This window comes from Acinetobacter sp. YH01004 (assembly GCF_013420455.1).
GTDB lineage: Bacteria > Pseudomonadota > Gammaproteobacteria > Pseudomonadales > Moraxellaceae > Acinetobacter > Acinetobacter towneri.
The window spans coordinates 1-115,343 of the sequence record NZ_VOXZ01000005.1; the positions used below are offsets into that span (position 1 = coordinate 1).

Here is a 115,343-nt window from a genome sequence, read left to right on the forward strand (position 1 = left end):
AGTACCAGCGTACGGCCCACAGAATGATGTCACGCTGAAAATGCCGGCCTTTGAATGGGTTCATGTGCAGCTCCATCAGCAAAAGGGGATGATAAGTTTATCACCACCGACTATTTGCAACAGTGCCCTAAATAGAACAGTTGCTTAAAGCAGTATAGAGTTAAGTTTGCATTTTAATATCAAGTTGTCTTTCAGCACCGATAATCACCATACGAATCCCATTTTCAAAAATGTCATCCGCATTCATATTTTGTAAGGTATTCACTCCTTGGAGCATGAGTGGATATATAGTTGGATCGGCTTCGAATGGTGGGTCTGATCTTATTTCTTCTTGCTGCTCCTCAAGGACCCACCCAACAATAAACCTTCCTAATGTCATAAGTAATGCAACTGCTTCAACAGGAGAAAACCCAGCATGAGATAACAGCGCAACTTGGGCCTCAATCGTGTTGAAATGTCCTTGACTGGGGCTAGTTCTTGCATGTAGACGAGCACCATCACGGTAAGCTAGTAGTGCTCGACGAAAGCTTACAGAATTAGCGAGCAACCAATCTTGCCATGTCATCCCATCGATGGGTAAAGAAACTAAATGGTGTTCATTTATAATGGTTTCCGCCATTGCTTCCATTAACAAGGATTTATTCTTGAAATGCCAATATAGAGTTGGAGATTTAATACCCAATCGTTGAGCTAGCTTGCGTGTGGTTATTGAATCTATGCCTTCTTCATTCAACATATCCAATGCGGTACGCAGGACTATTTCACGTGTCAGACGTTGAGGTGCAATATCTTTTTTACTCATAAATCTATCACTGATAGGGAGTGTGTGAGAGAATATTAATTCTATCATTGCTAGAGAAGGCATTTGTGAAGAAATCATTGAGCGTGATTTTAATCACTATATTTCTGGATGCTGTTGGGATTGGTTTAATTATGCCGATCTTGCCTGAATTATTACGGTCATTGGCTGGAGCTGAAGCAGGCGGTGTTCACTATGGTGCTTTATTAGCTGTGTATGCTCTGATGCAGTTCATTTTTGCACCTATCCTTGGAGCGTTGAGTGACCGATTTGGACGTCGACCTGTATTAATTATTTCAATTGCTGGTGCAACGGCTGATTATCTCCTAATGGCTGCTGCTCCTTCTCTATTGTGGCTATATATTGGTCGTATTTTTGCGGGAATTACAGGTGCCAACATGGCTGTTGCAACAGCTTATGTTTCAGATATTACTCCAGCCCATGAGCGTGCAAAAAGGTTTGGTCTCCTTGGAGCTGTCTTTGGTATTGGGTTTATAGCGGGTCCGGTAATAGGTGGAGTTTTGGGTGAATGGAACTTACATGCACCGTTCTTTGCTGCTGCTTTTATGAATGGGATTCTTTTAATAATGACAGCAGTCTTATTAAAAGAATCAAAACACAGCAATAAAATGACTGAGAAGGTTCAGGAGCAATCAATATTAAAGAAATTATCCTATTTGATCACTCAACCTAATATGGCTCCATTGCTTGGTATCTTTTTAATTATCACATTGGTTTCACAAGTCCCCGCAACTTTATGGGTTATCTATGGGCAGGATCGTTATGGCTGGAGTATATTTATTGCAGGTGTTTCCCTTGCTAGTTATGGAATATGCCATTCTATTGCACAGGCTTTTGCTATCGCCCCTATGGTAAAGAGGTTTGGAGAGAAAAATACGTTGTTATGTGGAATAGCTTGCGATGCAATTGGTTTACTTCTTTTATCTATTGCTGTTGAAGAATGGGTGCCTTTTGCGTTGTTACCATTGTTTGCCCTTGGTGGAGTAGCCGTTCCTGCTTTGCAAGCAATGATGTCCAGAGGTATTAGTGATGAAAGACAAGGTGAATTACAAGGGCTATTAAGCAGTTTTAATAGTCTGGGGGCTATAATTGGTCCTGTATTAGTTACTAGCCTCTATTTTATGACTCAGGCATCAGCTCCTGGAATGGTATGGGCATTAGCTGCAATACTTTATGTAATCACCCTACCCTTATTGCTTAAGTATCGCCTGAATAAATATTCTGGAGTTCCATAAAATATTTAATTTATTGGTTTAAAAACTAATGGATTCTATAGTTTATCTAAAATTAACATAATACACGTTATACGAATTCCCACCCAAGGCATGGCTTTTAGTCATGCTTTTTTTATCAAAAGAGTATACCCGAATGATAAGGAAACAGTTAGTTACAACGAAATATCATTAGAGTTGTTATGTTGATTAAATGATAGCTGTATCATTGTAGTATATTCAATAATCTCAAATGATAAACCATGACGACTAGAATCTACTTAAGAGCTTCAACCAAAGATCAAGATGCACAGAGAGCACTAAACCAATTAGATGACTTAAACCAAAGGCTCGAGTTAGGTGAATCGGTTACCTATATTGAGAATTTCTCAGGGACGAAGTTGGATCGTCCTGAACTAAACAGGTTGCTCACAGAAGCAAACCAAGGCGACACGTTATTGGTAGAAAGCGTTGATCGTCTGTCCCGTCTAAGCCAAGCAGACTTCCAAGAACTTAAGCGTAGAATCCAAGAGAAGGGGCTTCGCTTAGTAGTTGCTGACCTTCCGACTACTCATCAACTAATCCAAACCAATGACAGTATTACAAGTTCGATCCTAGATCTCATCAACAATATGCTGATTGATCTACTTGCTACTATGGCTCGTTTGGATAACGAGAAACGTATAGAAAGGATCAAGCAAGGCTTAGAGCGTTCAGGGTACAAACCATCAGGTAAGAAACCAAATGAAGCCAAGCACAAAAGAATCAAGGAGTTGCTTGCTACAAATAACATGACTAAGCAGGAAATTGCGAAAGCTGTTGGTTGTGGGGTAGCTACTGTGTATCGAGTAATGAACCAAGGAGAAGATGCAGAGCTGAATCAGCTTGTCGAATCTCGTGCACAACAAGGCAGGATTCGAGTAGCCATTGAAGACCTTTAGTTGAAATGTTAGCCACTTTTTTGGTTTCTATCGTCACTGCCCTAACCGGCATGACTTGCGATACATGAAGTGGCATTATTACTTCATAACCTATAGGTGTTTGCCTATAAGCCAAACTTTCTATAGTCTTTGACAATTACAATTCATAAAAACTAAGTATGCCTGATCAACAGCTTTCCCTCAGTGAATACCTCGAAACAGTTCAAGAGATCGTAAAGATTTCCTTTGGTGATCCTGTATGGGTTAAAGCTGAAATTAGAAGCCTGAACACCAAGAGTGGTCACTGCTACCTAGAACTTGCTGAAAAAGAAGAGGGCACTGATAAAGTCATTGCATCTTGTAAAGGAACCATTTGGAAGTCCACTGCAGCTAAGCTTCTGTACAAGTTTCAGAACGAAAGTGGAATGGAGCTGTCAAAGGACCTGAATGTTCTGATTAAAGTCAAAGCCAGCTTTAGCCCACAATATGGGTTCTCAGTAAACATTGAGGATATTGACTCAAGCTTTACGCTCGGTGATCTTGCGAGACGTTACCAACAGATCGTAAAGCAACTCACAGAAGATGGCTTGATTGACAAGAATAAGAAGCTCCCTACACCATTTGACATCAACAAAGTTCTCGTCATTGCACCTGAACAAGCTGCAGGATTAGGAGACTTTAGGAAGGATGCTGATATTCTGCATAAAGCTGGGGTCTGTGAATTCATCTATCACTCAGCAACATTTCAAGGTAATACAGCAGCAGCAAGTATCATTGCTTCTTTAAGCCAAGGATTAAGACAGTGGGCGAATGAATACAAAACACCTCCTGACTTGATTGTCATCATTCGTGGTGGTGGTGCTGTCAATGATTTGGCTTACTTGAATGATTACGACCTAGCTGCTTTGCTTTGCAAACGATCAGTACCTATTTGGGTTGGTATTGGACATGAACGAGATAAGACCATTCTCGATGAAATTGCACAACGATCTTTTGATACACCGAGTAAAGTGATTGGTGGTATTAGAAACCATATCGCTGAACGTGTAGATGAGGTCAAGGTTTTCATTCAATCCATCCAACTGTACTCTCAGCAGCAGATCCAAGTGTACCAAAGCCAAAATGATCAGTTAATGCAAATCACCAAATCTATGGCTCAGGCACAACTTAATCAAGCCAGCAAACAAGCTGACCAAGTGAAGACGAATGTCCATTACTTTGCTCAGCAACAATTGAAACGAGCAACGCTTAATGTGGAAACGCTGATGCGAATGACGCTGATCCAAAACCCTACAAATGTATTGGCTAGAGGTTATGCCATCGTTCGTAGTGGAGGGAAGGCTATAACATCCATTCATCAAGCCAAGGATCAAACTTTGGCGATTCAATTACATGATGGTTTAATCAATACACAAGTTTTACAGGTGAAACCAAATGAGTGAACAACAACTAACATTTAAAGAAGGCTATGACATCTTAAAGAAGAATGCTGAGCTTCTAGAGTCTCAAGAGGAGCCGGACATTGATAACCTAATGAAAGTTGTTGAAGAATCCATGGCAGCTTATAAAAACTGTAAGCAACGCATTGATGCAGTACAACAAGCATTGAATGAAAGCTTTAAGGATTAATCTTTAATTGTTAGCAGTTGATCCCATTTAAAGTAGTTCTGTGTTAGCCGATTTCGTGACATATTCCATGTTCTGTTCGGCATTAAACTTGCGCCCAAGGCAATCTTGGTTTTGCCATACTTAAGATGAATCGCTTCAAGGGAATCCATCAAAGCGTCACTGATCTCGATATGCTTCATGTCGGTAAACATGTCATATACATGTCTTGCCTTTGGTTCGAGACACGTCAGAATCACGCCACATTTCTTGAAGGCAATGTCCTTGGCATACAGGCCATCAATCATCGCTGTAGCGAGTTTAGATAGCAGCAATAAGTTGTCGGTAGGTTCTGGTAAAGCCAAGGATAAAGACTTATTGTAGAAGGGCTTTGAGCTATCAAATGGGTTTGATTGTACGAAACCAATCAGACAACCACACAACAGATTATCATCTCTCAGTCTGCTAACCGCATCCATGACATATAGCGACATAGCCTCCTTGAGATCATCAATATGGTAGATGCGTTGACCAAAAGAGCGACTCGCAATAATTTGCTTCTTGGCTGGTGGCGTATGTTCCAGTTCAATGCAAGCAATTCCCTGCAGTTCCAATAAGGTTCTGTGCATCACTACAGAAAATTGGTCCCTGATCATCAGAGGGGAAGCCAAGACAAAATCCATAACTGAATGAATCCCCAGGCTGTTGAGCTTCTTAGAATGCTTTCGGCCTATGCCCCAGATTTCACCAACATCTATGGCTTGATGCAGAGTTTCAGCAGAGCATGGATCCATTGAAACCAAGTTGCAAACACCATTGAAGTAAGCGTTCTTCTTGGCAATATGGTTCGCTAGTTTCGCTTCAGTCTTTGAGCGTCCAATGCCAATACATACAGGTAAACCAAGCCAAGAAAGCACACGCTGACGAATCTGATGGGCATATTCAGTCAAGTCGTAATTCCCTGAATGAGCTGTCAGATCCAGAAAGCACTCATCAATTGAGTAAATCTCTTGCTCTTTGGGAGATACGAAATCGGACAGGATTTTCATGAATCTGCGAGACATCTCTGCATACAGTGCATAGTTGCTCGATAGCACCTGCACCTGATGTTGCTCTACGATGTCCTTGATCTGAAAGAGAGGAACACCCATGTTAATGCCCAAGTCCTTGGCTTCCTGAGATCGAGCTACAGCACAGCCATCATTGTTGGATAGCACAATGACAGGCTTATTGTTCAAACTTGGGTTAAAGATGCGTTCACAACTGACATAGCAGTTGTTGATGTCTACTAAAGCGTAGATCTTCTGGTGAGATGCTTGCATAAGCATGAAACCAATAAAGTATTAACGCTTTCTGAATGGCTTGATGACAAAAGTCACTACACCCCAAATCACCATTTCCTGCCCATCCTTTAGATGAATGTCAGAATACTCAGGGTTCTCTGCTTTAAGCCAATGGTTATGATCACCTTCAATCATGAGACGTTTTACGGTGAACTCATCGTCGATCAGTGCAATCACGATGTCTTCATGCTTGGCTTCAATGCTCCGGTCTACAATCAGTTCATCATCAATCTCAATACCTGCATCTCTCATGGAAAGTGAAGCTACTTTCACAACAAAGGTTGCGGCTTCATTTTTAATGAGGTGCTCATTCATGTCCAAAGTTTTGTCGACATAGTCCTGGGCAGGAGAAGGGAAACCGGCAGCAACCTTTTCTGAAGCCAAGGGAATGTGCATAAGTGTTGTAGGATCTACAAGCGTGATGGATGCCACATCATTGAAGCTTTGCTTCTCTGCCTCGTTGAGGTAATTCTTGATCTCTATGATTTTAGATACAGGTACTCTTACCGTTTTTGTAGGTTCATTATATTTAAGCTTTCTACCGGAACCTTCTCGGCTTCCCCCACGATTATTGCTCATGACTCATCTACTTTTTTGATTTTGTGACGTAATCAAATATATGACTGGATGTGTTACAGATTCAAGACTATTTCGATGAATGGTTAATAAACCTTATGGTTCCCATAAAGGCTATTGCAAACTTTCTGAACCGTACCGGGTTTGTCGGAGACTTTTTATTTAAGTTAGGCCACCTGACCTAACGGATTAATTTTATCATAGTACATTGCTTCAAAACAAAAGGTGGCACATAACCTAGTGCACTATGTACACGCTCTTTATTGAACCAATCTACCCAATTTAATGTCGCAAGTTGTACATCCGCTAAACCTTGCCAATCTGCTTTTAAATATTCAATCACCTCTGTTTTGTATAAGCCATTCACTGTTTCAGCCAAAGCATTATCGTATGAATCACCGGTCGTACCGACTGATGCTCGTAAATTTGCTGCTTCTAAACGATTGGTATAGCGAATGGAAAGATATTGAACCCCTCTGTCACTATGGTGAATCACATTCTTTGGCATGTCTCGAGCATGTAACGCTTGCTCAAGTGCATCGAGCACCATATCTGTATTCATCCGTGTCGATACTTTCCATCCAACAATTGCTCGTGAGAAGACATCAATAATAAATGCAGTATAAACCCAGCCTGAATTTGTTTGAATATACGTGAAGTCAGCGACCCATAGCTGGTCAGGATGATCAGCACTAAAATTGCGTTTCACCAAGTCATCTGCTCGTTTTTGATCCTCTCGGCTACGGGTAGTTTGTTTATTCTTACCACGCCAAACACCTTGTATACCTGGTTTTTGCATCAATCGAGCAACTGTACAGCGAGCAATAACATAGCCTTCACGTTTCAATTTTTGCCAAACTTTACGCACACCATATCGACCTGAACTTTCCTTCCAAATTCGTTTAATTTGTTCAGCATGATGCAAGTCATGTAGATCTCGCTTTGCTCGATGTTCTGGGTTTTCAACGAAATCTAGTGTTCGATAATAGGTAGAAGCCGCGATCGGTAAAATCCTGCAAATCGCCTCAACACCATATAACGCCTTATTGTTATGGATGAAATCTACCATTATTTGTGTGGGCGGTCGAGCTCCGCCTGGGCGAAAAAAGCGGCTGCTTTACGTAGAATTTCGTTAGCACGTTGCAGTTCTTTATTTTCACGTTCGAGTTGTTTAATACGTTCTTGATCTGAAAGTTGCTGTACTTTAATTGGGTTTTGTTTATCTAAATATTTTTGATACCAAACACGTAGAGTTTCAGGAGTACAACCTATCTTGGGAGCAATAGCGGTGATCGCAGCCCAATTCGATGGATAATCTTTCTCGGATTCAATCAATAATTGAACCGCTCTTTCTCTGATTTCAGGGGTATATTTTACTTTTTTCATCGGGACATTCTCTCAGAAAGCTTGGTCTCCGACAAACCCGGTACGGTTCATTGCCTTAAATTTCAACTGCAAGCCTTCAATGCCACTAAAATAATTACAATCCAGATCACCCAAGTAATTACTTGTTCACCATTAAATCCCTTCCTAACATTATTTTGAGAAGAATTATTTGTAGGTATTGATACTTGGGAGTTAGTAGTAATTTTCTGATTATTAGCAGTTGTAATTGGTTTCCGATTTGAACTATTTATAGCGTTATTAGAGGAAGTATTTATAGTATTACTAGTTGTAGAATGTATTTTACTCAAAATAGCTTGATTAGAAGATTTAGCTGTATTAGTAGAATTTGTACTTACAGATTGACTATTCTTTACAGAAATAGATTGTCCAGTTATCTGAGTTAAAATATCTTTATTAGATACTCTTATTGATGAATTGTTTACTGTACTAGATTGTTTTTTATAAGTTAATCGTTTCTTAGCTTCAATCTCATCAATTATAAAATATTGACCTTTCTTTGATACAGTAATTGATATATGAGAATACTTATATTTTTTACTCTTATAAGGTGCTTCCATTAAGCCCTTAATACTTACCCATTTACCAATCCAAGAACTATCAGGCTTATCTATAATGGCATCTAAGCCCTCACTCCAAATTGTAATTTTGAAGATATTACCTTTCCAATCTCCAAAATTGATAAATACATATGGCTTGCCATATCGAGTGAAATTTTGAGTCACATCGGTAATCTTACCAATTACTTCAACTTGGTTACCAATTTGTTGAAGGCAAGCATTATAATCCATTGCTGAAATAACTGGATATGGACTTACATACTCATTAACAATAACAGCACGGCTAACATTCTTAGATATAATATGAACATTACTTAAATTAGGTATATTCAGACCAGTAATAAAGTCACTTAAGCTTGGTATACTTTCCAATTTAGTAACATTACATATTGCAGCAAAGTTTTTAACATGTTCCTTTAAAGCCGGATATGTACTTAATAATGCGAATGTTTGAGAGGCATTAGGATTAGTAAAATCTGTCGAACGAAATACAACTGAATCCTGATCCGATTTTGTTTTATTCCAAATAGTAGAATCAGTTGCTAATGCTTTACAGGCCAGCCATAATAATATCAATGAAAATCTATCAAGTTTACTATTATAAGGGTTTAATTTAGCCCGATAAGGGTGTTGAAAGTTAATATGTCCTAATTCGGCACTACCCAAACTTGCTATGGAATCAATGTACATACCATCATAATCAATCAACTGGATTGAAGATCCAGAATTAGAAATCATTAAATTTCCGGTTTGTATATCACCATGAGAAACTGAATTACCTTCTAAATATTCTGATAACTTTACTAAGGCATTTGATAAATTAGTTATATATAATTGATTATCATAATTATCATCAAGAAACTCACCAAGTGTAGTTCCTACAGCCCATGCCATTTTAATAATTGGATATGAATTACCATCTACAATAATCCCCTTAGGCTGGAATTCAAAATCCAAGAAAAATGCAGAAGACAGGCTTTTTAATTTTTTAGAAATTTCTAAATAACGCTGCTCTAAAGATTTTGATTCTTTATGAAAGCATCTTACAGCATATTTTTTTGAGCCACATTCAATTGTATAAGTTAAGGCAAATCCACCACTAATAGCCAAAGGTACACCGAGTCCCGTCTTTTTGACGTTACCTTTTGCTAATTCACTATCTGTTAATAATTTACTATGAAGCTGAAATGCTTCATTGTATTTCTCAAAGGATGGATAACTCATGACCGTATACTATATCTCTAAGATCACCAAAGTAGTGTCGTCCACTTTTAAACTTCCCCTATTACGACTAAATCTTACTAATTTGTTAAATTTTCTATCATTAATGGTAAGAAATATATTAACTAACTTATTATGATCAATAACCATCATAGCTCTATAAAACCAATCTGCCAATGCATCTGTTGCACATATAGCTATTATAGATTCATCATTTGATAAAATTGGTATATCCAAATAATGATTACTATTTTCTTTATTGAAATCGATAGCCCTATTTAATTCAATTTTTGTAGAGATTAATGTCGGATTTGCGTAAAAATCCGGAATATCAAATGTTTTATGATATTTATACTTTCCATTATTTTTCTTGAAAAAAAATATAAAACTATCACCAAATAATCTTGTAATAATTTTTTTATTAACAAGATCTACGTTAATACTAGTAAATGTTGAAAAACTTCCACGCTGATAGGAAGATAATTGGGCCCAGCTCATATTATCAAAATCATGTTCTAATACATACTCTTTGGCTGCATTATTTAACCAATCATCATTAATATCATCACTCTCAATAAAAGAATTACAAATAATTTTTGCCCATAATTGAGAATTATAAGATTCACTAGCTCCATCACATAGAATGAATTTAGCTAAATCGTTGGAGAAAGCAAATGAATCTTCATTTGCTTTCTCTTCCCCAATTTCTTTTGGATGAGTACCCTGAAAAATAACTTTCATTATCGCAATTGAGAAGCTCTTGTACCAATATCAAAGAAATCTACAATATCAGAAGCTTCGGCATTAAAAATAAAGCCTCGTGATTCACCACTTACTTTGAAACCTTTATCTTGTGCATAACCCACTAAATGAGCAGGCAACTCACTAGACATTCTAAATAACATTTTAGAATAGGCATCAGGTAAAACATGTTCGCTTGAAGGTAAAATGATTGGAGAATTACTTAAAGCACTTACGTGTAAATTATAAATCAATACCGGACCATCATTTGTACCAATTTGGCTCAGATGATTAGCGATTTCTTCTGGATCACCATCGTTAGACTCCCCATCAGTAACATGTAAAATTGTTGGAGGATAACTATCTGGATGAGCATCACACCATTCAGCCAATACTTCAGCCGCTTTAGTTAATGCTGCACGCATAGGAGTTCCACCATTAGCAGTTGGCTCAAACCACATGGGGAATTTAACCGCAACTTCTAATATTCCACCAGCCCCATCATCCATCTTACGTTTACGATCTTCGACTCTAAGTGGATTTTGCTCTAGTAATGAAATTGGGTTCATTACCTGACTACCTAAAGTACTACTAAACCCGTTGGTTACACCTTGATGACCATATCCTAAGACTCCTATATCAAAGTAATCTCTAATACCTTCTGATTTAGAGCATCTTGTAATTAAGTCCATAAGTGTCTTGTTAAGGACATCGGAAACGAATTCTGCTTTAGTTCGTCCTGAAGACATTTTGTCCATCATAGAACCAGATTGGTCAACTAAAAACAAAAATGCTGTTGGCGAAGTTCTACTAATTTGTGCTTCGTGTGACATTTTTTCCTCTTTTTAAATATATCTATAAAGTTATGATAAATACTCTATTGGATTTTATCCATTATAAATAGTGAATTTTCAATAATATTTAGTCCTACATCCGATTTTTGCTGTTGTGCTTGAGCTATACACTTTTCTAGTGATGCCCTTTGTTTTGCTTGCCCATAATTACTCTTATTTTTAACTTAACAATTTATATTTCATGATTTTTTATTAATTTTGAGTAGACCTTGCATTAGTCAAAGTTTAAACAGCAGTGAGCTATATTTTATAAGATTTTAGCTGATTCAAAAATTAGTTAAAAGCACACTTTCGCAAGAGGTTTAATATATAGCAGTAGTTCGCAATCAATTGATGGAATTATAGGCAGCTTAGAAAGCCCAGACATTTGATCAAATGACCAGCATGTTGTTCACTGCCGTATAGGCAACTTAGAAGTATTATTTTCAGTTATACTTATGCAAGGCTTTGTTGCACAAAGATTTAAAAAATAGAACTACCCTAAGCGACTCAAATTTAAGTGACAACTTGGGTATGAGCTCGGCCTAATTCCATAAATTTATTTAATACTGCCACACGTGCATGAATCTCATTCACCTGGCTTTGAAAACTCCGTGCACTGAGTTTATCTCCCAATAATTTGATGCAATGCATCTTGGTTTCTACCAAGCTTCGGCGATGATACCCAGACCACTTTTTCCAAATTGCTCTTCCTAGGCATTTAACCATTTTCAACAACTCATTTCTTTCTATTGCTCTTCCTAGGCATTTAACCGTTTTCAACAATTCATTTCTTTCTAAAGATCTCAGCTTTTTGTCTTTCCAGGGCTTCGCATTTTTTCTTGGCGGAATCACCGCATGTGCCTGTCGATCTGAAACGACTTTTCTGCAGTGTTTCGTGTCATAAGCACCATCTGTATAGACAGAATCAATCTGCTCATCAAGTGGAATTTGATCAAGTAAATCCTCGAGTACTTGTGAATCACTGACATTGCTTGTCGTGAGCTGAACGGTCCGTATTTGCAGCGTTTCAGCATCTATACCAATGTGAAGTTTACGTCATTGGCGACGATATTCAGGCTGATGTTTCTTACATTTCCATTCACCTTCACCTAAAAACTTCAAGCCAGTAGAGTCGACGAGTAGGTGGAGACCATCACGACTTTTTTTGATAGTGAATTGCAATATCAATATGCTTTTGTCTTCTACAAATAGTCGAATACGAATATCACTGATATTCGGGGCTGCTCAGCCGCAAAGTTTAATGAGGCTCTGAACAAAGCCAGTGACCATGCGTAAAGAGAGTCGAAATAGTGATTTGATCATAAGGCAGCATTGAATAGCCGCATCAGAATAAGTTTGATTTCTACCATGTTTGCCTTTTGGTTGTGCGATAGGTTTTAGGTGCGGGCTTATACATTTGAGAATTATATTGCTAGATAAGCCTTTACAGATAGGGTTGTGCAGCAAAGCCCCTAGCGGAATAAATGTTATGGGTACAAAGGTCGGCTAATTCTAAAAAATAATAGCCCCGACAATAAAACAAAATAATCCAAAAATTACCCAAATCCAGACATTCGATTTGGGTTTCTCAGTATTTGATGTATAGAATGGTTGTTGTTCCTGAGTAGGATTTTTTTGGTTGCCAACTCTGTTCTTATAGGGCTGGTGCTTGGAATAGGATAGGCCTGTGCCTGGAATACCAACGCTGGTTCGGGTGCCTTTTTTGCCAATATTTAAAGAAGCACCAGGTTTGCCAATGCTTGCACTGCTGATGCCTTTATGCGTCAGATTGATTTTTAATCCAGGTAATATTTTAATACTCTTGCGAAATCTGAAGCCCATATTTTTTCCATTTACAAGAACCAGTTTGGTTTCTATCTCAGTTGTCGGGATACAGTGAAATAAAAGTTTGATTCATTCATAGGACTGATCATTTGACTTAGCTAGTGAAATATCAGTATGTTCTTTAACATAAGATATTGGCTTTTAGACAATGAATCAAACATCAAATTATTACAATCAACATGCTCAAGCATTTTTTGAAAATACCTATCAGGTTGAGATGGAAAGTCTTTACGCACCATTTCTAAGATATTTGCCCGAACAGGCATTGATCCTGGATTTGGGCTGTGGCTCGGGGCGGGACACTTTGGCATTTAAGAAAAAAGGCTATCAAGTTGAGGCAATTGATTATTCTGCTGAGCTGGTTGAAAAGGCGAGAGAGCTGACAGGCATCGAGGTACGTCAGCAAAGTTTTTATGAGCTGAATGAACTAGCTAAGTATGATGGGATTTGGGCTTGTGCTTCTCTTTTGCACTGTGAAAGAGATCGCCTGACTGAAGTGCTGGCGCGCATATTTAAAGCATTAAAGCCAAATGGTGTGTGTTATATGTCTTTTAAATATGGCGATACAGACCGTGAGAAAGAAGGGCGCAGCTTTACTGACTTGAATGAGCAACAAGCTTACGACTTACTCAAACAAATAGATCAGGCTTTACTGTTACAGCAATGGATTACTGTAGATAAACGTCCAGACCGTACAGAAGAGTGGATCAACGTAATATGGAAAAAGCAATCACATGCTTTTGATTATTACCCACAGCGTTTATACAGTCGTGCCGAATTAATGAAAGAGCCCTCTTTGATTCCTGCAGAACACGGGATTTATTTTTGGTGGTTCAAAACAAATCCACCGGGAATCCCAATAAAAAACTGTATAAGGTATCAAGAATATACTTTGTTGTATGTTGGTATATCTCCTGACAAGAAGACCAAACCAAATAGTAAATCAAACTTGAGAATACGGCTTAAAACACACTTTGCAGGTAACGCTGAAGGTTCAACGCTAAGACGAACATTGGGCATACTTCTGGCTGAGATGAGTGGGTATCCGCTTAGAAGAGTAGGGTCAGGTAATCGCATGACTTTCACGCATTCAGGTGAACAATGGCTGGATGCATGGCTTGAAGATAATGCATATGTGTCCTGGATAATTTGTGAAGAACCTTGGAATGTTGAGGAAAAGGTTTTTGAACAAACGATACTGCCACTCAATTTGAAAGGTAATCAGCACGAGTTTAAAGAAACCCTTTCAGCTATGCGTAAAAAAGCCATTCAAAATGCGAAAATGATGGAAATCGCTACGGAAGCAGGATTGCAAAGACAGGTGAAGCTTCAACATGTGGCAGGATGATCACTTAATAGAAAATAATAAACCTACACCCAACGAGCAGCTGAAATTCTTGAAGCATATTCAGCAGATATTGCAGTCAGGGACTTTTACTTCGACATATAAGTTTGCTTTGCTGATAAGTATCACGCGTCTGGCGATTGAACAGGGTCAAGATACCGGTGCTGCCTTGCATTTAGAATATCAGGATATTGCGGAAAAGTTTATTGACCTGTACTGGAAACAGTCACTGCCGTTTCAGTTTAACCAGTACGAGCCTTTTACTATTCATCAAAGCACTGGTAAGCAGGCAAAGATCATCAGTGAAATTCAGAATGCACAGCAACAATTCAAGACCTTGGCCGCGTTGAGAAAGGATGTACTTTACTGGAACAGGCTGAAGCGAACTGTTGCTACAACGGTAAAGCAAATGCCGGTAGTATATTTGCAGAATTTAAATGGTCAAATCGTAGAATTTCTCTATAATCTTGAAGATTCCAAGCAGTCCCTCAAGCTGTTGCCCAAGGTGATGTATTGCTTAAGACAATTTAGTGAAATCATTGAAGAGTTGTGTCAGAAACGCTGGATTGATTTCGTTCGGCTAAACAAGCAGAACCTGGTGGTACTGGATGGTTTGCCTGACCTAGATGAATTCATGTTTGCTCCAACTCGTAATCAATTGGGGCAGGTCGCAGACTTCTTAATTGACTTACAGCAATGCCAGTGTTTTTACTGTGGAAAAAGTCTCAAAAATTCAAAATATGCCGTGGATCATTTTATTCCATGGTCTTTATATCCTGCCGATACCGGACATAACTTTGTTCTAGCAGATGATAAATGTAATTCACAGAAAAGTAATTATCTGGCATCCGAGCGATTCCTAGATCAATGGAGAGAACGTAATCATCTGCATGATCAATCTATTGTTCAGGAAATTTCCCAATTAGGTTTTCTAACCGATCTGCAACGTTCGCATCGGGTTGCCGATTGGGCGTATAAGCAGGCAATAGAGAATAAGTATTTAGTTTGGTTGGGCGGAAAAGATAAGCAAATTTTTCGATCTATTGGTTTATAAGAAAGACCTTAGATCCCTTGTTTATATAGTTTATTGTAGTTGATGATATCTTGGGTCAATGGAAATTGATCAGGATATAATTTGTACCTTTCAATATATATTTTACGTTTCTGGTCATAAATTTTTTTAATTTGCACCAGATCTATATGAAGGAAATCACGTAAATAAATGCTATTTAATACTAAGATTGCCAATGCTTTTGAGTTTTTCTCATTTTCTATAGCCATAAGTGTATTTTCGATATTTTGAAATTTGGTAGAAGACTTATCTAAGTTGTTCTTAGCTATTTTTTTTAGCTCATCATAAAAAATAAAATTTAAATCGGGGAAAAAATAATGTTTCCATTTTTGTGATGTTAGATATTGACTGTATCTCTGTTCGATTAGTTGAAATGCTTGCTTTTGCTTTTGTAAGGGTATACTAGCTTGGTGTTTTAATTTTTTAATATACGGTAAGTATTGAAGACCAAATTTATCCAGCATTTGTTCCAAACGAAGCTTTTCTTTTTGTAATTCTAACTCTTTGATCTTTTTACCAAAGCCACCTCCCACTTTTGAACCGATTAATGCGCCAACTCCTGCTCCTATAACACCTCCAATAACTGGCATAAACACAAGACTCCCTAAACCAAGCCCGATGGATGCACCAACTTTTGCCATGGTCAGACTCCCTACAGTTTTGGAAGAAAAGTCGATAAGAACGTTCTTATTTATCGAGTTTTTATCTCCACCGGCTTTTAATAATCGTTGTCTTTCATTGAATGCAGCTATTCCGCTTGCAATAGGCAAATGTAGATCGAATGAATCTAAGGCAGCATTACCATTTGCCTGTTCGATGGTAGAGTCAAATTGTTGCGATATATCGGCATGACTCAAACCTTCTAATGGCTGTATATTATCTATTCCAATATTTTGATAGGTATCTTCAGGCACTAAATAAGTCACATCTGGATGTGCCAAAGCTGTCATTTTAATGCTGTCTATATCTAGAATGGTTTTGACATTTACGAGATCACCGTCAATTTTTAAGTCCCAGACTTCTTGATTGGATGTGCTAGCCCAGACAATTTCATGGGTTTGTCTATCTAACAGATCACTTACTTTTTGTTCACCAATATAACCGATTAGACGATTTCTAAAGCCTGATAAAGAAGTTTCATCTTTCTCTAACATATTCAACATTAAATAATTTGAGACATCTAATGCTGAATTTAACTCTTCCTGGCTACTAAAATCGACGGCTTTAATTACGCTTGGATCAATACTGTAAACTTGCCATAAATACTCACCGATAGCTAAGCCTGCTGGAAAAAAAACTGAATAATCATTTTTCTGATTTTTTGTAGGTAAATGTAAACTTGCACGGATATGCTCACAGCGACTACGATGCAGTTTTATCTTTCTAATAAAAATAAAACTGCTATAGCCTAAAATTGTCACCACGAAAAAAATTAACCAAATCATATAAATTTATTCTTAAGACATATACGACGGTACTTGAGTCGAAAGCTGGCTTTTCAGTTTCTCTACCAACATCGGTATCTCTTCATCATGGTGTGGTTCATATGGCGTATCAATTAAGCCCTCAGCTCCTAATAGCTCCATTTTTCGTGCTTCAATTTTGGAACGAAAGGTAGAAATAATTTCTAAAGGTTCCTTGAGCTCAGTTAATGTAGCTCTAGTTTTACTTAATTGTTCACGAATACGAGCCATACTTTCTTGAAAATACTTCTGATCTGTTTCAAAAGTTAGTAGTGAAGATTTAATGTTTTTAATATAGGTCTTTTGCTCCACGACCGCAGACTCTGCAGTCGTAAAGGCTCGCAAACTTTCAATGGTATGATTTTCTTCTGGGCGCTGAAGTTTACGTGCTAGGTCTTGCATATCAGCTAAATCTGCTTCAGCAATACTAATTCGTTTGTTGCGAGCATCGATATTGTCTTCATGGTTTTTATAAGTACGTTCAATATCATGGAGCTCTTCAATTAAGTTTTTCTCGTCAATTTCTAGTTGATCTATTTTTTTAGAAAATTTGTTTAAATATTCTATTTCAGCTTCTTCTACTTCATTTAAAGCTTTTAGAATTTGCCCTTCATAAAACACACGAGATTTTTCACGCATTTCAATCTCAGCTTTTTCTTTGGCAAGACGTTCAAAATGAATTTGTTGTGCTTTTTTTAGTTCAGCTTCGACTAATTCTTGGCGTTCTTGTTCCTGTTTCGCTTTGGCCAGTAAACGCTCTTCTTCTAACAATTGCTTCTGCTGCTTTTCTCGAGTAAGTCTTTCTTTTTCTTGAATCATTAATATTTCTTGTTTTTTCCGTTCACGTTGGTCTTGAGCATATTGAACCATGATCTCCTCAAATTCTTCCGGAATAGACTGATTAGTTTGTAGAATAAGATCACTTCGTTCCTGTTCCGGCAAATATTTGTCGAATGTTCCGAGTTTATATAACGCCCATTTCTCTTGTAAGCGACTTGAGAAATACATCTGCAAAGTACGAGGTTGCATAAGTTTTGCAGAGATTAATATCGTTCCGAGAATAATTAAAAAAACATCTACAGCATATTTTGTTTGATTAAAAGCTTTTTGATTTTCAAATTCTTCAATGGCTTGTTGCCTAAATATTGGGCTATCCTTTGTAATGGTAATCCCATATTTTTTTAATTCTTCTTCATTGCCGCGATCAACCGCTTGATCAAATTTGGCTAAAAAACTTTCTCTTTCTATACGAGTTGATTTTAAATCTGATTGTAATGTTTCTAATTGCCTTTCAATACTTTGAGCAACGTAGCCACGACCATATCCAGTGCCACTTTTGCCACTGATTTCTACCTGTAATTTTTCATTAGTATTATTGACTAACTGTTCAAGCTCTGCAATTTTCTTATCACGACTTTCCAGTCCATTTTTTTTCGCTAGAGCAATATTGTCTTTGTATTGCTCCATCATTTTATTATCAATATCTGCTTTAAAAACTAATTGAGTTAAAAAAGGTGCAGTAATATATAAAGATAAACAGACAATTCCAATCCTGATAGCAAATGGAAAATATTTTGCTATGAATGATTTGATACCCGACCGTGAATAAAAAGGTTCTTTTGTTAATTGCAAACCATTCAAGGTTTTTTCATGTTCATCTTTTAATAGATCAGCAGATGCCATTGATCGGTCGAAAAACCACATTAGAAGAAAAACGAATCCACCTACTATAGTCCAGCCGACGTAAGGTGAATTAGGAGTAAAAGTACTACCTAAAAACCCCCATGCGAAACCTTCCGACAAAGCAGCAAGAATCATGATAAATGAAATAACTGTAAGATAAGTCGAACCACCACTTGTCAATAAATTTTTATGGTAGGTTTTGAGTGTCAAAAAATCCCAGAATTTAATAAGAATATTTGGTTCTTTATTCATAATGTGACGTAGGTGGGTTTAATTTGAACTTAAGTGTATCTTATTGTAATTTTTTGTGCATTATTGTTTTAATTTTTGGTAAAAACTAATAAGAACACTGTAATAAGTTTTAGATGGGATGGCATTGTCTATTTGATTGAACGTTTGGAATCGTTAGAGAAAGCCAATTATTTCAGTGAGATAATTGGCTTAAGAGAGAGTTGCGATTATCCGCTTATTCGTCGGTCATCCCAATAACACGGTACTACAATCAAGTGGTTCTCATGCAACCGTGACCATAATCGGACACCTAAATCTCGCTGCATATTTTGGACTGTGAAATTGGAAATCAGCAGAGTAGATTTCATGTTGTCATAACGGCTATATAAGACCTTATGCACCATCTCCAGGCGTTTTTCATGCCGATCATGCAGGCCATATTCATCAATCACCAATAAATCAAAACTGGAGAAATGGTCGATGACTTCTTTCTCAGAGCGTGAAGCATCTGACCAGGTATCCATCATTCTTTGAGCAATTTCTGCGCTGGTATAGTAGCGTGCAGATTTTGTACTGTTATGCAGAATGTTGCGAATGATTGACGCACTCAGATGAGTCTTTCCTGTACCCGGTGTACCAATGAGCAGTAGGTTTGGATAATGGTCAGAAATAATCTGCTGTGCAAAAGCCTGACATAGTTTGATGGCATTGTCTTGTGCAGGACATGCAACTACATAATTCTTGAAGCCACGATCCAGGTAGCGTTTATTGAGCCCTGAGTTTTTGATTTTCTGTTGTAGCAATCGCTGTTGCAACTCATCTGCATAGGCTGCATGTGAGTGATGGACGGTTTCTTTGGCACACAATTTACATAGCTTGTGACCAGCGATTTCCATCAGGGGTATATGATGGGTAGGGCAAAGTGTTTCCGTTGTTTCTGTGCGAAACTGGAGCGTTTTAAGCATGGTATTCATGATCACTCTCCTAAATCCATTTGGAATTTTCTAAAAAATCCTCATTTTTTTCTTCAAAATTTGAAGATGAAGATGAAGATGAAGATGAAGATGAAGATGAAGGGCATGGTTCAAGCATGACTTGAGTAATACTCGGGCTCTTCTCAGGAGCTGCTTGAGCATTTACTTTTCGTTGCTTGGTTGATGCTTGAGCATTACTAGCGGATTTCCCCCAACGTGCCTGAGCTGCATTTTTAGCTTTATCAGATTTCATTTGCTGATTTTGCAATGCCTGGCTTTTTAAACTGCTTAAGAAATTTGAATGAATCTGCTCAGACTCGACTTCAAACAATTCTAGGGCCATCAGCGTATTTAACAAAGTTTTAGCCTTGGTGTGCTGCGGTAATTTCGTGATGCTACATACAGTCGCTAGGTCGTGAGGAATGGCACCATTTTTCCAGAAATCCATCATTAACAGCAGTGCCGCACCAACTTGTTCTGCTGTCATTCGTGCAAATTTCGCCTGTAGGTCGCCAATATAGAGTGGCATCCAAATTGAAATATCTTTATGCATGTGTTCACCTTTTTTATAGGGATAGAGGGGCTAAGGTCATCGATTGGATGACCTTGTATATTTATTAGATCAAGGAGCTAAGCTCATTAACCGAAGGCGAGCCTGTTGGGCCAAGTCGTCGTAATGGGCTTGTCCATCATCCAGCATTCGCTGTAGCCAAAGTCTCAACGCCTGGTGATCATCGAAGCATTTATTGATTTCCAGCAAAAAGGCCAGATTGTGCAGTTTGGGAATGTGTAACTCATGAATGAGTTCACGCGCGACCCTATCTGCTTCATGGCTGACCACCACACCGCCAAGGAAAGCTTTATTGTTCATGTGCAAGCTCCTCGGTAGTGAGTCTCTCCAGCATGGCTTCAAAAGCACTGCCATCGCGACGGGTAACATTCGGAATGTAGCGGCTATAGACCCGGAACAACATTTCAGTGGTTGAATGCCCCAATTGGCGAGCGACCCATTCTGGATTTTCACCTGCCGCCAGCCAGAGCGTTGCTGCTGTATGACGTGTCTGATAAGCACGACGAGGCGTTAATCCTAAAAAGCGCAGGATAGGGTGCCATACACGCTTATTAACTAAACGGTAGTCTAGAGGACCGCCATCACGGTTACAGAAGACGAAGTCCGATTTTCCGTTGTTGAGGCTTTTCTGTTGCAGAAAGGCTTGGTATACCCGGTCATTCATCTGGATCGTGCGGTCAGAACCATACGTTTTGGTTCCACCAAGAACACCATTCACTAACGCTTCACGGATATGGATCTCACGACGTTGCAAGTCGATATTTTTCCATTGCAGACCATCGATTTCACTGGTACGCATACCTGTGAAAAAGCGAATGGTGTAATAAGGCCTAAAGTCCTCACGCACCGCAGTGAGAATTTTATGCACCTCTTCCAGAGAAAAAGGTGTGACTTCGATCTTACTTTCCTTCAGATTGTTTATATTTTTATACGGCGACTCAAAATCGTATCGTTCTGCCGCATCATTCAGTATCATACGTAAAGGCGTCATGATTTGATTGATCCTCGATGCTTTCAGACTTGTTTGATCTTTTCCGTGTGTCACTTTGGCGAGGGAAGCACGGAAGTTCAGCAAGTCTGACTTCTTAATTTTTGAGAGAACCTGATTACCAAAAGCGGGGATCAAATAGTTTTTGATTACAATTGAAACCTTTTGTTGATATGAATCTCTCCATTCAATTTGTTTCTGTTTAAACCACAATTCAGTAAACTCTTTAAAAAGAGGAACCTTGGTTTGTACAGCGATTTGCTGACTTCTTTTTTCCTTAAACTCCTCAACACGTTTACTTTTTGGAAAATACTTTTCGTATTCAAAAGTTCCCAAAGTAATTTCAGCTTGAAGCTGCTCGAGACGTTTTTTTAAAATTCGGCGATTATAGGCATTGTCTTCAAGATTGGTTGTTTCTCTGCAACGGATGCCCATGTAGCGAAAATCGGCAATGAGTTTGCCACTTCTTTCCCGGATGGTAGCCATCGGTTAAACCTCCTGAACCTTATTGAAGAGCATCCATACTTAAACCAGTGAATTTAAGCATTTCAGTTTCAATACGTTCCCAAACAAAAAGAATTTTGCGACCACCAAAAGGACGGATGTAATGAACACCTTCAATAAAGACACTGTCCTTCAGTTGGTTGCGAATGGTACGAGCGTCGTACTGGATTTTTTCAGCCAGTTGCTGGGCTGTGAGATAGGTATATGACATAATAGAGCCTCATATTTTTTTACTAGGTAACTAGGAAAAATTATTCCTAAGATGTAAATTATCACACATTTATGTCTTTGCAAGTACTTTTTATTATATAACTAGGAAATTTTATGATTATTTCAAACTTGGCTGTTTTATTGGCAGAAAGGAAGCTAAAGGTTGCTGATCTGGTAAGAAGTACTGGAATTAATAAATCTACTTTGCATAAACTTTATAATGATGAATCTGTACGGATTGATTTTGAGACAATTGATAAGATTTGTATTGCATTAGATGTTGAAGTGGGTGATTTATTGGTTTTCAAGAAAATTGATAATAATCAAAATGATAATAATTAGTTTTGGTCACAAATGGTCACATAAAAAGTGAAATGGTCACAGATATTTGATCATTTGGAAAAAAATACTTTGTTTGGAAGAGAACAGGGGGATTTTTATAAAAGCTCTGAAAGTGGTGATCGATTGAGGATATTTAAGGTCAATTAAGACCATTTCTATTGTCGTGGGCACGCCATGGTCACATCTTGGTCACAAAAGAAAAAAGCTATGGTAAGAATTTCAGTGTTGAACCGGATATATGAAAAAAGATGATATTAAAAAATATAATAAAATCAACAACAAAAAAGCCCCAGTCATTCGACTGAGGCTTTTAAAATTCTGGAGCGGGAAACGAGACTCGAACTCGCGACCCCAACCTTGGCAAGGTTGTGCTCTACCAACTGAGCTATTCCCGCATGCGGTGTATAATACATGATGCAAAAATAGGGTCAATCATTTTTTGCATGTCATTGTACTGACTGAATAAATAAACAACATTTTTGGAAAATAGTGCGGTTAAATGACTTAGGTTGTTTGTTTTATAAAAGTTTTCATTGTCTGCAAAAATATTAATATCACTTACAATGCGCTGCAGCTATGCGAAAAATAAAGTATCATCTTATAAGCTATTCTGATCTTCAAATTTCAGTAAACTTAGTAATAAAGTATCATCCTATACTTTGTAAAATAATATCAACTTCACCTGGCTTCATTGATTTATCACCATATAGTTTAGTCTGGGTCTTAGTGTCTTTTTTCAAAGGTTTTTCAATTACTTGTACATTATGTTTAGGGAAGTGCTTTTTTAATATTTCAAGAGTTGAATTAAAGGTAAATTCTCGTTTATCTGTTCTAACGTAAATAGTGCTCTTATCTTTCATAATTGGAGCACATAAGCCAAAAACATTATCAAGTAGGGCATAATATTCTTGTTTATTGACAAATCGACCTTTATGTTTATCCTTAAGTGACTGAGGATTTTCAGGCCCACCTAATAACCAAAGCCTTAACCATTGATCTGCGTGATAATCTGTTATTGAGCAATAAGGTGGGGAAGTAATTAATAGCGAGAACTTCATATCCTCATTAACATATTGTTCAGCAATATTTTTTAATTCGTCAGAACTATCGCCTAGAATCACTTTACTTTCAGTAACTTTAGGCTTACCTTTTTGGTAGCGCCAGTTAATTTTTTTAAGAATAAATTCATAAGGATTTATTTCTGGAGGAATAATCAAATTCTTTTTTTTCCACCAATCGACTGAATAATTCATCCCCATTGATTTGGTCATTCTCATTTGATTGGATAGACCTTCGCCTAATTTTCCATGCAAATGAATAAGAAGGATAGACATTAGTGTAGAGTCTATCTGATTATTTTTCCAATCTAAGTGAGTTCGTGCTGCTAATAAGAATTTTAAAACTTCATCACAATAACAAATTCGATAGAATTCAGGCATTTGTTCTATAGTGATATTATAGTCATCCTTTTTATTATATATATCTAATAGGCGGTCAGTAACATCATCTTTATTTGCTGGTTGCAGTTTTACTTTGCCATAAAGCCATCCAACGGGATTAATTTCAATACCTAAACTATTACGACCAAGGACTCCACCCGCATAAATACTGCTACATCTACCTGCAAAAGGATCAATGATATAATCACCCTCTTTAGAATATTCTTCTACAACACTGAATGCAAATTCTAGTGGAAACATTGCATAGTAAGGACCAAATCTTGCCCAACGGGCTTCAGCGGTGCTAAACCCTTTTAGAATTTTTTCCTTTGCTTTCATACAACTGATTTTTCTCTGATTTCTCGTGCAATATCTTCAAAAATTCGTTTGCCTAAATTTAAAGGTATCGCTGCTTCTGCATGAGCTGAAACTAAAGGGGAGATGGAGTTTGGATATCTACTTGAAACTAACTGATCAAGCAAATTCATTATATCAGCAAGTCTTGAAAATTGGGAAGGATTTGCAGTGTCTAAGTTCTTATGTTGGTCGTTATAACACGCCACTACAGGAACAATTTTGTGTCCAGCAACTGTTTTGTAAAATAATTTTCTGCCAAAGTAAGTATCTTGTCCATATGGTTTTGTACTTTTAGAGAAAATAATATTATCTTTTATATACGCATCATTTAATAATAAAGCAGATTGGTTCGGGAACTTATCTACATTACCATCTCTTGTCGTATCAAGCTCTAAGAAGTGATTAAAGAAATTTCCTGATTTTTCAATACCAATAATAAAAAGATCTTGACCATTAATTTTCTTTTGTAACTCGTTTATTCTGATTAATTCATGGTCAATAACTTTAGTTAACCAAGAAGAGGTACTAAAAACTGCTAACGGACCATCCATAATAAAAGCAACTCTACGTAATGTAGCTAACCAATTCTTTTTTTCAAATGCTCTTAAAATATGAATAAGCCACAACTTTTCTAGTGTAGCCATAGTTTGACCAAACATTTCACCATTGCTACCCCCAGGATTCATGAGTTCATGTAAACGTAGTGCATCAGTTGAGAAGAGAGCCTCGCCAGTATGGGGGCAAGTATATTCACCATAACCATAGGTCATTTCTTCATCAATACTTTCAATTGGGCTTTTGGGTAAATTACTTTCCTTAAAATGTTCTCGTTTAATTCGAAATAAATGTTCATATGTATCAAGTAAAGTCTCCCCTTCGGTAAAAACAATATTACTCCGTAACTCTTCAAATAAAGCTCTACGAAAAGATGCTTTAGCATCTTTCTCAGAGTCTAAAATAACATTACACCCAGGGAATACACTTTCAATAGTGGATGCTTTTTCTGTTTCTCGGAATTTTTTGGGTTCAATAAAGTCTTGCTTTTCAAGTTCATTTACCTGCGCTAAGTCAATTAATACTGACGCAATAGTTACATAACCAAATTCTGCACCAGGGAAGCCATTTTGAACTTTATGTGCCTGATAGCTTCCATCTATAGCTAAAACAAGATCGGGCTGTAAAGCACTTTCTGCGAGTTCTGATCTTTTAATAATTGAATTCTCATATTTTTCTACTTCATCTTGTTGCCTTATTTGTAGACGTTCTTGAAGTGATTTGACTTTTTCACTATCAAGTAATCTACGTAAAGGGTCATAACTTGCAAACTCGCCTTCAAATCCCATTTCCCTTTAAACCTCAAATTTATCTACTTGAACAGGTATCACAAAAAGATTACTCAAAGTTTTCACTCTCAGAAAACCTTTATCTTGAGCTCTTCTAATAGAGGGTTCAAAATCTATAAAATCATAATATTTACAAAGTTCTTTAGTCTCATCAGTATTATTCAAATGGCTAATAAACCAGTTAGCAGTATTCTTTAAGATATTTTTTTGAATACTACTAACTTCTTGAGTTGCATATACCATTCCAATCCGATATTTGGATCCTTCTTTGGCTGTTCGCACCCAAACATCTGTTAAATCTAGATCATTACCTGCAGGTAAAATGTTGTGAGCTTCTTCTAAATAGACTAAAATTTCGGGAATATCTGTATTTCCATGAATGAATTGTCGTTGATTTTCTTTAAAAATCTTTGTCATAATTCTTTTAGCTGAGGATTTGTTTAGTTCAGGTTCACCACTTGATTGGTCAATAATAACCAATTTTCCTTGTGTTAAGTGCTTGTAAATGTCCTCTGCGTAATCACTAGACGTGTCCGCACTATGTTGTTCTGTTGCTTTACCTATCTTCCTAGTGCCATTAGGATATTGAAAAAGACCTATAATTTTTTTTAAATCTTCATCTGCCCAACGATCTCCGGAACCTCTAGGACGATTTACATAATCCGTTTCAAAAGCTTGATAGCCGCTATTTTTATCACGTATGAATTTATCTAGTGCCTCAAAAGCATTTGCAAGTTGGCCCCAAGATGGACTTACAGTTTCAAAAACCCTTGCCGCTGATTGATATTCAGCTGCATTATCACCTGTACTATCTCTTAAAGCTTCTATTAAATCTTTATTAAAAAGCTTTGAGGTATTTGGTTGTTGATTGCTAGGAACAGCAAACCCAGCTCTTTGTAAAACAGCTTTATATGCCAAAATTCTACGTTTATGTCTTGTTACGGCACTTGCATCATTAGGGTCTGGTGCTTCAAAGTTTACTTGGCAGAAGTTTTTTATGTAGGTTGTGCTATCTTCAGAAAGAATATTATCAATAATTTCTTTACCGATTTGAATATTTTCTCTTTCAAAGAAATTTAAAAGCATTAAAGTTCGATCAGGATCATTCGGATGTCTTGTAATACCATAAGTTATAACTTCATTTACCTTTATAGCATTAGGGATAAGTTTCCAAACATTCTTTAAGGCTGAATTATTGTCTTGAATATTTTCGTTTGCATATTCACCATTAGGATCAAAAATAATTTGTCCAATTCTGATATCCTGCCCCTTTTTGTCTGGCAATTTTCTTAATTCAAAAACAGACTTAGCAATGATTTTTGTTGTATTCGATTTACCTGTTCTTGTCATACCGAAAAGAGCTGTTTTTTGATTAAGCAAGTCCATTGGATGAATACATACAGGAATATCATCTATATTTTGATACTTCCTATTAGTAGAAGCATATCGGACGTGTCCAATTTGTACTTTTGCTTCTTTCGCTACAGCCCCATAACGGTTTTCTAATTCTAGAATATTTGAGGGATCAATGTAATTGACAATATGTTTTAGAGCTTCTCCATTAGGTTTATAGACTTTTAAACCACGATTTGGATAATAATTAGAAATATCACTTCCGAATTTTAGGTTAAGGGGAGTATTTTCCTGTTGTCCGCTTTCTTCAAGAAAAAATGTTCCAATGATGCGACATTGAACCCCTGCGAATCCAAGTAAATTCTTCGTTCTTGCATCCATTGCACTAGCATGATCCCAGTGTTTTTCAGTTTCACCATTGATGCGTTGAGCTGTTTCAACTCTTATTCTTTCTGCTTCTTTATCCTGTGGTAGAGCAGCAGCATCCATGACTCTTAATAAGATGAATGATGCGTCTTCTGTTTTGAAGTCAATATTTGAACTATTGGGGTCTACTCGAGATGCAATTAAAAAACTTAGGCTTGGAATACCTCCAACTTTAGCACGATCAAAATCATGAATAATTACTCGTGCAGTCTCATAGTTGATAGAGTACAAATCCCCAACATATTCGCTAGGTTGAATAAGTCTTTGAAACCATTGTTGAGTCTCAGTTTTTTTATCATTTTTTAGTCGGGATATAAGCCCTTGCTCTATATTCATAAATTTAAATCATTCCCATATTCTTTTATCAAAGAATTATATCTAGATGTTAGATAGTAATAAAACCCATTTTTGATCTATTTGTGACACATTGATAAAAGATATTTTTTTCAGTTGCTTAAAAATAATTATAAATTTATCAAAATATCCCCAAACCGTCTCCCCCAATTTTTAAACTCTTCATCAGACTCAGCCATTTCAGTTAAATTTCGTGGATGATTAAAAGTTTTCCTTATCCCAATGTCTTGTAAAAATTTAGCAGTTGGCCAACGTAGAGAACGTTTAACGACTTGTTTTTGAAAAGTTGGAAAATATGAGTTCCATGAGTCTGTATTTGAGATTTTGACAATAAGCGTAGAAAGAGGTTTTAGATTATCGCTGGTATCTATTTCCAGAATGACAAATCTTTTACCCTGAAAATTAAGCTGAACTTCAATGATACACCTAGGATTACCATCATGAGTTCTATGTAACTTAGAACGATTGACCTCAGGCAGTTTATGTATATTAATGATAGGCTGAATACGATGTTGAACCGTACCGGGTTTGTCGGAGACTTTTTTATTTAAGTTAGGCCACCTGACCTAACGGGTTAATCTTATCATAGTACATTGCTTCAAACTCAAAAGGTGATACATAACCCAGTGCACTGTGTACACGCTCTTTATTGAACCAATCTACCCAGTTTAGTGTCGCAAGTTGTACATCCGCTAAACCTTGCCAATCCGCTTTTAAATATTCAATCACCTCTGTTTTGTATAAGCCATTCACCGTTTCAGCCAAAGCATTATCGTATGAATCACCGGTCGTACCGACTGATGCTCGTAAATTTGCTGCTTCTAAACGATTGGTATAACGAATGGAAAGATATTGCACGCCTCTGTCACTATGATGAATCACGTTCTTTGGCATGCCTCGATCATGCAATGCTTGCTCCAGTGCATCGAGCACCATATCTGTATTCATACGTGTTGATACTTTCCATCCAACAATTGCTCGCGAGAACACATCAATAATAAAGGCGGTATAGACCCAGCCTGAATGAGTTTGAATATACGTGAAGTCAGCGACCTGAGAAGCACTGCTTCGCAAGGGTCAGGATGATCTGCATTAAAATTGCGTTTTACTAAGTCATCTGCTCGTTTTTGATCATCTCGGCTACGGGTGGTTTGTTTATTCTTACCACGCCAAACACCTTGTATACCTAGCTTCTGCATCAATCGAGCAACTGTACAACGTGCGATAACATAACCTTCACGTTTCAATTGTTGCCAGACCTTACGCACACCATATCGACCTAAACTTTCTTTCCAAATACGTTTGATTTGCTCTGCATGATGTAAATCATGCAGAGCACGTTTCGCTCGATGTTCTGGGTTATCAACGAGATCTAAAGCCCGATAATAGGTCGAAGCTGCAATCGGTAAAATTCTACAAATCGCTTCAACACCATATCGATCTTTATTGTTCTGGATAAAATCCACCATTATTTGTGTGGGCGGTCGAGCTCCGCCTGGGCGAAAAAAGCGGCTGCTTTACGTAGAATTTCATTGGCACGTTTTAATTCTTTAATTTCACGTTCCATTTGCTTCATTTTTTCTTGGTCAGATATCTGTTGTACTTTGGCAGGATTTAGTTGATCCATATGCTTTAAATACCAAACACGCAATGTTTCAGGAGTACAACCCTTGCGCAGCATGCTGCTCAGGTGCAATAGCTGTGATTGCAGCCCAAGTAGAAGGATAATCTTTTTCAGATTCAATCAATAATTGAACCGCTCTTTCTCTGATTTCAGGGGTATATTTTGGTTTTGTCATTGGAACATTCTCTCAAGAAAGTTGGTCTCCGACAAACCCGGTACGGTTCAGTGTACGTTTGGTTGTATGTCCATATACACGATGTGAACGACCTTTTGAGCCAAAATCACGGACAGTTACCCAAGGTTTATAGTTCTTTAGGTAGCCTTGACCACGACCTTCTTTTATCCAATTGTCTTGTTGTTTTTCAGTCGCCATAGCAAATCGCCTGCTACTCTCATTAATTTAAGAATAGCAGGCGATTGTTATTTGAGCAATATGAGATGATACTTTATTACCTAAGATGAAACTATATTACTTAGGATGATACTTTATTACTCTCATACAAAATCATTGAATAATGTTAAAAAAATTATTCCACTGTTACGCTTTTTGCCAAGTTTCTAGGTTGATCGACATCAGTACCGCGCAAAACTGCCACATGATAAGACAACAACTGCACAGGAATGCTATACACAATTGGCGCAAGCAACGCGCTGACTTGCGGTACATAAACCACATGCTGACGCTCTTTATCTGCAGGAATGCCGCTGTGTTCATCTGCAAATACAAACAGCTCACCACCACGTGCCTGTACTTCTTCCATATTGGATTTCAGTTTATCCAGCATGTCATCTTGCGGTGCTAAAATCACCACAGGCATGTCATTGTCTACCAATGCCAATGGGCCGTGCTTTAATTCACCCGCAGCATAACCTTCTGCGTGAATATATGAAATTTCTTTCAGTTTCAAAGCACCTTCCAAGGCAATTGGGAATTGTGTGCCACGACCCAAGAACAAGCAGTGATTTTTCTCTACAAACAATTCAGACAAACGTAAAATTGCCGTATCATTTTGCAAAGTATCTAAAATTACTTTTGGTGTGTGCCACAAGTCTGCAATAATTTCCGCTGTTTCTGTCGCTGCAATTGCATTTTTCACCTGACCAATTTTGAGCACCAACAGCATTAATGCTGCCAACTGTGTCGTAAAGGCTTTGGTCGATGCCACACCAATTTCAGGACCCGCAAGCGTTAACAAACTATGGTTGGTTTCACGTACCATTGACGACGTTGCCACGTTACAAATGGTCATGGTTGTGATATCTAAACCTTTTGCAGCAGCACGTTTTTGTGTATCACGTAACGCAGCTAAAGTATCTGCAGTTTCGCCAGATTGTGAAATGCACACATACAACGTGTTATTCACAATGACTGGGGTACGATAACGGTATTCGCTGGCAATTTCCACATGACATGGCAAGTTAATCAGCTGTTCAAACCAATATTTTGCAATCATCCCTGCATGGTAGCTGGTACCGCAGGCAATAATCTGTACCTGTTGGATGTTGGCAAAATCAAGTTCAGCATCTTTCAGGAAATCTTCACGTAAAGCGTTGCCATTTAATGCTTGTGAAATGGTTTGTTGAATTGCTTCAGGCTGCTCATAAATTTCTTTGAGCATGTAGTGTTTATATTCACCTTTCGATGCATTGCTTACAGTTGCATCCAACTCTTTTACAGGGCGTTCAACCGTTTGACCGTTTACAAAAACTTCAATGCTGTCGCGGGTTAAGCGGGCGATATCACCTTCTTCCAAATACATAAAACGGTTGGTGATCGGCAATAACGCCAATTGGTCTGAACTGATAAAGTTTTCGCCAATACCGACACCAATCACCAAAGGAGAACCTTCACGTACCGTGATCAATTCATCTGGATAATCGGTATGGATAATTCCCAGAGCATAAGCACCTTTCAGTTGAGGCACGACTTGCTGTACCGCAACCAATAAATTCGGTGCAGTTTTAAGAGCATGGTTGACCAAGTGCGCAACCACTTCAGTATCCGTTTGAGAGCTGAACATATAGCCTAAAGCTTCTAGCTCATCTTTCAGTTCTTGATAATTTTCGATAATACCGTTGTGTACGACAGCAACATTGCCAGAAATATGCGGATGTGCATTGTTTTCTGTCGGTTTGCCATGTGTTGCCCAACGTGTATGGGCAATACCGAGTGAACCTGTGACTTGAGAATCTAGTACTGCTTGCTCAAGATTTGCTACTTTACCGACACGACGCTCACGCAAGACCTGACCTTGACTAATCAATGCCAAACCTGCGGAATCATAACCGCGATATTCTAAACGCTTTAAACCTTCAATGAGGATATTGGTAATACTACGTTCTGCAACGCCACCGACAATACCGCACATAGGAACTTCCTCTTATTTTTTCAATTTCTGTGGACGTTGATAATTTTCTTTAGTGAACTGTTTAGAACGTTCCACAGCTAAACACTGTTCTGCAACATCACGGGTAATGGTCGAGCCTGCGCCTACCGTTGCACCATTGGCAATGGTGACAGGTGCAACCAATGAACTATTTGAACCAATAAAGACTTGGTCACCAATAATGGTTTTAAATTTATTGGCACCATCATAATTGCAAGTAATCGTACCTGCACCAATATTGCTGCCTGCACCCACTTCGGCATCACCTAAGTAGGTAAAGTGGTTGGCTTTGGAGCCTAAACCAATTTGACTGTTTTTCACTTCAACAAAGTTGCCAATATGCACTTCATTGGCCAATACCGCGCCCGGACGTAAACGTGAGAATGGACCAATTTGCGCAGCTTCACCTACAACCGCTTGGTCAAATACGCTATACGGCTGAACTTTAGTGCCCGCAGCAATTTTGGTGTTTTTGAGGATACAACCTGCACCAATTTCTACGCCATCACCCAGTTCGCAATCGCCTTCAATAATTACGTTAATATCAATGCGAACGTCTTTACCTGCAGTGAGATTACCACGTAAATCAAAACGGGTTGGGTCAATTAAATGCACACCTTGTTGCATGAGTTGCTTGGCTTGGAAGTTCTGGAACTCGCGTTCTAATGCAGCCAATTGCACACGGTCATTCACGCCTTCTACTTCAAAAGCCAGTTGAGGTTCTACCGATGCAACTTCTAAGCCATCGGCAATTGCCATCGCCACAATATCGGTCAGGTAATATTCACCCTGCGCATTGTTATTGCTCAGTTTTGGCAGCCATTCATGTAATTTGGCATTGCTGACGCAGTAAATACCCGTGTTAATTTCCTGAATTTGACGCTGGGCTTCAGACGCATCTTTATGTTCAACAATCGCTTGAATTTTACCGTTTTCACGTACAATACGACCATAACCCGTGGCATCAGCAAGGGTAAGTGTCACCAAGCCAATTTGGGTTTCACGTGAAACATCGAGTAGCTTTTGTAAAGTTTGCTCTGTAATACAAGGTACATCTCCCGATAAAATCAGTGATACACCTTCACGTGGTAAAACAGGCAAAGTCACTTTGACTGCGTGACCTGTGCCCAACTGTTCAGCTTGTTCGACCCACTGTACCTGTTCATGCGCAAACGCATTTTGCACCAAAGCACCGCCATGACCGTAAATGGTAATTATATGATCTGCTTGTAATTTTTTTGCGGTATTAATCACGTGACCCAAGAGTGGGCGTCCTGCAAGAGGTTGTAATACTTTTGGTAAATTTGAACGCATGCGCGTGCCTTTACCTGCTGCAAGAATAATCACGGTGGTAGACATGTTGAATCCTAGTGATGGCTAAACCAAAGTAAAAGATAAATAAATATAAATACATAATGCGGCCCAAAGACCCGCAATAATATCGTCCAGCATGATGCCAAAACCACCTTCGACCTGACGATCAATGACACGTATTGGCCAAGGTTTCCACACATCAAATAGTCGGAATAGGGCAAAACCCACAATTACCCAGACCCAGCTGATTTGATTGATAAAAATCAGTGGTAAAAAGGTAATCGATTGTCCTGCAAATTCATCCCAAACAATACGACCATCATCATGTACGCCCATAACCTGTGCAGTACGTCCACAGATATATATGCCAACGAGGGACATGATGGCAATGGCAAAAAGGCTTGGAATGAAACCAAGCGCGAACCAAATGGGAATGAACAGTAGGGCAAAGGCCGAACCAAAGGTACCGGGAGCTTTGGGTAGTAGACCTGAACCGAAGCCAACACCACAGCATACAATCAGTCGGTCAGTCCAAGACATGGCTTTGAAATTAATCGCGGGTTTTTGCAAAGTGTTGGTATCCATGAAAATGAAGTGAACGATCTACGCCATTCTGTTCAAAGCTTAAGCGGTTTTGATTGTTAATTTTGCCAATAATATGAATAGGGGTATTCAGCGGTTTTTGCAAAAGCTGCTGATAATTTTGTGGGCTTATTGTAAAGCATAACTCATAGTCATCGCCACCTGCCAAGGCATATTGCCACTGCTTTTGTTGTGGTAATTCGGTTAATGCAGCATCTATAGGCAGTTGGCTGAGTTCAATACAAGCACCGACCTGAGAGGCTTTGAGAATATGCCCTAAATCTTGTGCCAAGCCATCTGAAACATCAATCATGCTTGAAGCCAGACCTTTGAGTTGTTGTCCAAGTTGACAACGTGGTGTTGGGTAGTCGAGACGTTGTTTTAAAGGATGATCGAGATGATCTAAACCAAAAGCGGCATCACCGACTTGTCCGCTGACGCAAATATAATCACCGACTTGCGCGCCTGAACGTGGAATGGCATGTCCTTGTTCAATCCAGCCTAAGGCGGTAACGGAAATGGTGAGATGCGGGCTTTGTGTGGTATCTCCACCAATTAAACTTACCCCAAATTGATCGCAACAATCATGTAAACCCTGACTAAACCCTTTGAGCCAGTCGTGATCAATTTGGGGTAGGCTCAATGCCAATAATATACTGTGTGGGGTGGCACCCATGGCGGCAATGTCAGATAAATTGACCGCAACCGATTTCCAACCAATCGCATGTGGGTTGGTATCGAGGGGGAAATGTCGTCCAGCGACTAAAGTGTCGGCACAAATGACCAATTGTTGTTGCGGCGGAGGGGTGAGCAGAGCTGAGTCATCACCGACACCTAAATCGACTGCATCGGGACGCGGTCTGTTGAAATAGGTCTCAATAATGGAAAACTCAGCCATACAACAATCGACTCAATACTTTGAATTAGTTGCTTTGTTGCTTTTCTGCTGCACGTAAGCTGTTGGCAAGACGGTCTAATACACCATTGATGTATTTGTGGCTGTCTGCACCACCAAAGTGTTTTGCCAATTCAATCGCTTCATCCAATACCACACGGTATGGAATTTCCAGATGTTGTTCTAACTCATAAGCACCTAAACGTAAGGTGGCGAGTTCAACACCATCGAGTGCTTGAATGTCACGATCAAGAACAGGCACCAGTAATGCATCCAATGCTTCATGATTGGCAACCACTTGAGTCAACAATTCATGATAATAGCCGAGATCCACTTTGTGCATGGCATTTTCCACACGGGTACGTGCTTCAATTTCATGTACTGGATTGTGGCTCATCTGCCATTCATAAATACCTTGCACAGCAAAACGACGTGCTTTACGTTTTGCTGCATAAGTTGCTTGAAGTGTTTGCGACATAGCGTTAAATAGCCTTTAACAAGTTAACCATTTCAATTGCAGTTAAGGCAGCTTCACTTCCTTTATTACCTGCTTTTGTTCCAGAGCGTTCAATTGCTTGTTCAATACTATCCGTAGTCAATACACCGTTAATCACAGGTAAGCCAGTATCTAAACCAACCACACCTAAGCCTTTGGCACATTCGCCTGCAACAAAGTCAAAGTGTGGAGTGCTACCGCGAATCACTGCGCCGAGTGCAATAATGGCATCATAACCATTCGATGCAGCTAATTTTTTAGCCACAACAGGAAGTTCCCAAGCGCCTGGTGCATGAACAACGGTGATATTATCCTCTGATACGCCATGACGTTTCAATGTGTCAATTGCGCCATCAAGCAAATGCTCAACCACAAAACTATTAAAACGACCGACTAAAATCGCATAACGGCCTTCGCTAGCGAGATGTAATAAACCTTCAATACGGCGAATTGCCATAGCAACCTCGATTATTTCTCTGATGTTGGATCTGCGGTGATATATTCCACCACTTCTAAGTTAAAGCCTGATAAAGCATTGAAACGTAATGGTGAGCTGAGTAGCTTCATTTTTTCAACGCCTAAATCACGTAAAATTTGTGCACCCACGCCAATGGTTTGGTATTGCTGTGACAATGCAGCATTGGCTTTGCCTTGTTTCGGGGATTTAAGGCTGTCTAGGGCAGGGCCCAAGTCTTGCAATTGAGCTTGACCAATCCAGACCAAAACACCACGTTCACTGTTGGCAATTTCTTTTAAAGCACGGTCTAAATTCCAAGTTGCCGAACCATCTGCTTTTTTCAGCTTCAGCAAATCACGGGTTGGATTAAAACCATGCACACGTACTGTGGTAACGCCTTCTTTCGGCTCGCCTTTGACCAATGCCAAGTGAATGTCTGGGTTCCCCAGTTCACGGTAACGATATAAGTCAAAAGTACCATATTCGGTGTCGATGCTTTGCTGATCCAAACGCTCTACAGTTTGTTCATTGGTCATGCGATAGTGGATTAAATCGGCAATAGTACCAATTTTTAACCCGTGCTTTTCAGCAAAAATTTCTAAATCTGGACGACGCGCCATCGTGCCGTCTTCATTGATGATTTCACAAATTACCGATGCAGGCTCTAAACCTGCCAAACGGGCAAGATCACAACCTGCTTCGGTATGTCCTGCACGGTGCAATACACCACCTGGCTGTGCCATGAGTGGGAAAATATGCCCAGGCTGAACAATATCGGCAGGCTTGGCATGTGCAGCGACAGCGGTTTGAATGGTATGCGCACGTTCTGCGGCAGAAATACCCGTGGTAATGCCTTCAGCAGCTTCAATCGACAAAGTAAAGTTCGTACCGTGTTGTGCACCATTGGCATCAACCATTAACGGTAGGTTTAATTGCTGGCAACGGTCACGACTTAAGGTTAAGCAAACAAGACCACGCGCGTGTGTGATCATGAAGTTGATATCTTCAGGGCGAACGTGGGTTGCGGCAATGACTAAATCACCTTCATTTTCACGATCTTCATCATCCATGAGGATGACCATTTTTCCTGCACGGATATCTGCTACAAGCTCTTCGACAGTATTGAGCGGCATCAACCTTCACCTTCTTATTTGTCTGAAACGACATTGAATGAGAGAGATGCATAGTCTAACGGTTTTTTACCTGTTTTGCCTATGCTTATCATTTTCATTGCGTGACTTATGGTTATACACAGTGTCATCAGGCTTGGAAAGAGGTGAAAAGGAGGATTTGCTGCGTTGCTGTAGATTGTTTAGGCAATTAAGATGAAATGCAAAATCTATGAAAAATAAAACTGTAGAGGGCATAGGATATTATCGCCCTCATTCTCGCCTTCACTTGAGCCCAGTTGGGTTTTGGGAGAAGGCAAGAATCAGAGATGAGATAATTCATTAAATTCAGGTATAAGCGAATTTCTGTTTAGCGCTCACGTAAGGCTTCTTTGGCTTTGTTGAATGGTTTGATCAGATAATCCAACACCGTTTTTTCACCCGTTTTAATATCGACTGTTGCGACCATGCCTGGGGTAATATCAAACGCTTGTCCTGCTTTGTTGCTGAGTTTGTCTGAATCGGTACGGATATAAACCCTTATCTTGGGATATTTTCTATTTCATATTACATCTTGTTTTGAGCGTTTTGGTTGTAAAATAAAACTGATTAAAAAATCCACAAAATGATCAACCTTTTTGACTGAGCGCTGAAAACATAAAAAATAAACGCTTTTCTGTGATTAATTGCACAATAAATGCAAAAAAGTCATGTCTTGCATATCCTTAATTGTCTTTGTATGGTTAGAATATAACAACTGTGCCCAAGATCTCTCACGTCTGTTATGAATATATTAATCGTTGATGATCATCCGCTGTTTCGCCATGCCTTAATTCAGGCGGTTCGTTATAGCTTACCGCAAGCTCAAATTCATGAAACTGCTGCAGTTAATGAATTGTACGAACGTTTGGAAAATGGACCTGAGCCTGATCTTGTTTTATTGGACTTGAATTTACCAGGGGCATCGGGCTTTTCTGCATTGGTGCATGTGCGTGCGCAATATCCATCTATCCCAATTATTGTGGTGTCCGCTCACGAAGAAGCATCGATTATTCAACGTTCAATTGCGCATGGGGCGATGGGTTATATCCCAAAATCGGCACATCCGAGCCATATTGGTGAAGCAATTCGTCAAGTTTTAGAAGGTGAGATTTGGTTGCCGCCAAACTTGGCTGCGAATGTTAACTTTGACCCTCGCGCTGCAGATGAAACAGCTTTGGCTGAACGTATTCAGTCTTTAACACCACAGCAATTCCGTGTATTGATGATGGTGGCAGAAGGTTTGTTGAATAAGCAAATTGCCTATGAATTAGATGTTTCTGAAGCGACGATTAAAGCGCATGTGACCGCAATTTTCCGTAAATTGGGTGTGCAAAATCGTACTCAGGCGGTATTGGCAATCAATGCGTTAAATATTGAAGAAAAGAAAATGTAAGATGTGACTGATCTGTAAAAGATGAGTTTAAAACCGCTGTGTTGATCTGGAAGATTGAGCAGCGGTTTTTTTATTGGGTGGGTGGTTGGCTGATTATGACCTTTTTAAAAAGCTAATTCGCTTTAGGATGTGACATTTAGCGTTCAGGTTGTTGATGTGCTTAAAACCTAAAAGGAATATTGTCTTATTCCTTTAGCTGTATGGCATAAACATATTCAGGCTTTCATGTCGATAAAACTGACAAAAATCGACATGAGAGAGTTGTCATGTCGATGACATAAACATATTCAGGTTGTCATGTCGATAAAATGGGTAAAAATCAACATGAGCTGAATAGCTATCAGTCTAATGCAGGCGATATGCTTCTTTCAGATTCTTAGGCTTTGATTGTATCTGTACCCATAAATCCAATAGTGTGAAGTTGTCCGCAGCGGGAAAACCCGCCACTAATAAGAAATACATAGAAGGACGAATATGTTTTAATAGTAATAGATGAATGGTGATTTGAATAAATCATACCTAAGTGAGTAGGGGGCTTTCCCCTATATGGGTTCAACTTTTAGAATTCACGATAACCAAGCCCGCCAGCCGTGATATGTGCTAGATTTCGATCATAGGTAATTATTTGGCTTTCTTTTCCGATGGTTTTATTTTTCTGACTTGAGCATCTGTAAGCATTGCAATGATTCCACAGAATTGGGGGTATAATTTTGGGGGTAATTTATTATACCCCTAGTTATACCCCCAACAAGATCAAGCTTGCAATAGATAAAGTAGATTGCATTAGACATAAAAAAAGCTTAAACCCTTTAGATTTAAGCTTTTTAAGATCACATGAGACTTCATGAGAATAATGTTTGGCGGTGAAAGAGGGATTCGAACCCTCGATACGCTATTAACGTATACACACTTTCCAGGCGTGCTCCTTCAGCCACTCGGACACTTCACCATAGGCGGTGGATAATAACCAAAAAATAGTACAAAGCCAAGTTGAAACATTTGATTTAGAGAAAAACTTTCAGCGTAGTGCTATGATTCTCAAAAATACCGTCTAAATCGAAGACACCTATGCAAAGTACTGCAAAAAAAGCAGCCTTACCCGTCATTACCTTGGCTGCGCTCGGCGTCGTATTTGGGGATATCGGAACCAGCCCCCTGTACGCCTTCCGACAAACTTTTTTAACGGCCCATCTTGCAATTACTCAAGCCAGTGTATTGGGAATTTTATCCCTGATTTTCTGGTGCATGATGCTCACCATCAGCTTCAAATACGTCACTATCATTATGCGTGCCGATAACAATGGCGAAGGCGGGATCATGTCATTATTGGCATTGAACCTGCGCACCACCCGCATTGCCGAAGACAAAAAAATCTTTCTGATCGCACTTGGCTTTATTGGCGCATCACTTTTCTTTGGCGATGGTATTATCACCCCCGCTATTTCAGTATTGTCGGCTATCGAAGGGCTAAGTATTGCCACGCCTATTTTTAATCAATGGCTCGTACCGCTCTCAATTGGTATTTTGGCAGGACTGTTCATTGTGCAGCGTCATGGTACAGGTACGATGGGCAAATTTTTTGGACCACTGACTTTGCTGTGGTTTTTAGCCATTGGCGGTGCGGGGCTGCTCAGTATCATCCAAACTCCATTTGTATTGGCCATGGTCAGTCCACACTGGGCGTTTAACTTTGTAGTAGAGCAACCCTTTGTTGCATTTCTCACCATGGGCGCCGTAATTTTGACCATGACGGGTGGCGAAGCACTCTATGCCGATATGGGACATTTTGGGCGGATGCCCATTCGCCTCGCGTGGTTTTTAATTGTCTTACCTTGTTTGTTATTGAATTACGCGGGACAAGGCGCATTACTGCTACGCAACCCTGCAGCGATTGAAAATCCGTTTTATATGTTGGTGCCTGAATGGGGCTTATACCCGATGATTGGTTTAGCTACGGCTGCGGCAGTGATCGCTTCTCAAGCGGTGATCACAGGGGTATTTTCAATGGTTAATCAGGCCATTCAATTGCGTTATTTGCCTCGCCTGACGGTACGCCACACGTCCGATGTCGAACGTGGTCAAATCTATTTGCCATTCATTAACTGGGCCTTATTTATTTCGGTGCTTATCTTAATTTTATTATTTGAAAATAGTGCCAGACTTGCCAGTGCTTATGGCGTGGCAGTGACCATGACCATGCTGTGTGGCACGATTTTAATTTCAGTGCTGGCCTATGGTTTTTGGCGTTGGCCGATGTGGAAAGTTGCCCTTTTTGCAGTGCCATTTTTAACCCTAGATTTAATTTTTGTGGCTTCGACCTCGCTCAAAATTGTGTCAGGGGGATGGGTGCCAATTTTAATTGGCGCCATCATGTATACCATTTTAATGACGTGGAAAGATGGTCGTGCATTGGTTTTCAATCGTTTGGAAAAAGATGCCTTGCCGATAGACCTATTCATTCACAGTATTAGTATGGGCAATGAAACCAAATTTGTCCCTGGCGATGCGATTTTCTTGACAGGTACGCCTAACATTGTGCCACATGCCATGTTGCATAATATTAAGCACAACAAGGTCTTACATGAACGCAATATCATGGTAACGGTCATCACGCGTGATATTCCATTTGTGGCGCAGCAAGATCGGATTCAAGTCGAAAAACTGGATGATCGTTTTTATCGGATTACCATGTATTACGGTTTTAAAGATCAGCCGAATATTCCAAATGCCTTAAAACAAGCCTATGAACAGCTTGAGTTTGAATTCGATATGATGCAAATGAGCTTCTTTATTTCGCGTGATCGAATTGTGCATACGGTGGGCGATGGCATGTCACCGTGGCGTGAAAAACTGTTTATTTCAATGCAGCGCAATACCAGTCCAGTGAGTGATTTCTATCAAATTCCAACCAACCGTGTGGTGGAATTGGGTAGTCAAATCGAAATTTAAAAACTGCTCAATAGATTTTAAAAAAACCAGCATTATAAAGTGCTGGTTTTTTATTTTTAGCTCAAGATTGGTCTTAAACAGATCTTATTGTTCCGTATCACTTGGTTGTAGATGGCTTAAATCTATATCGTTTACATCTGCGCCCTGTGCCGCAGGTGCTGTGGTTTCAAGCCGTTCAGTCGTGGGCAGATTGACTGCTGCTTGTTCAGATGCAGCAGGGTTTTGTGGTGCAGCATTTAGCGCTTCTGCGGTGACATCCACATCATCGCCAGCATTTACAGGTAAATCGGCTGAAGATGACAATAATGGCGCAGAGGTGGCTTGTATGTGTTGTTCGCTCACTTGCTCTGCCTGCGCTGCGTGTTGCAGTTCGGATTCAGTCCCGACAGGCATCGTCATCGGTACATTGTCTTGAGCCAGATTGGCTTGTTCGGCTGAAATTTGGTTTGCAGGCTGTTGCGCTATATTTTCTGCTGGACTTGTTAAGTTTGTATCTGTACTCGGTACAATGCGTATCTGACCATTGGCGATTAATTCTTGTAGTGAGCCTGCTTGCCCATTAATCGTGGTGCTTATTTTGACTTTAGATAAACTTTCTAAAGTATCACCTGCTTGAATGGGTGGTTCGGCAAAGGCAGAAATGCTGATACTGCTACCAACCAAAGCACAAGCAAAAAGATGAAAACGCATGTATTTCTCCATCAAAAATCGCAAAAATAAAGTTAAAACCAATTTAAATCGTCAATGACATCCAGCTAGAGCAGCGCAATGCGCTTGGGTGTCGCTGAGCGATGTCTTTAAGGTGTATTTAGCTTGGCAGATTCGCTAAAACGGATGCAATCAAATCTACCAAACTTGATCTAGACTGATGTCAAAAGTGCTTAAAACTCAGGCTGTGTATGGCTTTTGTGGTGTTATGGCGCGGGTTTTGTTTAATTGTTAGACGAACAAGAGGTGCTTCATATACAAGCTGTGAGTGGATTGTTAAGCTCGGGCAAACTCTGCGGATTTAGAGCGAAGTCACAGTAACGGTTATGGCAAGAAAACGGCGCAATTCCAACAACATTTGGACTCAAATTTTCAATCAAAACAGCTTGAAAGTGCTACTCGGTGTAGTGGCAACAGGGAGTTTTGTGATTGCTTTTGGTCAAGAAAAAATTAGCCAGTGGACTTCACTGGTGCCGAGTTCAGGAAATAGTGCTTGCCTAACCCAGTTCTATCGAGAAACGCCGCCCTATTTACTGAAAAATAGCCTGCAAAAAGACAGCTATCCGCTGTGTTTTAATGACTTTAATGTGATGTATTCAGGGGTATCCAAAACCCCGTTATGGGTGGCAGAAGCCTTAACACCAGCGCGTTTGAGTCAGCGGATTCCACGTGAAGATAACTTTCACGAAGAACCGCGCGTCAAAGCCGAGCATCGTGCGACTTTGCTGGATTATCGTGGTTCGGGTTATGACCGTGGACACATGGCACCGAATGCCGACATGACCAACTTGGCAGCCCAGTTTGACAGTTTTTCTTTGGCAAATATGGTGCCGCAAGCCCCTAAAAATAATCAGCAGGTCTGGCGTGAACTTGAAGAAGCCACCCGAGCGGTGGTGACTAAGCAAAAGCAAGATGTGTATGTGATTACGGGGCCAAGTTTTAATGCCAAGCGTCTAAAAACCATTGGGCAGGGCGTTATTGTGCCGACTGCGGTGTATAAAGCTGTGTATATGCCCAAAACAGGCGCGATAGGGGCTTATTACGCGCCCAATAACGACTCGTTACAGGTGCAAGTGGTGAGTGTCTGCTATTTAGAAGAACAGTTGGGCATTAATTTATTCCCACAATTAAGTGAAGAACAAAAGCGCAATACCTATAAATTGCCTTTGACTGCAAATGCTGTAAAAGCCAATACACCGATTGCCTACTCACATTGGGATGCAGAAAGCCAGTGCGCAGAAGATGTATCTGCTGAGCAATTACAAGCCTTGCAAACCGAATTTAAACGCTCAGGCAGTAGTCCTGCATCGGGTGCTAGCATTGATGCAGATACCCAAGATGCAATTGTGAAGCAATTGATTGAAGCTTTATTGCAATATATTTTACAGTTGTTGAAATCTTAAACTGGGTTAAGATGATGGATATTGCATCCTTCATGCTAAGGTGAATTCAATGTTTAAACCGTTTCAAAATGGGACTGAATCACATGCGATTCATGACTTAACCTTAGAAAATGATTTAGATTGCATCAATGTGTATGGCAATTTGCAAATCAGCAAAGATCAGGCGGGTTTACAGGCAGCCAAAGCACTACAGGCTTTTTTGAATGAAGTTGTTGCAACTTTGGAGCAGACTCCGAATCTGCCTGAAAAGTTAGATCGTCCCGAAGCGGGTGAAATTGAAAATCCATTTTTATAATGGATGCCATCTCAAGATATTAAATCTACTTTAATCTGCTCATCTAAGCCATTAAAAAGCCCGCTCAAACGCTTGAACGGGCTTTGTTGTTTTGTGTGTTTTTAGATAAATCCCAGACATCTTGAAAAGCTGTGGATTTAAAGTTTTGAAGATCAGTCTTCAGCTTTTGCCATAGCGCGATACAGCACCGCACCAATCACCGCACCAATCACCGCACCTACAATCGGTGCAACCCAGAAAGCCCAAAGCTGGCTGAGTGCTGCAGTTTCAGCAAAGAACGCCACACCTGTACTACGTGCAGGGTTCACGGAAGTATTGGTTACAGGAATACTGATCAGATGGATTAAGGTCAGTGCCAAACCAATTGCAATTGGAGCAAAACCTGCAGGTGCACGTTTGGCGGTTGCACCCATAATCACCATCAAAAAGCCAGCAGTGAGTACCACTTCAATCAATAATACTGAACTGAGGGCATATTTTCCTGGAGATAAATCACCATAACCGTTGGTCGCGAAACCGCCTGTGCCTGCAAAACCTGCCTGACCCTGTACAATCAGATACAACACCAGTGCGGCCAGAGTCGCACCAATAATTTGTGAAATAATATACGGTGCGAGTTCTTTGGCTTCAAAACGTCCACCTGCCCACAAACCAATACTGACTGCAGGGTTAAATTGACCACCTGAAATGTGCCCAAGTGCATAGGCCGCGGTTAATACGGTCAGACCGAACGCGAGGGATACCCCCACAAAACCAATGCCCAATTCAGGAAAAGCTGCAGCCAATACCGCACCACCACAACCACCAAATACCAGCTAGAATGTGCCAGCCAGTTCTGCGAAATACTTATTCAATTTGATTCTCCAGTGCTTATTTTTTGAGTTAATTAATCAAACTTCAATTAAATTTATCGCATTTTAGATCGATATTGTGATGAATTTAACACAAATTAAAGTAAAAAGAAGCAATCATGAAGCACGTTGCATCCGCCATTGTTGTGGTGTGTGCTGCGTCCATTGTTTAAACGCACGCTGAAAGGCACTTTGTTCTGAATAACCCAGCAATAGCGCAATTTCTTGCAGACTTAAATGTGGGTCTTGTAAATATTGTTCTGCCAATAAACAGCGTACTTCCTGCATGCGTTTTTGGTAGGTCGTGCCTTGCTGTTGCAAATGACGTTGCAACTGACGTACAGAAATATGTAATTGCTGAGCAATATGTTCAATTTGATACATATTTTTTTGCAGCCCCGTCAAAATGGCTTGCTGTAAACGCTGATCGGTTTGGGTGCTATTCGGTAGCTTTTCCAGTAAGGCTTGCGCCTGTTGCAACAATAAATGCTGTAAGGTTTGATCGCCCTGATGAAAAGGTTTTGCCAGTTCGGAAACAGGCAACAACACTTGGGTAATTGGCTGAGAAAAGCGCACTTTACAATGAAAATACTGCTCATACAGTGCAATATTTTTGGGTGCAGGATGATGAAAATGTACTTCGTGCAGGCAAATATCCTCAAACTGCATAAAGTGCTTCAAAAATTCCATCATCAAGGCAATGGCAATTTCATCGGTTAATTGTGTGGTCATGTGCACGGATAATTCTGACCAACGAATGGATAAGTAATCGTTTTGTGCTTCGACCTGCAATGGGCCACCATCGTAAATCAAGCGATGAAAATCGTGGTAACGCTGTAATGCTTCGCCCAGATGATCACAGGACAAGGCTAAATATGCAATGATGCCTAAATGTTTGGGCTGCACGTATTTGGCAATTTCCAAACCCAAAGCAGGTTGTGGTAATTGTTGCTCCAAAGTGCTGAGCAAGTCACGCCAGAGGGCATAATCAAAACGTTCCAGATTTTGAATCTGATGTAATTTTTCTGGAATGGGCAGCTTTTTTGCTTGGTAATAGCACATCAATAAATGCCCTAAGCCACCATAGATCGAGCCCGTATACTCTTTGAATTGTTGCATGTGTTATCGGTTTATTTTTGTCGTCATTTGTCAATGATATTGATTTTTTTGGTCAAGATCTAGTCAATCTCACATGCCTATAGTGAACATCAGAGTCAAGATGTCCTGTGTTTAAGGAGAAATAGCGATGTGGAAAGGATTTCTAGCAGGTTTGGTGGTTGCCAATGGTTTTGAATGGGTGGCACATAAATATATTTTGCACGGAACGCATCGAGCAGGGCAGCGCCGTTATAGTCCTGTGCCTGAAAGTATGAAATCACATTGGGAACATCATCGTGAAGTGCGTAAAACCAGTTTTCACGATCATGGCTATGTCGAAGGGATTCGCAACTGGCGTACCAAAAATGAAATTGTGTCTTTGGCTGTGGTGGCAACGGTGGCCAGTGGCGTGTTCTATCCAATTTCTAAGGGTATGAGTTTGGCTGCGCTATATAGTGCTGCGAATTATTATTATATTCACCGTCGTGCGCATTTAGAGCCAGAGTGGGCAGTTAAGAAAATTCCGTGGCATTATGACCATCACATGAACAGTAATCAGGATGCGAACTGGTGCGTGACCAAACCGTGGTTTGATTATATTTTAGGAACGCGAGTCATTTCAGCACCTGCCTTACAGGAGCAAAATCCGTTAGGCATTGCCTTACCTCGGGTGATTGCACAGGGTTTAAACCATCTGTCTGCTGCATATTTTCCTGCCAAATGGGTCGAGAAAAAATTAGCTGTGGCAGAGCAGTTATCTTAACTGTATTGCAGCAAATGAAGGTTTGTACTGACAGCTTGGGCAAGTCTTGTCGCAAATGGTCAATGTTTTTGGTGTTTTTGGTCAATATTTCAGCTAAAGCTCTGCGTATATTGTGTGCAGTGAAATATCCACGGATGTTTCGGTTGAATATTGTGTGATGATAAATTGATTTTGTTGATTATTTTTTTATAAGTCTATTTAAAAAGATAAAAGAACCTCAGCGCTGTGGTTTTTTGAGTTGATAGGAGTCTTCGGACTCCTTTTTTTCTGCCTAAATTTTACCTTTACTTCAATTTTAAGCTAAAAAAAGTGCAATCTTCAGATTGCACTTTTCACAGTTCGTTTGCACTATGATTTTACAAACGCATTTCAATGCCTTGTGCTGCCAAATATTGTTTGGCTTCAGGAATGGTATGCTGACCAAAGTGGAAAATTGAGGCTGCCAGTACCGCATCGGCACCGCCTTTTAAAATACCATCTGCCAAGTGCTGTAAATTACCTACACCGCCAGAAGCAATGGTAGGTACCATTACACGGTCATTGATGGCACGCATGAGCGCCAAGTCATAGCCTGCTTTGGTGCCATCGGCATCCATTGAGGTGACCAACAACTCACCTGCGCCGTAGTCCGCCATTTTCACAGCCCATTCAATTGCGTCAATACCAGTGGGTTTACGACCACCGTGGGTGAAAATTTCCCATTTGTTATCACCCGTTTTTTTCGCATCAATAGCAACCACAATACATTGTGCGCCAAAACGTTGTGAGGCTTCTTGCACAAATTCTGGGTTAAACACGGCTGCAGAGTTAATGCTGACTTTATCTGCACCTGCGTTCAATAATAGGCGAATGTCTTCAACCTTGCGCACGCCACCACCAACGGTGAGGGGCACGAACACGGTTTCTGCCATACGTTCTACGGTACGATAAGTCGTATCACGACCATGATGGGTAGCGGTAATGTCTAAAAAGGTGATTTCATCGGCACCTTGTTCATTATAACGACGCGCCACTTCGACAGGGTCGCCCGCATCACGAATATCAAGGAATTGCACGCCCTTAACCACGCGACCATTATCTACGTCTAGGCAAGGAATAATACGTTTCGCTAGCATAAATTTTTCCAATTATTACAGCCGATTATGAAACTCACCCACACAAGCGCTACACCTTGGCAGATGGAGCGGGTATTCTATCAAACTTAGCTCAGGTTTTTCGCAGGTTTTCTATGTCGGTTTATACTCCTTTGACTTTAAAGGAAGTTCAGGTCTTTGCAGCGCCTTATGGATTGGAGGTGGTCGAGCTGATTCCCATTCAAGGGGGGATTCAAAATACCAATTATTTTTTGCGTTGCGACAATCAAAACGAGTACGTGCTGACCATTTTTGAAGAGTTAGATCAGCAAGCGGCAGGCGAATTAATTCCTGTATTACAGCATTTGGGGCAAGCGGGTTTGCCTGTGGCAGTGCCTTTATCCTATTCGGGACAAGCCATTCACCAATTAAAAGAAAAACCTGCACAAATTGCACCGCGTTTAATTGGGCAGCATCCGACACTGGCAACAGTGGCGCAAGTGGAAGCGATTGCGATTGCACAAGCCAAAATGCATGTGGCCTTACAAAATTTTCCTTTGCAGCGCGATCATGTACGTGATCACGCTTATTGGGCAGGGGTCGCACGCCAATTAAAACCAAGCATGCATGTGGCCGATCAAGCCTTACTGTCCAAACTTTTGGGCTTGTATGAAGCCTTAACCGCAGTCTATCCGCAGCGTCCTAAAGGTTTTATTCACTCGGATTTATTCCGTGACAATACCTTGTTTGCAGATGATCAGTTGCAAGGCATTTTAGATTTTTATGAATTAAATCAAGATGAATTGCTGTTTGATATTGCGATTACCCTAAATGATTTTTGTACCGACTTTCCTGAGTTGAGCTTAAATGAAAGCAAGGCGATGGCATTTTTAAATGCCTACGAAACCGTGCGTCCTTTAACCCAAGACGAAAAGGCTTGTTTAGAACTGTATTTGGCAATGGCGGCAGGACGTTTTTGGTTAATGCGTTTGCAGGTGGCTGCTAAAAATGCGGCAGAAGGGCGGACAGGCGCAGATATTCTGCAGAAAAATCCAGATGAAATGCGGAATATGCTGATTGAACGCTTAAAGTTTGTGACAGCTTGAGGGATATAGAACATGCGTGATCAAGGGCGTTTAGTCGAATGGTTTGATGAGCAGGGTTATGGGTTTATTCAGCCGAATGACCACCAAAAAGATCGCGTGTTTTTACACATTAAGGACTTCGCCCGACAAGGTCCACGTCCAATTGTGGGCTGTGCCTTAGAATACACAGTGACTGTGGATGAGCGTGGACGTTACCGAGCGCAGCAAGCGGTGTATTTAAAAGCTTCGCAGACCAAGGCGGCAAAGGCATCTGCTGTGAGTACAAAAATATCCAACAGCACGCAAAAAATGCAGCCGATGCAAATATTGTGTGTGGCTTATATTGTTGCTTTGGCTTTGCTGATGCTGTTGGGATTGCTCAGTGGTATGTTGTTATTATTCATCAGTTTGATGAATGCGCTGAGTTATTGGCTGTATGCACAAGATAAAGAAGCTGCACAGCAGGGTGGACGTCGTATTCCTGAAAATAACTTGCATATTGTGGCTTTTTTAGGGGGTTGGCCTGCAGCATGGTTAGCACAACAAAAATTACGCCATAAAACACAAAAACAACCCTTTGGTAAGATTTATTTTTGTACGATAGGCTTAAATATCTTTCTGATTTTATGGATGATTTCTCCGTTGAATCAGCTTAACATCTAATTGGGAATATTGTTCCAGTAACAGGCTTGTCAGGTGCATTATGTCAGACGCAGAGCATTCATATTCAGTAGATCAAGACCCACATCGTTCATTGACCATGATTTTATATGTGCTGTATATCGTGGCGATTTTTTCTGCGGGGATATTGGCCGTGATTGCCTTAATCATCAACTATTTAAAACGTAGTGATGTACAAGGTTCAATTTTTGCCAGTCATTTTACTTGGCAAATTCGCAGCTTCTGGTGGTATCTGTTTTGGAATATTGTGGCCTTTGTGCCGTTCTTTTTGGTGTTCTTTAGTCCAGATGCGCAAAGCTTTGCCAGTATGACTTTGGCTGCGACACTTTTCTGTATCGCAGTGGTTGCTATTTCGTGGTTATGGATTGTTTACCGTGCTATACGCGGTTTAATTCGCGTGAATGATAATTTACCGATGTATCATTAAATTCACGTTCGTTCGTCTTTTTAAGATGTTTTGAGCGATCTTGCCTAGATGCTGTTTATTCAACTTTTTGGGATGATGTGTTTCGATTTAAAAATTTTGGTCGCCATTCGCTGACCAGCACCCCTAAAACCACCAGTAGTCCCCCGAACAACGCCAAAACGGCTAAGCGCTCGCCTGCCAAACGTCCAATCAATGCTGCCCAAACAGGTTCACCTGCATAAATAATAGCCGCTTGCGCAGGGTCAACTTGTCGTTGTGCCCAGTTCATCACCAATTGAATTACGGCACTGGCAATGCCTAAGCCAAGCAAAACAGCAAGGAGTGACCACTGAAATTCGGGTAATTGGGTTTCTCCGACCAGTGGCGCAATCGCAAAACACAATAACGATGCACAACCCAGTTGGATGAGGGTAACGCGCTTTAAATTGACCCGATTGGCAAAATAGCTAATTAAAATAATTTCAAAGGCAATCGCAATTGAACCGATTAAAGTAATGGCTTGTCCAAAACTTAACTGAATTGCGCCTAAGCCATTGCCTGTTAAAAAGACCAAGCCTACAAATGCCAAAATAGCACCCAACCAAGTCATGACATGCGGACGTTGATCAAAGCATAACCACAGCAATAGCGGTACAAGCGGGACATACAGCGCCGTTAAAAAGGCCGATTCGCTACTGCTGATACTTTGTAAGCCAATGGTTTGAGTGACATAACCTAGCGCAATGACTGCGCCTATGGCAAAGCCTGCATAGAGTTCATCGATGCTAAAACCACGTAAGCTTCGCCATGAAATCAGCCCCACGGCCAACGTGGCTGCGGCAAAACGTAAGCCTACAAACAGTACTGGACTGCTGAAGTTCAAACCGTATTGCACGGTAATGAAGGTTGCACCCCAAATTAAGGTAATCAAAATGAGCGCCAGTTGCGGGGCTTTGCTGCGAAGCATTGGTGAAAGCTGAGACATAGAACCAGTGGGAGATGAAGAAAACTCAAAATGAGTAAAATAAAATCAAAATAAAAAAGAGGTCCGCAGACCTCTTTAAAAATACGCGGCAGAATTACAAAGATTGCTCATCTAAAAGCAACTGTGCCTCACGCAGGCTTAACGTGCCTTCGTAAATTGCACGACCTGTAATCGCACCTAAAATGCCAGGCTGACCTTTTAGGTTGCGTACGTCATCTAAATTGGTCACACCGCCAGAAGCAATCACGGGTAAGCCTGAATATTGCGCCAAGTTTACGGTTTGTTCTACGTTCACACCTTGCATCATGCCATCACGGGCAATATCGGTATAAACAATGCTAGATACACCTGCATCGGCAAAACGCTTAGCTAAATCTGTTGCCTTCACGTCTGTGACGTTGGCCCAACCATCAGTAGCCACCATGCCATTCATGGCGTCAATGCCGACAATGATGTGTCCTGCAAATTTCTTGCAGGCTTCTTCTACAAAAGTAGGCTCTTGTACGGCTTTGGTACCAATAATCACGAACGATACGCCTGCATCCAAATAGTGTTCGATGGTTTCGAGTGAACGAATACCGCCACCAATTTGAATTGGAAGATCCGGTTGTGATTTTGCAATCGCTTCAACCACAGGTTTATGAATTGGCGTACCTGCGAAAGCGCCGTTTAAATCGACTAAATGCAAGCGACGCGCGCCTTCATTTACCCAGTGTTGTGCTGTTGCCACTGGATCGTCAGAAAATACAGTATCATCTTCCATACGACCTTGTTTTAAACGAACACACTTGCCATCTTTCAGGTCAATTGCAGGGATGATCAGCATGCTTTCGCTCCTTGCCAAAAACTTATTGAATTCAATCTGTGCATCTTAACAAAGTATTGTTAAATATCTAAGCATCTGTTGTAGGTTTTGTTTTAGAGGGACGAATCCGCAATTTGAGTGAACTGTTTGGGATATGCTCGGGCAATAGACCCAAACGCCCCAATTCTTCAAATATCAACACAGGTGCGTAGGCATCGGCGGCAGCATAGGCAATTTGTGCTTCACTGAGCTGTTTGCATGCCCAGTTTGAGGTGCTGATACTTCGGCTTTTAGGGAAATGAACGTGAAATAATAATGCCATGGCATTTTTAAGCCCAAGCGGACTTTTAAAACCAAAACTGCCAAAACATTTGGATAGTTCAATCACGCTATTCAGTTGTATACTTTTTTTACGAAATAAATGGGCATCATTTTTCAGCCCAAAACCTACTTTAATTTGATCGCGATTGGCAAAAACTGGCTGCAAAAATTGCCAAATGTCATCATTGAGCTGAAATAGATAGGCTTTTTCTAAGGTTGCGAGCTGAATTAAATGCGGGCCTGTAGAAACTTCGCCTACATTAAACGTGGGTTTAGATTCAGAATCGAAACCCAAGACAGCTGCGGTTTTCAGTTCAGCTTCAATTGCTAGACATTGCTCTAGATTTTGAATCAGTACAATATTTTGACGCGCAATATTTTCAAACAGTGGCAATTGCCGAATTTCATCAGGGCTAGGCAGGGTACGCAGACGAGTGAGATCCATAACATTCAAAGCGGTAAAGAAGCGGTTTTAGCCTAAAGCGTTTTGCGGAATTTGGCAAAGTTTAAAAGATTGAAAATGCTGTGCAGGACAAAGATTGCAGCGAATATCCTGAAAAAATAGCCCAATAGATGGGCTATTTCGAAATATCAACCAAGTGGAATATTTTTGCTTAGACGTTGCTGAATATACCTGACAAGAAGCTGCCAATAATCGCCAAAATCATCAGCACAATAAAAATCCAAGCCAGTACTTTTTCCCAACCTGCAGTTTCACGTACCGCACCATAGCTATTTTGACGATCATCGCCAGGTGCAAATACCAAATATAAACCCATAATAATATTCACCAAAGGCACCAAAATCAGCAAAGATAACCAGCCAGTATGATTGCGGTCATGCAAGCGGCGGATGGTGAAAATAAAGCTAAAATAGAACGCAACGATATAAATGATCACGAGCAAGATCATGCCGATGCCCATAGAGCCAGAGCCGAGCTCTAGCAATAAATTGGGTGCAACAACGGCAATAATTGCAATCAGTACTGCAAGCCCCAAGCTGAGCAAACAGTTCCACGCTAAAAATGATAATCGACCAAAACGCCCCGCTGCACTGAGTGCAGAATCTTCTACATATTGACTCATTGTTGTAATTCCTAGATTTTTTGAATTTTCTGTCGCATACCGTATATTTGCTCAAAAATCTTGTGAGATATCTCTCTCACATCGCAAACATAGACCAATTATCGACAGACCCTCAGTTTATTTTGAATAAAAGGTATAAAAAACGCTTTAATTTTAAACACAAATCAATGTGCAATAAAAGTGAAAAACATTCACGCAAAAATAAAGCCGAGATTAACTCGGCTTTATTGATTGAAGCATCCTGAATATTAGATATTCCATTCCACAAAGTTTTTTAGTAACTGCAAACCAACAGTGTGACTTTTTTCTGGGTGGAACTGCGTTGCAAACAAGTTGTCTTGATGCAGGGCTGTACAGAAAGTTAAACCATAATCACAGGTCGCGGCCACGATTTTTTCATCTTGCGGTTCAACATAAAAACTATGTACGAAGTAAAAACGCGCATCTTGTTCAATGTTGTTCCACATAGGGTGGCTCGGGTCACGTTGATGTACCTGATTCCAACCCATGTGTGGCACTTTTAAACCTGCTACTTCAGGAAAGCGTTTGACTGTACCTGCAAAAATGCCCAGTGCATCTGCTCCGCCATTTTCTTCGGAATGTTGCATCAGCGCCTGCATGCCTACACAAATTGCAAGTACAGGTTTATTAAAGACCGCGTTGCGTACCACGTCATCAATGCCAGCTTCATGCATGCCTTGCATACAATCACGCATAGCACCCACACCTGGAAACACAATTTTATCGGCTTGTGCAATCAGTTTTGGGTCATTGGTCACATCTACCGTTGCACCCACATGCTCTAAAGCTTTCGCTGCAGAGTGTAAATTTCCCATGCCATAGTCAAGAAGGGCAATTCGGGTCATTAGAGTGTTCCTTTGGTTGATGCCACTGTATTTTCAGCACGCGGATCGACTTCACATGCCATGCGTAAAGCACGTGCAAATGCTTTAAATACGCTTTCAATTTGGTGGTGGCTGTTTTTACCTTTGAGGTTGTCGATGTGCAGTGTCATTAATGCATGGTTGACAAAGCCTTGGAAGAATTCTGAGAATAAATCCACATCAAAAGTACCAATACGTGCGCGGGTAAATGGAATATCCATAAATAAACCCGGACGACCCGATAAATCGACAATCACACGGCTTAAAGATTCATCAAGTGGTGCGTAAAAGTGACCGTAGCGTCGTAAACCTTTTTTATCGCCCAAAGCTTGAGCAAAAGCTTGTCCAAGCGTGATACCACAGTCTTCTACAGTGTGGTGATCATCAATTTCCAAGTCGCCATCACAATGAATATCAATATCAAACAAACCGTGTCGCTTGATTTGATCAATCATATGGTCTAAAAATGGAACTCCAGTGTTGAGTGTGCCTTGACCCGTACCGTCCAGATTCACACGAACTCGAATTTTAGTTTCGTTGGTATTTCTCACCACTTCACTGATACGTTGGGTCATAGACACGTTCCTCAAAAAACGTCAAAAATGATTGATGTAAAATGTTTTCGCTGTGACGAAGTCTCAGCATATTAGATTGCTCAGGAGGGTTAATCAATGCCTATTACCGTACATGCCTATACTTCACTGGAAAATACCGAAGTGCGCAGCCAGCTTGAGCGACTGTATGATACCAGCCCTGAATTTGGCGATGGGCAAGATGCGGTAAGCCAACTTGAGCAGAACTTGGCTCAGTATACCCTACTTTACACGGCAGAATTTAATACTAAAGTGATTGGTGCGATTTGGTGCACAGGGCAAGATGATCATCGTACGCTTGAATATATTGTGGTGCATCCTGCAAACCGTGGTCGAGGTGTGGCAGATCGTTTGGTGAGTGAGGTGTGCCGTATGGAAGAAGCCAAAGGTGTGCAGCACTTTCAGCCGGGTTGTGGTGCGATTCATCGTTGTTTGGCGCATTTGGGTAAGTTGTGAGTTTTTAAAAAGCTGACGTTGTGTCTGTCTTTTCAGTTTATCCGTATAGGTCAAAATTAAATTAGTATCGAAAATCCCTTCTCTTGCGCCATATATGGCTCAGGGATGAGGAATATCTTCCGTAAGAGGATGATGGGGGATTGAAGTATGGTTTTAATCGGATTTGTCAAAGAAGTTTATCTAAATCCTATATTGTTTTTTGTGCTTGCACAGCCACAATTTTTAGCTAAGGTTTAAATAGCTTTGCGTAGGCATCTTCCTACTTTGGCAAGACCCAAAGTAGGCAAAAGTCTTTTGTTACCCATACACGACATCCTTGTCGTGATGGGTAACGTGGGGCATCCGTGCCCCACATTCGCGTATCGGAAGTTTGTCAAAATTTAATTGGAAAAGAACTCATTTTTAAATTTTTGGGTGATATTTCAGCAGAAATAGAATGAGGTTGCTGTAAAAGTAAACATTTGCACTGAAAAGCGAAAAAGACTATTGACGATTTACAGCTGAAACTGTTTAATACGCGTCATTGGCGTGATAGCTCAGTCGGTAGAGCAACGGATTGAAAATCCGTGTGTCCCCAGTTCGATCCTGGGTCTCGCCACCATATTCAAAACGGTTAAACGTTTTCAATCCCTGATCCCATCAGGGATTTTTTTTGCATAAAATTTATGCGATCAAATAAAAAAGTGATGATTTTTATTGACTATTCAGCCGAGATACGGCTTAATACACGGCATTGGCGTGATAGCTCAGTCGGTAGAGCAACGGATTGAAAATCCGTGTGTCCCCAGTTCGATCCTGGGTCTCGCCACCATATTCAAAAAGCCTCAAACACTGTTTGAGGTTTTTTTTTCGCCTCTAGGTTGGTCATAGAGAATTATAATTACATGCAAAGCGCATTAAAATTCCAAGAAAAATTGCATACCCATAATAGATTTAAGAAAGTGAAAAAGACCGTTTATCCGAGTCAAGGTGAGCCAAAATTGATTTTCAGGTAGGCTATAAAACGTATACGGTTGCAGTGAAAAATTTTTTTCTTGCATGGTGTAAAACTGCATTGTCCTGAAATTACGTTGCGAGAAAAGTTTATGAAATTTATAAAAATATATCCTTTGCTGCTGATATTGGGCTGTCCATGGAGCATGATGGTCCACGCGGATGACGCGGTGACCTTACCCACCCTGCACGTACTGGCCGAGCCAGAGTTACGTACAGAAACCGGGATTGTGCCGTATCAGAATGATGAAAAAAATCTCCGTGCTTTACAGCATCAAGTTATTCGTAATTCACGTGAAGCACAAAACTTTATGATCGACAGCCATGTGGTTGCCAATCTGGAAATTCAGCCCTTACAAGCACAACCCGACCTAAATTCGTTATCGCCCTTTCTACAACAGTATGTATTGAGTATTGCTCAGGGTTTACAGTCGAGTGATCCTACACAAGGCTTGTATATTATGTTGCAACCCTTTGGTATAAACCGTAGCAACAGTATGCAGCATATTGATCGTAGCAATAGCAACAGTATGCAGCCCATCGATCGTGATATGCATATACAGCTCGACCTGAAAAATGTCAGCATTGGTACGATTGAACATTCTATAAATAATTTTTCTGTACCTGAGCTACCGACACCGAAAAAGTAATCATTTTTCTTTTGAAAAAATCCTTAGCTTTGCCAGCGAAGCCTATATTTGCCGCCGCGAGAAAGTGGCAAATGCCTGCGCAGTTGAAAATTGGGGCTGTTTTCAGCCTGTGAGCTAGTCATGTTCTTCAGAGATCATTACTCCGTTATATGCTCAGCCAGTCGGGAACCACCGGGTCAGTTTTAATCCTGCCCAGAGCTGGAAATTGGCTCCATACGATGTTAAATATTATCAATTGAATGATCAGCGGGTGCTCATTGCCCAGACCAGTTTTAGAATTGATCAGGTCATTGATTAAATTTATAAATATTATGAGCATCGTTAAATGAAAGATCTGTTTTCTGATGACAGCTTGCGCTATAAACAGGCCCGTCCGGCTTATTCTGCAGAAATTGTCCAGGAAATTTTAAAGCATGTACCTGAACGAACTTTTGCCTGGGATTGTGGTGCCGGTTCGGGGCAGTTTACCCAGTTATTGGTACCACATTTTCAGCAGATTTTAGCCACAGATTTAAGTCAAGCACAGTTGGATTTGGCACCGCAGTGGGCAAATGTGAGTTATCGTATCTGCTTGGCGCAAGACAGCGGATTGGCAGATGCGAGTGTGGATTTAATTACCGTTGCACAAGCGATTCACTGGTTCAATTTTGATGCCTTTTATGCCGAAGTGCATCGGGTGCTAAAACCGAGTGGAATATTTGCTGCGGTGGGCTACGGTCTGATTCAAGCTGTAGATCCTGAGGTGAATACCGCAATTCAACGCTTGTATTTTCAGACCTTAAAAGGTTGTTGGGATGCTGAACGTCGTTATATTGATGACTTATATCGCACGATTCCTTTCCCATTTCAAGAAATCGTGACACCCGAACTTTGCCTGAAATATCGTTGGTCGGCAGCACAATTGCTGAATTATTTAAACACTTGGTCGGGACTGCAGCATTATTTAAAGCAACATACTGATACGCCCTTGCTTGAATTACAACAATTGTTGCAGCAGCAACCTGCTCAGGGCTTGGAAATTCAGTTTCCAGTTTTGCTGCGTTTAGGTCGCTTGGTATAAAAAGTCAATGTATTGAGTGATTTTTGAACTTAAAATATAAGTTGGTGAAAAAAGGATGTTTCTCCACAGGTGTAATTTACCTATGTGCGAGGTGTCCAATGTTAAAATTTTCTCTCCCTATTTTATTCAGTCTTGCGCTGAGTCTCCCTGCGACTGCTTTTGCCAATCTTGATCAGCCTTTACAGGTCTTGGATGATTGTGCATTAAGTGCAGAATATGGGCAATCCAACAGCTTAAATTTGCTGCATGATCAATACCGTTTTACCGCGCAAGATGTGGTGAATCAAGTTCGAGCTGAACAAAACCTAGACTTAGCAAGCAAATTTGCAACTTTGGGTTCTCGTTTTTATATCAACCCGCAAGGTCAAACTGTGCTGCAAATTCAACGTGATGTGGTGTCTTTGGGTGTGATTGAAACCACACTCAGTGTGGATGGTTTACGCCAGTTAGGGCAGCATTTTATAGATGAATTTAAAGCTTTGGCATTTGAGTAAAATGGAGTGCGTTGTCGCAAATGACCTTGTGACAATCTAAGACATAAAAACTTAAGACATAAAAAAACGCCCTGAAAAATCAGGGCGTTTTTTATTGCACGCGAATTATGCTGGTTGCGCAGATTCTTGTTGTGCAGGAGTCAACATGTGACCGTGTTCTTCGAAGTTTGCATGCCAAGATAATGCTTCACGAAGTAGGTGAGGAGTGTGACCACCTTTTGCACATGCACGCTCAAAGTAATCATTCAATGCATTGCGGTACATTGGGTGTACACAGTTGTCGATAATCGCACGAGCGCGTTCACGTGGTGCAAGACCGCGTAAATCTGCTAAACCTTGCTCAGTGACTAAGATGTCAACGTCGTGTTCGTTGTGGTCTACATGCGCAGCCATTGGAACGATAGATGAAATGTCACCGCCTTTCGCAATCGATTTAGTCACGAAAATCGCCAAGTGTGCGTTACGCGCGAAGTCACCTGAACCACCAATACCGTTCATCATTTTGGTACCGCATACGTGGGTTGAGTTCACGTTACCGTAAATATCAAACTCAAGTGCAGTGTTAATACCAATGATGCCTAAACGACGTACTAACTCAGGGAAGTTAGAAATTTCTTGTGGACGTAAAATGAATTTGTCTTTGTAGTGTGCAAGATTACCAAATACGCGATCGCCACATTTTTCAGACAAAGTCATTGAACAGCCAGAAGCGAACTTCATTTTGCCTGCATCAATCAATTCAAACGTACAGTCTTGGAGTACTTCTGAGTACATCACCAAGTCTTCAAAGTTAGAGTGTTTGAAGCCTGTTAATACTGCATTTGCAATTGAACCGATACCTGCTTGTAAAGGTGCCAAGTTTTTCGGTAAACGACCTTGTGCTACTTCGTTTTCAAAGAATGCGATCAAGTGATCTGCAATTGCTTGAGTTTCGTCATCTGGATCGGTCACGTTAGATGGAGAGTCAAGCAAGGTATCGTTAAATACAATACCCACAACTTTTGCAGGGTCTAACTGAATACCTTTGGTTCCAATACGTTGTTCAACGTGAGTTAATGGCACTGGACCACGTGTTGGACGTGCTTCAGGAATATAAATGTCGTGTAGGCCTTCAAATTCTGTGCTTACAGTGGTGTTGATTTCGATAATGACTTTATCTGCATATTCAACAAAGCTTGCAGAGTTACCTACAGAAGTTGTTGGAATAATTAAGCTGTCTTCAGTAATTGCAACTGCTTCAACAATCGCGATGTCTGGGCGTTTTAGCGTATTGTTACGCATTTGCTCAACAGTTTCAGACAAGTGTTGGTCAATGAACATAACTTGACCTTGGTTAATTGCTTTACGCAAAGTGTTGTCTACTTGGAACGGCATACGACGAGCCAAAACACCTGCTTCAGTCAATTGCTTGTCTAAATCATTACCAAGACTTGCCCCAGTAATTAAGTCAATTTTTAAAGGATTGGTTTTAGCGCGTGCCACCAATGCAAGTGGAACAGCTTTTGCTTCACCCGCACGAGTAAAGCCACTCATACCTACGGTCATACCATCTTGAACGAATTCAGCAGCTTGTTCTGCGCTGATTACTTTGTCGTGGAGGGAGGCTAAACGGATGCGATCTAAAGACATGGCGAACTCTCGTAAAATACTAGACTGATACCGATTGTACCGATCAAAAAAGGTATTTTGCATAGGTGTTAGGCTAAGGTCTAATTTTTTGCCTAAATGGTGGTATAAAAATATAAAATAATACATAAATAATTGAATTTAATCGTTTATTTATATATAAAAAGGTAAATATTACAATTTGTTTGATATATTTTTATACAATTTTGATATGCACCATCTGAATTTTTTACTTTGATCGTCCATCCGATTTGCTGTTGGTCTGAAATTGGTATATAGCAAGCTAGATAGAGATCAAAAGCGTCAGCCGTTTAGAAGTGTTCACTCAAACTTTGTTTGATTTTTTCCAGCGTGCCAACATTATTTTTTTCTTCAACGATTTCAGGTTGTAACGGCAGGGTAATGATGGCTTCAAGACCACCGTGTTCACGGTTTTGAATGGTGAGCTCGCCCTGATGAATATCGACAATACGTTTTACAATTGCCAAACCTAAGCCACTGCCTTGTACAGTACGTGCTTCATTGCCGCGTACAAAAGGCTGCATTAAATCGGCAATTTGGTCTTCTGGAATGCCTGTACCGTTGTCTGCCACGCTAATCCGAATGTGTTCATCCAGCACTTCTGAAGACAACTCAATTGGCTCTGCACCATAGCGTTTCGAGTTATTAATCAGGTTGCCAATCAGACGTTTCAGCGACAAACTGCGCGCCTGAATTAAAGGTAATTCTTGTGCGTTAAAGCGAATATCCAACGGTTTAAATTGAATAATCAATTCCTGCAGCAAAACATTTAAATCGGTTTCTTGTAATTCTTCATCGGAACCATCACGCATATAAGAAATGAATTGATTTAAAATCGCATCCATATCTTCTACATCGTAAATTAAGCCTTCTTTTAAAAAATCATCATCGGGCATCATTTCGGCACTTAAACGAATCCGTGTCAGTGGCGTGCGCAGGTCGTGTGAAATACCTGCCAACATGATACGACGGTCACGTTCAGTCTGTTCCAAGGTATAAATCATGTGATTAAAGGCTTGGTTGACCTCACGAATTTCCTGCGGACCGTGATTGGTTTCTAAATAAGGTGCTTTGCCTGTTTTACTGTAGCTATTGGCGGCATTTTGCAGACGACGCAAAGGACGATTCAGCTGACGTACTAGAGTTAAAATAATTGCTGCAGCTAACAGTGGAATACCCAAAAGCCAGCCAAAGACCAATTCAGGGCTGTAGTTGGCATAGGTTTTAAGGGGTTCACGTACCCAGTTGCCATTCATTTCTGGGGTTTGAATCCAAATACGCGGGCTTGGTTTGAACTGGAAATAGACCGTGACATCCTGCATTTTTAATTCAGTTGCCAGTTTCTTTTCTATTTGTTGGGTAAAAAACTCTGCAATGACTTTTTCCCGTACATTAGGAAACTCACGTGGATCGGTTACATATTCAATGCCGACCCGATTTTTAAGCCACGCATCGACATCGACTTCGGCTTCATTGTGAAAAATGCGCAAATCTGGATTGTTTAAAATTTCCAGTTCAACCGCTAAATAGCGGGCGTGTTGTTGAATTTCAGGTAAATACAAGGTGCGCCAAAAGAACCACAACGACATAAACAGGCTAAACAACACCACAAAAACCACCAGTACCGTGGTGCGCATGGCTGCAGAGCGTGGTTTGATTTTGTCCAGAAAACGCTCCCAGCGGGTACGTTTCTTTTCAGAATACGCCACATAGTCGGTAAATTCTTGTGGGTCGATGGGTTCGAGTTTCACATCTTGTCCTGTGGCAGAGGTTGTAAAGCGAATTTAGTGAGTGAAATTTTATGATGAATATACTTGTTATTGGAATGTCTGTTCTTTAAATCTAGCACAATGATCGGTGTGCATAAATGTTGATCATTGCATGAAGATGTGAGGCTGAAGCCTCACATCATTTTCAACTTATTCCGCACCATCTGGAACAAATACATAACCGACACCCCAAACCGTTTGAATATAACGTGCACGGGCAGGGTTTTCTTCAATTAAACGACGTAAACGTGAAACCTGAACATCAATCGAACGCTCCATCGCACCCCATTCACGACCACGCGCCAAATTCATTAACTTGTCACGGGTTAAAGGCTCACGAGGATGTTGTACCAACGCTTTGAGTACTGCAAATTCACCTGTAGTTAGGGTCACGACCTGACCTTCACGTGTCAAAGTACGGGTCGATAAATCTAGTGACCATGGGCCAAAACCAACCACTTCCATTTGCTGACTTGGTGCACCTGGTACCTCGCGCACTTGACGACGCAATACAGCACGAATACGCGCTAACAGCTCATTTGGATTAAACGGTTTTGGTAAATAATCATCTGCACCTGCTTCAAGTCCTGCAATACGGTCAGAGTCACTGCCGCGAGCCGTCAGCATAATAATTGGCGTGTCGATGTTAGATTGACGTAAACGACGGCAAATACTTAAACCATCTTCAACAGGCAGCATAAAATCAAGCACGATTAAAGAGAACAGTTCACGCTGTAACAAACGATCCATTTGTGTCGCGTCGTGGGCAGTTTTGACCACAAAGCCCTTATCTTCCAAGAAACGCTGTAACAGGGTACGTAAACGCACATCATCATCGACAACGAGAATGCGTTCAACGCGGTCAGTTTCGCTGTGTACGGTATCTGTTTTTTCAGCAGGTACAACTAAACTCATGATGTGCTCCTTTATTCTTTATTGTCATCGTAAACAAAAAGTTGAGTTGGCTTTGAGTATACGATTCATTGGTATCTATTGCCTATGCTCTAAAGCAACAAATATTGCAGATAAAATCAAGACATAGATACCAAATATATACAGCATTCCCATGCGAAAAACTGACATATTTGTCCGTTTGAGTCTAACATAAGCCTGAATTTTATTTAGATTTATAAAATTTAGCCGAATTGGCAAAAATCGCCAAAAAACCACCATTTATAAAATTCATAAAACAATTGTGGATTTTATAGTCTTGGTCTTTATAATCATGGCTTTTAGTACTTATCCTTGTAGGATCACACACGATGACTGACTTAGTTCAGCAGTTAGCAAAAGAACTTGCCGTACGACAAAATCAAGTAGAAGCTGCCATCAAACTTATTGATGAAGGTGCTAGCGTTCCATTTATTGCACGTTACCGTAAAGAAGTGACGCAAGGTTTAGATGACACGCAGCTACGTCAGCTCGATACACGTTTATCGTATTTACGTGATTTATATGAGCGTCGCGAAAAAGTAATAGAATCACTCAAAGAACAAGATAAATTATCTGATGATTTATTGGCACGGGTTAACGCTGCTGAAACCAAAAATGCTTTAGAAGAAATTTACGCGCCTTACCGTCCAAAACGCACCAGTAAATCGTTTAAAGCTAAAGAAGCAGGTTTAGGCCCAATTGCAGCGCAAATTTTTGCAGAACAGGTTGAGCCAAGCGAAGCTTTAGCAGGCTTTAGTCATGCAGACTATCCTGATGCAGACAGTCAGCTAGATGCGGTACAACACATTCTGATTGATGAATGGGCACAAAATATTGCCTTAACCACAGAATTAAAAGAAATTTTTGCCAAAACAGCGGTATTAAAAAGCTTGGTTGCTTCTGAAGAGAAAAAAGAAGTGGGCAAAAAATTCCGTGATTACTTCGATTTTTCAGAAAACCTCAACAAAGTGCCTTCACATCGCCTATTGGCGATGTTGCGTGGTCGCCAAGAAAACGTCTTGGGTTTAAAAGTTGATGGTGAAGACAGTGCACCTTTGGCACGTATTGAAACTGAATACAATTTAGATCAAATTCAGCCGCAAGCACGTCAGGACTTTTTAAAGCAAACGGCAAAATTGTTCTGGTTGGGCAAAGTGCGTCCACAAATCGAACATTCATTATTGACTGAAAAGCGTTTGGCTGCCGAAGCTGAAGCGATGGATGTCTTTGCAGAAAACTTGCGTCATTTATTGCTCTCTGCACCTGCAGGTGCGCGTTGTACGCTGGGCGTAGACCCTGGCATCCGTACAGGTGTCAAACTGGCTGTGGTGAACCAATCTGGCGATGTGGTTGCACATAGCACGGTTTATCCATTTGCACCTAAAGAAGACAAAGCAGGCGCGATTGAAGAACTTGCACGTTTATGCCGTGAGCACAATGTTGATTTAATCGCGATTGGTAACGGGACTGCAAGCCGTGAAACTGAAGCGGTTGTGGCAGAAATGATGGCGGCGCACAGTGACTTGAAATTAACACGTGTGTCTGTATCTGAAGCGGGTGCATCTGTGTATTCAGCTTCTGAATTGGCATCGCAAGAGTTGCCAGAACTAGATGTGTCGATTCGTGGTGCAGTGTCGATTGCACGTCGTTTGCAAGACCCATTGGCAGAGTTGGTAAAAATTGATCCAAAATCAATCGGTGTGGGTCAGTATCAACATGACGTGAATCAGGCAGGTTTAGCAAAAACCTTAGAAGCTGTGGTAGAAGACTGTGTGAACTCGGTCGGTGTCGATGTCAACACGGCATCTTCAGCAATTTTGGGTTATATCGCAGGTTTGAATAAAGCCATTGCACAGCAAATTGTTGAATACCGTAAAGAACATGGCCGTTTTGACAATCGCCAAGCTTTGAAAAACGTACCGCGTTTAGGCGAACGTACTTTTGAACAAGCAGCAGGTTTCTTACGTATTCAGGCAGGTTCTGAGCCTTTGGATGCTTCTGCAGTGCACCCTGAATCTTATGGTTTAGTAGAAAAAATTGTGGCTGCCAAAGCGACCACGGTTAAAGATATTATTGGTAATACTGAAATTATCCGTTTGGTGAATGCTGAAGAATTTGTGGATGAGCAAGTCGGCTTACCAACTATTCAGGATGTTTTGTCTGAATTGGAAAAACCAGGTCGTGACCCACGTCCTGAATTCCGTACGGCTAAATTCCGTGAAGATATTACTGAAGTGGCGCAGTTGACTGAAGGCATGCAGCTTGAAGGTGTTGTAACCAACGTGACCAACTTTGGTGCTTTCGTGGATGTGGGCGTACATCAGGATGGTTTGGTGCATATTTCTGAGTTGGCCAATGAATTTGTGGCTGATCCGCATAAAGTGGTGAAACCAGGTCAAATTGTTCAAGTGCGTGTGTTGCAGGTTGATGTAGAGCGTAACCGTGTGAATTTATCGATGCGTCCTGAAGGTTCGGCTGCACCTGCAAAAGCAGCGCGTGCACCACGTCGTGATCAAGAACAGCGTACAGAGCGTAAGCCACAAGCGAAACGTCCACAGCAGTCACGTCCTCAGACTGAGCGTCCACAAGCGAAAAAACCACAAGCCGCTAAACCACAAGAAAATAAAATTGGTGGTTTAGGTGCATTGTTGTTACAAGCAGGGATTAAAGGTTCGAAGTAATTTTGAATTGCTCTAACAAAAAGCTCCCGAAATTCGGGAGCTTTTTGTTTTGCAGGAACATTTTTATATACAGATTTTTTGATGGATTTTAAATCAACGGTACAATCCAACTCACCAAAATCAGCATAATTCCCAAATGTCCAAGTTTACGAGTCACTGCGACTAGTTTTGACGGTGGTGCTTCAAGTTGGCGAGCATATTCCTGAAGATTTAAACCTTGTGAGGCTTTGCTGCTAAATAAAAATACGCCCAAATCAATACAAATTAAAATCGTGCCGACATCGGCAACAACCTCTAAAAGTTCATATTCTTGCTGATAAAGCGCCGTTGCAACCTGATAACTCAGAAACAAGGCAAAGGCAAAACAGCCATACTGTAAAATGAGGGCCAGTGCTCGCATAATTCATTCAAAATACTTAAAACAGCTGTGTTATAGCATAAAAATGCGGTGCAATTGAATGTTTTGTTATGGTTGAGATTGTGGATCTTAAATAAGCAATTAACGGATTAAGCCTTGCAGAACAAAACTTGTGGCAATACTGCCTGCTGCCAATTTAGACATGAAATAACTGTAATTAGAAGAGGCAGAAACTTCGGACATCGCACCAGATGAATGCGACATGGACACGGCAAGTTGGCTGCGATAGCCCAATTCGACTAACAAGACCACCAGGCCTGTCAGTGTCATCACTTGAAATGTGTCTACATGATTGCGCGTAAGCTCAGTATATAAGTGATAAAAACTTAAGCCCGCAGCAGAAAAACAAAATAGCTTAAACAGATACAGAGTTTTCATGTGTTGTACCTTTCATTATTGTAATGTCATTTTGAATGCTATTTCTTAAACCAATATTAAAATCACATGAAAAGTTGCGGCTGCACAATTTAAAAATTGTTGAAGTGATGTTGTATTGTTGTGCGCTGTTCAACCTAAGCTGTAAAAACAAATAGGCGACCCGTAGGTCGCCTAAAGCAAAACTTGAATTGTGTATAAATTACCAGTGTTCACCTGGGAACAAGCGCGCATACGCTTTTTGTACCCAGTTCAGTTTTTGCTGCTCGCCCACAGACGCGGTAGAGCTTGGGAATAAGTTATAACCAATCGACATGAGTTTGTTGTTAATGTCTGGTGCAATCGCATAAGTGATTGAAGCCAAACGACCCAAATGTGTCGCAATTTTCTTCGGACGTTTCACAATCGCATAAGCAATTAAATCTGCCGCTTGCTCAGGTGAAAGGGTGGGCACGTACTTATAAATTTTGGTTGGTGCGATCATTGGGGTACGAACCAATGGCATATACACCGAAGTAATCGCAATTTTGTGTGTATGCGCTTCTGCAGATAGACAGCGACTAAACGCATCCAATGCGGCTTTAGATGCCACATAAGCCGAGAAACGCGTTGCGTTGGCTAATACACCAATCGAGCTGATGTTGATGATGTGACCATCTTTACGGTGCATCATCTGCGGCAAAATATTGAGTACCAAACGCACAGCACCAAAATAGTTGAGCTGCATGGTACGTTCAAAGTCGTGGAAACGATCAACCGACTCATGTACTGCACGACGGATTGAGCGGCCTGCGTTGTTAATTAAAATATCAATATGATCGACAGAGGCAAGAATTTGTTGCGATACAGCATCAATAGAGTCCATATCGTTTAGATCACAAGGGAAAACTGAAGCCTTGCCACCACGTGCTTCAATTTCAGCTTTGACTTGTTCGAGCGTTTCCTGAGTACGTGCCACCAAAAGCACATGCGCACCTGCATCGGCTAGCTTATGTGCCACGGTTAAACCAATACCACTCGATGCACCTGTAATAAGGGCAACTTTACCATTTACACGCTGTTGAAAAAGTTTCTCTAATTTTGGCTTCACGCTAATATTCCTGATTTAGATTCCTGAGTTGTCATTTTTATTGAGATTGACGATTCAAATTTCAGACTGAATTTGAACTGTTTTACTTGGCTTTATGATAGCCGATTGCACAAAAAAAGCTATGGAATAAGTGGTTGAATTTAAAAATGAATTTGGAGTAATTGCTCTATTTTTGTGAGCTGTATATCTTTATTTTTACCATGAAATAAAGCTAATGCAAAGACATACAAAGAAAAATTAAAATAAAAAAGCATCCTGTTGAAATTAATCAGCAGGATGCCAGTACAAAGTTTGAACTGATGAGTTTTTATACGGCTGCTAAAGCTTGCGCTAAATCGGCAATTAAGTCATCGGCATGTTCAATCCCGATGGATAAACGCACCATATCTTCACTCACACCAGCCGCTTTGAGTTCATCTGCACTCAACTGACGGTGAGTGGTGGTTGCAGGGTGGCAAGCCAGACTCTTGGCATCGCCAATATTGACCAAGCGTGTGAATAATTGCAGTGCATCAATAAAGCGGGTTCCGCCTTCACGGCCATCTTGCACACCAAAAGACAGAATTGCAGAAGGTTTGCCTTTCACATATTTTTGTGCCAACGCATGTTGTGGGTGATCTTTCAAACCTGCGTAATTGACCCATTTCACTTTTGGATGTGCCTGTAAATATTCCGCTACTTTTTGCGCGTTTTCAGTATGGCGTTCCATACGCAGGCTTAAGGTTTCTAAACCTTGTAAAATTAGGAATACGTTATGCGGGCTAATCGCTGCACCTGTATTGCGTAGTGGTACTACACGTGCACGTGCAATAAATGCTGCAGCGCCTAAGGCTTCTACATAGTTCACACCATGGTAACTTGGGTCAGGTGTATTTAAGGCTTTAAAACGCTCAGGATATTTGCCCCAAGGGAATTTACCGCTATCGACAATAATGCCGCCAATAGACGTACCGTGACCACCAATATATTTGGTCAGTGAGTGAATGATGATGTCTGCGCCAAAATCAAATGATTTTTGCAAGACAGGCGTGGCTACAGTGTTATCCACCACCACTGGAATGCCGTATTCGTGCGCAATTTTCGCAATCGCTTCAAGGTCAATAATATTGCCCAATGGGTTACCAATGGATTCTACAAAGACCAGTTTGGTTTTGTCATCAATCAGGTCGCGTAAGCTTTCAGGCTGTTGATAATCGAAGAAACGTACTTCAATGCCTTGTTTAGGCAAGGTGTGGGCAAATAAGTTGTAAGTACCGCCGTATAAAGTTGATACTGAAGCAATGTTATCGCCTGCTTCGGTAATGGTCTGAATTGCGTAGGTAATTGCAGCCATACCCGATGCTAAAGCCAATGCGCCAATCCCGCCTTCAAGTGCTGCAACACGTTGCTCCAATACTGCAGTGGTTGGGTTCATAATACGGGTGTAAATATTGCCTTGTACTTTTAAATCAAATAAATCGGCACCATGTTGCGTATTATCAAAGGCATAAGAAGTGGTTTGGTAAATAGGCACAGCCACGGCTTTGGTGGTTGGTTCTGGGCTATAGCCTGCATGAATGGCCAAAGTTTCGTCTTTATAGGTCATGTTTACTTCATCTTCGTGAGTTAAATTGGTTTGAGTCTAGCACTTTTAAATATGAAAGAAAGTGTAAAAATGCTGCAATATTTAGCTGTAAATTTGATATAGCAGGCAAAAAGTCCTGTGCTTATCCGCTGATCGCTAGAGTTGTAACAAAGCATGCAAGATGTTTGTGGTGTCTTATTTTTTCTCCGTATTCAGGTATAATACCCGATTATTTTTTCGCTCATTAGAGCAGGGGCTGCTCATCTGAGCCCCAGATTTGGTTTTCTATTGAGGAGTCCTACGTGGCCCAATATATTTATACGATGAACCGAGTGTCGAAAATGGTTCCGCCTAAGCGCGAAATCTTGAAAGACATCTCCTTATCATTTTTCCCAGGTGCGAAAATTGGTGTGCTTGGTTTAAACGGTGCAGGTAAATCGACTTTGCTCCGTATTATGGCGGGCGTAGATAAAGATTTCTCTGGTGAAGCTCGTGCACAGCCAGGCATCAAAATTGGTTATCTTGAACAAGAACCACCACTAGACCCGAGCAAAGATGTACGCGGCAACGTGGAAGATGGTGTGCGTGAAGCTTTAGATGCTTTAGAGCGTTTAGACCAAGTTTTTGCAGAATATGCAGATCCAGATGCAGATTTCGACAAACTTGCAAAAGAGCAAGAGAAGTTAGAAGCGATTATCCAAACTTGGGATGCACACAACCTGAACAATCAGCTTGAACAAGCAGCGGCAGCATTAAATTTGCCAGCTTGGGATGCTGATGTTAACAAATTATCGGGTGGTGAGCGTCGTCGTGTGGCTTTATGCCGTTTGTTATTGTCTAAACCAGACATGCTGCTTCTAGACGAGCCGACGAACCACTTGGATGCAGAATCTGTATCTTGGTTAGAGCGTTTCTTAAAAGACTTCCCGGGTACGATTGTGGCAATTACCCACGACCGTTACTTCTTGGATAACGTTGCAGAATGGATTTTAGAACTTGACCGTGGACATGGTATTCCATATCAAGGTAACTACTCTTCATGGTTAGAGCAGAAAAATAACCGTTTAGAGCAAGAACAGAAGCAAGAAGAATCTTTTGCTAAAGCCTTGAAAAAAGAATTGGAATGGGTACGTTCTAATGCGAAAGGCCAGCAAAAGAAAAACAAAGCGCGTATGGAGCGTTTTGAAGAGCTTAACTCGCGTGAATTCCAACAGCGTAACGAAACTTCTGAAATTTATATTCCACCTGGCCCACGTTTAGGGAACAAAGTGGTGGAAGTGGAAAACATCAGCAAGTCATTTGGTGATCGCTTACTTTACGAAAACCTTTCCTTTACTGTGCCGCCTGCAGCGATTGTGGGGATTGTCGGTCCAAACGGTGCGGGTAAAACGACTTTATTCCGTATGATGACTGGCGAGCAGCAACCTGATACGGGCAGCGTGACTTTAGGTGACTCGGTAAAAGTGGCTTATGTCGGTCAGATTCGTGACACTCTAGATGATGACAAAACTGTTTGGGAAGAAGTTTCTGGCGGTTTAGACATTTTGAAAGTGGGCGATTATGAAATTGCATCGCGTGCTTATATTGGTCGCTTTAACTTTAAAGGTCAGGATCAGCAAAAACGCGTTGGTGAATTGTCGGGTGGTGAGCGTAACCGTTTACAACTGGCAAAAATTCTACAGCAGGGCGCAAATGTGATCTTGCTGGATGAGCCATCAAACGACTTGGATATTGAAACTTTACGTGCACTGGAAGATGCAATTTTAGTCTTCCCAGGTACAGTGATGGTGGTATCGCACGACCGTTGGTTCCTAGACCGTATTGCAACGCACATCTTGTCATTCGAAGATGAGCAACCAGAATTCTTTACAGGTAACTATACTGAGTTTGAAGAATATCGCCGTAAGAAATATGGTGATGATCTGGCAACCAAACGTAGCAAATACCGTAAAATTGGCGCTTAAGTCTAAAAACTTGAGTTCTCATTAAAAAAACCAGCCGAGAAGGCTGGTTTTTTTATATTTGCTCGATAATGTGGTCTTGTGATCAACCTAGCAACATTTTTCTTAATCTAGATGTAGACCAGTGAGGTTTAAACTTCCCACTCATGTGCACATTCACGGCACTTCCATTTTTTTTGTGACTGCATAAAGGCTTGCATAGAAATTTTGAAATCAGGCAAATCACGATAAAACAAGAAACCTGCAATTACACACAGCACAAATACCGCCACAGTAATGCTTTGTAAGGTTGTGCCTGCACCATCACCAAAAATCCACATGGCGATACTGATCAAGACAAGAAGTAATAAGACAAATACCGCTGGAATAAGCATCACCAAGCTTTTTGGCACCACAGGACGCGGTGTTGTTTGACCTGCCTGCGCAACAGGCATGATTTTTGGGCTTTGACATTTAGGGCATCGGTATTGCATTACAACTCCAAAATTCTAATCTGATCGTTATTCTAACCAAATGTACGGCAAATCAAAAACAGTCTGTCAGAAAACAGGGCAATAAAAAAGCCCAAGTCATTGCTTGAGCTTTATTATAAGATGAAGATAAGTCAATTTATATTCATCTTGAATATGGCGTCCCTACGGGGATTCGAACCCCGGTTACCGCCGTGAAAGGGCGATGTCCTAGGCCTCTAGACGATAGGGACTTGATGAGGCAACACAGGTAAAGCCTTATTTAAACTTGGTGGAGTCAAGCGGGATCGAACCGCTGACCTCTACAATGCCATTGTAGCGCTCTACCAACTGAGCTATGACCCCAGTCTGTGTGAGCGCAATATTAGGGCTATTGCGCGCACACGTCAACAAAAAAATGAATTAAGCTGGATCAATTGCATCATTTTTCGGCAATTTGATGCTTTCATTCAGTTTTTCCCAGACTTTAACTTCTTTTTTGCTTGGTCCGCCAACCACTTCTAAGGCATGACGCAAACGCGCAAAGGTCAGGTCAGGACCAATGGTGACCATGGTTTGCATCACAGGTGTAGATGCGGTTGAACCTGCAATTGCAATAAAGAACGCAGGCATGAAATCACGCAATTTGATTTCCATTTGGTTGGCTAAATCCATTAGGGTTTGGCTCACCGTGTCGTTGTTCCAAGTAAATAGACTTTCTAAACGCCAAATTGCAAATTGTAGGCTTTGACGCACTTGTTCTTCAGACAGTTTTTTACTTTCAAACTGTTCCTTGCTCAAGCTTGGGAAATGGTTGAAGTAATGTGCAGACCAATTGACCGCTTCTGAGAGTAAATTAATACGCGGTTGAATCGCGGCGGCAATCTCTTCCAATTTGGCACGATCTGCTTTCCAAGCCAATAAGGTATCTAACAGCTCAGCAGGTGAAAGCGCTTTAATCCATTGACCATTCAGCCAATTGAGTTTTTCCACATCAAAGATAGGGCCGCCTAGTGAAACACGTTGAATATCAAAGTGTTCAATCATTTCGGCTAAGGTGAATTTTTCACTTTCATCTGGCATTGACCAACCCATGCGACCTAAATAGTTCAGCAAAGCTTCAGGTAATACCCCAATATCTTTATAGTAGTTAATTGAAGTTGGGTTTTTACGCTTAGACAATTTAGATTTATCTGGGTTACGTAACAATGGCATGTGACACAACACAGGCATATCCCAACCAAAATATTGATATAGCAATTGATGTTTGGGTGCAGATGGAATCCATTCTTCGCCACGAATTACGTGGGTGATTTGCATTAAATGGTCATCGACCACATTCGCCAAATGGTAAGTTGGTAAGCCATCTGTTTTCAGTAAAATTTGCATATCGACTTGCGCCCATGGAATTTCCACTTCACCGCGTAGCATGTCGTTAAATTTACATACGCCTTCGGTTGGCACTTTCATACGAATAACATGCGCTTCGCCTGCCGCTAAACGACGCTGTACTTCATCTGCAGACAAGTTTAAACCACGACCATCGTAGCGCGGGCTTTCACCACGTGCTTGCTGCTCTGCACGCATTTGATCCAGTTCTTCGCTAGTAGCGAAGCAATAGAAAGCATGTCCTTGTTCAACCAATTGCAAGGCATATTGCTTATAAATATCCATACGTTCAGATTGGCGATACGGTGCATGCGGGCCGCCGACATCTGGACCTTCTGCCCAATTTAAGCCTAACCAACGCAATGAATCCAAAATCATTTTTTCAGATTCTGGAGTTGAACGCAGTTGGTCAGTATCTTCAATACGAAGAATAAATTCACCACCGTGTTGTTTGGCAAAACATAAGTTAAACAAGGCGATATACGCTGTTCCCACGTGCGGGAAACCAGTAGGAGAAGGCGCGATACGAGTACGAACAGTCATAAGCAAAAATTAATTCAAAATGTAAATTGCAACCATTATAACGAAAAAGCCCAAGTACTTAATGTTAAATTCAACATTCTGTACTTGGGCGTTTCAACTGCATTTGAAAAGGGGATCAAAGGCAGTGAATTTAATGCGGAGTTATGAGTTATCTTGCGGGAATAAGGCTTGTACAAAACGGCTAAAACGCTGATTTTGCAAGGCAAAGAAATTTTGAGTTGGAGCGACATGAATGGAAGTCAGCACTTTTAAATCATTATTTGATTCAAACTTTTGCTTGTCTGCCTGTTTTTGTTGGGTAAGGGCTTTTTCAATTAAAGACCCCTTTTCCGCAGTTAAATGGGTTTTACTTTCAGTAGACTTGATCACAGCACTGTGACTGACTGTGCTTAAAGTGAGTAATGCTGCGCATATGAGTTTAGATTTCATCTTGATTCCCCCTTTCCTTTATGAATGAACTCACAATTTATAAATTGTTTTAATCACTTTAATATTTAATCACAAAAATCATAACAAAAGTAGATTTGCGTCACACTCTTAATAAGATCTTTATCATTATTTACTCACTATATACCGATTTTTCAGATGATCTTTGATTTAGAACATGTTGTAACAAACAACTGTGGAGATATCGTGAAGATTGTTACAAAAGTCACAATAAAATAGTTTTGAAGCGGGTTTGATTGCTGTGATGTCGCTTATTTTACCGTTGAGTCTAAAAACGGATCAAAGTTTTATTCACTTTTCATATATCTAATCCATAAAAAGGTATAAATTTGGAATAAACGCCGCATCTTGAATTAAATTGATTAAAAACAATTAATTAAAGCTAAATTATTTGAATTTAATCATTTTTTGCATGTTTTTTACAAATTGCGCAGCGCCTGAGCATTGCATATATTGAGCGACAGATTAAAGGTGATGTGTGCTGTAATGAAAACTCAATTGAAAGCTTTATTGGCTGCTGCGCTATTGGCAACAGGTTTTGCTGCAACGACTGCTCAGGCTGCAGATCGTCAGTTTTTAAATGTATCGTATGATGCGACCCGCGAATTTTATGATGAATTTAACAAGTCGTTTGGTCAGTACTGGAAAAAACGTACAGGTTTAGACGTCAACTTTAAACAATCACATGGTGGTTCAGGCAAGCAAGCGCGTTCTGTGGTCGATGGTTTAAAGGGCGATGTCGTAACTTTGGCATTGGCGAATGACATTGAAGAAATTGTAAAGTCAGGTCAAATCCAAGCAGGTTGGCAAAAAGAATTTCCTCATAACTCTGCGCCTTATACCTCGACCATCGTCTTTATGGTGCGTAAAGGCAATCCGAAAAACATTAAAGACTGGAATGACTTAACCAAACCAGGCGTACAAATTATTACCCCTAACCCGAAAACAGGTGGTTTGCCACGTTGGGTGTATTTATCGGCTTGGGGTTATGCAGAAAAGCAGCCGGGCGGCTCTAAGGCCAAAGCGCAAGAATTTGTGGGCAAGATGTACCACAATGTAAAAGTGATGGATTCGGCAGCACGTGCGTCGATGACTACATTTGCTGAACGTGGCATTGGTGATGTGTTGTTGACTTGGGAAAATGAAGCCCTTGTAACTTTAAAAACCTTAGGCAAAGACAAGTTTGATATTGTTTATCCATCTATTTCTATTTTGACTGAACCTTCGGTGGCAATCGTAGACCGCACAGTAGAAAAAAATGGCAATAAATGGTTAGCGACAGGCTATATCAACTATTTATATTCACCTTTAGGTCAGGAAATGGCGGCTAAGCATTTCTACCGTCCACGTAATGAAAAAGTCCTTGCAAAATATGCAGCACAATTCCCGAAATTAAAAACCTTCACGATTGATGAAGTGTTCGGTGGCTGGGAAAATGCACAAAAAACACATTTTGTGAATGGTGCGATTTTCGACCAAATTTATAATACTAAGCGTTAAACAGATATCCATTTTCGGCTAATCTTTTATTGGATTGGCACACAAAAAAATCTCTACGGAGATTTTTTTGTGCTTTAAAAAAGTCAAAAACGGTTTTCCCTATGGAAAGTAATATTTATCTACAAAAAGACGTTTGGAGCTTTGCCAAAACAAGGTAATAATGTGCAGTTAAATTTTAGCTGTATTGATTGAACCTTATGTCGCATATTTCTGTATTACTTCATGAAACTGTTGATGCCGTGTTGGCAGATCGCAATACAGGAATTTATGTCGATGCCACCTTTGGACGAGGTGGACACACGCGTTTGTTGTTATCCAAATTGGATGCGCAGGCGCGAGTTTATGCCTTTGATAAAGATCCACAAGCTTTGGCCGTGGCAGCAGAATTGGGACAGCAAGATTCGCGATTTCAAATTATTCATGCCAGTTTTGCTGATATGCAGCAAGCGTTGAATGATTTGGGCGTCACTCAGGTCGATGGTGTGATGGCCGATTTAGGCGTGTCGTCACCACAGCTAGATCAGGCAGAACGCGGTTTTAGCTTTATGAAAGACGGCCCGCTTGATATGCGTATGGACAATTCACAAGGCCCGACTGCAGCAGAATGGCTGGTGGATATTGAAGAAGAAGCCTTAGCCAATGTGATTTTTCAATATGGTGAAGAACGTTATAGCCGCCGTATTGCCAAAGCCATTAAACAGGCGGGTTATATTGAAACCACCGCACAATTGGCTGAAATTGTAAAAGTTGCCCATCCGAAGTGGGAAAAAAACAAACACGCTGCAACGCGTACTTTTCAGGCAATTCGTATTGCGATTAATAAAGAATTAGAAGATATTGAAAACTTCTTACCGCAGGCGGTTGAGGTATTAAAACCCGAAGGTCGTTTGGCTGTAATTAGCTTCCACTCTTTGGAAGATCGTTTAATTAAACAGTTTATTCAAAAAGAATCGAGCCTGCCTGAAGATTCAGGTTGGGGCTTGCCACAACAGCAACAAGATACGCGTCGATTGAAAAAAATATCACGTGTGCGTGCTAGTGATGAAGAAGTCAAAGCCAATCCACGCTCACGCAGCGCATGGCTACGTGTTGCAGAACGATTAGCTTGAAAAGGCCAATAATGAAAACTGAAAGCGTTGAAAAAAATCAATCTCAAGTGCGACTGAAAAAAATGGTCGCCTATTTTATTTTATTGGCGCTGGTATTTATCAGCGCGATTATGGTGGTGTTTCAAGTGTTTGAATATCGCCATGATTATCGTGAGCTGAGTTCTTATATGCGCGAGCGAGATGACTTAAATGCCGAATGGGGGCGTTTGTTAATTGAACAGCAGACCTTTGGTGCAACTGCACAAATTGGCACCCGTGCGGTGACGCAACTGCGTATGTATTCACCGCCCGCACCGCAAACTGTGGTGATTTCTTTGCCTACAACCTCAGAACAACAATAAGGCGAGTTGCACATGGTCGATACGCGTAAAAAGCAAACCCGAAAGAAACAGCAATCGGTAACTGGAAAAAATGCCATTCATGTAGAAATGTGGCGTTTTTACTTAATGTGGGCTGTGGTACTGCTGGTGTTCGTGGCACTGGTGGGACGTGCTTTTTATGTGCAAATTGTGAACCATGACTTTTTACAAAATAAAGCCAATGCCAATATTTTAAGAACAGAAAAGCTCAAAGCTATGCGCGGGGTGATTTATGATCGCCACGGTGTGCCTTTGGCAATTAGTACCCCTGTAATGAAAGTGGTGATTGATCCACGTGATTATTTTGACAATAAAAAACTGTTTGAAGAAATTACAGCCGAGTTGGAAAAAAATCCGACCAGTCGTAAATTGCAGCGTCAATTGCCAGATAAAAACTTGAATTTAGATGAACTTGCCGATGCAGTTGGGATGGATCGCCAAGAACTGAAAAATAAAATGAACGAGCGTCCGCGTTCACGTTATTTGGTTTTACAAAAAGAAGTGCCGCCGCAACAGGCAGAGCTGATTCTAAAACGTAATTTCCAAGGGGTATATACCGAGAAAAACTATAAGCGTTATTACCCGCAGCCACAGCCGAATGCACAAATTATTGGTTTGACCAATAGTGAAGGCACAGGCATTGAAGGCTTGGAAATGCAGCTAAATACCCGCTTGGCAGGCGTGGATGGCGAACAGCAAATCGTGCGCGATAAAAAGGGTAACCGTGTCAAAGACCCAGAAGTGGTGAGAGAGGTTGAACCGGGCGAAAATATTACCCTGAGTATCGACTCACGTTTGCAATACATTATGTATCGTGAATTGACTGCGGCAGGGGTAGCAAATAATGCCCGTTCAGCCACAGCAATTGCGGTAGATGTGAAAACGGGTGAAATTTTGGCGATGACCAGTTGGCCGTCGTATAACCCGAATGACAAAAAAAGTTTGTCCAATAAAGATGCCATGCGTAACCGTGGTGCGGTGGATTCTTTTGAACCGGGTTCGACCATGAAGCCTATGACGGTGGCAATGGCACTGGAAAGTGGCAAATATTCACCGAATACCGTGGTCAATTTAAGTGGTGGTTCAATGCGGGTGGGTAATCATACCATTCGTGATACTCACAATTATGGCTCACTGACTTTGGCGGGAATCATCCAAAAATCGTCAAACGTGGGTGTGGCGAAAATTGCCTTATCTTTACCGTATGCGACCTTGCCGACTTTTTATAAGCGTTTAGGGTTTGGTGCGCGTTCTGCAGTGAAATTTCCGGGTGAAAGTGCAGGTTTAATTTTGCCGCCAAGCAAGTGGAATGTGTCGGAAGTGGCGACCATGTCTTATGGTTATGGTTTGAACGCCACTGTGCTGCAATTGGCAGATGCCTATGCCATGCTTGCCAATAAAGGCGTAAAAATGCCGCTGAGTTTATACAAATTAGAAGAACAGCCTAAAGGCGAACAAATTGTTGATGCTAAAATTGCCGATCAAGTTCTACTGATGATGGAAGCCGTAACGTTACCCGGTGGTACGGCACGTCAAGCCAATATTCCAGGCTATCGGGTTGCAGGTAAAACGGGAACAGCGCATAAACTTCGTGCAGACCGCAAAGGCTATTCACAGACTGAATATCGTGCCTTGTTTGCTGGGGTTGCGCCAGTCAGTGATCCGCGTTTAGCCATGGTGGTCGTGGTGGAAAATCCAACAGGACAGTATTATGGTGGTTTGGTGGCAGCGCCTGTATTTGCTCGTGTGATGCAAGAATCTTTACGTTTAATGAACGTACCTTTAGATAAACCTTTAGAAACTCCCAACATCCAATAACAGGTGACGCATGTCTATCAGCTTTCAAAATATTTATCGCAGTTCCCGCGTTGCAGATTGGATGATACAAGACTTTCAGGGCTTTCAACTTGACAGCCGCCATGTGACAGCAGGGCAAATTTTTATTGCCCTGACCAGTTTGTCGCAGCCTGAAAAAACCGCACAATTTGCACAAGCAGCTTTAGATCAAGGTGCTTTGGCGGTGATTTCGGAAGCTGAACTGGCAGTTGCCAATAATTTGGTGGTGCCAGATGTGCGTCAGCGCATGGGACAGTGGCAAAAACAATATTTACAAGCACGACAGCCTGTACCTTTAGCGCGTATGCTTGCAGTCACGGGCACCAATGGTAAAACCACGATTTCCCGCTTAATTGCTGAGTTGTTAATGTTACAAGCCCAACGCTGTGCGGTAATGGGCACCACAGGCAACGGAATTTTGCCTAATTTGGAAGCTTCAACACATACCACTTTAGATGCCTTGCAACTGCAAAATGCTTTATACAGCTATGCACAACAGGGGGCAAAATTTGCCGCAATTGAAGCCAGTTCACATGGTTTGGAGCAAGGGCGCTTAAATGGCTGCGATATTGAAATTGCGGTATATAGCAACCTGAGCCGTGATCATTTGGATTATCACGGTACTTTAGAGGCGTATGCTGCAGCCAAAGCCATGCTGTTTCAGTTTGCCAGTTTAAAAGTTGCAATTGTCAATTTAGATGATGAATATGCTGGGATCATGTTGCAAGCGGCGCAACAGAACCCTGCGCAACCGAAAATTTTGACTTATTCCACGCAGCAAGCGGCAGACTATCAAGTACAGCAGATTGAATACAGTCTGAATGGTGTACGTTTCCATCTACAAACTGCTACGGCAGAATATGTGGTGCAAAGTCCGTTGCTCGGACATTTTAATGTTGAAAACTTGGTCGCGAGTTTAATCGCAGCAGAGCAAGCAGGTTTTGCATTACAGGATTTAATACACACGACTGCACAACTCAAAGGCGCACCGGGGCGTATGCAAGTGTTGCGTGATGCAGAGCGTTTATTTGTGGTGGATTATGCACACACGCCAGATGCCCTAATTCAAGTGTTGCAAACCTTAAAACGCCATGTTAGCGCACAGCTTTGGGCGGTGTTTGGCTGCGGTGGAGATCGGGATCGAGGTAAACGCCCACTGATGACCCAAGCGGCATTGGACTATGCCAATGTTGTGCTTTTGACTTCTGATAACCCGCGTACAGAAGATCCTTTGCAAATTTTTGCCGATATGCAGACAGGTGTCGATTTGTCGGTGGCACAGAGCCATGAAATTCATGATCGTCGTGAAGCGATTAAATATGCAGTCAAATATGCACAGTCAGGCGATATCGTTTTGATTGCAGGCAAAGGTCATGAAAATTATCAAGAAATAGATGGGGTAAGACACTGGTTTGACGATGTGGTTGAAGTGCAATCTGCGATAGATGCACAGCATTGTTCACCTTCTGCTTATCCTGCCCAATAAGGAATTTGTATGCACACTTCCACCACCAGTACCGCAATTTTAGAACCTTGGACTGCCGAACAACTCAAACAGGCAACACAGGGTTATTGGTTCAATGGGCAAGCACCGCAAGGCGAGATTAAACGTATTTTAACCGATTCACGTCATGCCGAAGCAGGCGATGCCTTTTTGGCTTTAAAAGGTGAGCGTTTTGATGCGCATGATTTTGTGGCACAAGTAGCGACTCAGGGCTGTTCTATGGCAATTGTCAGCCAGCCTGTAGACGCAGATATTTGCCAATTGGTCGTGCCTGATACCCGTTTAGCCTTAGGACACTTAGGCGCATTTCGTCGTCAGCAACATCCACACTTAAAAGTGATTGCATTAACAGGCAGTAGCGGCAAAACCACCACCAAGGAAATGCTCGGTAGTATTTTGTCACGTTTGGCACCGACTTTAATTACCCGTGGCAACCTGAATAATGACTTGGGTGTGCCGATGATGTTATTGGAGTTGAATGCTAGCCATCAATACGCAGTGATGGAATTGGGCGCCAGTCATCAAGGTGAAATCGATTACACCTCAAACTTGGTACAGCCGCAGGTGGCAGGCATTATCAATATTGGTACTGCGCATTTAGGTGAGTTTGGTGGGCGTGATGGCATTTGTCGGGCCAAATCTGAAATTTATGCACATATTGCCTCGCAAGGTACAGCGATTGTCCCTGCTGCCGATGATTTTGCCGAACAGATTCAGCAAGCGGTTCAGTCAGAACAGCGTCTAAGTTTTGGTGAAGGCGGTGATGTGTTTGCGACAGACATTCAGTTGCAGCCACAATCGGCAAGTTTTTGTTTAAATACCACGCATGGTGTGCGTCAGATTCATTTGCCATTTGCAGGTGAACACAATGTACAAAATGCTATGGCTGCTGCTGCTTTTGCACTGGCAATTGGTGTGAGTTTAGATGATATTGTCGCAGGCTTGGAACAGGCACAGGGGGCAAAAGGCCGTTTGAACTTTATTCAGCAAGGCACACATTTATTCATTGATGACACCTATAATGCCAATCCAACCTCTATGCGTGCTGCAGGTGAAGTCCTTGCACAGCAAACAGGTGTGCGAGTTATGGTAATTGGTGATATTGGTGAGCTGGGCAATAGCGCAGCACAACAGCACTATATGTTGGGGCGTGATTTGGTGTCTATTCGTGGCATCAACTTTGTGGTGGCAGTCGGTGAATTTGCACCTGCGACCCAAGAAGGTGCGCGCAGTACCCAATATGGAAAAAAATTACAGGCTTTTGTCACTCAAGAACAAGCCTTGCCGTTTTTAATTGATCTGGTAAAAACACATCAACCTCAGTCCATGAGTTTCCTATTTAAAGGTTCTCGTTATACCCATATGGAAACGTTGATGGCTGCATTGATGGAGAAAATTTAAATGCTGTTATGGTTATTTGAGCAGCTGGCGGGCTATAACAGCTCGTTTCAGGTGGTTCGTTATTTAACATTACGTTCATTACTGAGTGTATTGACTGCGCTTGGCATCGGTTTGGTGCTAGGCCCTGTGATGATTCGTAAACTGCAAGCATTAAAATACGGTCAGGCAGTCAGCTCTTATGCACCTGAAGGGCATGCCAAAAAAATGGGTACGCCAACCATGGGCGGGGTATTAATCCTGCTTTCCATTGGTATTTCGACCCTATTATGGGCAGATTTATCTAACCCTTACGTCTGGATTGTACTGGCGGTCATGGTCATTTTTGGCGCTGTAGGCTGGGCAGATGACTGGATTAAAATTCGCTACAAAGACAATGCGGGTTTGCCTGCGCGTAAAAAATTCTTCTGGACTTCGGTAGCATCATTGGGTGCGGGTATTGCGTTGTATGTGATTGCAACCCAACAGCCAAATCCTGCACAAACCGCAGATATGTTGGATGTGTTGATTCCATTCTTTAAAGATTTCAGCATTCCATTGTCTTTGATTCCACTCGGTATTGGCTTCATTATCTTTACCTATTTGGTAATTAACGGTGCCTCAAATGCGGTGAACCTGACTGATGGTTTAGATGGCTTGGCAATTATGCCAATCGTATTAGTTGCAGCAGGTTTGGGCGTATTTGCCTACTTGGCGGGGGATGTTCGTTTTGCCGATTATCTGCATATCCCTTATGTGAAATATGCGTCTGAGTTGGTGGTGATTTGTGCCGCGATGATTGGAGCAGGCTTGGCCTTCCTGTGGTATAACGCGCATCCAGCACAAGTCTTTATGGGCGATGTCGGTGCACTGTCTTTAGGGGCAATGCTGGGTACGATTGCCGTCATGGTACGTCAGGAAATCGTGTTTGCGATTATGGGTGGGGTGTTTGTAGTTGAAGCGATTTCGGTATTCCTGCAAATTGGTTCACTACGTATGCGCAATAAACGGGTATTCTTAATGGCGCCGTTGCATCACCACTATGAAAAGAAAGGCTGGCGTGAAACTCAAGTGGTGATTCGCTTCTGGATTATCACAATTATGCTGGTGGTTTTAGGTTTAATGACTTTAAAATTACGTTAAGCCTATCCAACCGAAAATTTTAAAAGTCGGCACTCGCCGACTTTTTTATGTGGTTCACTCTGGAGAAAATGATGAATTTGCTGATGTGTCCTGTGTGTCGTCAGGTATTGCAACTGCATGATCGAACGTGGCGTTGTGCCAACAATCACAGCTATGATGTTGCGAAACAAGGCTACGTCAATTTGCATGTGGTGCAGCATAAGCACAGTAAAAATCCGGGGGATACACCTGCTTCGGTGCAGGCACGTCGCGCATTTTTAAGTGCAGGGCATTATGCGCCCTTGCAACAGGCAGTGGTGCAAAAAATTCGCACCTTACGCATCGAAAATTTGTTGGATATTGGCTGTGGTGAAGGCTATTACACCGCTGCCATGCAAGGCGAAGTGTTGCAGTGTGTCGGGGTGGATATTGCCAAGAATGCCGTACAAGTGGCGGCGAAACTGAATCCCGCAGTGACTTGGGTGGTGGGGACAGGGGCAACTTTGCCTGTTTTAGAACATTGTATTGATTTATGTGCCAGCTTGTTTAGCCCAATTCCGCAACAGGAAATTTTACGGGTTTTAAAACCACAAGGCTATTTGTTGGTAGTAACGCCTGCGCCTGAGCATTTATTGGCGATGCGTCAAGCTTTGTTTGAAGAAGTGAAGCCGCATGAACCTGAAAAATTTATCGCTCAATTACAAGATGCCTTTGATTTAGTCGATGCTAGCGTGGTGGAAACGCCGTTGCAGCTCAATCAAAGCGATTTAAATCATTTAATTGCCATGACACCTTATGCTTACAAAGCCAAAGCAGAGCGTCGTCAGACCTTGGAACAACAAACCCAATTTGATGTGACAGCACAGCATCAAATTTATCTGTTTCAGAAAAAGTAAGTTTGAGTGCTTCTGTCAAACTCATACTTTTGAAAAACTGACTGTCAGTAAAGTTTAAGTTGTACCCATAAAAAAGCCCTTATTTTTGTAAATGAGGGCTTTTTTCTGACTGCTTATCTGCGGTTATAAGACTTCATCAATTAAGTTTTCTAATGCATCGGGAGCAGGTTTGGCTGCATTGGGTTTAGCAGGGTTGTTGCTTGGCGCTTGCATGGCAGGCGGTGCAGCATTGTCAGGAATTAACACTTCCTCGCCTGGTAAGTCGTCAAAATCACGCTCAGGCGCGCGTACTGGTGCTGCAGGTGCAGGTCGATACAATGGTCGTGCCAATGGCGGTGAAGCACGATAATCCTGCTGTTGTTCTGCGCTCATTTGATTGAGTTCACGCTGTGGCGCTTTGGCTTTGCTGTCCAAACTGACCCAAGCTTCAGGTGTGCCTTTGAGTGCATTACCCATAAAGTCTGTCCAAATTGGCAGCGCTGCGATACCACCGTATTCACGACGTCCTAAAGTGGTCGGTTGGTCAAAGCCGACCCAAGCTACGGTCACCAGTTTACCATTGAAACCTGCGAACCAAGCGTCTTTGGCATCGTTGGTGGTTCCTGTTTTACCACCAATATCACCACGACCAATTCTAAGTGCAGCACGTCCAGTACCGTGTTGAATCACGTCACGTAAAATATTGGACATATCATACGCCGAGCTAGATTTTAAAATACGTTGTGCCTGTTTGTACTGACTACGCTCTGCCAATAAGTTCGGATATTGTTCAGCTTGTGCCAGTTTTTTATTGGTGACTTCAATCACTTCATCATCTGGTGTAGTGGCTTCGGCACTTTCCAACGTTTGTTCTTTGGCATTAATACAAGCAATACACGCATATTCAGGATTAGCTTGATAAATCACTTTGCCATAAGCATCTTCAATACGGTTAATGAAGTGCGGTTGAATACGGTAACCACCGTTGGCAAAAGTGGCATAGCCCGTGGCCATTTGAATAGGCAAAACTTGTGGTGTACCCAATGCAATAGTGTAGTTACGTGGAATCTGATCTTCCTGCAAACCAAAATCCATGAATAGTTGGCGGGTACGCTCAATACCGACTTCTTGTAATAAGCGTACCGAAACCGTGTTACGAGATAAATAGAGAGCACGACGTAACGGAATCATGCCTAAATGGCGACCATCGGAGTTACGTGGTGACCATTTACCAATGGTGATTGGACTGTCATTGACCATGGTGTGTGGCGTCATACCACGCTCTAAAGCCAGAGCATACACAAAAGGTTTGATGGTGGAACCCGGTTGACGCCAACCTTGTAAAGTACGGTTGAACTTAGATTGATAGAAGTTGTATCCACCGACCAACGCTTCAATGGCGCCATTATTCGGGTTAATTGCGACCAATTGACCTTGCACTTTCGGTACTTGTACCAATGACCAAGCGGTTTTATTTTCATTTGGACGTAAACGGACAATATCTTTGACTTTTACAATCTGTGCCGCACGACTTGGCGCATTGCCTACACTGTTGGCATTGCGATAGGGGCGCGCCCAAGACATACCTGACCATGGTACAGTAACTGTTGTGCCATCTTGCATTAACGCTTCAAAAGAATTATTCAGCACTTTGCTGACTTGCGCAGGGTAGGTGTTGGCATAAGCACGAAACTCATTCAGCGGTTTGTCGTGTGCCTCTGCACCACGCCAGCCGTGGCGACGGTCATAGGCTTCTAAGCCTTCTTGTACCGCCTGTTCTGCGTACATTTGACGTTTGCTGTCTACCGTGGTGTAAACTTTATAGCCCGAATCAACCGCTTGTTCACCAAATTTACTGACCAGTTCAGCACGCACCATTTCACCAATATACGGATGTTTATTGCTGATGCTGCGGTCTGGCATATCTAAATTAATCGGTTCAGCAATGGCTTTTTGGTATTCATTTTGGTTGATATAGCCCAGTTGCAGCATACGTCCCAAAATCCAGTTGCGACGCTCCAAAGCACGTTCAGGATTTACCACGGGATTGTAGCGCGAAGGTGCTTTAGGTAGGCCTGCAATCATCGCCATTTGTGCAATCGACAGTTCTTCTAGGCTTTTGTTGTAATAAATTTTGGCAGCTGCCGCGATGCCATAGGCATTTTTACCCAAAAAGATTTTATTGACGTATAAGGTCAAAATTTCTTCTTTGCTCAGGTTTTGTTCAATTTTACGCGCTAAAAAGATTTCGGTGAGTTTACGCTTTAAAGTACGATCAGGGCTGAGATAATAGTTTTTTGCCACTTGCATGGTAATGGTTGAGCCGCCAGTTTGCACATTGGAGCCTGTTACCGCCTCGCTCAACGCGCGCCCTAAGCCTTTGAAGCTAATCCCACTGTGTTCAAAAAAGGCAGAATCTTCTGCAGCTAAGAATGCAAAAATGAATTTTTCAGGAATATGTTCATAATCGACAGGCACAGAAAGCTTGCCGCCATACTCGGCAATTAGCTCATTATCGGCACTATAAACCTGTAATGGTTTTAATAATGGCGCTTTTTTTAAGGTGGTCATTTCTGGCAAAGATGGGGCAATATAGAGATACATGCCATAGAAACCCATCGGTATTGCGACCAAAATTATAATTATGATCAAAAAAAATGGATGAACACGACCCGAACAAGATAGCTTTTTCATAACAAGTGCGTTTTAATAAGCGCTAATAGCAAACTAATTGCTGGTCAGTATAGCGAGTAGATTTACGGATTGTTAGATGAATTATTGTATCCGTAAAAAATTATAGACCAGCGCGGATTAGTAGGTTAAATTTTTTTGGGGATAAAAAAATAATAGGAATGGTACTATTGTGCGTAGGTTATATCGTAAGCCAAGTAAGGGGTTAATAGGTGTAGATATTAGTTCTACTTCTGTTAAGTTATTAGAACTCTCTGTTAAGAATGGTAGATACTGGGTCGAGAGCTATGCGCTGGTCCCACTTCCAGAAGGCAGTGTGGTTGAAAAAAACATTCTCAATCCAGAAGCAGTCGGGGATGCGCTTGAACGTGCATTGAACTTAGCAAACACGCAATCTACATCTGCAGCATTAGCAATTCCAACCTCAATGGTGATTACCAAAATCATTGAAATGGATGCAGATATGACTAGCGATGAGCGTGAAGTTCAAATTCGTATGGACGCCGAGCAATATATTCCATTCCCATTAGATGAAGTCAGCCTAGACTTTGAAGTCCAACCAGACCGTTTAGCCAATCCAAACCGAGTCAATGTGTTACTGGTTGCAACACGTTTAGAAAACGTAGAAGCACGAGTAGAAGCATTGGAGTTGGGCGGCTTGACAGCCAAAATTGCCGATGTCGAAAGTTTTGCCATCGAAAATGCCTTTAAAGTGTTCTCCGATACCCTGCCAATGGGTGTGAACACCATTGGTATTTTGGATATTGGTCATACCATGACCACCTTGTCGGTACTGCAAAATAACAAAATTATTTATACCCGCGAGCAAACCTTTGGCGGTAAGCAGCTGACACAAGAAATTCAAAACCGTTATGGTTTGTCGTATGAAGAAGCAGGGCGTGCGAAAAAAAGCCGTACTTTGCCAGATGACTACGATGTAGAAGTGCTCGAACCGTTCTTAGAAGCGGTGGTGCAACAAGCTGCACGTTCATTGCAGTTCTTTTTCTCATCTTCACAATTTAACGAAATTGATCACATTTTATTGGCAGGGGGGAATGCCAATATTCCAGGTCTTGCGAAGTTGTTGCAGCAAAAACTGGGCTACCGTGTGACCATTGCCAATCCATTCTTACAAATGGGCTTCTCTCCACAAATCGACATTAAAAGAATTGAAAGTGATGCGCCGTCATTGATGGTGGCATGTGGTTTAGCAATGAGGAGTTTTGATTAATGGCAAAGATTAACTTACTCCCTTGGCGCGATGAGCTAAGAGAAAAACGTAAAAAAGAATTTATTGTATTTTGTATTGCAGCGGCTGCTGTTGGGGTGTTATTGGTGGCTTTGGCGTGGTTCTTCTACAACGCGAAGTTACAAGATCAAGAACAAGCCAATCAATTGGTGATCAGTACCAACCAAAACCTAGATGTACAATTAAAATCTTTAGAAGGCTTGCAAGAACAGCGTAATGCTATTGTTGAGCGCATGAAGCTTATTCAGGGTCTACAAAGTCAGCGTCCAATTGCCGTGCGTTTGGTGGATGAATTGGTGCGTGTGACACCAAGCAATATGTACTTAACCAAAGTGAGCCGTACAGGCAATAAATTCACTTTTGAGGGCAAGGCTGAAAGTCCAAATACGGTGGCTGAATTCTTGCGTAATTTGGAAGCATCGCCGTGGTATCGCAATGCATTTATGAATTCATTCTTAGCTAAAGAAGAAAATAAAGATAAAGCACCAAGCTCTGTGGTTCCTCGTGTAGAGGAAAGTTACGGTACTTTTGTAGTGACTTCAGATTTAGAAGAAATTGCAATTCCAGTAACACCAACAGAATCTAATTCAACATCAGCAGCGGGGGCAGCACAATGAGTCTCGATGAATTTGATGAAGTAAATCAGGATGCTGCTGTTGCTCCGAAAAAGAAAATGACAGTTGAAAAGTTTTTTCAACAGTTCAATACCCTAGATCCTAACAATTATGGTGCTTGGCCACTTTCGGTCAAAATTACCTGCTGGATTTTTATTATTTTCCTGATTCTAGCTTTAGGTTACTTTGTCGTAATCAAGCCAAAGTTAGATGCCATTGCAGCAGCACATACACAAGAACAAAACTTGTTAAATGAGTTCCGTGAAAAAGATTCTAAATTGCGTAATTTGCAGCAATACCAAGCGCAATTACAAGAAATGGAAGCGAACTTTAACCAACAACTTGAACAATTGCCAAAAGAAACTGAAATTCCAGGTTTAGTTGAAGATATTAACGTCACAGGCGTGAATTCAGGTTTGAAGTTTAAAAACATTCGTTTAGAGAACGAAATTAAACAAGAGTTCTTTATTGAACAGCCAATTTCAATTGAAGCGACAGGCGATTATCATGCCTTTGGTTCATTCGTAAGCGGTACAGCAGCATTGCCACGTATTGTGACCATGCACGACTTTGAAATTGTGGCGACTGAAAATAAAGACAAGAAAACCGATATTCCGCAAGTGACCTATAAAGCACAAGCAAAAACTTATCGTTATGTAGGCAGTGCAGATGCGCAAACTACAATGGAAAGCAGTGCAACCGATACTGCTGCGAATAGCGAGAAGAGTAATAAAAGAGTAAATAATACTGCGAAAAGGGGTAAAAAATGAAAATTGAAAAGCTTTCGTTAGCCCTGTTGGCAACTGTATTAATGGTGGGATGTGATTCACGGATTGATGCAGTCAATGCACAAATGGCTGAAATTCGTAATCAGCCACCACTACCCATTGAACCTGCACCTGTGTTTGAGCCTGCACCAACATTCAACTATGCAGCGCATCAGCTGAAAAGCCCATTTATGCCAAGTTCTTTGGCCGCTGAACTTAAAATTATGGCAGGGAAGCGTGTTTATCCGAACCTTGCTCGCCAGTTACAACCGCTGGAAAACTACGCACTTGAATCACTGACCATGAAAGGCAGTATGCGTCAAAATGGTCAAATTTTGGCATTGATTCAAACACCAGATGGTGAAATTGAGCGTATCCAGCGTGGCAGTTATATGGGGGTAAATCATGGTCGTGTGGTGAACATTACACCAACGCAAATTGATTTAATCGAGATTATTCCAGATGGTCGTGAAGGTTATGTAGAACGTCCAAGAAGTTTGGTTTTAATTGGGCCTGCGCCATAAATTAAAGGAATAAAAATGAATAACAGTGTGAAAGATTTTATTTTTGGGGATGGTAATACAATGAACAATTTGTTCCGTCAGTTTTCAATGGGTGCAGTCGCAATGGCAGTGATGCAAGTTGCCAATGCCCAAGTCAGCATTACCAACATCGTACCCATGCAAATTCCGGGACAGGGCACCGAAATTCGTGTCATGTTTAATGGTTTGCCACCTCAACCTGCTGCATATCAGCTGGAACAACCTTCCCGCTTGATTTTAGATTTTGATAAAGCGCAACAAACGCTGAAGCAAAACAGCGTTGCAGTCGCAACCAAAGAAGCCAGCTCTGTAGAGGTAAGCTCAGATGCACAGCGTTCACGTTTAACTGTGAACTTGGCCGATGCGGGCGCATTTACCACGCGTGTTGAAGGCAACACCTTTATTTTAAAAATCAACTCAACTACGGCAACGCCTATGGCTGCCGTGACTGCTCAACGTAGCGCACAAGGCGTATCCAATATTGGTTTCCAGCGTGGCGGTGAAGGTGAAGGTCAGGTGGTGATTGATCTACTCGGTAGCAATACTCCTGTAGATGTGCAGCAGCAAGGCAGCAAAATTGTGGTACGTACTTTAGGCAATAAAGTACCTGCACATTTAGCACGTCGTTTAAATGTAAATGACTTTGCAACACCTGTATCGACCATTGATGCACACAATGATGGCAGCAATGGCGTGATTACTATTCAAGCTGCAGGCAGCTATGAATATATGGCATATCAGGCAGAAGACAAGCTAACCATCAGCTTAAAACGCCCTGTCGATAAAAACCCGTTTAAACCACGTGCAGCTCAAAGCTATACAGGCAAAAAGATTTCACTAGATTTCCAAGACATCGAAGTGCGTCGTGTATTGCAGTTATTGGCTGATTTCACAGGCATTAACATGGTGGCAGCAGACACTGTGCAAGGCAACATTACCTTACGTTTAAAAGATGTACCTTGGGATCAGGCGTTAGACATTATCCTGAAAACCAAAAATTTGGATAAGCGTCGTAATGGCAACGTGATTTGGATTGCACCTGTTTCTGAATTGATTAAAGCCGAAGAAGAAGAAGCCAAAGCGATTGCGCAAAGTGTGAAACTGGCGCCACTACAAACTGAATATATTCAATTGAACTATGCCAAAGCGGCAGATATTGAAAAACTAATTACGCAAGGCAAGAATGCATCACGTGGTGGTTCAAATACCAATACAGGTACTGATCCATTAGGCGATAGCGTTGGTAGCTTGTTGAGTCCACGCGGTACAGTGTCGGTAGATCCACGTACCAATACCTTAATCATCAACGATACATCGGCAAAAATTGATCAGATTCGTCAAATGATTGATTTGCTAGATGTATCTGTGAAGCAGGTGATGATTGAAGCACGTATTGTTCGTGCAACCACAGATTTCACCAAGGAAATGGGGGTGAAGTGGGGCATCTTGTCACAAGGGATTACCAATAATAACCACTTGTTGGTGGGTGGTAGCGATACGACTTTGTGGAACTTGCGTGAACCAGAAAAAGATAGTGATACGGGTGGTTGGAAGTACGAAATTGAACGTCCACAAAACCTGAATGTCGATTTGGGTGTGACCAGTCCAGGTGCCAGCCGTATTGCATTTGGTTTAATCAGCTTGTCTGACTTTATGCTCGATTTGGAGTTGTCGGCATTACAAGCAGATGGTTACGGTGAAGTGATTTCGACACCAAAAGTTCTGACTGCAGATAAGCAAAATGCCAAAGTGGCATCGGGTACGCAAATTCCGTATCAATCTTCTGAAGGTGGTGGTGTCAATGCCGTATCTACTACAGAATTCATTGATGCGACTTTAAGTTTGGATGTGACCCCAAGTATCACGCCTGACGGTAAAGTCCAAATGCAATTAAATATCACCAGTGACTCACCAGGTGCACCTACACCTACAGGTCAGCTCACCATTAACAAGAACGCGGTGAATACCAACGTTTTGGTAGATAATGGTGAAACTGTGGTCTTGGGTGGTATTTTTGAGCAACAAACGGCTAACTCACAAACCAAAGTTCCATTCTTGGGCGATATTCCTTATATCGGACGTTTATTCCGTAAAGATATCAAGTCGGACAACAAACGTGAGTTGCTGATTTTTGTTACACCACGAATTGTTAATGACAGTGTTTCAAGAAATCATTAATATATTTTCAATTTAAACAAAATTTATAGGTGACTCCTTGCTAAGCAAAGAGTTTGACACCCTACCAAATATCTATTTGGTAGGGCCGATGGGGGCAGGCAAGACCACTGTAGGACGCCATTTGGCGGAATTGTTAGGGCGTGAATTTCTAGATAGTGATCATGAAATTGAACGCAAAACTGGCGCTACGATTCCTTGGATCTTTGAAAAAGAAGGTGAACAAGGGTTTCGTAGTCGTGAAACAGCGGTTATTGATGAGTTAACCACACGGCATAAACTTGTACTTGCTACAGGTGGCGGCGCGGTGACTCAAGCCCCGAATCGAGACTTCTTAAAACAACGTGGTATTGTTGTTTATCTATATACCCCTGTCGAAATTCAACTTCAGCGAACCTATCGCGATAAAAACCGTCCTTTACTTCAAGTCGAAAACCCCGAACAAAGATTACGTGATTTGCTTGCAGTGCGTGATCCGTTGTATCGTGAGGTGGCGCATTATATTATTGAAACCAATCAGGGTGCTGCGCGAGATTTGGCGCAAAAAATCTTAAATACGATTGTTTCAGAGCAAATATCTTAGGTAGAAAGCGACTTTTTCATGCAGACTTTACACGTTGAACTCGGCGATCGCCGTTACCCTATTTTTATTGGCAGTGATCTTCAGCCCCAAGAATTACTTGCACCTTATATTAAAGGTCAGCAAGTCATGATAGTGACCAATACCACGGTTGCACCTTTGTATTTAAGTCACTATGTGACGGCTGTTGAAGCACTGGGCAAGAAAGTGGCAACCTGTATTTTGCCTGATGGAGAAAAATACAAAGATATTCAGCATCTCACCCTTATTTTTGATGCCTTGCTGGAAGCTGGTTTTAACCGTGATTGTACGGTGCTGGCTTTGGGCGGTGGCGTGATTGGCGATATGGCAGGTTTTGCTTCGGCAAGCTTTCAGCGTGGGGTGTACTTCGTTCAAGTACCAACTACTTTACTGTCACAAGTCGATTCCAGTGTCGGTGGCAAAACAGGGATTAATCATCCGCTGGGTAAAAACATGATTGGTGCATTTCAGCAGCCCCAAGTGGTGTTGGCAGATATGTCGCAACTGAATACTTTACCTGAGCGTGAGTTGTCTGCAGGCCTAGCCGAAGTCATTAAATATGCGCTTTTGGGTGATGTCGAGTTTCTAGAATGGCTTGAAACGCACATGGAAGCATTAGTCGCGCGTGATCCTGCTGTACTGGCAGAAGCGGTATATCGTTCATGTGCACATAAAGCACGTATTGTTGCCAATGATGAAAAAGAGCAAGGTGAACGCGCTTTATTGAATCTTGGGCACACCTTTGGGCACGCAATTGAATCTTATTTGGGTTATGGTGAATGGTTACACGGTGAAGCTGTCGCGACAGGGATGGTGATGGCAGCCGATTTATCACAGCGTATGGGCTGGATTTCTGCTGAAGATGTAGAGCGTACAAAAAATATCATTTCTCGCGCCAATTTACCGATAGTATGTCCGCAAATTCCACTGGATCAGTTTTTGGCTTATATGGCACACGATAAAAAAGTGCTGAATGGTCAATTACGTTTGGTGCTCATGAAGCAATTGGGTCAAGCCATCATCACCAAAGAGTTTGACTTAGAATTGATGAAACAGGCGATTTTAGCCAATCAAGCATAAAAGGCAGCATATGACAGCACTGCGTACACACTGGCAAAAAATTCAACAGTCAATTTGGTTGCTGGGCGCGGTGCTGTGTTTATTGGCGGCACTGATTTTTTGGGCGGTGACAGACCGTGAAGAACTGGTTGAAATTGAAAAACAACCAGAGTCTGAAATTGAATTACAAATTCAACCCGAAAAGGTTGCTGCAACCACCTATTTGGGTGGTTTGCAAGAAGAAGTCCGCCCTTTGGAACTCACCACGCGTTTAACAGCTTCTGGTTTGCATGAGGCTGAATTTCGCGGTACTAAATTTATTCAGGAACAAAAAAATAACAGCACAATTGAATTGTTTCGGGTCAGTGATGAAAACATCATAAAAAGTTTTATTAAAAAGCAAACAGATCGGAGCAAGCTGTTTTATATTCGTTTAAGCGGTGAGGGGCAGTCTGAACAATATGTGATGCTATATGGTAGTTTTGGCAATAAACGCGAAGCTGCACATGCTTTGACAGCGCTGCCATTCAAATTTCCTGAAACCATTCAGCCTGTAGTGGTGCAATTTGCAGATTATCGTCCTTATGTCAATGATTTAGGGGCGGATGAAATGGGGCTGAGCACTAAGCTATATGCGGTAAATTTACGTCCAGCAGCTGTGCCTAAAATAGATGAAAGTGCTTTGGCACGTCCACCTGCAACCACAACGACTGCACCGACTACGCAGGCAGTTGCACCGCAAAATAGTACCACCAGCACTACAATTACCCGCCGTGATCAGGAGGGTAATGTCGTTGATGTACAAAAATCACAAAGTGGTACAGCACCTGCTCAGCCCGATGCACCTGAACCTGAAGTGCGCGATCCTTTTAACTAATCATAAACACTTCCAATATTCTTTTAGCTCAAGTCGAGTCATTCAAATAGCTACTTGAGCTTTATCCTTTTTGTCTATTATTTGCATTGAGCTATTTTGGCTCAATTGCACCAATTTGATCTAAAAAAACTATTCTTCTCACTAAAAAATGCGTTCTAAAATGGCGCAGCATGGTGTATAAAAATAATGAAATGCACAAAAATAGTGCGAATTTGACTTAAAAATGTGATCTGATTTTACATTTTTAGGGTTAAAGCTGAGATTTGGCTCATGTGCGAATAAAAAATAAAGTTGGCATTGTTTTTGCTTTTATTGGTGCGTGAATTGAGTTGTTGTCCCTATTTTGGCGCAAAAAAGATTCAATGATTGTGCGAAACTGTCAAATTTGCCTGCTACATTAAAGTGTAAAAGTTGCGTAAATGATGAATCGGTCACTCAGGCTTTTTAATCGGTATTGATTGAAATAAATGTGTGACATTTCATTTACCCAAGGTTGATGTTTAGAGTTGTAAATTGAGTTAAATCGCAAAAACAGATTGTTTAATTGGCCCAATTGGGCAAGTAAAAGAAGGGTACGCTATGCACATGCCATCGCCTAATACTGTAGCTCCCGCTCAAGGTTTATACCAACCGGATGAGTTTAAAGATAACTGTGGTTTCGGTTTAATTGCCCATATGCAGGGTGATGCAAGCCATGATCTCGTCAAGACTGCCATTCATAGTTTAAGTTGCATGACCCACCGTGGTGGTATTGCCGCAGACGGTAAAACGGGCGATGGATGTGGTTTGCTGTTGGCGATGCCAAAGCAATTTTTCCGCGAAGAAGCAAAACGCTTAAGTGACATTACTCTGAGCGAAATTTTTGCAGTGGGTACAGTATTTCTGAACCTCGACCCAGCCTTAGCGGCGCATGCAAAAAATATCCTGACCAAAGAAATTGAAGCTGAAGGCTGTAAAGTATTGGCTTGGCGTGTGGTGCCAACCAATAATGAGGCATTGGGCGAAATCGCCATGCAGTCTTTGCCTGCTTTTGAGCAAATTATTGTCAATTGCCCATTGGGTGTGACTGAAGTTGAATTTAACCGCAAACTATTTTTGGCACGTCGTCGTGCCGAGCAGCAATTGACTGCTGATCCATATTTTTATGTGACCACGTTATGCTCAACCGTGATCAGCTATAAAGGTTTGATGATGCCTGCAGCGATTGCAGACTTCTATACCGACCTTGCCGATGAACGTTTGGCATCACATATTGTGGTGTTCCACCAGCGCTTCTCGACCAATACTTTGCCACGTTGGCCGTTGGCGCAGCCTTTCCGTTACTTGGCACACAATGGTGAAATCAACACCATTACCGCCAACCGTAACTGGGCGATGGCACGTACCCCTAAATTTGAAAATCCATTATTGCCAGGTTTGACAGAACTAAACCCAATTGTAAACCGTACAGGTTCAGACTCCTCAAGCTTAGACAATATGCTGGAAATTCTGGTGGGTGGCGGAATGGATTTATTCCGTGCCTTGCGTATGTTGGTTCCGCCTGCATGGCAGAACGTCGAAACGATCGATGCTGATTTACGCGCCTTCTATGAATTTAACTCTAAACATATGGAAGCATGGGATGGTCCTGCAGGTTTAGTGATTCAGGATGGTCGACATGCCATCTGTATGCTAGACCGTAATGGCTTACGTCCTGCACGTTGGGTGATCACTAAAAATGGCTACATTACTTTGGCCTCTGAAATTGGGGTGTGGGGTTATGAGCCTGAAGATGTAATTTCTAAAGGACGTGTTGGTCCTGGTCACATTTTGGTGGTGGATACCTTTACTGGCAAAGTGCTAGATACGCAGGATGTGAATAACCATCTGAAAAGAATGCGTCCTTATCGTGAATGGTTACGTGAAAATTCAATCCGTTTACAAGGTAGCCCAGAGCTTGAAGAATATTTATGTGATCACGGTTTAAAAGGCGATGCCTTAAAAGCTGCACAAAAAATGTTTATGGTGACCTTTGAAGAACGTGACCAGTTATTGCGTCCAATTGCAGAAAGTGGTCAGGAAGCTGTGGGTTCAATGGGGGATGACACCCCAATGGCGGTATTGTCGCGTCAGGTACGCCATGTGTCGGATTATTTCCGTCAGCAGTTCGCACAGGTAACCAATCCACCGATTGACCCATTGCGTGAATCTATCGTGATGTCTTTGGAAACCTGTTTAGGCCGTGAACAAAACGTATTTGAGCAAGGCCCAGAACATGCAGACCGCTTGATTATTTCAAGCCCTGTACTGACCAATTCCAAAATGCATCAGATTCGCACTTTAGGGCGTAAAGGCTATGAAATTGCCGACATCGATCTGAACTATGCAGAAAGTGAAGGTTTGCAAGCTGCTATTCAGCGTATTTGTGAAGCAGCTGCGCAAGCAGTGCGTGATGGAAAAACGTTATTGGTGCTTACTGATAAAAAAATCCGTGAAGGTTATTTGCCTGCCAATGCCGTCATGGCCACAGGTGCGGTACATCACTACTTAATTCAAGTCGGTTTACGTACCGATGCCAACATTATTGTCGAAACAGGCTTTGCTCGTGACCCACATCAATTTGCAGTATTGCTCGGTTTTGGTGCAACTGCGGTATATCCATATTTGGCTTATGATGTGATCAATGACTTGATTGCCAAAGGTGAGTTATTGGGCGACCCTGTCTATGCGCAAAGTAATTTCCGCAAAGGTATTGAAAAAGGCTTGCTCAAAGTCTTATCAAAAATGGGTATTTCAACTGTAGCTTCTTACCGTGGTGGACAATTATTTGAAGCGGTGGGTTTGTCTGCTGAAGTGGTGAATACCTGCTTTATTGGTGTACCGAGCCGTATTCAGGGCGCTACCTTTGCCGACCTTGAAAATGATCAGAAAAAACTGGCAGACACTGCGTGGAAATCACGTAAGCCAATTGATCAGGGTGGTTTGCTGAAATTTGTCTTTGGCAAGGAATACCACGCTTTTAACCCAGATGTGATCAATGCGTTACACAAAGCAGTGCGTTCAGGCAATTATGCAGATTTTAAAGAATATGCAGAAATCGTGAACAATCGCCCTATTGCGACTATTCGTGATCTCTTTAAATTGAAAACAGACAATTCAATTGCCTTAGATCAAGTTGAATCGGTTGAGCAAATCCTGCCACGTTTTGACTCTGCGGGGATGTCTTTGGGGGCTTTGTCGCCAGAAGCGCATGAAGCCATTGCCATTGCCATGAACACCATTGGTGGACGTTCAAACTCAGGTGAGGGCGGTGAAGACCCAGCGCGTTACGGCACAATTCGTAATTCGAAAATTAAACAGATTGCTTCAGGGCGTTTCGGGGTAACACCTGCTTACTTAACCTCTGCAGAAGTGTTGCAGATTAAAGTGGCACAGGGTGCAAAACCGGGTGAAGGCGGTCAGTTACCAGGCGGTAAAGTGAATGGCTTGATTGCACGTTTGCGTTACTCTGTACCGGGTGTGACTTTAATTTCTCCACCACCACACCACGATATTTATTCGATTGAAGACTTGTCACAATTGATTTTTGATTTAAAACAAGTCAATCCACAAGCCATGGTGTCGGTAAAACTCGTATCTGAACCGGGTGTAGGTACAATTGCCGCAGGTGTCGCTAAAGCCTATGCCGACTTCATTACCATCTCAGGTTATGATGGTGGTACAGCAGCATCGCCATTGTCATCTATTCACCATGCAGGTTCGCCATGGGAATTAGGTTTAAGCGAGGCGCACCAAGCTTTACGTGTGAATGATTTGCGTGGCAAAGTTCGTGTACAAACCGATGGCGGTTTAAAAACTGGCCTAGATGTGGTTAAAGCTGCAATTTTAGGTGCAGAAAGCTTCGGTTTTGGTTCAACACCAATGATTGCTTTAGGCTGTAAATATTTGCGTATTTGCCACTTAAACAACTGTGCTACTGGTGTAGCAACGCAGCAAGATCACTTGCGTCAGGAACACTATATTGGTGAACCACAAATGCTGATCAATTTCTTCACATTTATTGCTGAAGAAACTCGTGAATGGTTAGCAGCATTGGGTGTGGCAAGCTTAAAAGACTTGATTGGTCGTACCGACTTACTGGAAATTTTACCGGGTGAAACTGAAAAACATGCACATCTTGATTTAAGTGCCTTGTTAGAATCACACCCTGCGGCAGAAGGCAAAGCGCAATACTGTCAAGTTGAAGGCAATGCACCATTTGACAAAGGTGTTTTGGCTGAAAAAATGATTGCAGAGATGTTGCCTGCAATTGAAGCAGGTACGGGCGGCGAGTATTACTTTAACGTGAGCAACTGTGACCGTTCTATTGGTGCACGTATTTCAGGTGAAATTGCTCGTCGTTATGGTAACTTGAGCATGGAGCATCATCCTGTGAAAGTGAATCTTACAGGTACTGCAGGACAATCTTTAGGTGTTTGGAATGCAGGTGGTTTGCATATCAAACTTGAAGGCGATGCCAATGACTATGTGGGTAAAGGCATGGCGGGGGGACGAATTTCCATCTTCCCACCAAAAGGATCGCCTTTCCAAACTCAAAACACAGCGATAATTGGTAATACCTGTCTCTATGGTGCAACCGGTGGTAAATTATTTGCTGCAGGTACGGCAGGTGAGCGCTTTGCGGTGCGTAACTCAGGTGCCTTCGCTGTGATTGAAGGGGCAGGCGACCACTGCTGTGAATATATGACTGGCGGAATTGTCACGGTATTGGGCAAAGTGGGACACAACTTTGGTGCGGGCATGACAGGTGGTTTTGCCTATGTACTGGATTTGGATAATGACTTTGTAGACCGTTACAACCATGAATTGATTGAGCTGAATCGTATTTCGACTGAAGCGATGGAAGAACATAAAGCATTCTTAGGACGTATTTTAGATGAACATATTGCCGAAACAGGCAGTGCGTGGGCGTATAAAATCCGCCATGAGTTTGATTTCTATAGCCGTAAATTCTGGTTAGTGAAACCAAAAGCTGCCAACTTGCAGACTTTGTTGAAAACTACCCAAGCAGATCCACAATAATCCACGACTCAGCATTCGGCAGGTGTGGATAACTTTAGACTTATACCCAGTGTAAATGTCGCGTTATCCACATCCACCTACGGAGAAAGACATGGCAGAACGCCTACATAATGACTTTCAATTTCTGGATGTAGCACGCCAAGATCCAGAGAAAAAAGATCTCGATGTCCGCAAAAATGAGTTTGTGGAAATTTATAAACCGTTTACAGCAGAAGTGGCGGCCAATCAGACCCATCGTTGTTTGGGCTGTGGTAACCCGTACTGTGAATGGAAATGCCCTGTGCATAACTATATTCCGAACTGGCTTAAACTAATTGCGGAAGGCCGTATTTTTCAGGCAGCAGAATTGTGTCATCAAACCAATACTTTGCCTGAAGTTTGTGGACGGGTTTGTCCACAAGATCGTTTGTGTGAAGGTGCATGTACCTTAAATGATGGTTTTGGTGCAGTCACCATTGGCAATGCCGAAAAGTACATTAACGATACAGCTTTTGCCTTAGGCTGGCGTCCAGACATGTCGCATGTGAAATGGACCGATAAAAAAGTGGCGATTATTGGTGCAGGCCCTGCAGGTTTAGGCTGTGCCGATATCTTGGTGCGTAATGGCGTCAAACCGGTAGTCTTTGACAAACGCCCTGAAATTGGTGGCTTGCTCACCTTTGGTATTCCAGAATTTAAAATGGAAAAAGACGTGATGAAACGCCGCCGAGAAATTTTTTCAGGCATGGGGGTTGAATTCCGTTTAAATACCGAAGTTGGTACAGATATCACGATTGAACAATTGCTTTCAGATTACGATGCCGTGTTCATGGGCATGGGCACTTATACCTATATGAAAGGTGGATTTGCAGGTGAAGATTTAGATGGTGTTTATGATGCGCTGGATTTCTTGATTGCCAATGTCAACCGTTGCCAAGGCTGGGAAAAAGACCCTGCAGAATACATCAGTGTTGAAGGCAAAAAAGTGATTGTACTGGGTGGTGGTGATACTGCCATGGACTGTAACCGTACATCAATTCGTCAAGGTGCGCAGCAAGTCACTTGTGCTTATCGTCGTGATGAAGCCAATATGCCAGGTTCACGTCGTGAAGTGACCAACGCCCGTGAAGAAGGGGTGAACTTCTTATTTAATCGTCAACCCATTGAAATTGTTGGTGAAAATGGTAAAGTCACAGGTGTCAAAGTGGTCACCACACAATTGGGTGAGCCAGACAGCCGTGGTCGTCGTAGTCCAGAGCCTGTTCCAGGTTCAGAAGAAATTTTAGCTGCTGATGCGGTATTGCTTGCTTTTGGTTTCCGTGCCAGCCCTGCAGATTGGTTTGCCTCTGCCAATGTTGGGGTAGACGGTTCAGGTCGTGTAGTGGCAGCAGAACAGCAAACATTTAAGTTCCAAACGTCTAACCCGAAAATTTTTGCCGGGGGCGATATGGTGCGTGGTTCTGATTTGGTCGTGACTGCAATTTGGGAAGGTCGTCAGGCGGCAGAAGGTATTTTAGATTATTTAGAGCTCTAAACGAGTTTATTTTGCTTAGATCTTGAAAGGGCTGGGTTTTAAGGAATTCAGTCCTTTTTTAATGGATATTTTATCCAGCTCATCTTCATGTGGAATGTATTGCCATTTCTGATTCATATAAGGTTTAAGAGCTGAAACTTCAATATCAATTCTATCTGCTGTGCAAGGTTATTTTTTGATGTAAACAGTCTGGTGATATCTCCGATTAAACAAAATACACAAACAGGTCAGAATTTCACGTTAGAATGAAATCATTTCAAACAAGTACAAAGATAAGTTAGAGGTTAATTTATGAATTTCACAAAAAAAACCATGCTCGCAGTGGCTTTAACCAGTACTTTGACTTTAAGCGGCTGTGGCTATAACACCTTACAAGTGAAAGATGAAGCCGTGACTGCTTCTTGGTCAGAAGTCCAAAACCAATATCAACGCCGTGCTGACTTAGTGCCAAACTTGGTGAATGTGGTCAAAGGCTATGCCAAACATGAAGAACAAGTCTTGACTGAAGTCACTCAGGCACGTGCCAATGTCGCAGGCTTAAAAGTGGATAAATCGGTATTAGAAGACCCAGCACTATTCCAAAAATATCAGGAAGCACAGGCGCAAATGACCAGTGCCTTGTCACGTTTAATTGCAGTGTCTGAAAATTATCCAGACTTAAAAGCCAATGAGCAATTCCGTGAATTACAAGTGCAACTTGAAGGCACAGAAAACCGTATTGCCGTGGCGCGTAACCGTTACATTAGCACAGTGCAAGACTTTAACAGCTATGCACGTCAATTCCCGCAAGTCATGACCGCTAAAGTGATTGGTATGGACACCAAACCAAACTTCAGCGCAGAACAAAGCGCACAAACAGCACCGAAAGTTTCGTTTGAATAACGCCTAGGAGGATGTCTGGATGCTGCAATCGCACAGCAAGATCTGTATAAATCTAGCGCAGATGCTGCTGCTCATGGCAGTTATGTGTTTCAGCTGCTTGGTATATAGTGAAGTTGCCACCGCAACAGATGAAACCGCCGAAGCTGTGGTGCTGGGTAAAATTGTGCAGCAACAGCATCCTCAAAGTGCAAACCCTATTCCTGATCTTACAAATTCACGTCAGCCTACATCTACCACTCAGCAAGCACCTATAGAAACGCCTGTTCAGCAACCACAAATTGCGAATGATATGTCAGAAGGTGAGTCCATCCGTGCTTTGCCGACATTGAATCAGCCCGTAGTCGATCAAGCCAATTTGCTCACTGCTGCAGAAAAACAGCAAATCAGCCAGCGGATTTTAAATTTACATCAACAAGCCAAAGCACAAATAGGCGTGGTGATTGTACCGACCACAGGGCAGGAAGATATTTTTGATTTTGCCATGCGGGTCGCAGAACAATGGCAGCTCGGTTCTGCCAAGCAAGACAATGGTGTGTTGATGGCAATTGCAGTGAATGACCGCCGTATTCAAATTTTAACAGGTTATGGTTTAGAGGGCGTGCTGCCCGATATTGTAGTCAGTCGGATTATTAACCAACGCATTACGCCGTATTTTAAAAAAGCGCAATATGCACAAGGCATAGATGCAGGCTTAGCAGAAATTGAACGGATTTTAAACCTAGACCCCGAAGTTGCCGCTCAGGCGGCGCAAGAACTGAAACAGCGTCAGGAACAAGCCTTGCAAGAACAACAGGCGCGTGAAAAAACCTTGAGCACTGCTTTATTTATTTTAATTGCAGGGGTAATTGGCTCACTGATTGTCGGAAAACGCTTAAGTGCTTCAACCGCTGCCGTGGCAGGTACAGTAGCAGGTTTGGTCAATGGTGCAGGCTTAATCACCAGTTTAATGATTGGCGTGGGAATTTTCTTTTTACTCATCACAGCCATTGCACAAACCATTTTCCAAATTTTCTTGTCCTCTGCAGGGCGTGGTAGCGGACGTGGCGGTGGCGGTTTTGGTGGTGGAGGCGGCTATAGCGGCGGAGGCGGTGGCTTTGGTGGGGGAGGAGCATCAGGATCATGGTAACCACAACAGATACAACAGAAATTATTACTCAACCGAAAATGAACATTGCAGTGCGTCCGAGTGTAAAGCGTTGGCTGAAGCATTTCTTTTATTTACCTGCCACCAAACGTTTTTTTAATGCGCAGGATCAACATGCCATTGCAGATGCGGTGACGGCTGCCGAGCATGGGCATGTAGGTGAAATTCAGGTGGTGATTGAAGGTTGTTTACCATCGCGTTTGGCGTATGCGGTAGATACGCATACCCGTGCACGTCAGTTATTTGCAGAATTAGGTGTTTGGGACACGGAATTGAACAGTGGAGTTTTGCTGTACCTGAATTTGTGTGAACGCAAAGTAGAAATTGTGATTGACCGTGGCATTAAAACAGCAACCACTCAACAGGTATGGGATGAGGTCTGTGCACATATTGTGCTGGGTTTGGCACAGCAGCAATATCGGCAAGCGGTAATCACAGGTGTGCAAAAAATTGGTGAAATTTTGGATGTGTTTTATGACCGCCAGTGGATAGATCGAGTGAATGAATTGGGCAATGCGCCGATTATTTTGGGGTGAGTGTTGCTAGTGTTCCTTTCTTTTTTGATCTCCCTCCTTGCACCATCTATGGCTTAATCTTTTTAAATCCCCCTCAATCCCCCTTTGATAAAGGGGGAAGCTTGAAAAGCATGTTTGCACAATAAATCAATTTTATAATGAATGTCCCTCTCTTTTTTAAAGAGAGGCTAGGAGAGATTTTCAATATTGGTAGCTTTCACTACATGTGCCTTACTTTTTCAAAAAGGGGAAACCACATCAGCACAAAAGATAACCACTGCACACAAGCTAAATTTGCCGAAATTTAGATCAAAAATGCAAATAAATATGTGATAGGTTTATTTTTTAAATTAAAAAATGTGATTCATTGCTATAAAATTGACAAAATTTGTTAAGTTTGTAGTTTTTGCCTGACAATAATTGTCACTTTTTAACAAAAATATACAGTTGAATTAAAAGTTCTAAATTTTTTATGTGTAAGATGCTGTTTTTTTGTGAGAATTGTCTATAATAAAAGTTGGCACGTTTAGTGCTAAGTATAAAATAGCTTACAAAGCTTATAATTAAATTAACAAACATTTGTGGAGAATGTTTATGAATACAATGCAAAAAGGTTTTACCCTTATTGAACTCATGATTGTTGTAGCAATCATCGGTATTTTGGCTGCGGTAGCGATTCCTGCATATCAGGATTACACAGTACGTACAAAGGTTTCTGAAGGCTTAAACTTAGCATCTTCTTTGAAAAATACGATAGGTACAGATGGTTCTTCATCTGCTGATGACTTGACGCGAGTTGTGACTGTTTGGAATGCTCAGGCAGCTGGTACAGGTGCAAACTCTAAGTTTGTAGACAGTGTTCTTGCAGATGCAACTAGTGGTGAAATTACTATCACCTACAATGCAGCGGCTATAGGTGTTGCAGCAGCTGAAAACACTTTGGTCTTGACTCCATGGGTGCGTAATGCTGCTGCTGGTGGTGGTGAGGCACTCGCTGATGCGATAACTGCAGGCAATTCTGGATCAGTTGATTGGGGCTGCCAATCTGTAGGAAACTCAGCATCTACTACAGCTGGTATTACTGGTACAGATGGTACATTGTTAGAGCGTTATGCGCCATCACAATGTCGCTAATATTTAGTTTGTAAAGTTGAATATTAAAAGACTGGTTCGCCAGTCTTTTTTATTAGATATGAACTGCCAACTACTTTAAATAAGTTGAAGACAAAGATTATGATTAAAAAAGAGTATCTAACACTAGACGATGAATATTGACAATTTCCATTGCGTTGCAGATATAAATTTTAAAGTATTCACAAAAAAAGTTTTCAACGGTGATTTAATGTAAATTAGCTGGTATCTTTTTTGCTAAAAATAGCTCATTCGTATTGAATTGTGCTTGTGAAGCTAAAAATGGCTTACTTTCAAAAGGTATAATTATTGCGGTAAGTATTTAAAATATAAAGCAAGAAAATATACAGGTGGAAGGTTTCGGGATTCATTTATCCCCTCGGTTTCAACCTGAAATTATTGGCTATTGTGTGATTTCTGAGGATTATGAGTTTAGGTAAATTATGTCCAAACGTCTTAAGTTTTTTCTTAGTCATTTTGCTATCTCTTGCATCATTGCACTAGCTGTAATGATGCTTGTCTTTTTTGTCTGGTATCCATCTCCGCTCGCCACTGCCGTCGGGGTGACGCATATTTTTTTAATGTTACTAGCGATTGATGTCATTATTGGACCTGTGCTTGGCTTTATTGTCTATAAAGAAGGCAAAAAGACCTTAAAAATGGACTTGGGGGTGATTGTTCTATTGCAGCTCTCTGCCTTGGCTTATGGAATATTTAATATCGCAGAAGGTCGCCCGGTGTGGCTGGCTTATAATATCGATCGTTTTGAATTGGTGCGTAATAACGATATTATCGAAGAAAAAATCGCCCAAGCTTTGCCACAATATCAGCATCCATCATGGGGCAAGCCACAATATGTTGCGGTAGAGTTTGCCAAAGACAGTGAAACACGTAATGAGGATATGTTCGCCGAGGCGTTAGGAGGCATATCTTTGGCGCATAAGCCTGAGCGTTATGTTGATATTTCAAATGCAAAAACTCAAGTCCAGCAACGTATGCAACCGCTAGAGGTTTTAGAACAATATAATGAACAAACAGTCGTTCAAGCCATAGTTAAAAAATACCCACAAGCGATTGGTTTTGTACCATTAAAAGCCGTAAATGTCGATATGACCGTATTGGTCGATGCGCAAGGCGATGTAATAAAAATCGTGGATTTAAGACCATGGCAATAATCGCTTAAATGAAAAATCGGGAATTTCACTATTCCCCATGCGATCATCCCATTTTAAAACTGGCAGAATTCCAATCAAACTTGCTGTACAAAGCACTATCATCTTGCCAAAAAAAATATAACATAGAGCCAGTTTTTTGGTCTGTTTTTCTTATGAAATCTGCATTGCTATTTTTGGCTGCCATCCTCATCTCCCTTGCATGGCTATTGCCCATTCACTACCGCCCATGGGTCACCTATACAGGTGAACTTTACGCATTTTTTGCCCTGTTTGCCCTTGCAGCCTGCCTGTTTAAAGAAAAATTACAGATACCTAAAATTAGCCTGCCATTACTAGCACTGTACAGTGTTCCCTTCTTTCAGTGGGGCTTTGGCTTGGTCTATTTCTTTGATAAAGCCTTGCTTAGCAGCGTGTATATCTTTAGTTTTTGGTTAGCAATCATTTTTGGCTATAACCTCACGCAAAACAACATTGAACGTGAACGTATCTTTACAGGCTTTAGTTATGTGCTACTCGGCGTGGGAAGTATTACCGCATTCATGGCAATTTGCCAGTGGCTCACACTAGATCAATACCTGCCTATTATGGTAGATATTAAGATCGGGCAACGTCCTTATGCCAATTTCGCCCAACCCAATAATATGGCGACCTTTTTAGTCATGTCACTTATGGCATGCCTATATTTATACGAAAAACAAAAACTTAAAACCGTGTGGATTGTGATTGCAGCTGCCATGATTTTGGTGGGTGTGGTATTGAGTCAGTCGCGGACTTCATGGTTGGCATCGCTGTGTATTTTGACGTATTTGGGTTATCAACAATACCGTGGCGTGATGCGGATTAAATGGTGCTATAGCTTACTGTGGTTTGCCGCATTTATCGGGCTGATTTTTATCGCACCTGCTTTCAGTCAATTGCTCTCACAAAGTGCAGACCTTTCGGTGCAATCTCGTGATGTGGTACAGCGCGCCACAGGTGATATGTCACGCTTGGCTATTTGGCAGCAAATGCTCGCTGCGATTGAGCATCAACCGTGGTGGGGTTATGGTTGGCATCAAACCAGTGTGGCGTATGTCACGATTAGCGAATTTGTGCAAGGTCCTGTGTGGATTCGTAGCGCACATAATTTTATTTTGGACTTTTTACTCTGGAATGGTGTGTTGCTAGGTGTACCATTTTTGGCGTATTTGGGCTATTGGGCTTACCAGCTGCATAAATATACCCAGTCGGTGGAATCGGTTGTGGGGATTTTAATGCTCGGTGCATTTAGCGTACATGCCATGCTGGAATTTCCACAAAACTATGCCTATTTTCTGCTGCCCGCAGGCTTTATCATCGGCATGGTTCAGTCACAACGTGTGTTAAAAGGCTTCACTTTATCTGCAATTTATTTACGCAGTATTTTTGTACTTGGCGCATTGTTGTTGGTGCTGATTTATCGTGATTATGAGGTGATGGTGCCTAAATTGAATCAGTCAGTACGCTACGAACACACACCTGAAAAAATCACCCATCAAGAGCGTATTTTGGTACTGGAAGAATTTAACCGCCGCATTGCGTGGATTCGTTTAAATCCGTATAGCCTACAAACGCCTGAACAATTGCAGGATATCCATGAAATTGTGTTGAATTATCCAACCCGCTACGATTTATTGAAATATGCACGCGTATTAGCATTTAACGGTTATGAAGCAGAAGCCAAAAAGCAATTATGGTTGTTAAGCACTTTGTGGCAGGTCAATGTAGATTATGCGACTTTATTGGATGAAGCGGAGCCGCGCTGATTTGTGTAGCGCAAGGAGGGGGATTTGAAAATAGTGAGCCAAATATGGTGAAAATTTTCAATGTTGAAAATCTCTCCCAACTTCTCTTTAAAAAGAGAGGAGGTATTCATTATAAAATTGATTTCATGTGCGAAAATTTAAAGAGATGCTGAACTTTTGTTCAGATAAAGGGAGTTGTGTTAGAATTGTATGATCTATTCACACAATAAGGCATGCTGATGGCGAGAACTACAAGTGTAACAATTGGCCCACAACTCGATAACTTTGTGAGCAAACTGATTGAATCTGGACGTTATGGTTCAACCAGTGAAGTGATGCGATCTGCACTAAGATTATTGGAGCAGCAAGAAAATCAAACTGCAGCTTTAAAGCAAGCGATTGAAGCAGGTGAGAACAGTGGAGAAAGTACACTTAGCCTAAAAGATATTGCGGCTCAAGTGAAGCAGAAGCATCGTGTATAAGCTATCAAATTTAGCTGTCGACGACTTCACTGCTATTTATGAATACACCTTACTTAATTTTGGTGTAGCTCAAGCTGACCAATACACGCAACATTTGGAAAATACCTTTCATTTGTTAGTGAGTTCACCGCTGATTGGTTATGCATGTGTAGATATTGGCGAGGGAATACGCCGTCACGATCATCATCAACATGCTATTTTTTATAAAAAACAGGATTATGGAATTTTTATTATTCGGATATTGCATCAACAGATGCAACCCATGAAACATTTTTTTGCGTTATAAATACTTTTTTATAAATCCAAGAATTTAAAATGCGCATAAGTAAAATATATTGATATTGAGAGCTTCTTCATTAGAGATAGGCAAGATACTGAATTTTAGGTAAAGTGCCCCAAAAAACAAAAGACTGGAAAACCAGTCTTTTGAGTTATCTAAACCAGATGAATCTTAGAGTTGGCTTTGAATATAGTTTTCAATACCCACAGTTTCAACCAAATCAAGCTGTGTCGTTGCCCAATCTAAATATTCTTCTTCTTTCTCTAAAATTTCCTGAACCAAATCACGGGTTACATAGTCCAATTGTTGCTCTGCTAAAACCACCGCTTTTTGAATCGCTTCAATATTCTCTTTGACTTTGCGCACATCGCAATTCAGCACTTCGGCAGTATGTTGACCAATATACAGTTTACCCAAATGTTGTAAATTTGGCAGACCTTCTAAAAATAAAATACGTTCAATAATTTTGTCAGCATGTTTCATTTGACGAATCGACTCTTTATATTCAGCCGAGCCGAGTTGTTCAATGCCCCAATCATTAAACATACGTGAATGTAAAAAATATTGATTAATTGCAGTCAGGTGATGATACAAAACTTGGTTTAACTGATTAATCACATCACGATTGCCTTTCATTGCAGCACTCCATCAACAATTTCTGCCTTAAACCGCTTAAGGCAATCTATGCTTCTATCTTAAACAAGACTGGGCAAAATGGCGAGTGATTTATAGAACGGCAAATGAAAATCGCAATCAAAAACAATTAGCTAGGCGGTGTGAAGAAATGTAAGATAAGAAAAACCCGCTGTAGTCGAAAGCAGGAGAGGAAACACTGAGTAAAAATTATAATACTGAAATGCGGGAGAGCAATAAAACGGCAGATTTAGGCAGCAACGGCAAGACGAGACGCAATTTGTGCAATTTCATCGCTAATGATGGTGCGAGTTTCAGGCGCACAGCGACCACAGCAAGTGCCCAAGTCAAACATATCGCGAATTTCACGATAGCTGTCTGCACCATTGGCAACGGCTTCTTTGATGTCTTGATCTGTAATACCACGGCATAAGCAAACGTACATGAATGCAACCACAATAATGAAATAAGATAAGTGTTATTATTGATAATTATTATCGTTTGTCAATAAAAATCATTTGAAAAGTCATTTATTGTAATTGGGTTTTTGAATTAAAAAATGCCACTTAATAGGTGGCATCGTTTATTTGTTTTTAAGTATTTGAATGATAATGACTTATGAATTGATAATCACAACGCCATCCATTTCAACTAAAGCACCTTTAGGTAAGCTGGCCACACCTAAGGCTGCACGCGCAGGGTAAGGTTGTGCAAAATATTCACCCATAATTTGATTGACTAATTGAAAGTGTGATAAATCCGTCAGGAAAATATTCAGCTTGGCAATATCGGCCAAAGAACCACCCGCAGCTTCACAAACGGCTTTTAAGTTATCAAACACGCGGCGAATTTGCGCTTCAATGCCTTCTACCAATTCCATGCTGTATGGGTCTAAACCAATTTGACCTGATAAATAAACAGTATTGCCCACTAAAATGGCTTGAGAGTAAGTACCAATTGCTGCAGGTGCATTTTCAGTATGGATGACTTGGCGAGACATTGATTTCTCCTAAAATAATGTACGAACATGATAGACCATCCGACTACCTTTCAGTAGCCTGATGAGTCAGTTATGCAAAAGCGATTGAATATGCAGCAATATCACCATGCAGTGCATTGAATTAACAAGCTTTGGCTTCTTCTGCGATGCTGATGGGACGCGCTAAACGGCTAATCCGTGGGAAACCGTAGTGCATACGCAAATCACGAATAATTTTGGCAATTTGCTTACGGTTATTCACCACAATATTCACGTGGGTTTTACCATCATGGCTGCGCACCATTTCTACTCCCGTTTTGGCCTTACGACATTGATAGATCAAATCGGAAATTTGTTCGTCATTCATATCCATATCAATGCTGAGGTAAGCGGTAAAACTCACGTCATCGACATCTTCCGAAGTCCACTGTAGTGGCATAATATTTTCAGGATGTTGATGTTGCTCATGCAGCAGGTTATTACAGCGTGCACGATGCACAATCAAGCCGCGACGTGACAAATTCCCTTGAATCGGATCGCCCAGCACAGGGTTGCAACAGTGCGCGTATTTGACGTCAATACCTTCTGTACCTTGAATCAGACGGTCAGAGTGTTCACTGCTGTCTTGATCAAGTGCATAGATGTGATTCGCAACTAGCTGTGGCAACAGGTCACCCACCGCAATTTGCTCAAATAAGCGGTCTTTGGAGTCGATATGACGCCATTGCAACACATTTAACCAATCGGCTTCGGTTAAGTCTTGAATCGAGTGATTAAATAATTTCAGCGCACGGTTCAAGGCTTGCTGACCCACCAAACGTTGTTCTTCAATATCTTGATCACGCAAAATATTTTGTAAGGCTCGACGGGCTTTTTGGGTATTAATGAAGCTCAACCAATCTGGGTTGGGTGTCGCTAAAACATCGGTAATGATTTCGACCACTTGTCCGCTAATTAGTGGCGTCGAAAGTGGTTTGCTTTCGCCATTAATTTTTGTGCCGACTGCGTGGTTACCTAAGAACAGGCTGGCTGCATAGGCAAAATCTACTGCCGTTGCACCTTGTGGTAATTCATGTAAATGCCCATGTGGGGTATAGACATGAATTTTCTCTTGATGCAGATAATCCAGCAAATCGCTAAATGTGGTTTTTGCACACTCACCATCAATCAACACATTTAAGCTTTTCATAGAGGCTTGAATGGCAGAACGACAAGCTTGTGGAGCATTTTCACCCAAGACCACACCAAAACGTGCAGCTTTACGCATCAATTCAGTTTGAATGGTGAGTGATAAGGTGGTTTGTTCACCTTTTAGACGCATCATGAGTGATTGGTTACCGCCTGGCAGAGGGCGACGAATATGATCTTCATAATGCAAGACCTGAAAGCTGTCACGTAAAATATCAGCCAAACGGTCACAGTCGGCAATGCTTTGCAAAATAATTTCAAACGCATGGCTGTGGGTCAGTTCTTGTAGATCAATATCGTTTTTAACAAAGTGGCGCAGTAATTCAATGTTGTTATTTTTCTTTTTAATACGGCCTGCAATTTGATTGTCTTGCAGCAGGTCGGCAAGGTTTTGTTCCCATTTAGACTGGTATTCACAGCGTTTTGGCTTGGTGTGCAAAAGGGCAGCTTGCACATCGTTATACATATCTAAATCTAGGTTTTGATAACACAGATGTTCAAGGTTATCCGCCATTTCATTCATACCCACGATACGTGCCATAGGTACAAACACATCAAAAGTTTCTTGGGCGATACGTGCGCGTTTGTCTGGTCGCAGCGCATCTAAAGTGGTCATGTTGTGATAGCGGTCTGCCAGTTTCACAATAATGACACGTGGATCCTGTAAGGTCGCTTGCAGAATTTTACGGAACGATGCGGCTTTGTTGTATTCCTTGTCGCTGGAATGGCTAAGTTTGGTCACACCATCGACTAGTTCGGCAACGGTGCGTCCAAATTTTTCTGTGATATCATCTTTGCTGTAGTCAGTATCTTCAATGACGTCATGCAATAGGGCAGCAATGAGCGTGTCGGCATCCAAACGCATGTGCGCCAAAATACAACTGACCGCAATCGGGTGTAACACATACGGTTCACCACTTTTACGGGTAACGCCATCATGCGCATGCTCGGCATAATCGCAAGCCGTAAGCACCTGTTCGACTTCACTTACGCTAAGGTAAGGTTCGATCATGGCTTGAAGCTGTTGTTTGGCTTGGCTGACCATCGTGCCTGGCATATAACACCCTTTAAAATACAAGTGATAACGAATCTACAGTTAGACCTTATAATGAAAAGCATATTGCATGACTTGTCAATTTTTTTCGTACCAAAACATAAGGTCATTAGACCATTTAAAATTAGGTCTTAATCCTTATGTTATAACGGTTTTTAGCGCAAGATTAAAGTTCAGACAACAAAAAAGCCTAGTAAAAAACTAGGCTTTTTCAGAAAGTCGTTCTTATTGGAAAGAAAAACCATCTAAATTCAAGTTATTTGCTGAAAGTGCGAGGTCAAGACTCGAAGTTTGATAATCTTGATCACGTTGTTTCAAAATGTCTTTAGAAACGTGACCTTCTGCAATTTCACGTAAAGCAACAACGGTAGGTTTGTCGTTGTCCCACTCAACGGTAGGTTCTATGCCTTGACGTGCCAATTGACGCGCGCGCTTGCTTGCCACTAGTACAAGCTCAAAGCGGTTGTCTACATGGTCTAAACAATCTTCAACGGTAACGCGTGCCATAAGAATTCTCGTTCGAATAATAAATTTAAACAGACTGTGCAGTATAAGGTGCTTTGCTTATAGACTCAAGTTTTAATCACGCGCTTGGCGGGCTAATTAACTTTTCAATCAGGGCTTGATGACGATGTGCCTGCTGCGCCGTCACCAAACGATTAGCCGTAATCACCGATTCTAAATCGTGCAGAGCCTTATTAAAGTCATCATTAATAATCACATAGTCAAAATTGACATATTGTTGCATGTCTTCAACTGCGCAGCCTAGACGGTGTTCAATTACATCGACTGCATCGGTGCCACGGTTAGACAAACGCTCGCGTAAATCAAACTGACTTGGTGGAAGAATAAAAATTTGCTTCGATTCAGGAAAAAGATTGCGTACTTGCTGAGCGCCTTGCCAGTCAATTTCAAGCAACACATCGTGACCTTTGGCTAACTGCTCTTTAACCGTCGCTTGCGCGGTGCCGTAATAATTGCCAAACACCTCTGCATACTCAATAAAACCGCCTTGCTCTACCAAGTCGATAAAATCTTGTTTTTGCGTGAAGTGATAATGCACACCATCGAGTTCGCCGGGACGTTGACCACGTGTTGTGTGAGAAACTGAAACGTGTAAATTATTCACACGCTCAAGCAGGGCTTTAACGAGGGATGTTTTGCCTGTTCCTGAAGCGGCAGAAACGACAAACAATAGACCCGACATGATATTTTTCCTGATATGATAAAATATCTTCTCTATTTTAGAGTAGACGCCCCTTAAACAAAATAGCCAAGATGGCTTTTGTTGGCATAAATTTTAAAACATCCCACCTATTTAACTTCAACATAGAGGGTTCTATGGAAATTGTATTGGCGAATCCACGTGGTTTTTGTGCAGGTGTAGACCGAGCAATTGCGATTGTAAATCGTGCCCTTGAGTGTTTTAACCCACCTATATATGTACGTCACGAAGTGGTACACAATAAATTTGTTGTAGATGACTTACGCCAACGCGGTGCAATTTTTGTCGATGAGCTGGACGAAGTGCCAGATGACAATATCGTGATTTTTAGTGCGCATGGCGTATCTAAAGCGGTGCAGCAAGAAGCGGAGCGTCGTGGTTTAAAAGTGTTTGATGCAACTTGTCCATTGGTCACCAAAGTGCATATTGAGGTGACTAAGTATGCGCGTGAAGGCACCGAAGCCATTTTGATTGGGCATGAAGGCCACCCAGAAGTTGAAGGCACGATGGGTCAGTATGACAAGAAAAATGGTGGTGAAATTTATTTGGTAGAAGATGAGGATGATGTGGCTGCACTTGCGGTTCAGCATCCAGATAAAGTGGCTTTTGTCACGCAAACTACTTTGTCGATTGATGATACAGCCAAAGTGATTGATGCCTTGCGGGAAAAATATCCGAATATTCAAGGGCCACGTAAAGACGATATTTGTTATGCCACTCAAAACCGTCAGGATGCAGTGCGTGACTTAGCCAATCAATGTGATGTGGTGTTGGTGGTTGGTTCGCCAAATTCATCTAACTCCAACCGTTTGCGCGAGTTAGCCGAACGTATGGGGAAACACGCCTATTTGGTGGATAATGCAGACGAGTTGGAGCAAGCATGGTTTCAGCCGAATACAAAAATTGGTGTAACTGCGGGCGCATCTGCACCAGAAATTTTAATTAAACAAGTGATTCAGCGTTTGCAAGACTGGGGTGCAACTGCCCCTGAAGAGCTTGCAGGCCGTGAAGAAAATATTACCTTTAGTTTGCCAAAAGAGTTACGTATTCCTGTAATACAGGCTTAAACTGCGAAGTACATAACACTCTAAAAAATTGATGAAAAATAGGCAGATAACTGTTGCATGACGGTTATCTGCTTTTTTATGCCTTTTATCCTGAAGTGTGAGGATTTTGTAAAGTTGTTGGTTACTATTTTAATAGGGCAAAGTTTGTGTCTTGGGGGGAGTATGCGACAAAAAGAAAACGGGTTCACCTTAATTGAGTTGATGGTGACCATTGCGGTGATGGCGATTATCGCGATGATGGCGGCTCCTTCTTTTATAGAAATAATTAGAAAGAATGAGCTTAATCAAGAGACTCAGCATTTAATTTTTTTGTTGCAGGAAGCTCGAAGTGACGCAATTTTTACTCGATCTTCCAAGCAAATTGAAATTCCTACATATGGTTCAGATGAAAAAAGATTTTCAGAATGGTCTGTAACTAATGATATGAGTTCGTTAGAGTTTACTGCTATGGGCTATCTAAATTCTAATACATCTATTTGCTTAACTCTAACTCATAAAAAGAATTCTCATTTAAGCAGCTCGATTAGAGTCGAGAAAAATGGGGCTATTTCTAAAGATACATCAAATTGCCTAACTAATTAGGAGAGACTAGTAATGGGGAAGTATCAAAACGGAGTTGGACTCATGGAGGTTTTAGTTGGCTTAGTTCTGTTAGCTATAGCTGTGCTAGGTTTCTCTGCTTTGCAACTGCGAGGTGTATACGCAAGTGTAGAGGCTGCCAATAATACGCAAGCAATGCATTTAGGTCGAGATCTCGCAGAAAGAATTAGAGCGAATCGGTCTGGATACGAAGCTTTGAATAAGAATAATGTTTATGTTGAGGGTAAAGGGGAGTGTTACTCAGGTTTTTGTGAACCAAATGATTTTGCAGAGGCAGATTTTCTACAAGTTCAGAACAAGGCTGAAAATTTAGGAATGAATGTTGCTGTTAGGGATTGCCAAGGGGTGGGAGAAGTGTCGTTAAAAAGGCGATGTATATATGTTGCATGGGACAAGACAACGCCTACTGATGGGCAAGCTGAAAATGATTGCACGTCTGGAGCTGCATACAACGTTGGGGCTAAATGCATAATTATGGAGTTATATAATTATGAATAATTATCAAAAAGGGTTCACTCTTATTGAGCTAATGATTGCAATCGTTTTAGGGTTGTTAATTTCAGCAGCTGCATTAACTGTTTATTTAACAGCTCAACGTTCACTGTCTTTACAAAATGCTATGGGTGAGCTACAGCAGAATGGAATTTTTGGTTTAAACCAAATCACATATGACCTTAGACATGTAAATTTAAATACAGCCTCAGCTCAAATAATTAATCCACGAGTGGTCGGTTCAGGTATTATTTTTAATCATCGTAATTTGCCAAGTTCACTCAGTGGTATAAGTAGTGATTTTTTTACATCATTTGAATTGACTGAAGGTGCGACAACAGATAATAGTGATCAACTCACAGTTCAATATGTGCCGCAGTATTTAACAACGACATCTTATGTCGATTCAGAAGAGTCAGAAGAGGAGGAAAAAGTCACTATAAGTAAGAAAAATAGTGAACAATATGATTGTGAAGGTAATAAAATTGAGTTTGAGGAAGAGTTTCCTGGGGGTAAGGCTGATCATGGTTCTGGAGCGCCAGAAACAGCAGATCGTGTTGTAGTTCAACGATATTATATTTCTGAAATTAAAGACTCTAAAAATAAATCGTTTAATCCTCAAAGATATGCCTTGTTTTGTGATGCAGGATTTTATCAAGAAAATGATACAATAATTAATGGTCTTGGCACTGGAGCTCAGCAATTAATGCAAGATGTAGATGCTTTTAAATTTCTTTTAGGGGTAAGACAAAAAAGTAATGGAAAGTTATCTTATCTTACAGTAGATGAATACAAAGATTTGATGCCTAAGGAAGATCCAACAGATGTAAATGCAGAGATCTACAATATTGTTTCAATTAAATTGGCTTTATTAATGCGATCTTCAAACCCGGTTGGCGCAAACGAACACATAAATAATAATAAAACATTTATTACTTTTGGTGATCAATTGGAGGCAAATG

The 115,343-nt window shown here is 41.3% G+C and carries 102 protein-coding genes, 6 tRNA genes, 8 pseudogenes and 2 other annotated features (1 of these 118 running past the window's edge); of the genes and pseudogenes, 54 read left to right on the top strand and 62 right to left on the bottom strand.

Annotated elements, in window-relative coordinates:
• Positions 1-160: 160 nt before the first annotated feature.
• Positions 161-802, bottom strand: a complete 642-nt coding sequence (locus FTT71_RS04900; protein WP_004787586.1) for a TetR/AcrR family transcriptional regulator C-terminal domain-containing protein — start codon at positions 800-802, stop codon at positions 161-163.
• A 65-nt stretch (positions 803-867) separates the two neighbouring features.
• Here FTT71_RS04900 and tet(39) point away from each other — a divergent pair, with 65 nt between their 5' ends.
• From tet(39) to xseB, 4 genes and pseudogenes are all read left to right on the top strand, one after another.
• A complete protein-coding gene (gene tet(39), locus FTT71_RS04905; RefSeq protein ID WP_087551687.1) occupies positions 868-2,055 on the top strand; it encodes a tetracycline efflux MFS transporter Tet(39) in 1,188 nt (395 codons plus the stop codon).
• Positions 2,056-2,294: 239 nt separating this feature from the next.
• Positions 2,295-2,882 (top strand): annotated as a pseudogene (locus FTT71_RS04910) (recombinase family protein); the annotation flags it as partial.
• Between the two features lie 248 nt (positions 2,883-3,130).
• Positions 3,131-4,393, top strand: a complete 1,263-nt coding sequence (gene xseA, locus FTT71_RS04915) for an exodeoxyribonuclease VII large subunit (RefSeq protein ID WP_180160741.1) — start codon at positions 3,131-3,133, stop codon at positions 4,391-4,393.
• Positions 4,386-4,580 carry an exodeoxyribonuclease VII small subunit gene (gene xseB / locus FTT71_RS04920; protein WP_004644823.1) on the top strand — a complete coding sequence of 65 codons (195 nt, stop codon included), beginning with the start codon at positions 4,386-4,388 and terminating at the stop codon, positions 4,578-4,580. The genes xseA and xseB overlap by 8 nt, the downstream gene beginning before the upstream one ends.
• On the opposite strand, the gene FTT71_RS04925 is transcribed toward xseB, so the two are convergent.
• From FTT71_RS04925 to FTT71_RS04960, 8 genes and pseudogenes are all read right to left on the bottom strand, one after another.
• Entirely contained in the window at positions 4,577-5,884 is a 1,308-nt protein-coding gene (locus FTT71_RS04925; RefSeq protein WP_180160742.1) for a Y-family DNA polymerase, read from the bottom strand. The genes xseB and FTT71_RS04925 overlap by 4 nt on opposite strands.
• A 15-nt stretch (positions 5,885-5,899) precedes the next feature.
• Positions 5,900-6,478, bottom strand: a complete 579-nt coding sequence (locus FTT71_RS04930; protein ID WP_004871202.1) for a LexA family transcriptional regulator — start codon at positions 6,476-6,478, stop codon at positions 5,900-5,902.
• 164 nt (positions 6,479-6,642) lie between these two features.
• A pseudogene (locus tag FTT71_RS04935) lies at positions 6,643-7,861 on the bottom strand (IS3 family transposase).
• Positions 7,470-7,586 (bottom strand) — a sequence feature (AL1L pseudoknot). Its footprint overlaps the pseudogene before it by 117 nt.
• A 62-nt stretch (positions 7,862-7,923) precedes the next feature.
• On the bottom strand, positions 7,924-9,663 hold the full coding sequence (locus FTT71_RS04940) for a protein kinase family protein (RefSeq protein WP_180160744.1): 1,740 nt from the start codon (positions 9,661-9,663) through the stop codon (positions 7,924-7,926).
• Positions 9,664-9,672: 9 nt separating this feature from the next.
• Positions 9,673-10,401, bottom strand: coding sequence for a hypothetical protein (locus tag FTT71_RS04945; RefSeq protein WP_180105955.1), 729 nt, complete (start codon positions 10,399-10,401; stop codon positions 9,673-9,675).
• Entirely contained in the window at positions 10,401-11,234 is an 834-nt protein-coding gene (locus FTT71_RS04950) for a vWA domain-containing protein (RefSeq protein ID WP_180160745.1), read from the bottom strand. Before FTT71_RS04950 ends, FTT71_RS04945 begins: the two co-directional genes overlap by 1 nt.
• 516 nt (positions 11,235-11,750) lie before the next feature.
• Positions 11,751-12,626 (bottom strand): annotated as a pseudogene (locus FTT71_RS04955) (IS5 family transposase); the annotation flags it as partial.
• Positions 12,627-12,749: 123 nt separating this feature from the next.
• Positions 12,750-13,079: a DUF4236 domain-containing protein gene (locus tag FTT71_RS04960; RefSeq protein ID WP_180160746.1), complete on the bottom strand. Its 330-nt coding sequence runs from the start codon at positions 13,077-13,079 to the stop codon at positions 12,750-12,752.
• Positions 13,080-13,230: 151 nt separating this feature from the next.
• On the opposite strand from FTT71_RS04960, the pseudogene FTT71_RS13375 reads away from it, so the two are divergent.
• From FTT71_RS13375 to FTT71_RS04970, 3 genes and pseudogenes are all read left to right on the top strand, one after another.
• Positions 13,231-13,809: pseudogene (locus tag FTT71_RS13375) on the top strand (class I SAM-dependent methyltransferase); the annotation flags it as partial.
• A gap of 99 nt (positions 13,810-13,908) precedes the next feature.
• Positions 13,909-14,430, top strand: a pseudogene (locus FTT71_RS13420) (GIY-YIG nuclease family protein); the annotation flags it as partial.
• On the top strand, positions 14,417-15,481 hold the full coding sequence (locus FTT71_RS04970) for an HNH endonuclease (RefSeq protein ID WP_180160748.1): 1,065 nt from the start codon (positions 14,417-14,419) through the stop codon (positions 15,479-15,481). The pseudogene FTT71_RS13420 and the gene FTT71_RS04970, both read left to right, overlap by 14 nt.
• An 8-nt stretch (positions 15,482-15,489) precedes the next feature.
• Here FTT71_RS04970 and FTT71_RS04975 read toward each other — a convergent pair whose 3' ends face one another.
• From FTT71_RS04975 to FTT71_RS05005, 7 genes are all read right to left on the bottom strand, one after another.
• A complete protein-coding gene (locus FTT71_RS04975) occupies positions 15,490-16,944 on the bottom strand; it encodes an oxidoreductase (protein WP_180160749.1) in 1,455 nt (484 codons plus the stop codon).
• 12 nt (positions 16,945-16,956) lie between these two features.
• Positions 16,957-18,897, bottom strand: a complete 1,941-nt coding sequence (locus FTT71_RS04980) for a DUF4407 domain-containing protein (protein WP_005085725.1) — start codon at positions 18,895-18,897, stop codon at positions 16,957-16,959.
• Between the two features lie 206 nt (positions 18,898-19,103).
• Complete coding sequence (locus tag FTT71_RS04985; RefSeq protein ID WP_180160750.1) at positions 19,104-19,850, bottom strand: ATP-binding protein; 747 nt, start codon at positions 19,848-19,850, stop codon at positions 19,104-19,106.
• A 10-nt stretch (positions 19,851-19,860) separates the two neighbouring features.
• On the bottom strand, positions 19,861-20,403 hold the full coding sequence (locus tag FTT71_RS04990; protein ID WP_180160751.1) for a DUF1376 domain-containing protein: 543 nt from the start codon (positions 20,401-20,403) through the stop codon (positions 19,861-19,863).
• 69 nt (positions 20,404-20,472) lie between these two features.
• Entirely contained in the window at positions 20,473-20,721 is a 249-nt protein-coding gene (locus tag FTT71_RS04995; protein ID WP_180160752.1) for a hypothetical protein, read from the bottom strand.
• Positions 20,711-21,895, bottom strand: a complete 1,185-nt coding sequence (locus FTT71_RS05000; protein ID WP_180160753.1) for a site-specific integrase — start codon at positions 21,893-21,895, stop codon at positions 20,711-20,713. Before FTT71_RS05000 ends, FTT71_RS04995 begins: the two co-directional genes overlap by 11 nt.
• A gap of 19 nt (positions 21,896-21,914) precedes the next feature.
• Positions 21,915-22,124, bottom strand: coding sequence for a hypothetical protein (locus FTT71_RS05005; protein WP_000122748.1), 210 nt, complete (start codon positions 22,122-22,124; stop codon positions 21,915-21,917).
• Between the two features lie 113 nt (positions 22,125-22,237).
• Here FTT71_RS05005 and FTT71_RS05010 point away from each other — a divergent pair, with 113 nt between their 5' ends.
• Complete coding sequence (locus tag FTT71_RS05010) at positions 22,238-22,465, top strand: helix-turn-helix transcriptional regulator (RefSeq protein WP_070153643.1); 228 nt, start codon at positions 22,238-22,240, stop codon at positions 22,463-22,465.
• 319 nt (positions 22,466-22,784) lie between these two features.
• On the opposite strand, the gene FTT71_RS05015 is transcribed toward FTT71_RS05010, so the two are convergent.
• From FTT71_RS05015 to FTT71_RS05085, 15 genes and pseudogenes are all read right to left on the bottom strand, one after another.
• Positions 22,785-22,860, bottom strand: a tRNA-Gly gene (locus FTT71_RS05015).
• A 252-nt stretch (positions 22,861-23,112) separates the two neighbouring features.
• The gene (locus FTT71_RS05020; protein ID WP_180160754.1) at positions 23,113-24,243 is read right to left on the bottom strand and encodes a DNA methyltransferase; all 1,131 of its coding nucleotides are present in this window, start codon (positions 24,241-24,243) and stop codon (positions 23,113-23,115) included.
• The gene (locus FTT71_RS05025) at positions 24,240-25,604 is read right to left on the bottom strand and encodes a DNA double-strand break repair nuclease NurA (protein ID WP_180160755.1); all 1,365 of its coding nucleotides are present in this window, start codon (positions 25,602-25,604) and stop codon (positions 24,240-24,242) included. Before FTT71_RS05025 ends, FTT71_RS05020 begins: the two co-directional genes overlap by 4 nt.
• Before the next feature lie 6 nt (positions 25,605-25,610).
• A complete protein-coding gene (locus tag FTT71_RS05030) occupies positions 25,611-27,719 on the bottom strand; it encodes a helicase HerA domain-containing protein (RefSeq protein ID WP_180160756.1) in 2,109 nt (702 codons plus the stop codon).
• A gap of 128 nt (positions 27,720-27,847) precedes the next feature.
• Positions 27,848-28,243, bottom strand: coding sequence for a Tn7-like element transposition protein TnsE (locus FTT71_RS05035; protein ID WP_373685895.1), 396 nt, complete (start codon positions 28,241-28,243; stop codon positions 27,848-27,850).
• 46 nt (positions 28,244-28,289) lie between these two features.
• Positions 28,290-29,536 (bottom strand): annotated as a pseudogene (locus FTT71_RS05040) (IS3 family transposase).
• Positions 29,132-29,248 (bottom strand) — a sequence feature (AL1L pseudoknot). (Overlaps the previous pseudogene by 117 nt.)
• 51 nt (positions 29,537-29,587) lie before the next feature.
• A pseudogene (locus FTT71_RS05045) lies at positions 29,588-29,734 on the bottom strand (heteromeric transposase endonuclease subunit TnsA); the annotation flags it as partial.
• 154 nt (positions 29,735-29,888) lie between these two features.
• Complete coding sequence (glmS, locus tag FTT71_RS05050) at positions 29,889-31,730, bottom strand: glutamine--fructose-6-phosphate transaminase (isomerizing) (RefSeq protein WP_004974344.1); 1,842 nt, start codon at positions 31,728-31,730, stop codon at positions 29,889-29,891.
• A 12-nt stretch (positions 31,731-31,742) separates the two neighbouring features.
• Entirely contained in the window at positions 31,743-33,107 is a 1,365-nt protein-coding gene (glmU, locus tag FTT71_RS05055; protein WP_096902632.1) for a bifunctional UDP-N-acetylglucosamine diphosphorylase/glucosamine-1-phosphate N-acetyltransferase GlmU, read from the bottom strand.
• Between the two features lie 18 nt (positions 33,108-33,125).
• Positions 33,126-33,647 carry a phosphatidylglycerophosphatase A gene (locus FTT71_RS05060; RefSeq protein ID WP_131260658.1) on the bottom strand — a complete coding sequence of 174 codons (522 nt, stop codon included), beginning with the start codon at positions 33,645-33,647 and terminating at the stop codon, positions 33,126-33,128.
• Positions 33,613-34,542: a thiamine-phosphate kinase gene (gene thiL / locus FTT71_RS05065; protein WP_004974348.1), complete on the bottom strand. Its 930-nt coding sequence runs from the start codon at positions 34,540-34,542 to the stop codon at positions 33,613-33,615. The genes FTT71_RS05060 and thiL overlap by 35 nt, the downstream gene beginning before the upstream one ends.
• 25 nt (positions 34,543-34,567) lie before the next feature.
• Positions 34,568-35,017: a transcription antitermination factor NusB gene (gene nusB, locus FTT71_RS05070; RefSeq protein WP_004974349.1), complete on the bottom strand. Its 450-nt coding sequence runs from the start codon at positions 35,015-35,017 to the stop codon at positions 34,568-34,570.
• 4 nt (positions 35,018-35,021) lie between these two features.
• Positions 35,022-35,492, bottom strand: a complete 471-nt coding sequence (gene ribE / locus FTT71_RS05075) for a 6,7-dimethyl-8-ribityllumazine synthase (RefSeq protein ID WP_004974350.1) — start codon at positions 35,490-35,492, stop codon at positions 35,022-35,024.
• 11 nt (positions 35,493-35,503) lie between these two features.
• On the bottom strand, positions 35,504-36,625 hold the full coding sequence (ribBA, locus tag FTT71_RS05080; RefSeq protein ID WP_096902634.1) for a bifunctional 3,4-dihydroxy-2-butanone-4-phosphate synthase/GTP cyclohydrolase II: 1,122 nt from the start codon (positions 36,623-36,625) through the stop codon (positions 35,504-35,506).
• A gap of 346 nt (positions 36,626-36,971) precedes the next feature.
• Positions 36,972-37,142, bottom strand: a pseudogene (locus FTT71_RS05085) (secretion protein HlyD); the annotation flags it as partial.
• A gap of 243 nt (positions 37,143-37,385) precedes the next feature.
• Here FTT71_RS05085 and FTT71_RS05090 point away from each other — a divergent pair.
• Complete coding sequence (locus FTT71_RS05090) at positions 37,386-38,036, top strand: response regulator transcription factor (RefSeq protein WP_004974358.1); 651 nt, start codon at positions 37,386-37,388, stop codon at positions 38,034-38,036.
• An 858-nt stretch (positions 38,037-38,894) separates the two neighbouring features.
• On the opposite strand, the gene FTT71_RS05095 is transcribed toward FTT71_RS05090, so the two are convergent.
• Positions 38,895-38,985: transfer RNA gene (locus FTT71_RS05095), tRNA-Ser, on the bottom strand.
• 119 nt (positions 38,986-39,104) lie between these two features.
• On the opposite strand from FTT71_RS05095, the gene FTT71_RS05100 reads away from it, so the two are divergent.
• The gene (locus FTT71_RS05100) at positions 39,105-40,985 is read left to right on the top strand and encodes a potassium transporter Kup (RefSeq protein ID WP_179990268.1); all 1,881 of its coding nucleotides are present in this window, start codon (positions 39,105-39,107) and stop codon (positions 40,983-40,985) included.
• An 84-nt stretch (positions 40,986-41,069) separates the two neighbouring features.
• On the opposite strand, the gene FTT71_RS05105 is transcribed toward FTT71_RS05100, so the two are convergent.
• Positions 41,070-41,675: a hypothetical protein gene (locus FTT71_RS05105; RefSeq protein ID WP_004974369.1), complete on the bottom strand. Its 606-nt coding sequence runs from the start codon at positions 41,673-41,675 to the stop codon at positions 41,070-41,072.
• A 344-nt stretch (positions 41,676-42,019) separates the two neighbouring features.
• On the opposite strand from FTT71_RS05105, the gene FTT71_RS05110 reads away from it, so the two are divergent.
• Positions 42,020-43,096 (top strand): DNA/RNA non-specific endonuclease, encoded by a 1,077-nt coding sequence (locus FTT71_RS05110; RefSeq protein ID WP_004974371.1) that lies wholly within the window; start codon positions 42,020-42,022, stop codon positions 43,094-43,096.
• 49 nt (positions 43,097-43,145) lie between these two features.
• Positions 43,146-43,391 carry a hypothetical protein gene (locus FTT71_RS05115; RefSeq protein WP_004974374.1) on the top strand — a complete coding sequence of 82 codons (246 nt, stop codon included), beginning with the start codon at positions 43,146-43,148 and terminating at the stop codon, positions 43,389-43,391.
• A 152-nt stretch (positions 43,392-43,543) separates the two neighbouring features.
• On the opposite strand, the gene aqpZ is transcribed toward FTT71_RS05115, so the two are convergent.
• Together aqpZ and FTT71_RS05125 are read right to left on the bottom strand one after the other, a co-directional pair.
• Positions 43,544-44,206: an aquaporin Z gene (gene aqpZ / locus FTT71_RS05120; RefSeq protein WP_180160793.1), complete on the bottom strand. Its 663-nt coding sequence runs from the start codon at positions 44,204-44,206 to the stop codon at positions 43,544-43,546.
• A gap of 153 nt (positions 44,207-44,359) precedes the next feature.
• Positions 44,360-45,361, bottom strand: coding sequence for an AraC family transcriptional regulator (locus tag FTT71_RS05125; protein ID WP_179989015.1), 1,002 nt, complete (start codon positions 45,359-45,361; stop codon positions 44,360-44,362).
• Between the two features lie 127 nt (positions 45,362-45,488).
• Here FTT71_RS05125 and FTT71_RS05130 point away from each other — a divergent pair, with 127 nt between their 5' ends.
• Positions 45,489-46,103, top strand: a complete 615-nt coding sequence (locus FTT71_RS05130) for a hypothetical protein (protein ID WP_154320231.1) — start codon at positions 45,489-45,491, stop codon at positions 46,101-46,103.
• Between the two features lie 356 nt (positions 46,104-46,459).
• On the opposite strand, the gene hisF is transcribed toward FTT71_RS05130, so the two are convergent.
• Positions 46,460-47,218, bottom strand: coding sequence for an imidazole glycerol phosphate synthase subunit HisF (gene hisF / locus FTT71_RS05135; RefSeq protein WP_154320232.1), 759 nt, complete (start codon positions 47,216-47,218; stop codon positions 46,460-46,462).
• A gap of 113 nt (positions 47,219-47,331) precedes the next feature.
• Here hisF and FTT71_RS05140 point away from each other — a divergent pair, with 113 nt between their 5' ends.
• The 3 genes from FTT71_RS05140 to FTT71_RS05150 are packed head-to-tail and all read left to right on the top strand — an operon-like array spanning position 47,332 to position 49,369.
• A complete protein-coding gene (locus FTT71_RS05140) occupies positions 47,332-48,282 on the top strand; it encodes a homoserine kinase (protein ID WP_179996676.1) in 951 nt (316 codons plus the stop codon).
• A 12-nt stretch (positions 48,283-48,294) separates the two neighbouring features.
• Entirely contained in the window at positions 48,295-48,924 is a 630-nt protein-coding gene (locus tag FTT71_RS05145) for a DUF1294 domain-containing protein (protein WP_004974388.1), read from the top strand.
• A gap of 40 nt (positions 48,925-48,964) precedes the next feature.
• A complete protein-coding gene (locus FTT71_RS05150) occupies positions 48,965-49,369 on the top strand; it encodes a hypothetical protein (RefSeq protein ID WP_004974391.1) in 405 nt (134 codons plus the stop codon).
• Between the two features lie 55 nt (positions 49,370-49,424).
• Here FTT71_RS05150 and FTT71_RS05155 read toward each other — a convergent pair whose 3' ends face one another.
• The 6 genes from FTT71_RS05155 to hisB form a co-directional block, all read right to left on the bottom strand.
• On the bottom strand, positions 49,425-50,333 hold the full coding sequence (locus tag FTT71_RS05155) for a DMT family transporter (protein WP_180160757.1): 909 nt from the start codon (positions 50,331-50,333) through the stop codon (positions 49,425-49,427).
• A 94-nt stretch (positions 50,334-50,427) separates the two neighbouring features.
• Complete coding sequence (gene hisA, locus FTT71_RS05160; RefSeq protein ID WP_004974395.1) at positions 50,428-51,159, bottom strand: 1-(5-phosphoribosyl)-5-[(5-phosphoribosylamino)methylideneamino]imidazole-4-carboxamide isomerase; 732 nt, start codon at positions 51,157-51,159, stop codon at positions 50,428-50,430.
• Positions 51,160-51,226: 67 nt separating this feature from the next.
• On the bottom strand, positions 51,227-51,904 hold the full coding sequence (locus tag FTT71_RS05165) for a 3'-5' exonuclease domain-containing protein 2 (protein WP_180160758.1): 678 nt from the start codon (positions 51,902-51,904) through the stop codon (positions 51,227-51,229).
• Positions 51,905-52,073: 169 nt separating this feature from the next.
• A complete protein-coding gene (locus tag FTT71_RS05170; RefSeq protein WP_004974398.1) occupies positions 52,074-52,544 on the bottom strand; it encodes a DUF805 domain-containing protein in 471 nt (156 codons plus the stop codon).
• Positions 52,545-52,792: 248 nt separating this feature from the next.
• Complete coding sequence (hisH, locus tag FTT71_RS05175; RefSeq protein ID WP_004974401.1) at positions 52,793-53,410, bottom strand: imidazole glycerol phosphate synthase subunit HisH; 618 nt, start codon at positions 53,408-53,410, stop codon at positions 52,793-52,795.
• Positions 53,410-54,003, bottom strand: coding sequence for an imidazoleglycerol-phosphate dehydratase HisB (gene hisB / locus FTT71_RS05180; protein WP_096902642.1), 594 nt, complete (start codon positions 54,001-54,003; stop codon positions 53,410-53,412). Before hisB ends, hisH begins: the two co-directional genes overlap by 1 nt.
• A 96-nt stretch (positions 54,004-54,099) precedes the next feature.
• On the opposite strand from hisB, the gene FTT71_RS05185 reads away from it, so the two are divergent.
• The 6 genes from FTT71_RS05185 (at position 54,100) to FTT71_RS05210 (ending at position 57,674) form a co-directional block, all read left to right on the top strand.
• Positions 54,100-54,477, top strand: coding sequence for a GNAT family N-acetyltransferase (locus FTT71_RS05185; protein WP_096902643.1), 378 nt, complete (start codon positions 54,100-54,102; stop codon positions 54,475-54,477).
• A gap of 525 nt (positions 54,478-55,002) precedes the next feature.
• Positions 55,003-55,078 (top strand) — tRNA-Phe (locus FTT71_RS05190).
• A 134-nt stretch (positions 55,079-55,212) separates the two neighbouring features.
• Positions 55,213-55,288: transfer RNA gene (locus tag FTT71_RS05195), tRNA-Phe, on the top strand.
• A 328-nt stretch (positions 55,289-55,616) separates the two neighbouring features.
• Complete coding sequence (locus FTT71_RS05200; RefSeq protein ID WP_228262050.1) at positions 55,617-56,120, top strand: hypothetical protein; 504 nt, start codon at positions 55,617-55,619, stop codon at positions 56,118-56,120.
• 325 nt (positions 56,121-56,445) lie between these two features.
• Positions 56,446-57,180 carry a class I SAM-dependent methyltransferase gene (locus FTT71_RS05205; protein WP_154320240.1) on the top strand — a complete coding sequence of 245 codons (735 nt, stop codon included), beginning with the start codon at positions 56,446-56,448 and terminating at the stop codon, positions 57,178-57,180.
• A gap of 98 nt (positions 57,181-57,278) precedes the next feature.
• Entirely contained in the window at positions 57,279-57,674 is a 396-nt protein-coding gene (locus FTT71_RS05210) for a hypothetical protein (RefSeq protein ID WP_004974410.1), read from the top strand.
• Between the two features lie 105 nt (positions 57,675-57,779).
• Here the strand turns inward: FTT71_RS05210 and FTT71_RS05215 are convergent, their stop codons facing one another.
• From FTT71_RS05215 to ompR, 3 genes are all read right to left on the bottom strand, one after another.
• A complete protein-coding gene (locus FTT71_RS05215; RefSeq protein WP_004974412.1) occupies positions 57,780-59,303 on the bottom strand; it encodes an acetyl-CoA hydrolase/transferase family protein in 1,524 nt (507 codons plus the stop codon).
• 308 nt (positions 59,304-59,611) lie between these two features.
• Positions 59,612-61,072: an ATP-binding protein gene (locus tag FTT71_RS05220; protein WP_167846389.1), complete on the bottom strand. Its 1,461-nt coding sequence runs from the start codon at positions 61,070-61,072 to the stop codon at positions 59,612-59,614.
• A gap of 168 nt (positions 61,073-61,240) precedes the next feature.
• A complete protein-coding gene (gene ompR, locus FTT71_RS05225; RefSeq protein ID WP_004974415.1) occupies positions 61,241-62,005 on the bottom strand; it encodes a two-component system response regulator OmpR in 765 nt (254 codons plus the stop codon).
• Positions 62,006-62,352: 347 nt separating this feature from the next.
• Between ompR and FTT71_RS05230 the strand changes: the two genes are divergently transcribed.
• Positions 62,353-64,704: a Tex family protein gene (locus FTT71_RS05230; protein WP_180160759.1), complete on the top strand. Its 2,352-nt coding sequence runs from the start codon at positions 62,353-62,355 to the stop codon at positions 64,702-64,704.
• Between the two features lie 88 nt (positions 64,705-64,792).
• Here the strand turns inward: FTT71_RS05230 and FTT71_RS05235 are convergent, their stop codons facing one another.
• The 4 genes from FTT71_RS05235 to FTT71_RS05250 all read right to left on the bottom strand — a co-directional run bounded on the left by FTT71_RS05235 (position 64,793) and on the right by FTT71_RS05250 (position 68,172).
• The gene (locus FTT71_RS05235) at positions 64,793-65,104 is read right to left on the bottom strand and encodes a hypothetical protein (protein WP_019838218.1); all 312 of its coding nucleotides are present in this window, start codon (positions 65,102-65,104) and stop codon (positions 64,793-64,795) included.
• A 99-nt stretch (positions 65,105-65,203) separates the two neighbouring features.
• Entirely contained in the window at positions 65,204-65,500 is a 297-nt protein-coding gene (locus FTT71_RS05240; protein ID WP_004974421.1) for a hypothetical protein, read from the bottom strand.
• 199 nt (positions 65,501-65,699) lie between these two features.
• Positions 65,700-66,587: an SDR family NAD(P)-dependent oxidoreductase gene (locus tag FTT71_RS05245; RefSeq protein WP_004974423.1), complete on the bottom strand. Its 888-nt coding sequence runs from the start codon at positions 66,585-66,587 to the stop codon at positions 65,700-65,702.
• A gap of 307 nt (positions 66,588-66,894) precedes the next feature.
• Positions 66,895-68,172, bottom strand: a complete 1,278-nt coding sequence (locus tag FTT71_RS05250; protein WP_180160760.1) for an O-acetylhomoserine aminocarboxypropyltransferase/cysteine synthase family protein — start codon at positions 68,170-68,172, stop codon at positions 66,895-66,897.
• 281 nt (positions 68,173-68,453) lie between these two features.
• Here FTT71_RS05250 and ettA point away from each other — a divergent pair, with 281 nt between their 5' ends.
• Positions 68,454-70,115, top strand: coding sequence for an energy-dependent translational throttle protein EttA (gene ettA, locus FTT71_RS05255; protein WP_004974427.1), 1,662 nt, complete (start codon positions 68,454-68,456; stop codon positions 70,113-70,115).
• 128 nt (positions 70,116-70,243) lie between these two features.
• On the opposite strand, the gene FTT71_RS05260 is transcribed toward ettA, so the two are convergent.
• The 5 genes from FTT71_RS05260 to FTT71_RS05280 all read right to left on the bottom strand — a co-directional run bounded on the left by FTT71_RS05260 (position 70,244) and on the right by FTT71_RS05280 (position 72,922).
• Positions 70,244-70,585 carry a hypothetical protein gene (locus tag FTT71_RS05260; protein ID WP_004974430.1) on the bottom strand — a complete coding sequence of 114 codons (342 nt, stop codon included), beginning with the start codon at positions 70,583-70,585 and terminating at the stop codon, positions 70,244-70,246.
• 154 nt (positions 70,586-70,739) lie between these two features.
• A tRNA-Glu gene (locus tag FTT71_RS05265) sits at positions 70,740-70,815 on the bottom strand.
• A 36-nt stretch (positions 70,816-70,851) separates the two neighbouring features.
• Positions 70,852-70,927: transfer RNA gene (locus tag FTT71_RS05270), tRNA-Ala, on the bottom strand.
• Between the two features lie 57 nt (positions 70,928-70,984).
• Complete coding sequence (gltX, locus tag FTT71_RS05275; RefSeq protein ID WP_154320243.1) at positions 70,985-72,493, bottom strand: glutamate--tRNA ligase; 1,509 nt, start codon at positions 72,491-72,493, stop codon at positions 70,985-70,987.
• Positions 72,494-72,634: 141 nt separating this feature from the next.
• Positions 72,635-72,922 (bottom strand): hypothetical protein, encoded by a 288-nt coding sequence (locus FTT71_RS05280; RefSeq protein WP_019838212.1) that lies wholly within the window; start codon positions 72,920-72,922, stop codon positions 72,635-72,637.
• 504 nt (positions 72,923-73,426) lie between these two features.
• Between FTT71_RS05280 and FTT71_RS05285 the strand changes: the two genes are divergently transcribed.
• From FTT71_RS05285 to FTT71_RS05320, 8 genes are all read left to right on the top strand, one after another.
• Positions 73,427-74,440 (top strand): sulfate ABC transporter substrate-binding protein, encoded by a 1,014-nt coding sequence (locus tag FTT71_RS05285; protein ID WP_096901291.1) that lies wholly within the window; start codon positions 73,427-73,429, stop codon positions 74,438-74,440.
• A 197-nt stretch (positions 74,441-74,637) separates the two neighbouring features.
• Positions 74,638-75,549 (top strand): 16S rRNA (cytosine(1402)-N(4))-methyltransferase RsmH, encoded by a 912-nt coding sequence (gene rsmH / locus FTT71_RS05290; protein ID WP_096901290.1) that lies wholly within the window; start codon positions 74,638-74,640, stop codon positions 75,547-75,549.
• 11 nt (positions 75,550-75,560) lie between these two features.
• Positions 75,561-75,890, top strand: a complete 330-nt coding sequence (ftsL, locus tag FTT71_RS05295) for a cell division protein FtsL (protein WP_373683414.1) — start codon at positions 75,561-75,563, stop codon at positions 75,888-75,890.
• A 12-nt stretch (positions 75,891-75,902) separates the two neighbouring features.
• A complete protein-coding gene (gene ftsI, locus FTT71_RS05300) occupies positions 75,903-77,726 on the top strand; it encodes a penicillin-binding protein PBP3 (protein ID WP_131260649.1) in 1,824 nt (607 codons plus the stop codon).
• A gap of 10 nt (positions 77,727-77,736) precedes the next feature.
• The gene (locus FTT71_RS05305; protein ID WP_180160761.1) at positions 77,737-79,230 is read left to right on the top strand and encodes a UDP-N-acetylmuramoyl-L-alanyl-D-glutamate--2,6-diaminopimelate ligase; all 1,494 of its coding nucleotides are present in this window, start codon (positions 77,737-77,739) and stop codon (positions 79,228-79,230) included.
• 9 nt (positions 79,231-79,239) lie between these two features.
• Complete coding sequence (murF, locus tag FTT71_RS05310) at positions 79,240-80,649, top strand: UDP-N-acetylmuramoyl-tripeptide--D-alanyl-D-alanine ligase (protein ID WP_180160762.1); 1,410 nt, start codon at positions 79,240-79,242, stop codon at positions 80,647-80,649.
• Entirely contained in the window at positions 80,650-81,768 is a 1,119-nt protein-coding gene (gene mraY / locus FTT71_RS05315) for a phospho-N-acetylmuramoyl-pentapeptide-transferase (RefSeq protein WP_019836136.1), read from the top strand. It abuts the gene before it with no gap.
• Between the two features lie 71 nt (positions 81,769-81,839).
• Positions 81,840-82,643: a putative RNA methyltransferase gene (locus FTT71_RS05320; protein WP_004974455.1), complete on the top strand. Its 804-nt coding sequence runs from the start codon at positions 81,840-81,842 to the stop codon at positions 82,641-82,643.
• A 123-nt stretch (positions 82,644-82,766) separates the two neighbouring features.
• Here FTT71_RS05320 and ponA read toward each other — a convergent pair whose 3' ends face one another.
• Positions 82,767-85,316, bottom strand: coding sequence for a penicillin-binding protein PBP1a (gene ponA, locus FTT71_RS05325; protein WP_179995886.1), 2,550 nt, complete (start codon positions 85,314-85,316; stop codon positions 82,767-82,769).
• 169 nt (positions 85,317-85,485) lie between these two features.
• On the opposite strand from ponA, the gene FTT71_RS05330 reads away from it, so the two are divergent.
• The 15 genes from FTT71_RS05330 to tfpZ all read left to right on the top strand — a co-directional run bounded on the left by FTT71_RS05330 (position 85,486) and on the right by tfpZ (position 104,618).
• Complete coding sequence (locus tag FTT71_RS05330; protein ID WP_004974460.1) at positions 85,486-86,544, top strand: pilus assembly protein PilM; 1,059 nt, start codon at positions 85,486-85,488, stop codon at positions 86,542-86,544.
• Positions 86,544-87,179 (top strand): PilN domain-containing protein, encoded by a 636-nt coding sequence (locus FTT71_RS05335; RefSeq protein ID WP_004974461.1) that lies wholly within the window; start codon positions 86,544-86,546, stop codon positions 87,177-87,179. Before FTT71_RS05330 ends, FTT71_RS05335 begins: the two co-directional genes overlap by 1 nt.
• Positions 87,176-87,946: a type 4a pilus biogenesis protein PilO gene (locus tag FTT71_RS05340; protein WP_131260644.1), complete on the top strand. Its 771-nt coding sequence runs from the start codon at positions 87,176-87,178 to the stop codon at positions 87,944-87,946. Before FTT71_RS05335 ends, FTT71_RS05340 begins: the two co-directional genes overlap by 4 nt.
• Complete coding sequence (locus FTT71_RS05345; protein ID WP_104852650.1) at positions 87,943-88,467, top strand: pilus assembly protein PilP; 525 nt, start codon at positions 87,943-87,945, stop codon at positions 88,465-88,467. Before FTT71_RS05340 ends, FTT71_RS05345 begins: the two co-directional genes overlap by 4 nt.
• Positions 88,468-88,527: 60 nt before the next feature.
• Entirely contained in the window at positions 88,528-90,663 is a 2,136-nt protein-coding gene (locus FTT71_RS05350) for a type IV pilus secretin PilQ (protein WP_165492511.1), read from the top strand.
• A 37-nt stretch (positions 90,664-90,700) separates the two neighbouring features.
• Positions 90,701-91,243 carry a shikimate kinase AroK gene (gene aroK, locus FTT71_RS05355; protein ID WP_004974468.1) on the top strand — a complete coding sequence of 181 codons (543 nt, stop codon included), beginning with the start codon at positions 90,701-90,703 and terminating at the stop codon, positions 91,241-91,243.
• 18 nt (positions 91,244-91,261) lie between these two features.
• Positions 91,262-92,341: a 3-dehydroquinate synthase gene (gene aroB / locus FTT71_RS05360; protein WP_178868293.1), complete on the top strand. Its 1,080-nt coding sequence runs from the start codon at positions 91,262-91,264 to the stop codon at positions 92,339-92,341.
• A 10-nt stretch (positions 92,342-92,351) separates the two neighbouring features.
• The gene (locus FTT71_RS05365) at positions 92,352-93,197 is read left to right on the top strand and encodes a hypothetical protein (RefSeq protein ID WP_180160763.1); all 846 of its coding nucleotides are present in this window, start codon (positions 92,352-92,354) and stop codon (positions 93,195-93,197) included.
• A gap of 585 nt (positions 93,198-93,782) precedes the next feature.
• Entirely contained in the window at positions 93,783-98,258 is a 4,476-nt protein-coding gene (gene gltB / locus FTT71_RS05370; protein ID WP_180160764.1) for a glutamate synthase large subunit, read from the top strand.
• Positions 98,259-98,349: 91 nt separating this feature from the next.
• The gene (locus FTT71_RS05375) at positions 98,350-99,771 is read left to right on the top strand and encodes an FAD-dependent oxidoreductase (protein WP_180160765.1); all 1,422 of its coding nucleotides are present in this window, start codon (positions 98,350-98,352) and stop codon (positions 99,769-99,771) included.
• 291 nt (positions 99,772-100,062) lie between these two features.
• A complete protein-coding gene (locus FTT71_RS05380) occupies positions 100,063-100,653 on the top strand; it encodes a LemA family protein (protein ID WP_096901276.1) in 591 nt (196 codons plus the stop codon).
• Between the two features lie 19 nt (positions 100,654-100,672).
• Positions 100,673-101,779 carry a YgcG family protein gene (locus FTT71_RS05385; RefSeq protein WP_180160766.1) on the top strand — a complete coding sequence of 369 codons (1,107 nt, stop codon included), beginning with the start codon at positions 100,673-100,675 and terminating at the stop codon, positions 101,777-101,779.
• Entirely contained in the window at positions 101,773-102,333 is a 561-nt protein-coding gene (locus tag FTT71_RS05390) for a TPM domain-containing protein (protein ID WP_180160767.1), read from the top strand. Before FTT71_RS05385 ends, FTT71_RS05390 begins: the two co-directional genes overlap by 7 nt.
• Before the next feature lie 582 nt (positions 102,334-102,915).
• Complete coding sequence (locus FTT71_RS05395; protein WP_373685896.1) at positions 102,916-103,446, top strand: pilin; 531 nt, start codon at positions 102,916-102,918, stop codon at positions 103,444-103,446.
• Between the two features lie 440 nt (positions 103,447-103,886).
• Positions 103,887-104,618: a TfpX/TfpZ family type IV pilin accessory protein gene (gene tfpZ, locus FTT71_RS05400; RefSeq protein WP_180160769.1), complete on the top strand. Its 732-nt coding sequence runs from the start codon at positions 103,887-103,889 to the stop codon at positions 104,616-104,618.
• Between the two features lie 43 nt (positions 104,619-104,661).
• On the opposite strand, the gene FTT71_RS05405 is transcribed toward tfpZ, so the two are convergent.
• Positions 104,662-104,802, bottom strand: coding sequence for a hypothetical protein (locus tag FTT71_RS05405; RefSeq protein ID WP_180160740.1), 141 nt, complete (start codon positions 104,800-104,802; stop codon positions 104,662-104,664).
• Between FTT71_RS05405 and FTT71_RS05410 the strand changes: the two genes are divergently transcribed.
• The 3 genes from FTT71_RS05410 to FTT71_RS05420 all read left to right on the top strand — a co-directional run bounded on the left by FTT71_RS05410 (position 104,771) and on the right by FTT71_RS05420 (position 107,149).
• The gene (locus tag FTT71_RS05410; RefSeq protein ID WP_180160770.1) at positions 104,771-106,402 is read left to right on the top strand and encodes a PglL family O-oligosaccharyltransferase; all 1,632 of its coding nucleotides are present in this window, start codon (positions 104,771-104,773) and stop codon (positions 106,400-106,402) included. The two genes, FTT71_RS05405 and FTT71_RS05410, sit on opposite strands and share 32 nt — an antisense overlap.
• Before the next feature lie 218 nt (positions 106,403-106,620).
• Positions 106,621-106,863, top strand: a complete 243-nt coding sequence (locus FTT71_RS05415; RefSeq protein ID WP_004974509.1) for a type II toxin-antitoxin system ParD family antitoxin — start codon at positions 106,621-106,623, stop codon at positions 106,861-106,863.
• On the top strand, positions 106,856-107,149 hold the full coding sequence (locus tag FTT71_RS05420) for a type II toxin-antitoxin system RelE/ParE family toxin (protein ID WP_070153485.1): 294 nt from the start codon (positions 106,856-106,858) through the stop codon (positions 107,147-107,149). Before FTT71_RS05415 ends, FTT71_RS05420 begins: the two co-directional genes overlap by 8 nt.
• A gap of 165 nt (positions 107,150-107,314) precedes the next feature.
• Here FTT71_RS05420 and bfr read toward each other — a convergent pair whose 3' ends face one another.
• The 6 genes from bfr to gmk all read right to left on the bottom strand — a co-directional run bounded on the left by bfr (position 107,315) and on the right by gmk (position 112,204).
• The gene (bfr, locus tag FTT71_RS05425) at positions 107,315-107,779 is read right to left on the bottom strand and encodes a bacterioferritin (protein WP_096901270.1); all 465 of its coding nucleotides are present in this window, start codon (positions 107,777-107,779) and stop codon (positions 107,315-107,317) included.
• A gap of 247 nt (positions 107,780-108,026) precedes the next feature.
• Positions 108,027-108,221: a bacterioferritin-associated ferredoxin gene (locus tag FTT71_RS05430; protein ID WP_167846362.1), complete on the bottom strand. Its 195-nt coding sequence runs from the start codon at positions 108,219-108,221 to the stop codon at positions 108,027-108,029.
• A gap of 171 nt (positions 108,222-108,392) precedes the next feature.
• On the bottom strand, positions 108,393-108,776 hold the full coding sequence (locus tag FTT71_RS05435; protein ID WP_004809961.1) for a RidA family protein: 384 nt from the start codon (positions 108,774-108,776) through the stop codon (positions 108,393-108,395).
• A gap of 121 nt (positions 108,777-108,897) precedes the next feature.
• Complete coding sequence (locus FTT71_RS05440; protein WP_180160771.1) at positions 108,898-111,000, bottom strand: bifunctional (p)ppGpp synthetase/guanosine-3',5'-bis(diphosphate) 3'-pyrophosphohydrolase; 2,103 nt, start codon at positions 110,998-111,000, stop codon at positions 108,898-108,900.
• Between the two features lie 222 nt (positions 111,001-111,222).
• On the bottom strand, positions 111,223-111,504 hold the full coding sequence (gene rpoZ, locus FTT71_RS05445; RefSeq protein WP_004809957.1) for a DNA-directed RNA polymerase subunit omega: 282 nt from the start codon (positions 111,502-111,504) through the stop codon (positions 111,223-111,225).
• 76 nt (positions 111,505-111,580) lie between these two features.
• Entirely contained in the window at positions 111,581-112,204 is a 624-nt protein-coding gene (gene gmk / locus FTT71_RS05450) for a guanylate kinase (protein ID WP_179995900.1), read from the bottom strand.
• A 134-nt stretch (positions 112,205-112,338) separates the two neighbouring features.
• On the opposite strand from gmk, the gene ispH reads away from it, so the two are divergent.
• The 4 genes from ispH to FTT71_RS05470 all read left to right on the top strand — a co-directional run.
• A complete protein-coding gene (gene ispH, locus FTT71_RS05455) occupies positions 112,339-113,289 on the top strand; it encodes a 4-hydroxy-3-methylbut-2-enyl diphosphate reductase (RefSeq protein ID WP_180160772.1) in 951 nt (316 codons plus the stop codon).
• 162 nt (positions 113,290-113,451) lie between these two features.
• Entirely contained in the window at positions 113,452-113,871 is a 420-nt protein-coding gene (locus FTT71_RS05460) for a Tfp pilus assembly protein FimT/FimU (protein WP_180160773.1), read from the top strand.
• Positions 113,872-113,883: 12 nt separating this feature from the next.
• Positions 113,884-114,387, top strand: coding sequence for a type IV pilus modification protein PilV (pilV, locus tag FTT71_RS05465; RefSeq protein ID WP_180160774.1), 504 nt, complete (start codon positions 113,884-113,886; stop codon positions 114,385-114,387).
• Positions 114,380-115,343: the 5' portion of a PilW family protein gene (locus tag FTT71_RS05470; RefSeq protein ID WP_180160775.1), read on the top strand. The gene runs 119 nt beyond the window's last position; the window shows 964 of its 1,083 coding nt (coding positions 1-964); its start codon is at positions 114,380-114,382; its stop codon lies beyond the right edge, outside the window. Before pilV ends, FTT71_RS05470 begins: the two co-directional genes overlap by 8 nt.

Coding starts and splice junctions, on each gene's coding strand:
- ftsL (WP_373683414.1), top strand. CDS start 75,561: ATGAAAACTGAAAGCGTTGAAAAAAATCAATCTCAAGTGCGACTGAAA.
- FTT71_RS05150 (WP_004974391.1), top strand. CDS start 48,965: ATGTCAGACGCAGAGCATTCATATTCAGTAGATCAAGACCCACATCGT.
- FTT71_RS05030 (WP_180160756.1), bottom strand. CDS start 27,719: ATGAATATAGAGCAAGGGCTTATATCCCGACTAAAAAATGATAAAAAA.
- FTT71_RS05025 (WP_180160755.1), bottom strand. CDS start 25,604: ATGGGATTTGAAGGCGAGTTTGCAAGTTATGACCCTTTACGTAGATTA.
- glmU (WP_096902632.1), bottom strand. CDS start 33,107: ATGTCTACCACCGTGATTATTCTTGCAGCAGGTAAAGGCACGCGCATG.
- FTT71_RS04985 (WP_180160750.1), bottom strand. CDS start 19,850: ATGAATACCATGCTTAAAACGCTCCAGTTTCGCACAGAAACAACGGAA.
- FTT71_RS05410 (WP_180160770.1), top strand. CDS start 104,771: ATGAAATCTGCATTGCTATTTTTGGCTGCCATCCTCATCTCCCTTGCA.
- aroB (WP_178868293.1), top strand. CDS start 91,262: ATGCAGACTTTACACGTTGAACTCGGCGATCGCCGTTACCCTATTTTT.
- FTT71_RS05205 (WP_154320240.1), top strand. CDS start 56,446: ATGAAAGATCTGTTTTCTGATGACAGCTTGCGCTATAAACAGGCCCGT.
- murF (WP_180160762.1), top strand. CDS start 79,240: ATGCACACTTCCACCACCAGTACCGCAATTTTAGAACCTTGGACTGCC.
- FTT71_RS05430 (WP_167846362.1), bottom strand. CDS start 108,221: ATGTACGTTTGCTTATGCCGTGGTATTACAGATCAAGACATCAAAGAA.
- FTT71_RS05000 (WP_180160753.1), bottom strand. CDS start 21,895: ATGGCTACCATCCGGGAAAGAAGTGGCAAACTCATTGCCGATTTTCGC.
- FTT71_RS05230 (WP_180160759.1), top strand. CDS start 62,353: ATGACTGACTTAGTTCAGCAGTTAGCAAAAGAACTTGCCGTACGACAA.
- FTT71_RS04900 (WP_004787586.1), bottom strand. CDS start 802: ATGAGTAAAAAAGATATTGCACCTCAACGTCTGACACGTGAAATAGTC.
- FTT71_RS04960 (WP_180160746.1), bottom strand. CDS start 13,079: ATGGGCTTCAGATTTCGCAAGAGTATTAAAATATTACCTGGATTAAAA.
- FTT71_RS05125 (WP_179989015.1), bottom strand. CDS start 45,361: ATGCAACAATTCAAAGAGTATACGGGCTCGATCTATGGTGGCTTAGGG.
- FTT71_RS05215 (WP_004974412.1), bottom strand. CDS start 59,303: ATGTCTTTAGATCGCATCCGTTTAGCCTCCCTCCACGACAAAGTAATC.
- FTT71_RS05390 (WP_180160767.1), top strand. CDS start 101,773: ATGGTAACCACAACAGATACAACAGAAATTATTACTCAACCGAAAATG.
- gltB (WP_180160764.1), top strand. CDS start 93,783: ATGCCATCGCCTAATACTGTAGCTCCCGCTCAAGGTTTATACCAACCG.
- FTT71_RS05185 (WP_096902643.1), top strand. CDS start 54,100: ATGCCTATTACCGTACATGCCTATACTTCACTGGAAAATACCGAAGTG.
- FTT71_RS05115 (WP_004974374.1), top strand. CDS start 43,146: ATGTTTAAACCGTTTCAAAATGGGACTGAATCACATGCGATTCATGAC.
- FTT71_RS04990 (WP_180160751.1), bottom strand. CDS start 20,403: ATGCATAAAGATATTTCAATTTGGATGCCACTCTATATTGGCGACCTA.
- hisF (WP_154320232.1), bottom strand. CDS start 47,218: ATGCTAGCGAAACGTATTATTCCTTGCCTAGACGTAGATAATGGTCGC.
- FTT71_RS05100 (WP_179990268.1), top strand. CDS start 39,105: ATGCAAAGTACTGCAAAAAAAGCAGCCTTACCCGTCATTACCTTGGCT.
- ribE (WP_004974350.1), bottom strand. CDS start 35,492: ATGGCAATTCGCCGTATTGAAGGTTTATTACATCTCGCTAGCGAAGGC.
- xseA (WP_180160741.1), top strand. CDS start 3,131: ATGCCTGATCAACAGCTTTCCCTCAGTGAATACCTCGAAACAGTTCAA.
- FTT71_RS05320 (WP_004974455.1), top strand. CDS start 81,840: ATGAATTTGCTGATGTGTCCTGTGTGTCGTCAGGTATTGCAACTGCAT.
- FTT71_RS05375 (WP_180160765.1), top strand. CDS start 98,350: ATGGCAGAACGCCTACATAATGACTTTCAATTTCTGGATGTAGCACGC.
- rpoZ (WP_004809957.1), bottom strand. CDS start 111,504: ATGGCACGCGTTACCGTTGAAGATTGTTTAGACCATGTAGACAACCGC.
- FTT71_RS05170 (WP_004974398.1), bottom strand. CDS start 52,544: ATGAGTCAATATGTAGAAGATTCTGCACTCAGTGCAGCGGGGCGTTTT.
- ftsI (WP_131260649.1), top strand. CDS start 75,903: ATGGTCGATACGCGTAAAAAGCAAACCCGAAAGAAACAGCAATCGGTA.
- xseB (WP_004644823.1), top strand. CDS start 4,386: ATGAGTGAACAACAACTAACATTTAAAGAAGGCTATGACATCTTAAAG.
- hisA (WP_004974395.1), bottom strand. CDS start 51,159: ATGCTGATCATCCCTGCAATTGACCTGAAAGATGGCAAGTGTGTTCGT.
- pilV (WP_180160774.1), top strand. CDS start 113,884: ATGGGGAAGTATCAAAACGGAGTTGGACTCATGGAGGTTTTAGTTGGC.
- hisB (WP_096902642.1), bottom strand. CDS start 54,003: ATGACCCAACGTATCAGTGAAGTGGTGAGAAATACCAACGAAACTAAA.
- ponA (WP_179995886.1), bottom strand. CDS start 85,316: ATGAAAAAGCTATCTTGTTCGGGTCGTGTTCATCCATTTTTTTTGATC.
- FTT71_RS05460 (WP_180160773.1), top strand. CDS start 113,452: ATGCGACAAAAAGAAAACGGGTTCACCTTAATTGAGTTGATGGTGACC.
- FTT71_RS05285 (WP_096901291.1), top strand. CDS start 73,427: ATGAAAACTCAATTGAAAGCTTTATTGGCTGCTGCGCTATTGGCAACA.
- FTT71_RS05385 (WP_180160766.1), top strand. CDS start 100,673: ATGCTGCAATCGCACAGCAAGATCTGTATAAATCTAGCGCAGATGCTG.
- hisH (WP_004974401.1), bottom strand. CDS start 53,410: ATGACCCGAATTGCCCTTCTTGACTATGGCATGGGAAATTTACACTCT.
- FTT71_RS05335 (WP_004974461.1), top strand. CDS start 86,544: ATGGCAAAGATTAACTTACTCCCTTGGCGCGATGAGCTAAGAGAAAAA.
- gltX (WP_154320243.1), bottom strand. CDS start 72,493: ATGACTGTTCGTACTCGTATCGCGCCTTCTCCTACTGGTTTCCCGCAC.
- ribBA (WP_096902634.1), bottom strand. CDS start 36,625: ATGCCGCTCAATACTGTCGAAGAGCTTGTAGCAGATATCCGTGCAGGA.
- FTT71_RS05090 (WP_004974358.1), top strand. CDS start 37,386: ATGAATATATTAATCGTTGATGATCATCCGCTGTTTCGCCATGCCTTA.
- FTT71_RS05130 (WP_154320231.1), top strand. CDS start 45,489: ATGTGGAAAGGATTTCTAGCAGGTTTGGTGGTTGCCAATGGTTTTGAA.
- FTT71_RS05020 (WP_180160754.1), bottom strand. CDS start 24,243: ATGAAAGCAAAGGAAAAAATTCTAAAAGGGTTTAGCACCGCTGAAGCC.
- FTT71_RS04940 (WP_180160744.1), bottom strand. CDS start 9,663: ATGAGTTATCCATCCTTTGAGAAATACAATGAAGCATTTCAGCTTCAT.
- glmS (WP_004974344.1), bottom strand. CDS start 31,730: ATGTGCGGTATTGTCGGTGGCGTTGCAGAACGTAGTATTACCAATATC.
- FTT71_RS05010 (WP_070153643.1), top strand. CDS start 22,238: ATGATTATTTCAAACTTGGCTGTTTTATTGGCAGAAAGGAAGCTAAAG.
- FTT71_RS05250 (WP_180160760.1), bottom strand. CDS start 68,172: ATGACCTATAAAGACGAAACTTTGGCCATTCATGCAGGCTATAGCCCA.
- rsmH (WP_096901290.1), top strand. CDS start 74,638: ATGTCGCATATTTCTGTATTACTTCATGAAACTGTTGATGCCGTGTTG.
- FTT71_RS04975 (WP_180160749.1), bottom strand. CDS start 16,944: ATGATTTGGTTAATTTTTTTCGTGGTGACAATTTTAGGCTATAGCAGT.
- FTT71_RS05305 (WP_180160761.1), top strand. CDS start 77,737: ATGTCTATCAGCTTTCAAAATATTTATCGCAGTTCCCGCGTTGCAGAT.
- FTT71_RS05210 (WP_004974410.1), top strand. CDS start 57,279: ATGTTAAAATTTTCTCTCCCTATTTTATTCAGTCTTGCGCTGAGTCTC.
- FTT71_RS05155 (WP_180160757.1), bottom strand. CDS start 50,333: ATGTCTCAGCTTTCACCAATGCTTCGCAGCAAAGCCCCGCAACTGGCG.
- nusB (WP_004974349.1), bottom strand. CDS start 35,017: ATGTCGCAAACACTTCAAGCAACTTATGCAGCAAAACGTAAAGCACGT.
- FTT71_RS04950 (WP_180160745.1), bottom strand. CDS start 11,234: ATGTCACACGAAGCACAAATTAGTAGAACTTCGCCAACAGCATTTTTG.
- FTT71_RS05145 (WP_004974388.1), top strand. CDS start 48,295: ATGCGTGATCAAGGGCGTTTAGTCGAATGGTTTGATGAGCAGGGTTAT.
- FTT71_RS04925 (WP_180160742.1), bottom strand. CDS start 5,884: ATGCTTATGCAAGCATCTCACCAGAAGATCTACGCTTTAGTAGACATC.
- FTT71_RS04970 (WP_180160748.1), top strand. CDS start 14,417: ATGTGGCAGGATGATCACTTAATAGAAAATAATAAACCTACACCCAAC.
- ompR (WP_004974415.1), bottom strand. CDS start 62,005: ATGAGTTTAGTTGTACCTGCTGAAAAAACAGATACCGTACACAGCGAA.
- FTT71_RS05005 (WP_000122748.1), bottom strand. CDS start 22,124: ATGTCATATACCTATCTCACAGCCCAGCAACTGGCTGAAAAAATCCAG.
- FTT71_RS04995 (WP_180160752.1), bottom strand. CDS start 20,721: ATGAACAATAAAGCTTTCCTTGGCGGTGTGGTGGTCAGCCATGAAGCA.
- FTT71_RS05415 (WP_004974509.1), top strand. CDS start 106,621: ATGGCGAGAACTACAAGTGTAACAATTGGCCCACAACTCGATAACTTT.
- FTT71_RS05365 (WP_180160763.1), top strand. CDS start 92,352: ATGACAGCACTGCGTACACACTGGCAAAAAATTCAACAGTCAATTTGG.
- FTT71_RS05435 (WP_004809961.1), bottom strand. CDS start 108,776: ATGTCTCGCCAAGTCATCCATACTGAAAATGCACCTGCAGCAATTGGT.
- FTT71_RS05240 (WP_004974421.1), bottom strand. CDS start 65,500: ATGAAAACTCTGTATCTGTTTAAGCTATTTTGTTTTTCTGCTGCGGGC.
- FTT71_RS05380 (WP_096901276.1), top strand. CDS start 100,063: ATGAATTTCACAAAAAAAACCATGCTCGCAGTGGCTTTAACCAGTACT.
- FTT71_RS05345 (WP_104852650.1), top strand. CDS start 87,943: ATGAAAATTGAAAAGCTTTCGTTAGCCCTGTTGGCAACTGTATTAATG.
- gmk (WP_179995900.1), bottom strand. CDS start 112,204: ATGTCGGGTCTATTGTTTGTCGTTTCTGCCGCTTCAGGAACAGGCAAA.
- ispH (WP_180160772.1), top strand. CDS start 112,339: ATGGAAATTGTATTGGCGAATCCACGTGGTTTTTGTGCAGGTGTAGAC.
- FTT71_RS05110 (WP_004974371.1), top strand. CDS start 42,020: ATGGCAAGAAAACGGCGCAATTCCAACAACATTTGGACTCAAATTTTC.
- FTT71_RS05105 (WP_004974369.1), bottom strand. CDS start 41,675: ATGCGTTTTCATCTTTTTGCTTGTGCTTTGGTTGGTAGCAGTATCAGC.
- tfpZ (WP_180160769.1), top strand. CDS start 103,887: ATGTCCAAACGTCTTAAGTTTTTTCTTAGTCATTTTGCTATCTCTTGC.
- FTT71_RS04945 (WP_180105955.1), bottom strand. CDS start 10,401: ATGAAAGTTATTTTTCAGGGTACTCATCCAAAAGAAATTGGGGAAGAG.
- FTT71_RS05405 (WP_180160740.1), bottom strand. CDS start 104,802: ATGGCAGCCAAAAATAGCAATGCAGATTTCATAAGAAAAACAGACCAA.
- FTT71_RS04930 (WP_004871202.1), bottom strand. CDS start 6,478: ATGAGCAATAATCGTGGGGGAAGCCGAGAAGGTTCCGGTAGAAAGCTT.
- FTT71_RS05235 (WP_019838218.1), bottom strand. CDS start 65,104: ATGCGAGCACTGGCCCTCATTTTACAGTATGGCTGTTTTGCCTTTGCC.
- FTT71_RS05140 (WP_179996676.1), top strand. CDS start 47,332: ATGTCGGTTTATACTCCTTTGACTTTAAAGGAAGTTCAGGTCTTTGCA.
- FTT71_RS05060 (WP_131260658.1), bottom strand. CDS start 33,647: ATGGATACCAACACTTTGCAAAAACCCGCGATTAATTTCAAAGCCATG.
- mraY (WP_019836136.1), top strand. CDS start 80,650: ATGCTGTTATGGTTATTTGAGCAGCTGGCGGGCTATAACAGCTCGTTT.
- FTT71_RS05260 (WP_004974430.1), bottom strand. CDS start 70,585: ATGCAATACCGATGCCCTAAATGTCAAAGCCCAAAAATCATGCCTGTT.
- FTT71_RS05350 (WP_165492511.1), top strand. CDS start 88,528: ATGAACAATTTGTTCCGTCAGTTTTCAATGGGTGCAGTCGCAATGGCA.
- thiL (WP_004974348.1), bottom strand. CDS start 34,542: ATGGCTGAGTTTTCCATTATTGAGACCTATTTCAACAGACCGCGTCCC.
- FTT71_RS05200 (WP_228262050.1), top strand. CDS start 55,617: ATGATGGTCCACGCGGATGACGCGGTGACCTTACCCACCCTGCACGTA.
- FTT71_RS04980 (WP_005085725.1), bottom strand. CDS start 18,897: ATGAATAAAGAACCAAATATTCTTATTAAATTCTGGGATTTTTTGACA.
- FTT71_RS05440 (WP_180160771.1), bottom strand. CDS start 111,000: ATGCCAGGCACGATGGTCAGCCAAGCCAAACAACAGCTTCAAGCCATG.
- FTT71_RS05395 (WP_373685896.1), top strand. CDS start 102,916: ATGCAAAAAGGTTTTACCCTTATTGAACTCATGATTGTTGTAGCAATC.
- FTT71_RS05340 (WP_131260644.1), top strand. CDS start 87,176: ATGAGTCTCGATGAATTTGATGAAGTAAATCAGGATGCTGCTGTTGCT.
- FTT71_RS05280 (WP_019838212.1), bottom strand. CDS start 72,922: ATGAAATCTAAACTCATATGCGCAGCATTACTCACTTTAAGCACAGTC.
- bfr (WP_096901270.1), bottom strand. CDS start 107,779: ATGAAAGGCAATCGTGATGTGATTAATCAGTTAAACCAAGTTTTGTAT.
- FTT71_RS05165 (WP_180160758.1), bottom strand. CDS start 51,904: ATGGATCTCACTCGTCTGCGTACCCTGCCTAGCCCTGATGAAATTCGG.